We start from the raw sequence: 97,307 nt of genomic DNA, 5'->3' as shown, positions 1-97,307 counted from the left end.
AGGAAGCGTAGCGGGCTTGGTAGCCACGACATGCATAAGCGGAGCGCCGTAAGTGACCTGATCTTGGTCACTGAAGGTGAACTGCTTATGTCACGAGTGGCTAGCCCGCGAAGCTGGACTGAATAAGGAAGCGAAGACGACCGGTTAAATCCGCCGGGATAAGCAAGACCGCGGAAAGGGTGTGCACTTTCACCCTTGGAGAGGTATTGCTTATAACGAGAGGATTTGGGAGTCGTAGCTGAACTGATAAAAAGTGAAGTCGACTGGTTAATGTCTTGTACCAACTTCTTATCTAGTTTTCAAGGTATATTTATCTTGAATATGTCTGGTGGCTATAGCAAAGAGGTCACACCTGTTCCCATGCCGAACACAGTAGTTAAGCTCTTTTGCGCCGATGGTAGTTGGGACTTTGTCCCTGTGAGAGTAGGACGTCGCCAGGCAAACCCTTTTTGGGTTTTTACTAAGTTAGGTTGACTTTGCGAAGCAGACAGATAAATCATCAATTATTCCACAGTAGCTCAGTGGTAGAGCAATCGGCTGTTAACCGATCGGTCGTAGGTTCGAATCCTACCTGTGGAGCCATTTGCTTCCATAGCTCAGCGGTAGAGCACTTCCATGGTAAGGAAGGGGTCGCCGGTTCAAGTCCGGCTGGAAGCTCTGTAAAATCATAAGGGCCCGTTGGTCAAGCGGTTAAGACACCGCCCTTTCACGGCGGTAACACGGGTTCGAATCCCGTACGGGTCATCAAATTTTTTCACTTTAGTGGAAAATAGCTTTGGAGGATTAGCTCAGCTGGGAGAGCACCTGCCTTACAAGCAGGGGGTCGCAGGTTCGAGCCCTGCATCCTCCACCATATGCCGGTCTAGCTCAATTGGTAGAGCAACTGACTTGTAATCAGTAGGTTGGGGGTTCAAGTCCTCTGGCCGGCACCATTTTTGGAGGGATAGCGAAGTTGGCCAAACGCGGCGGACTGTAAATCCGCTCCCATCGGGTTCGTAGGTTCGAGTCCTACTCCCTCCACCATAAAAAACCCAATGAAGTAAATGCACTATTTTTATTGGGCTATAGCCAAGCGGTAAGGCAACGGTTTTTGGTACCGTCACGCGCTGGTTCGAATCCAGCTAGCCCAGCCATATGAGCCATTAGCTCAGCTGGTAGAGCATCTGACTTTTAATCAGAGGGTCGGAGGTTCGAATCCTCCATGGCTCATTTTTCTATAATTACATTGGGGCCTTAGCTCAGCTGGGAGAGCGCCTGCTTTGCACGCAGGAGGTCAGCGGTTCGATCCCGCTAGGCTCCACCATACATAACAATGTGTCAAAGATTGAGTCTTTACAAAAGTTTAGATTCAGTCTTTTTTTATTTTTAAATAAAAGCGCAGATGCTAGATGTTATCCATGTTAAATAGCTTTGCTTTACATATGAACTAGATGGAGTAGATACCTAAACTACCCATCCTTAAATACTTGTGAAAAATAAGACCCTTACCTAAGTAAGGGTCTTAAATTAATTAAGAATGGCTAACTGTTTTTAATTTATTTAATTCATTTAATAGGTGGTCAAGTTCAACGCTAGCAGCAATTACAGCATCTGATGTTAGGTCATTCGTATTGGATAATGTGATCATTTTATTGCGGCACATTTCTATTTTTTGTAAAAGATATATTTTCTTATCCATGCCGACCTCCCGAGCTGATATAATATGTTTATAGGAGATATACCCCTTTTAATTGTAAAATAAACAACATTTGTTCGCCATATTTTTAACAAAAAAAATGAAACCTCAAGTGGAAGTCACTCGTATGTGTAGTGACCGCATTATTAGCGGAGGTATAATAAATGGATACGAAAATCAAAGAAAAAATCAAACTAGTGAAAAAGGGAGATCATGCTGCCTATGAGGATATTGTCTCCTTTTACCAGAATAAAGTTTTCCAGCTATGTTTTCGAATGATCGGGAATGCCCATGAGGCTGAAGATTTAGCGCAGGAGGCTTTTATACGTGCTTTTATTAATATTCAAACATTTGATGAAAATAGAAAGTTTTCTACTTGGTTATATCGAATTGCTACAAATTTAACAATTGACCGCATTCGTAAGAAAAAACCTGATTTTTATCTTGATGCTGAAGTGAAGGGTACAGATGGATTGGATATGTATTCCCAACTACCCGCTGAACAGGTACAACCGGATGAAGAAGTAGAAAGTATGGAAATACAGACGTTTATTCAGCGAGAAATTATGGGATTACCTGATAAATACAGAAGTGTTATTGCCCTAAGATTCGTGGAGGAGTTATCACTATTAGAAATCAGCGAAATTTTAAACATACCTGTTGGAACAGTAAAAACTAGAATTCACAGGGGAAGGGAAGCACTTCGCAAAAGGCTTCGCCACATATAAAGGAGTGTGCAGCTTATGGCCTGTAAAAAAGAATACGTAGAACTTATGCATAAATATTTAGACAGAGAAATTACAAGAGACGAAGAATACAGTCTACGCTCTCATTTACAATCCTGTGAAGCCTGTCAAAGCCATTTTCACGAACTGAAGCGAACAGTAACATTGTTAGAAACTACAAGTAAACTTCAAGTTTCGTCTAATTTTACTGAAAAGGTAATGAATCATTTACCGAAAGAAAATAAGCGCATTAGCTATATGCGATGGTTTAAACGACACCCAATCTTAAGCGCAGCCGCAGTTTTCTTCATCTTTATGTTTGGAAGTATATTATCTGTTTGGAATCAGGACAGTCAATTGTCTGTATCGAAGGAAAAGGATTTAATTATTCAAGGGGATACAATTATTGTCCCTGAAGGGGTTACTGTTGAAGGTGATTTAGTTGTGAAAAATGGTGATTTAAAAGTAGATGGATCTATAAATGGAGATGTAGTAATCATAAATGGTGAGCATTTAATGGCATCTGCGGGTGATGTTGTTGGTGAAATTGACCAAGTTAATCAAGTTTTTGAGTGGATTTGGTATTCTATTAAAGGATTTTTCAAAGAGGTTTTTAGTCTAGCTAACATTTTCTGGATGGTTCCCTGAGAAGTTCGTTTATAGGGATAGTAAATTGATTACCGTCACTATTTTTTGCTATGATAAGGATAACCCTTAGTTGTTATGAACAACAAGGGTTTTTTTCTATAATCAGTATCCTAAATGTCACGGGCAGGCTACTTCTGTAGCCCAGTGAAATTTTTTATCATAAACCAGCATCTTGTCACATCCAATGTATAGGATGGTGTATTATTTAATCAGTGCGTTATGTGATATAATAATAAAGTCATTACTAAGAGATAGGAAGAGGAAACCAATGGATAGAAGGATGTGTCACCATGCTTGATGGGGGTCTAAATCTTTTAAGTCTACTGCGGATTGGTGTCGATATTGCCCTTGTCTGGTATGTACTATATAAATTAATCATGTTAATAAGGGGAACCAAAGCGATTCAGCTGTTGAAAGGTATCTTTGTTGTTCTAGGTATTTGGTTCCTTAGTATTGTATTTGATTTGAGGACAGTACAATGGATTATGTCTCAAGCAATTATGTGGGGTTTTTTAGGCATAATCATTTTGTTTCAACCAGAACTCCGGAGAGCCTTAGAACAGTTAGGTAGAGGGAGCTTTTTCTCTAGAAATAACGTATCAGAAGAAGAAAGCTTAAACAGAACAATTGAAGCTATAGTTAAATCGTGTAACTATATGGCTAAACGTAGGATTGGTGCCCTGATAACAATAGAAAGAGAAACGGCAATGGGTGATTATATTGAGACAGGTATACCGATTCACGGAAGACTAACGAGCGAATTACTTACGAATATTTTTATTCCGAATACTCCTTTGCATGACGGAGCAGTGATTATAAAGCAAGAGGAGATTGTTGCAGCAGCCTGTTATTTACCTTTATCGGAAAGTCCGTTTATCTCAAAGGAATTAGGTACGAGACACCGTGCAGCAATGGGGATTGGAGAAGTGACAGATGCTCTTACCATTGTCGTATCTGAAGAAACTGGTCAAATCTCTTGTACGAAAAACGGGGAGTTACATCGCGATTTGACACAAGATCGGTTAATGGAGTTGCTTCACAAAGAGTTGGAAAGTAACATAAAAGCCCCTACGTCAAGAAGCTGGAGTTGGAGGGGGAAGAAAAATGGATGAATGGTTAAAGAAACCTTGGATAATCCGAGCTATTTCGTTAATATTAGCTCTATTACTTTTCTCTGCTGTCAGTTTAGATGATGATAACTATCAATCCGATGCGGCACTCGATTTCATCAGTAGCTCTGCAGAGGCTCAACAATTAAAAGATGTACCAGTCAATATCAAGATTGATGATGAAAAATACGTAGTAAGTGGTGTCCCGCGAACGGTTACGGTTACGCTTGAAGGACCAAATAGCGTTGTTACATCCACTGCCACCCAGAGGTCTTTTGATGTATATATCGACTTAGAAGATCTGCAATCAGGCACATACACAGTTCCACTTAAATATACAGGTATATCTGATAGCTTAACTGTTTATATTGAGCCTAAGGAAATAGAGGTTACGATCGAAGAAAGAGCAACCGCACAGTTCGGAGTTGCTGTTGACTTTATAAATGAAAATAATATAACACCCGGATATGAAACCGGTGAAACGGCTGTAGAACCAGAAAATGTGACTATTACAAGTTCAAAAAGTGTTGTCGATAAAATAGCTATAGTTAAGGCTTTTGTCGACCTCCAAGGAGTGGACAAGCCTATTGATGGTGTAGAAGCACCAGTTAAAGTGTATGACCGACAAGGGAACGAGCTGAGTGTTCGGGTAGAACCTTCCGCTGTAGAAGTTTCGGTAGACATAATCAACCCTAGTAAGGTTGTTCCTATTAAGGTAGAAACAACTGGTGAATTACAAAGAGACTTGAAAATAAAGTCAATAAATGTTGACCCTGCAGAATTAAGAGTCTTTGCTACAGAAAATAGACTAGATTCGCTTGAATCGATTTCAACTGAAACAGTAGACCTCTCCAATATTACAGAGGACACAACAACAGAAGTGGAATTGGTTGTTCCAGCTGAAATTAGGAAGATGGAACGAGATAAAGTAACAGTTAATATAAAAGTTGAAAAAATGGTTGAACGAACATTTAATCAAACGTTAATTGACATAGACAATTTAAATAATGAATATGACCTAACATTTCTACGCCCGGCAGATAGAAAAGTGAATATTACTGTTCGTGGACCAGAGGCTGAGATAGAAAATCTATCGAGTGATGATTTAAACGTATTTATTGATGTCAAAGGTCTACAGGAAGGGCAATATCCATTACCAATTGAAATCGCCCTTCCTGAGGGTATTACAACAGAAACAGACTTAGGACAAGCAACAGTACAAATTGAATAGTTTATAGATAGCTATAGTTAATAAACCTATTTGCAGCAGGTCGCTTTAACATCCACTTTCTAAAGTCGAAAGAGGTGCAAGTTTTTTAAATGGAAGTAAAGGAGAGGTACATCATGGGAAAATATTTCGGAACTGACGGAGTAAGAGGAGTTGCTAACAAAGAACTAACTCCTGAATTAGCGTTTAAGTTGGGCCGATTTGGAGGATATGTACTCACTAAGGAAATAACAAGACCTAAAATTTTAATTGGTCGTGATACACGGATATCAGGGAATATGTTAGAGAATGCTATTGCTGCAGGACTTCTATCAATTGGTGCAGAAGTAATGCGCCTTGGAGTTATCTCTACCCCTGGTGTTGCTTTTTTAACAAAAGCAATGAGTGCGGAAGCAGGGGTAATGATTTCAGCATCGCATAATCCGGTAGAAGATAATGGTATTAAATTCTTTGGTCCTGATGGATTTAAATTAACGGATGAACAAGAAAAAGAAATTGAGGAGTTAATCGATTCAGATGCCGATTCATTACCTCGACCAATTGGTTCTGAAATTGGGCAAATGAACGACTATTTTGAAGGTGGTCAAAAATATATACAATACTTAAAACAATCTGTTGACTCTGATTTTGAAGGTTTACATATTGCTTTAGATTGTGCTAATGGCTCTACATCATCCTTAGCTCCGCACCTGTTTGCTGATTTAGAGGCGGATATCTCCACCATAGGATCATCTCCAGATGGGCTAAATATTAATGATGGTGTTGGCTCTACACATCCTGAAACGCTTCAAGCATTTGTCTTAGATAAAGGTGCCGATATCGGGCTTGCTTTTGACGGGGACGGTGACCGTCTAATTGCGATTGATGAAAAGGGCAGTATTGTTGATGGCGATCAGATTATGTATGTGATTGGGAAGTATTTAAATGATCGGGGACTATTACGACATTCTACGGTTGTTTCGACCGTCATGAGTAATATTGGATTTTATAAAGCATTAGATCAACATGGAATGAAAAGCGATAAAACGGCGGTTGGTGACCGGTATGTTATGGAAGAGATGCGCCGTGGTGGCTATAATCTAGGTGGAGAACAATCTGGCCATATTATTTTCTTGGATTATAATACGACTGGTGATGGTATGCTTACTGCACTGCAGCTAGTAAATGTCATGAAGGAAACTGGCAAGACGTTATCTGAACTTGCAGGAGAAATGGAAAAGTTTCCACAAGTGTTAAAGAATGTGCGAGTCATTGATAAAAATGAAGCGTTAATCCATCCAAGAATTCAAGCGGCAATTGAGAAAGTCGAGCAAGAAATGGGTGACCAAGGCCGTGTCTTGGTACGACCATCAGGTACGGAGCCGTTAGTGAGGGTAATGGTGGAAGCACCTACCGAGGAACAGTGTCACCGGTACGTTGATGAAGTTGTTCAAGTAATTGAAGAGTTATTAGGGTTTAAATCATAGAGTGTAAACAAGGTCCCATTTGCTAAACAAGGCAATTGGGGCTTTTTTTAAAAGAAAGTAAAAAAATCCATGAACTTCTAGCTCCATGCGCAGAATCGAGGCTTAATTCGGACAGAAAAGAGCGAATCGTAGTAGATTGAGTCCGAATTGAGGTTGAATTCGGACAGAAAAGAGCGAATCTTAGTAAATTGAGTCCGAATCGAAGCTTAATTCGGACAGAAAAGAGCGAATCGTAGTAGATTGAGTCCGAATCGAGGCTTAATTCGGACAGAAAAGAGCGAATCGTAGTAGATTGAGTCCGAATCGTGGCTTAATTCGGACAGAAAAGAGCGAATCGTGGTAGATTGAGTCCGAATCGAGGCTTAATTCGGACAGAAAAGAGCGAATCGTGGTAGATTGAGTCCGAATCGAGGCTTAATTCGGACAGAAAAGAGCGAATCGTAGTAGATTGAGTCCGAATCGAGGCTTAATTCGGACAGAAAAGAGCGAATCGTAGTAAATTGAGTCCGAATCGAAGCTTAATTCGGACAGAAAAGAGCAAATCGGAGTAGATTGAGTCCGAATCGTGGCTTAATTCGGACAGAAAAGAGCGAATCGTAGTAGATTGAGTCCGAATCGAGGCTTAATTCGGACAGAAAAGAGCGAATCGTAGTAGATTGAGTCCGAATTGAGGTTGAATTCGGACAGAAAAGAGCGAATTCCCGATCCATCCATCCATTACAAGGCTTGACTTAAGCTTGTCAGGGGTGACCAAGGCGTCCTGCGCTTTTCTTAGCGTCGGCGGAAATAGCTGAATGCAAGCAAAAAAGTGTGGTTGAGGAGGCTAATCATTACTAAGTAGTGAGCTGCCATTTGTTTTTCTATAAATTAGCTCACGTTTTGTGACAATCGTACATATTTTGAAAGCAGGGAAAGGAGAAACTGAATAATTATGATTGCGAGTTGCTTCTTTCTCGAGTAAAATGAAATAAGTCCTCGACTTGATTAAAACAACGTAATTTAGGTTATACCAAAAGTAGGCGAGGATCTCATTCGAAAGAGGAAGGGGGATCGTTAGACACAATTTAATAAAGCGCCTGGACTATTTTCCGGACGACGAAAGGGAAATAGTTGACGAGGAGGAGGTTTATCGAGCAAGTTCGGCGGATACCTCCCGGTTGCACACATCTCAACCGTCACGTTTTTATTTGAAAACAAAGAGGTGACTCTTTGCACAAGAATAAAAACAAGATGATTTAACAACGAGAAAGGGGCAAATAAACGCCCCAAGAATAACAATTATGTTGATTCTTTTGTTCGTTTGTTTGCCCCTATTATAAGGAGGAAACAGCGATATGTGTGGAATTGTTGGTTATATTGGAAATAAGGATTCGAAAGATGTTTTACTAAACGGATTAGAGAAACTAGAATATAGAGGCTATGATTCAGCAGGGATTGCGACACTAAACGATGATGGTATTCAATTATTTAAGGTAAAGGGCAGAATTGCAACGCTCCGTGAAAAAGTAGATGAAGACGTTGAGGCAACAATGGGAATTGGTCATACCCGCTGGGCAACACATGGGGAGCCGAGTGAAGAAAATGCTCACCCGCACCAAAGCGCGTCTGGTCGGTTTACACTCGTTCATAACGGTGTCATTGAAAACTATTACGAAGTTCGTGATGAATATTTAGCAGGTGTTTCTCTAGTTAGTGAAACAGATACAGAAATTATTGTTCAATTAATTGAAGTTCTAAATAAAGAGTACAATGACGTGTTGGAATCATTCCGTAAAGCTATCTCCTTGTTAAAGGGCTCTTATGCTGTTGCTTTAATTGATGCCAATGATCCAGACACAATCTATGTAGCTAAAAATAAAAGTCCATTATTGGTCGGTCTTGGAGATAAATTTAATGTTGTAGCAAGTGATGCGATGGCAACATTAAAAGTAACAGACCAATATTTAGAGTTACATGATAAAGAAATTGTGATTGTGAGACGGGATAAGGTAGAAGTTCAACAATTAGATGGAACAGCTCTTGAGCGCGAGCCTTTTACTGCTGAAATCGATGCAACAGATATTGAAAAAGGTACGTATCCACACTTTATGCTTAAAGAAATTGATGAACAACCATTTGTTATGCGTAAAATCATCCAAGAGTATCAAGATGAAAACGATAATATCAAATTAGATTCAGATATTCGCCAAGCAATGCTTGATACAGATCGTGTCTATATCATTGCTGCGGGTACTAGTTATCATGCAGGATTAGTAGGAAAGCAGTTTATTGAAAAGATTGCAAATGTACCTGTCGAAGTCCACATTGCTAGTGAATTTTCATATAATATGCCACTACTTTCTGAGAAGCCTTTATTTGTCTTTATATCTCAAAGTGGGGAAACTGCAGATAGCCGTTCTGTATTAGTACGAATTAAAGAATTAGGACACCCAGCGTTAACAATTACGAACGTTCCGGGTTCCACCCTTTCTCGTGAAGCGAATTATACGTTACATCTACATGCTGGACCTGAAATTGCTGTTGCTTCCACCAAAGCCTATACTGCACAAATCGCAGTGTTAGCCATTTTAGCAGTAGATACAGCAAAGGCCAAAGGATTAGACTTAGACTTTGATCCATTAAAAGAGCTTGGAATAGCTGCAAGTGTAATGGAATCATTAACAGATCAAAAAGAAGTGTTTGAAGAAATTGCAAAAGAATACTTTACTGAAACACGAAATGCTTTCTATATTGGTCGTGGAATGGATTATTTCGTTGTTCAAGAAGCGTCTTTGAAGCTTAAAGAAATCTCCTATATTCAAGCGGAAGGCTTTGCTGGTGGAGAATTAAAGCATGGCACCATTGCGTTAATAGAATCGGGAACTCCAGTTATTGCGTTATCCACTCAAGAAAGTGTAAATTACTCGATTCGAGGAAATGTTCAAGAAGTAGCTGCCCGTGGTGCGAAAACGTGTATCATTAGTATTGAGGGGTTAGAACAAGAAAGTGACACATTTGTATTGCCTCATGTTCATGAGCTATTAACATCACTAGTTAGTGTAGTCCCAATGCAGTTGCTAGCATATTATGCAGCACTTCACCGTGATTGCGACGTTGATAAGCCACGTAACTTAGCGAAAAGCGTAACCGTTGAATAGTAAATGGAGTAGATAAAGTTATGTTGTTTTCTTAGAAAATGACACATTTATTAAAAAGGATACCATCTTTAGTGTTTTAGAAAACAACCACCATCTTTAGCCGTTGGCAAGAGGTGGTTGTTTTCTAATAGTTGGGAGAGAATCAATTGAGGAAAATAAATTATTCTATTGTTGATGTTTTTTCACAAGGGAAATATACAGGTAATCAACTAGCTGTTTTTAAAGATGTTGGAGATATTTCAGAAAGTGAGATGCAACAGATAGCCAAGGAAGTTAATTATTCTGAAACTACTTTTATTATATCTAACACTAAAAAAGATGGCGGTTATGATGTTCGTATTTTTACACCGAATGAAGAAGTACCTTTTGCTGGACATCCTACTTTAGGAACTGCATACGTTATTCAACATGAATTATCGGAAGAACGCTTGGATAAGCTGGCTTTAAATTTTAAAGCTGGACAGATACCAGTTTCGTTTGATGCTGTGAACGAAATTATCTGGATGAAACAAAATGTACCCATTTTTGGTCAAATATTAGATGCGAATAAGGTTTCTAAGGTTTTAACTATTGATAGAGGCTACATAGATGGTTTTTTATCCAAGAGGTTTCAACTGGTCTCCCAGTGATTATTGTACCTTTAAAATCATTAGAAGCAGTTAAAAAAGTAAAAATAAATAAAGAAAAATACTTTGAACTCATACAAAATACCGATGCAAAAGCAATTATGGTTTTTTCCGCCGAGGTATATCACTCAGAAAATGATTTAAATGTTCGGGATTTTGCGGATTACTATGGTGTTCCAGAAGACCCAGCTACAGGAAGTGCAAATGGATGTCTAGCATCTTATTTAGTAAAGTATCGGTATTTCGAAAAAAATGAAATTAATATCCGGGTAGAACAGGGTTATGAGATTAATAGACCTTCTTTATTGTTTTTAAAGGCAAGTGAAAGTAACGGGAAGATCGATGTTTATGTAGGTGGATGTGTAGAAATAATTGCTCACGGTGAATGGCTTGTAAACTAGCCAACTAGAAAGTGACATGGCGAAGCTGCTAGATGGAAAATCTATCTATCTTATAATAGTTGTCGTAAACTCTGGTGTTTATATAAAAAAATGTTATAATACATGCAGGGGTATATTTGAAGGAATTTTAATATACGGGGGTAATACTATGGAATATAATAGCCAAATTAAAAATAGAATGAAGCGGATTGAAGGCCAAGTTAGAGGTATTTTAAATATGATGGAGGAAGGAAAAGAGTGTAAAGATCTAGTTGGTCAAATGTCAGCGGTTCGTTCTGCGTTGGATCGCGCGATAGGTGTTGTGGTCAGTACCAATTTAGAAGAATGTGTTCGTCTACAAATAGAAAGAGGCGAAGATACAGAAGAACTTATTCAGGAAGCAGTGAATTTACTAGTAAAGAGTAGATAGTAAAGTTGGCTGTTTGCTAAAGAGCAGCCTTCTTTAGTTCTAGTTAAGAAAATAACATAATGAAATCTGTTGACAGTTATTTTTTTATTTGTTATTATACCCCTATGGGTAATTTGTTAAGGGGTTGTTTTTAAAAAGAGAAATTCCATATTTTTTTGCAATTTAATATACCTATAGGGGTAATAGTATAAAATGGTTTTAATGGGGGGAATTTAAATGGGAGAACAAAAAGAAAAAACTACAATTGTCTTATTTAGTGGGGATTTAGATAAAGCAATTGCTGCATTTATTATTGCCAATGGGGCTGCCGCTTATGATCATGAGGTAACCATCTTTCATACTTTTTGGGGTCTGAATGCTCTAAGAAAGGATGAACAAGTGCCTGTTAAAAAAGGATTACTTGAAAAAGCATTTGGTTTTATGATGCCACGTGGTCCGGAGAAATTTGGACTATCAAAAATGAATTTTGCTGGAATGGGTCCTAAGATGATTAAACATGTGATGAAAAAACACAATGTACTGTCTCTTCCACAACTGATTGAGATGGCACAAGAACAAGGGGTTAAGCTTGTTGCCTGTACGATGACAATGGATTTACTTGGTTTACAGAAAGAAGAACTTATTGATGGGCTTGACTATGCTGGGGTTGCAGCATACCTTGGTGATGCCAATGAAGCCAAAGTCAATTTATTTATATAAGAATACCTAGGAAAGTATTTCACACTCAACTATGGTGAAACTAAATCAGAAAGAAGGGAGGACAAAAAGTGGGATCAAAGTTGAAAATAGAAGAAGTGACGCCTTCTGATGTAGATAGATGGTTAAAAGGTAATGAAGATCTTAACATCATTGATGTACGAGAAGAAAATGAAATAAAAACAGGAAAAATCCCAGGGGCGAAACACATTCCATTAGGAGAAATCTTAACTCGAACAAATGAATTAGATAAAGATAAAGAATACATTATCGTCTGTCGTACCGGCAACCGTAGTAGTTTAGCATCTGAATGGTTATCCGGAAAGGGTTTTAAGGTTAAGAATATGGTTGGTGGAATGTCAGAATGGCAAAGTGATATGGAATAACAATACCAAAAATGGAGGTTTTAAACGTATGACTATTCAAACAGATCATGTGTTAGATGCAAAAGGACTTGCTTGTCCGATGCCAATTGTAAAGACGAAAAAAGCAATGAATGATTTAGAACCTGGTCAAGTGATTGAAGTGCAAGCGACGGATAAGGGATCAACCGCTGATATTCAAGCTTGGGCAAAGAGCGGTGGCCACCAGTATCTTGGTACAACAGAAGATGGCGATGTATTAAAACATTACCTTCGTAAAGCAAGTGACTCAGAGGTTAAAGAAGATAAAGAATTCCCTCACGTAATTACAAATGATGAGTTAGAAAATAAATTGCAAACAGGGGATAAGATAACTGTACTTGATGTGCGTGAACCAGCGGAATATAGTTTTGGACACATTCCTGGTGCAAAATCGATTCCATTGGGAGAACTTGAAAATCGAATAAACGAACTTGATAAAGACAACGAAATTTATGTAGTGTGTCGTACTGGAAATCGTAGTGACTTAGCCTCTAAGCAGCTTGCTGAAAATGGCTTTGAAAATGTAAAAAATGTCGTTCAGGGCATGGTTGAATGGTCTGGCCCTATTGAAAAAGATTAATAAAAAAAATAACTGGAGGAATTCAAAATGACAACTAAAGTAGCGATTATTGCAAGTAATGGTAGTTTGTTTGATGCATATAAGGTGTTTAATGTAGCAACAGCAGCAGCAGCAAGTGATGCCGAAGTGGGGATTTTCTTCACCTTTGAAGGGTTAAATTTAATTCACAAGGAAGCTCATCAGCAACTTCCAATTCCTGAAGGGCGTGAGCATTTTCAAGAAGGATTTAAAAGAGAAAATATTCCTTCTATTCCGGAGTTACTAGAAATGGCCCAAGAAATGGGCGTGAAAATAATTGCTTGCCAAATGACAATGGATGTCATGAGTCTAGATAAGGATGCATTTGTTGATGGAATTGAAGTTGGTGGCGCTGCAAGTTTCATCCACTACGCTTCCGATGCAAATATATCATTAACATTTTAAAGGAGGTTTTGTAATTGGGAATGAAATTAATTTCAGCAAAAGAAGTGACAGAGAAGGTTTTAAGTGATCAATCACTTTTTATTTTAGATGTTAGAAACGAAGATGCATTTAGTGATTGGAAAATCGAGGGGAAGCATATCGAACATCTAAATGTCCCTTATTTCGATTTGATTGATGGAGTTGATGAGATTGTTGATAAACTTCCTAAAGATAGTGAGATTCTCGTGGTATGTGCTAAGCAAGGATCATCTGAGATGGTTGGAGAACATTTAGTTGAAGCTGGATTTAAAGATGTATTTGTTCTTGAAGGTGGGATGAAGTCATGGAGCGAATATTTAAATCCAGTTAAAATTAGTGATTTGAAAGATGGTGGTTCTATTTATCAATTTGTGCGGATTGGTAAAGGTTGTCTTTCTTACTTGATTAAATCGAACGGAGAAGCGATTGTAGTCGACGCCACTCGTACAGTTGATGCCTTTATTGACTTTGCTAAAGATAGAGATGTCACAATTAAGCACGTTCTTGATACGCATCTTCATGCAGATCATATTTCAGGTGGACGATTATTACAAGAGCGTACAGGTGCTACGTACTATTTGCCGCCGAAAGATGCAGAAGAAGTCCAATTCGATTATGAACCACTCGTCGAAGGGAACGATTTATCTGTCGGAGATACAAAGGTTACAGTTGAACCGTTATATTCTCCAGGTCATACGATTGGAAGCACATCGTTGATTGTTGATGATAAATATTTGTTAACGGGCGATATTCTATTTGTAGAATCGATTGGCCGACCTGACCTTGCTGGGAAGGCAGGGGACTGGGCAGATGATTTACGCAATACGTTGTATGACAAATATAAGGAATTGTCACACGATCTCATTGTTCTTCCAGCGCACTTTGGAAATATGAGTGAATTAGATGATCAAGGTCGAGTGCATGCGAAACTCGGCGATTTATATGAGCAAAATGCAGGTTTAAATATGGAAGAAAAGGAATTCCATCGTGCTGTATCGGAAAATCTACCGCCACAGCCGAACGCTTATCAAGAAATTCGCCAAACGAATATGGGTAAAATAAACCCGAATGAAGAAGATCAACGAGAAATGGAAATTGGACCAAACCGTTGTGCCATTCACGGATAAATTTTAAATATTAGGAGGAATGAAAAATGAATGCAGATAAATTATTAGATGCAAAAGGATTAGCATGTCCAATGCCGATTGTGAAAACAAAAAAAGCTATAAACGAATTAAATACAGGTGAAGTATTGGAAATACACGCTACTGATAAAGGGGCGAAAAGTGACCTTACCGCATGGGCGAAGTCTGGTGGTCATGAGTTATTACAAGATACAGAAGAAGATGGTGTGTTAAAATTTTGGGTTAAAAAAGGTTAAACATCAATAGAAAAGTATAAAAAAATCCAAGCGTGGATAACATTCAGCGACAGCCAGCTTCAACGCCTACCCCTCCAGAGTCGTAGTCAATCCTCTGCATGGCAAAGACCGCCATTACGAGGCTTGTCTTACGCTTTTCAGGGGTGGGCAAGGCGCTTTCGCTTTTGTTCCTAAGAGAGGAGAACCAAAATGGATGTAGCCTTTCTCCTTACCTTATTCACTATAGGATTAATCGGGTCACTAGTATCAGGGATGTTAGGTATTGGTGGGGCGATTATTAATTATCCGATGTTGTTATATATTCCGGTGATGTTGGGTTTTTCAGGCTTAAATGCTTATGAAGTGTCAGGGGTTGTTGCTGTTCAAGTATTTTTCGCGACGCTTTCCGGCATTTTTGCTTATCGTAATGGAGGCTATTTAAATAAAGATTTAATATTTGTCATGGGTATAAGCATATTAGCTGGCAGTTTTATAGGGGGATATGGTTCTCGCTTTTTATCTGAAGCAGGTATCAATTTAATTTATGGTATTCTGGCAGTTATTGCTGGTGTAATGATGTTTATTCCAAAGCAAGGTCTCGATGATAAAGAACGTACTGATATCACCTTTTCAAAAGTTCTAGCGGCAATTCTTTCACTTATTGTTGGTCTTGGTGCAGGTATAGTCGGAGCTGGTGGTGCTTTTCTTCTCGTGCCAATTATGTTAGTTGTTCTGAAAATTCCGACACGAATGACAATTGCAACCTCGCTTGCCGTTACATTCATTTCATCGATTGGTGCAACAATAGGAAAGCTAACAACTGGGCAAGTACCTTTCGTTCCAGCACTTGTCATGGTAGTAGCTAGCCTTATTGCTTCACCTCTTGGTGCGATGCTCGGAAAGAAAGTAAATGTAAAAGTATTACAAGGTGTGTTAGCCGTTTTAATACTAGGCACAACTCTTAAAATCTGGTTGGATATATTGTTTTAAGATTTTATTGTCTCGATACAGGATTCTAGTGCTGGATGGTACTCTTTTTCATAATGGCCATCTGGGCAAAATTTAATAATTTGTGCCGGGAATGTATTCGGCTGATTTTTTAAAGCTTTGTGACATTTTGGGCATCTCTCTATGAAAAGATGTTTGATGATATTCATTAAGAAAAACCTCCTAATTTTAAGGATTTACAAAACCAATCTGTTTACTTGGTATTATACCATAAATGAGCTTGGAAAGACAAAAAGATGAGGTATAGGTGACTAAAGAAAATAGAAAAGGAGATGATTGAATGTTTCACTATACGGTTGAAACTACTCAAACAATTGAAGAGACGATTAAATCACTTGAGAATAGCTTAAAGGAAGAAAAATTTGGTGTGCTCTGGCAATTTGATATAAAGGATAAATTACAAGAAAAAGGCCTTGATTTTAACCAATCCTATCGTGTTCTAGAAGTATGTAATCCGCATGAAGCCCAACGCGTTTTATCACAAAATCAAATGGTTGGATATTTCTTACCTTGTAAAATTGTTGTCTATGATGATGCCGGTCATACAAAAATTGGAATGCCAAGGCCGACTGTACTTATTGAAATGGTGAATGATCAAACAATCAAGGATCTTGCAAAGGACATTGAGGAACGACTAATTCAATGTATTGATAAAGCTGTTTAATTTAAATAATGAATAAATATTTATGAGTTGGAAAAGAGACGATAATGATATGAAGTCATTATCGTCATTTTTTGTTTACGAAGCATGCACACATTCACTTTATGTTTTACTCCTGAAATCACAAAGGAGAGACGGTAGCTTGGATTCTTAATCATGGCAGCCCTTAATTCCTATCGAATGGATAGTTCTTCGTTCTTGCAGAAACATATACATATTCACGTCCGTACAGGGCAACATAACAAAAGCGCCTGGAGCTAGACAGAAAAAGGAGGATAGTAATGCGTAAATATTTTGTGAGTATATTCCTTGTTACAATCGTGCTTATCCTTTTCAAAGGTAAGTCCAATAGGTATATTTATTGGACGTATTATACAATGAGATATGTTTACATATTTTCGCAAAAAATATACCGTAGATTCTACTATCGATAAACTCCTAGTGAACTACTTTATCAATTATTTGTTGTATAAAAATACAAACGCAAAAAACAATAGTTATTCGAAGGAGGGACTTACTTAAAGATGACTAACAAATCAAATTTAACCTCAGCGGAAATGGGAAAGCTCTGGGCATCATATGTAGGAAACTCGATGGGGAACCGCGTCATTAGCTATTATTTAAACCATGTACAAGATACAGATATAGAAAAAGTGTTAAACTATGCACTAGGGCTAACGACGACTTATATGGAAGAAATGAAATTGATTTTCAAACAGGCAAATTTCCCAACACCAATTGGTTTTACGGATGAAGATGTAAACGTTGATGCACCAAGATTATATAAAGATGACTTTTACCTATATTACTTACAATACATTGGGAAAGCAGGAGTAAGTATTTATAGTGCAGCTATTCCAATTGTTACGAGAAATGATATCAAAGAGTTATTTGTACGTTGTTTAAATGATAGTGTTAAGTTAATCGTAGATGTACAAGATGTCTTAAGTACAAAAGGTAAGTTAATGAATGCACCAGTTATTTCGACTCCTAAAGAAGTTGATTATGTTAAAAAGCAGAGTTTCTTACATGGTTATCTTGGCGATGTAAGACCGCTTCACGGCTTAGAAATTGGTCATCTTTTTGATAATTTAAACAACGACATAACAAGTAAGGCACTTATTATTGGTTTTAGGCAAGGGGCAAGACACAAACAAGTTAAAGACTTTTTAGAACGAGGGGAAGCTATCAATAAAAGGCATATTGAAAAGATGTCCAAAAAATTAACAGAGGATAATTTGCCGTCACCTTCACTGCTAGACCATTTGGTAACTACTTCTACTATACCACCATTCTCTGATAAACTCATGGTCTTTCATAAAATTGATATGTTCTCCATGAAAATTAGAGAATATGCAAATGGAGCATCTCTTAACGGCAGAAGGGATATCGGCGCTTTGTATGCAAAATGCTTATTAGATGTTTCTTTATACGTTGAAGATGGTGCAAATATTATGATTGACTATGGTTGGATGGAACAACCACCAGAAGCGGTTGACCGCGAGAAACTGTCAACAAAAGAATAATGAATGGTAAAAAGGGTATCTCTTCAGTTATGAAGGTACCCTTTTTAGATTTTAAAAAATCCAAGTGCTCCCTTGAGGTCTTAAGTAAGAAATATTCGTCGCAAAAAACGCCACATTAATTTTCCGCTTAATCTTGCCGTAGCTCGCCAAGTAGACGAAATGGAGTGACCGAAAAAAACGATTATTCGTGATTATGAAAAAAATTTCATGTAAAGGTTAAGTTAATTTTAATTTCAGTTCAGACTTCCTTCATCGTAGAGGATTAAGATAAGAATGTACCAAATAAAATATTCAAGGAGGAAGACAAATGAAGAAAAAGTTTATTGTACCAGCATTGGCAGTAGCAATTGCAGGAGGAGGATTGGCAGGTACCGTTTTAAATAGTTCAGTATTTGCAGCGACTGATAATAGTAAAGTAGAGGTCTCGGACCAAAAGGAACAAAAACAGCTAGAAAAAGAAGCAACTATTACAGAGGAACAGGCTATTACAGTGGCGTTGCAGGAAGTAAAAGGAACAGCAGGAGATACAGAACTAGAAAATGAAGATGGCACAGTTGTTTACGGTGTGGAAGTAACCGATGACCAAGGTGAAAAGCAAGATGTGAAGGTAGATGCTAAAACAGGTAAGGTTGTAAAGGTTGATAAAGATGATGAAGATGAAGAAAATGGAGAAGATGAACAAGAATCCGACAATGAGATTGATGATGAAGAATAAGTAGAAACAGCAATAACAATCCTACCTGCCTATGCAGGTAGGATTTATTCATAAGATTAAAAGGCTTTGATTAAAGACTCTAGTACAACTACGTGGCACGTCGGTCGAAGTTATTAGTCAAACAATGCTTCTACCTATGCAATATATTTTTGTATCACATCTTTTCTGTTTGGTTTAAGATAATAATGTCATTGAAATCAATCAAAAAAAGTAGGTTAAACTAGGTGATGCATGTGGAGGTTATAATGTGGATGTATTAGTAATTGAAGATGAAGATGCGTTATCAGAATTTATTGTACTTGAATTATCACATGAAGGCTACAATGTAACGGCTGCTTACGACGGTAGAGAGGGTCTTGAACTTGCACTAGATAGAAAATGGGATATCGTCCTGTTGGATTTGATGTTACCTAAATTAAATGGTATCGAAGTATGTAGAAGATTAAAAGCTGTAAAGGATATTCCAATTATCATGATTACGGCAAGGGACAGCGTGATGGACCGGGTACTCGGGCTCGATAGTGGCGCGGACGATTATATTGCTAAGCCATTTGCAATTGAAGAATTACTAGCCAGAATCAGAGTGATTATGAGAAGGGAAGAAAAGCGAAATGATTTACCTTCCTTGCTTTTACAATTTAAAGATTTAGAGTTGAATATAGAATCAAGAATATTAAAAAAGGGCGAAAAATTGATCGAATTAACGAAAAAGGAATATGACTTGTTGTTCATGTTTATGAAGAATATCAATCGTGTCTTAACAAGAGAGGTTCTTCTTGAAAATATTTGGGGCTATAATGCAGAAATTGAAACAAATGTCGTTGATGTCTATGTAAGACACTTGCGCAATAAATTGGATTCTGCCGATAAAGAAAGCTATATTCAAACAAAGAGAGGAATGGGGTACGTGATGAGAGAATGAAAGCATTAAAAGACTTAATTCCAATCCAAATCAATATTAAATGGAAATTAACTTTATGGGCTGCATTTTTAATTCTCTTTTTATTTCTTTCCTATACTTTCTTACAGTATTTTGTTATTCAAAACTGGGTGGTTGATCAAGAAAAACAAACTATTCAAAAGAAGATGCAAGAAGTAACTTCCTACATTCAAGACTCGACTTTTATAGGGAATGTTTCGGGAAGTGAGGACTATCTAGACGTTCTAAATGAAAAGTATCAACTGATCAGGATTGTCCGGGAAAACAATTCACCGTTATTTACGATATCGGATGAGGTACCACAAGGCTGGGTATCTCCGAAAAATGTGACCAAAGAGGAGCTAATGGAACTTACTCCAAAAGGCGACCGATTGTTAATATTTAGGAAACCAATTGAAGTAAATGGGTTTAAAGGGACAGTAGAAATAGTTCGTAATTTAGAAAACTTCGATAGTTTGATTAATCAAATACTTATGTTGGTAATCGTAACTGGATTCGTTGCCATTCTCCTCAGTTTACTCGGTGGCAGACTTATTTCCTTTCAACTATTAAAGCCAATTAATTCAATGATTAGAACGATGAAAAGAATAAAAGAAAATGGTTTAAAGGAAAGGGTTCAGATTAATAAACAACGTGATGAAATGACAGAGTTAGGGATTATGTTTAACGAACTAATGGACAATTTAGAACAGTCCTTTCATCAGCAACAACAATTTGCAGAAGATGCATCACATGAACTAAAAACGCCGCTGTCTATCATCCATGGACATTTATCATTGATCCATCGCTGGGGGAAGGATAATCCAAAAGTATTGGAACGCTCTATTTATTTAAGTTTAAATGAAACAAATAGACTTATTCACCTTGTTTCGGAATTATTGACTCTATCAAGAGTGGAAGAATCCACAATAAACCAAAGCCTTTTGGAGGAAGTCAATTTAAAAGATAGTTTGTTGGATATTATAGAAAATTTTCAAACAGTAAATAATGATTTTGAAATATCCTCTACTATGGATATAGATACGGAATTCACCTTGAAAATTTTGAAGAGTCATCTTGAACAAATAATGATTATATTGTTAGACAACGCCATTAAATACTCCACAAATGAAAAGGTCATTCAGATAAACGTAAAACACACGAATAAACAATTAACGATTGAGGTTAAAGACTTTGGAGTAGGTATTCCGAAAGAAGAATTGCCTTTCGTACGTAATCGTTTTTATCGTGTTGATAAGGCAAGAAGTAGAAAGCACGGTGGCAATGGCTTAGGTTTATCAATTGCGACTAGATTGTTGGATATTTATCGAGGAACGATTGAAGTCGATAGTGTGTATGGGAAATGGACGAAGGTTCAGATTTCTTTCCCACTAGATTGATCGTTACTCGTAATCGTATCAAATTCTTAAACGATACTTTCCATTCTTCAAACTGTCCTGTTAGGTCATAAGTGAATCCCTTCTGCGGGAAAACCGCTGCGTCAGGGTGTAGACTTATGCCTGACGCCTGACAAGGCTCTAGCACCAAGGGTGAATGAAACATAATAGCATTTATGGATACATCATCTTATTGACGAGGTGCTAATAACATGACTGAAACCCCGACTACACAAATACCTGCACCTATCCAGTCGTATAAATCAGGTGTTTTTTTATCAATTAACCATCCCCATAAAATAGAAAGAACGATAAATACCCCTCCATAGGCTGCATACACTCTTCCGAATGACGGAAATGTTTGTAACGTAGCAATAACACCATATAATGCCAAAAAGATTCCTCCGAAAGCCCCCAAGTAGAATGGCTGCCCTTCTCTTATCCAAAGCCAAATTAGATAACCTCCACCAATTTCTGCTAATCCAGCTAAGATAAACAATACAATGGCATAGATCATCAAATACCCCCTTTGATACTGACATACGATGATAATTATACAGTAAAAGCTAAGGAAAAGTAGTTAGGATAAAGTGGAAAGGAACTGGATAAGAGTTTACATGGTTTAAAACTTGCCAGAATGGTTGATTTATTGGTAAAGAACAGTTCCTTAGTGACTTAACTAACGGGCTGTTAATGCATACGGATATGACTGTACCAGATACAACACAATAATCACTAAGGTTTAAAAAAGCACATTAAAAAACCACCGCACTGTGCAGTGGTTTTAGAAGCTACTACTTTACCACGATTTCATCATGATCTATTGATTTCTTGTCATCGGTGAAGACTAATTTAGTAAGTAATCGGTAGGACACGTTATCTGAAGTTGGTGTTAATGCCTTTGGTAACGTATAGGAAAAGGGAATTTCTGTACGTTCGTTTAATTCAATGGTTTGCGACATTAACAGTGTTTTGACAGGTTCAATGACTTCTGGCTTTTGCCCTGTGCATTCTCTTACCAAATCACATTCTAACCGCTTTATTTTCTGTTTGACCCAGCCACCTTGTAGAAGGAAAGAACCAGAAACACATTCACCAGGCTTTAATTCATAGTTTTGTAATTGCAAATTAATTTTTGGTGAACCAATTTTAAATAATACTAGTAATTTGTTAATCACTTTCAAGAAACCTCCGGATGTTGTTTTGATATCGGCTTTTAAATAATAACGATCGGATGGATAAAAGAATAAAAAAACCTTAACCACAAATCCAGATAAAGGCTGCTATCTATGATTTCACCTTTACCGATTTGGCAAAGGCCTAAGTAAACAATAAAAATGTTGCCAAAGCAATGACTTGACGACAACGTGTATACTATTTCCCTTTGAGGCGTGATAACGTGCTATCAAGCTGTAGATATAGATTAATACAAGTCATCATTGAGGTCAATAACATTTTTTAATTGTCTAGTACATATGTAATCTGCTTGATGTGGATTAACAAGTAAAGTCAGCAACGTTCACTCTAGCACGACTTGCGCTTTCCATATTCTATTTCCAGATTATAATTATCTTTATATTCTATCTACCTGTTAGATTAGAGGAACTAAGGCAAGTATAGTACAATGAAAATAAATTCAAATGGAAAAGGGGATTACATGCCATCTTACATCATTATTGGTGCCGGAATTCTTGGTGCATCTACTGCTTATCATCTGACAAACGAAGGTGAAGACGTGCTTTTAATTGATCGTAATGACCCTGGTCAGGCAACGAATGCTGCAGCGGGAATTATTTGTCCATGGCTAACCAATCGTTATAATAAAGCTTGGTATAAACTAGTCGAAGCAGGTGCTAAGTATTACCCTAAGTTAGTGGCACAATTAAAAGCAAATGGGGAATCAACTACCGGCTATCACCAAGTAGGTGCAATTAATGTGTTTGATACCGATGAGAAACTAGATAGGAAAATGGAAGTAGCTTTAAAAAGACAAGCATCCACCCCGGAAATGGGAGAGGTTACTAGATTATCAAAAGTGGAGACGAAGAAACTGTTTCCACCGCTAAAGGATGTATATGGGGCGGTCCACATAAGTGGTGCAGCACGTGTGAATGGGGCCGAGTTAAGAGATGCGCTTATTCGTGGTGGGAAAGCAAAAGGCTTAGAATTTTTGAACGGGGATGCTTCATTGGAAGTAGATGATTCTAAGGTTACAGGAGTTACTGTTAGTGGTCGTTCCTACCGTGCGGAAAAAGTGATCGTGACAGGCGGTGTATGGTCGAGGCAACTCCTTGAATCAGTTGGCTTAAATTTTTTAGTGAAGCCGCAAAAGGCACAAATTGTCCATTTGCAAATGCCTGATACGGATACGAGTAAATGGCCGATTGTTTTGCCGCCATATCAGCAATACATGCTTACTTTTGGAAATGGGAAAATTGTTGTAGGTGCTACACAGGAAGATGACGTGGGCCTAGACAACCGAATTACGATGAGTGGTGTGTTTGAAATTTTTGAAAAAGCATTGAAGGTTGCCCCAGGTTTAGCCTCCGCTACTTATGTGGATACAAAGGTTGGTTTTCGGCCCTTCACCCCAGGGCACTTACCAATCATAGGGCAAGTTCCTGGATATGATGGATTGTATGTTGCCAATGGCCTTGGTGCATCAGGTCTTACTAGTGGTCCTTATCTAGGTAAGGAGCTTGCTCGATTTGTGATGAATCAGTCGGTGTCAATCAATATAAAGGATTATGACGTTGCTAACGCATTTGGATGATAAGACGTAGTGTAGTGCGCGCTTTTATACATTCAAACGGTAGTCATGTCTCACCTACTGCTAACTGGTGGGGTCAGTGTTTTAATGATTGGCTAGTCTTCCTTTGGCGATTGCTGTTTCTTTCTGTACCGAAGCCCGGTACAGAATGAAAATGGATATGGTTGCAATGAAAGTAAGAAGCCCCATCAGGCGGTACATTACCATCGAGCCTACCGTATCAAATAACCATCCCCCGACAGTTCCCCCAATAGCTCCACCAATTCCAAAACTTACAGAAGTAAGTAAGGCTTGCCCAGTGCTTCTTAAATGGTTCGGTACAAAACTGACAGCTGTTTGTAGGGCAACTAACCAGAACAAACCGAACGTAATCCCTTGTGATAGTTGCATTACTGTTACAAGTACAGGTGAGGCAATCATTCCATACAATGTCCACCGAACAGTATAGAGCGCTGCAACAATTCCGAGCAGGAGTAAAGGATTTGTTTGTTTTACACGTTTACTTAAAAAGTAGAAAACAGGCACCTCACTTATCGCAGCTAAAGCAAAAGCCATCCCGATCAAGACGGTGGTTGCACCAAGATTTTCTAAATGGAGCACGACCATCGTGTCATTGGTCCGATGTGGAATCATGACTAATAAGCAAAGGGATAGAAATAGCATAAAAGGTTTGTTGCCGACGACTTGTTTAACCCCTTTTAAGTTTACTGGTGTGGAGGATTGATTTTGGTCCTTTAAGTAATAGACGAGGAAAATAGTTAATAAAGTGATGACCCAAAATAAAATGTAAATTTTTTCAATACCAACCCATGTAAGAACCGGTCCAGAGATGACTGCTGTGACAAAAAAACCGACCGATCCCCATAATCTAACTTTACCGTAATCTCCTTGGCGTTTTGGTCCGAGACTTTTAATTGTCATGCTGTCGAGTAGAGGGGTACAGGGAGATAAGGCAAAGTGGAATGAAATAAAGGATATAAATACCACCCAGAAGGCTCCATTGAAAAACACACCGAAACTAGCTGCGAGTACGGCGAAATAAAGGATTAATAATATTCGCTTAATCGTCTTGTACTTGTCACTCAAATAACCGACAAATGGCTGTGCAAAAATACTTACAAGTGGTGAGACGCCCATAATTGTGCCAATCTCTATTGAGGAAAAATTCTGATTGTACAAGAATAATGGCAAGAATGGGAGAATAATAGCTTTACCACCAAAATGAATAAAAGAGAGCGCCTTCAAAAAACGTATTTGTTTGCCTAAATAGTCCAATATCACTCATCCCTTTTAATTAGTCTAAAGTTAATTGTATAAATATACCACATAAAATATGACTTCGTTAAGTAAAACGCTCTCATTATTAAGGGGCATTGTTGCGATTCGTAAGGGGTATTGGTAAAAACGGCATTCCTAGTGTTAGTATTGTCTAACAAAAGAAATGCCGCTTGGCTTTAATTTCCTAATGAACGATCCTTTTTCTTATTAGATAAGAAAATATAAAAGAATCCAACCAATATTCAAAAGTCTACGCTAATGCAAATCTAGGCAGACTTGCGATCGTCGTCTTTGTTATTGGTCTCTTTTTCTTGTTGCTTACGGAAGATAGTTGCAATAATTGGTCCAGAAATATTGTGCCATACACTAAATATTGCACTAGGTACTGCTGCAAGAGGACTAAAATGAGCAGTTGCAAGTGTTGCCCCAAGTCCTGAGTTCTGCATGCCAACCTCAATTGATATAGCTCTTCTTTTAGCAGGGTCCATTTTCATTAGCTTGGCAAGACCATACCCGATGAGATATCCTAATACATTATGAAGTACGACAATTGCAAAGATAATGCCGCCAGTTTCTGCTATTTTTTCTTGGTTAGCCCCAACAACTGCTGCTACAATTGCTACAATTCCAATAACAGAAACAAGTGGTAAAGCCTTCACTCCTGCTTCAATTTTTTCCCCTAATAGAGTTTTAACTAATAAGCCTAGTATAATTGGAATAAGTACAATTTTGACAATGGATACAAATAGTGAGCCTGCCGAAACAGATAACCACTGACTAGCAAATAATAGTACTAATAAGGGTGTAAGGATTGGTGCTAAAATCGTTGATACAGCAGTAATTGATACCGATAGGGCTGTATCTCCTTTTGATAAAAAGGTCATTACGTTTGACGATGTTCCACCGGGGCAACTACCAACTAGGATAACACCAACAGCTACCTCGGGTGACACAGGCAGGATAGATGCAAGCGCAAATGCTAGAAGTGGCATGATGGTAAATTGCCCAACTACACCAATGGCTACATCTTTTGGACGACGAAACACTTCTTTAAAGTCGTTTGCGGATAAAGTCAAGCCCATCCCAAACATAATGATACCGAGAAGCGGCACAATATATGCTACTATCCAGGTAAATCCAGATGGGATAAGGAAAGATAAGACCGCAAAGAGTAAAACCCAGATAGCAAATGTGCTGCCAACAAAACTGCTAATTCTTTCAAGTGTTTTCATGAATTTTCAGCTCCTTTACAAAATAATAAGAATGTGATAACTATGATGGGAAAACAAGACGCTATCTACTTATTTTCCCGTTGATGATTATACGCTATATTCAGAAAATTTAAAACAAATTGAGATAGAATAGTTTAAAAAAATTAGTATGTTAATCACGGTTTAACGCTAAAAAAGGTGCTAGAATAAAATTACCCTAGCACCCCTCTTTTAGTTAGTGGCGTTTATTTAACCATAATACTCCTGATTTAGCTAAGCGAGGTAATAAGCCTGTTACAGGTTGGTTATACATGTTACCAAATCCATCGTTCTTGCCTAGTGAGCCAAGCTGCCCTTTTAACTTGAGCGCTTTAGGTTTTTTTGGTTCACGGTTATTTAAAACAGCTTCTAAAACCTCTGCGATTTGCTCGCCTTGTTTTCCGGCAAGCTGTGCACTTGGAGAGTAAGTCGATGACGCACAATCTCCAACAACATATACGTTTTGATGTGACGGAACTTGGCAATAATCATTCAATACAATTTTTTCATACTTATCCTTTTCAAACGGAAGTGCCCGAACTAAGTGATGGGGCCTTACACCTGCTGTCCAGATGACAACGTCACTTTCTAGTTTTTTTCCATTGTTTGTCACCCCGTATTCATCAACTTGGTCGACATTTGCATGGTGAAGCACTTCCACATCATTTTTTTCAAACCAATCCTCGACATACGATTGAATTTTGGAATCAAAAGCGCTTAATACAGAGGAACCTCGGTCCAGTAAATAAATGTTTAAGTCCGGACGACTCTCACGAATTTCAGATGCCACTTCAATACCACTTAATCCAGCACCAACAACAACAACTTTTCCATAAGCATGTAGATTCCCTACAGCTAGATTAGCTTTTCTTGCGTTTGAAATGGTCTGAACGCTTTTTGTGAATTCTTCTGCGCCGGGGATACCGTGATAATTGTCCTCACAACCAAGTCCAACCACTAAAAAATCATAGGGAATGGGTTCTTCTTCATTATCGACAATTACTTGTTCGTTCGTCACATCTATTTCCGTTATTTCGCCAAAAATTAAATCGACTTGCTGGTGGTTTGGAAAATCTGTTCGAACGTCGCTATCTGCAGTCGTACCAGCAGCAAGTGCGTAAAACTCAGTCTTTAAGGAATTGTATGGATTTCTATCAACCAATGTAATTAGTACGTCAGAAGGTAAGCCGATATCCAACAGCTTGTGGATGATCCGTAGTCCACCATAACCTCCGCCCAATACAACTAATCTTTTCATCAAAATCCCTGCCTTTATTAACAGTATGTCGCATAAATAAATCGTTTCATTTTCACTCCACCTACAAGACTAACAAAAAAGTAAAGGAAAAACTACAATTTTATGAACTGCTAAAAAAGTGTTCTATGTTTAGTGTATGCACTCCTTCCCGATATTTTATGCCTTTTTCCCAAAGATTTCAGGTTGTGTTTTGGTGAATAACCTCTATATGTAAACCAATTATTATTGAATCTTTAGTTATTTGATAGGGTGAGCTGAATTAATAGATAAAATACTGAAAATCGTGTAATCTATTTTGAGTATATCAAGAGATAAAAGGTAATTTGTCCGGGTAATTGGGGGGCTTTATTGTGGAATCGATAAGTTATAATAAATCAGTTATTGTTGCGTTATTACTAGCAGGTGCTTTTATCGCGATACTTAACCAAACACTAATGATAACGGCAATCGCGCCAATCATGGTTGAAATGGATATTACAGCGAATAGTGCACAGTGGTTAACAACAATTTTCATGCTAGTTAATGGAATTATGATACCGGTTAGTGCATTTTTTCTAGAAAAATTTACGACGAGGCAATTATTTATTACCGCAATGAGTGTCTTTGCCTTTGGTACGCTAGTTGCAGGTCTTGCGCCAAATTTTCAAGTTTTGTTACTGGGACGTGTTATTCAATCGAGTGGTGCTGGGGTAATGTTACCTTTAATGCAAACAGCGTTCTTGATGATTTTCCCAGTCCATAAACGTGGTTCGGCAATGGGGTTAATTGGTCTCGTGATTTCATTTGCACCGGCAATTGGCCCCGCTTTGTCAGGCTGGGTAACAGAAGTTTATTCTTGGAGAGTGTTATTTTTCATTATTTTTCCAATTGCAGTTATTGATATTGTCATTGCATTTTTTGCCTTAAAAAATGTTACGGAAGTATCGAAACCAAAAGTAGATGTTCTTTCGATTATCTTGTCTTCCTTTGGGTTTGGTGGTCTTTTATACGGATTTACATCGGCTGGGAATAATGGGTGGTTAGCTACAATAACAATATTGTCACTCGGTGTTGGTGTCGTAGCACTTGTTATCTTTATTTTAAGACAGTTACGTTTAGATCACCCCATGTTAGAGTTGCGAGTGTTTACTTTCTCTATTTTTCCGTTAGCTATAGCAATTGGAATGATTACCTTTATGGGATTAATAGGGGTGGAGACACTTGTTCCTTTATACATGCAAAATATGAGGGAATTTTCAGCTTTCCAGGCAGGATTAGTATTACTTCCTGGTGCGTTAATATCTGGGTTTATGTCACCAATTACAGGTCGCATTTTTGATAAGGTTGGTGCAAGAAAACTGGTCATTACAGGTCTAATCATTATTGTCATTGCGTCCTTAGCTTTTACAATGATTAATGCGGAAACTTCGCTCACCTTTCTAACAGTCATGTATGGATTGCGAATGTTGGGTCTGTCAATGGTACTCATGCCAATAGCAACTGCTGCCTTAAACCAGTTGCCGAAGAAACTTATTGCGCATGGTGCAGCAATGGATAACACAATGCGGATGATTGCAGCGTCAGTAGGTACAGCTATCCTCGTAACGGTAATGACAACAACTGAAGAGGCAGCCAAGCAATCTACAATGATATCCAATCCTGATATTTTTGGTGCAAAGATTGCCTTTATCGTTGTTACTGTCCTGTCGATAGCCGGTCTAGTTGTTTCGTTCTATGTGCGCGACCGAGACCAGAAGAAACAACAAATAACAGAAAAAGCGTAAAGAAAAGACTTAGCTATGGCTAAGTCTTTTTTTACAAGAGTAAAAGTATAAAAAGATCCAAAGAGCCGTCTAGCTCCGGGCACTCTGCGTTTTTGTTTTTGGCTAGGAAATTACAAAATCGGATTTATGTGGATAACGAAATTATCTAAATTGGAGTGTGAAGTGTCGATGATGCCCCTCACCATCGACAGATTTAACTAGAAGGAAGCAGAAAGTGTCGATGATGCCCCTCACCATCGACAGATTTAACTAGAAAGAAGGGGAAAGTGTCGATGATGCCCCTCACCATCGACAGATTTAACTAGAAAGAAGCAGAAAGTGTCGATGATGCCCCTCACTATCGACAGATTTAACTAGAAGGAAGCAGAAAGTGTCGATGATGCCCCTCACCATCGACAGATTTAACTAGAAGGAAGCAGCTTATTGATGATATCGAAGCCTACTCCGCTTCCTAACCCACGTAATCATCATGCCAATTGTCCAAAATTAATTTTTCTTATGGTCTGGTAACACTAAATTGTCGAAGTTTGAGGCTAAATGATCCAACTGTTCCTGAATTTCCGGCCCCTCCATTGGTAGTCCATGACCAGTTAGTAGATAGTTCGGCTTAAGTGCTGCAATTTTTTTAACCGAATTGCGTGCAGCATCCCAATCTTCTGTAAAATAAGCAGGAGGACCATATACATTTTTAATAGGGATAAAAGTAGAAATAGTCGATTGAGGCTTTTCGGTTAGAATTGCATCGCCTGTTATTAGTACCCCGTCCTTTTCCCGGTAGAGAACAATATGGCCAGGTGAATGTCCTGGTGTTTCAATATACCGCCAATCCTTTAGCAATGGTATTTCTCCGTTTGAAGGAAGCGGTTGGACCCATTCTTTTAAGTTAACTGGTTTTTTGGGAAAAAGAATCGAAAAAATCGACATTAATCCGCCACCCATCGTTGGGTCTGCTGGTTGATATTGGGCCTTTTCTGTAACATAATCAATTTCCTTCTCATGAATATAAATAGGAATATTCCAGTGTTTAGCCAGGTCATTCGCTGAACCAACGTGATCAAAGTGCCCGTGTGTAAGAATGATCGCACTCGGTTTTTTATCTCCAAAGCGTTTTTCGACAGCAGCGATAATTCTTGTACTATAATGTCCGACTGCTGTATCGACAAGTACCCAGGTGTCAGAGTCTGGATGCCCAAGCATATAAACATTGGCAGCAATTGTCCGGTAATAGGCAACGTCATCTAAAATTTCTTCTGGGTCAGCATTTTCAGTATGTAGCTCATCGTTATAATGCTGATCAAACTCTTTATCCACAATGTTAACCTCCTCTAAATAAAAATCTACTCATGTAAGAAAGTATCATCATTCAGTAATGGCCACCGTCAGGTCTTGTCTTATGCCTTTCGGTTCTAGCAAGGTGCTTTCGCTTTTCTTATTGTCTAGCTCCAGGCGCCTTTCGCTTTTCTTATAGTGTGGATGATACATCATTGTCTTATTCTAATAAGTAATGTGGTAAAGTTAAAGAAGGACTTTTTTCTTTGCGATGGCGTAATTTGGACCGAGAGCTTGGTTGGAGTTTGAAACAGTAGTCTAGACCCTTTTGGTGCGTGACTCACCGGACTAGAAATCAGCCTAGATACTTAACCCTGAGAGGAGTATATCGTTTTGTTTGAATTGTTTATTATTCTAAAAGATATTATTTTGCCTGTGTTTATTTTAATGGGGATTGGCTTTATCTTACATAAAAAGTTTACGTTAAATTTAAGTACGCTAGCAAAGGTTAACATTTATCTTTTTGTCCCAGGTTTTATTTTCGTCAAATTGTACCAAACGCAAATTTCATGGCAGTTATTTGGTAATATTGCTCTTTTCTTTATCGCCTTTATCGCCATACTGTTTGTAATTGCAACAATAATTGCAAAGTTTAGCAAAATTGAAGGTGGAAAAAAGACAGCATTTACCAATAGTGTAATGTTTTATAATTCAGGTAATTATGGTGTGCCAGTGAATGATTTGGTGTTTAAGAGTGATCCATTTGCGATGTCTGTTCAAGTACTAATCTTAACGATGCAGAATATTTTTCTATTTTCATACGGTATTTTCTCCTTGCAATCAATTAGGAAAGGGAAATTAAAAGCATTATTAGGCTATTTTAAAATGCCGGTTATGTATGCCATGATTGCAGGAATTGTATTTAATGCTCTAAATGTAACTGTCCCATCCTTTCTCTTTGTTCCGGCCACCTACATTGCTGATGGCCTTGTTGCGATGGCACTTATCACCCTTGGGGCACAGGTTGCTGAGTTAAAATTCAAATCTGGTTTATTAACCGTTTATTTGAGTCTAACTCTTCGTTTAATTGTCGGACCAATCGTTGCAATCGGAATTATTTACTTGTTTAGGATTGAGGGTACCTTTGCTCAAGCACTGTTAATCTCATCAGCAATGCCAACATCAGTAAATAGTGCTGTAATTGCCCAAGAATATAATAACCACCCTCATTTTGCTGCACAGGTGGTTATGTTTTCAACGTTAGTCAGTGCGCTTACGGTCACAGTAGTTATCTATGTTGCCCGGATTTTGTTCTAATCGTATGTTGAATCTTGCATCTTTTTAAGTTGTCCAATTAATTGATTGTTATCTGCGACATGTTTTGTGATTAGTTTATTCATTTTTCTTACAGTAATAAAAAGATAGATTAAAATACCGAATTGAACAACAGTTAACACGATCGTAAGAAAACTTATAAAAGCCATAACCTTCCTCCTAGGTAATTTAAGATGGTAACAAGTTTACCACAAATAGTTGATTTCGTGTCGGTATGATTCCCGTCACTAATTTGCATAAAAAAGAATCGTGACATCCAAAATATACCTAATAGTAGGTATATTTTTTCTTGAAAATACCTGCCATTCTATTGTTCTGGTACTTCTCCTCTATCAATGATAAAATCATGCTATGAGATACTAGAAAGGAATTTTGCGTATGACTGTTGGACGTAACGATCTTTGTCCATGTGGAAGTGGAAAAAAATATAAGAAATGTTGTATGAGCAACGTCGTTTCCTTAAATGCGGTAATTGGAGATGAACTTGATAAGCTTCAGGAAGAACTATTAGAATTTGCAGATGAGCATTATTTTATGGAAGTTGCCGAAGTTCTTGAAGACGAGTTTGACGATGTCGAAGTCGACGAGAGGGAACAAGGAGAACTATTATCATTTTTATTAACACAGTGGATTATTTTTAATGTGGAATTTGATCAAAACAAAACAATCTTAGATAAATTTATTGAGAATAAAGCCAAAAGCGTTCGGCCCTCTACATTAAATCGATTAAAAGAGTGGACGAGATCAACCCCTGTCTTTTCGGTAGTAAAAGAAGTTGCGGATGATTCACATTTAGTTGTTGAAGATGTGATTACTAGAAAAGTAAGAAAGATAAAGTTATGGCGCGATCATGAACCAATTGGCGTAGATGATGCCATTTTTGGATATTTATTACCATACGGCGAGTATTATCAATATTTTTACTTTGGATTGGACATGCCTGCAGACGAAAGTCAACAAGTAGTGCGGATGTTTACTGAGATGTTTGAAGCAAGCCCAACTACAGATGCAGAGGAGTTTATGCAAGTTGTCTATCCAGAATTCATCAAGTTATTAGTAACAGGCGGGGAGGCTCTTCCTCTTCCAGAATATAATTGGACCAATCCACTCCATGAAACGGTAGCTAATTTGTTTGAGAAAAAGTGTATGGAGCTAGGCGATTTTTCGCCTGCCTACATTGAAATTGGTAAAATGTATTGGTACACTTTTTGTCAAAAGGAAGACCCCAACTTTCGTAAGCCACAAATGTATGCGGCAGGCTTACATTATTTCGTGGATATGAATACACCGTGGATAAGTGAGTATTCACAAAAGGACTTAGCGGAGATTTACAATACGAGTGCAGGTTCTGTTTCAAAGGTTTATCGTATGTTAGAGGATGTGTTAGATGATGTATTTGACGAAGAACAACTGTCAGATGTACTGTCAAAATTTCATCAAATAGATGACGATGATGACGATTTCTTTGATGATGAAATGGGATTAAATCCTTTCTCTTTAGAAAAAACAATGGGTGATATAACAAAAGCGATCAGTGAAAAAGATTTCGATTCACTAGAAGAAGTGGATGAATTTTTACAGTTACTCATTGACCAACCAGATTTAATTAGCCAAGATAACTCAGATGCAAAAAGAGCACAGGAATTAATCTATGATGCTTATGATAAACCAGCACTAGAGCGGGTCGAAATAGCAAAAAAGGCATTAGAATTAGATCCTAATTGTGTGGATGCCTATAATCTTTTGGGTGATCATGAGGTAAATCCAACCAAAGCGTTACAATTGTATAAGACTGGCATGGAAATTGGTGAAAAAGAGTTAGGTAAGCAATTTTTAAAAGACAATAAAGGCATGTTTTGGGGACTAATCGAGACGCGCCCATTTATGCGTGCGAAATTCAATTACGCCTCTCTACTAAGAGAATTCGATGAAAAAGCTGCAATCAAGCAATTTGAAGAATTGTTGGAACTTAACGAAAATGATAATCAAGGTGTCAGAGATATCTTAGGACGACTTTATTTGGAAGACAACAACATAGATGATGCTAAACGAATGTTACAACGGTTTGATGAAAATCGTGCAGTAAATGCTTATCAAGACATACTTATCGACTATTTACTTCATGGCCTTTCGGAAAAGTTGGAGGAGCTACTTAACGATGCGAAAAAAGTTAATCCTTATGTTATCGACTTTTTAACTAAGAAAGAGGAAGTCCCTGATTCCATAATAGGAGTTTACCAACCAGGTGACAAAAATGAAGCAGCCATGTATGCCAGTGACTTTTTACATTTATGGGAGGATGAAAAAGAATTAATTGACTGGCTTAAGAAGAAATCATAAAAGTGTCACCAAAGAAAAAATGCTTGGAAGTAAATCTTATCCAAGCATTTTTTCTGTGCATTTAACTATTTACTTGTTCCTTTTCAGTAAGACGGAGTGCCTCGGCAGTAGTAGTATGCACCTCTTGTAAAAGCTCTGGGTTTTCCAAAAGTGTTAAGCCATATGACGGAATCATTTCCTTTATCTTCGGCTCCCACTCCTTCATTTGTTCAGGAAAACATTTAGATAGAACTTGGAGCATGACATGGACAGCAGTTGAAGCGCCAGGAGAAGCCCCGAGTAATGCTGCAATCGAACCATCAGCAGCACTAACTACCTCTGTTCCGAATTGGAGTGTCCCTTTCCCGGCTTCCGTGTCTTTAATTACCTGTACACGTTGTCCTGCTACAACTAGGTCCCAGTCTTCCGATTTTGCATCTGGGATAAACTCGCGTAACTCATCCATCCGCTTTTCTTTAGATAACAATACTTGTTGAATTAAATACTTTGTTAATGGCATGTTTTTAGCGCCCGCCGATAACATGGTTAATAGATTGTGTGGTTTCACCGAAGTGATTAAATCAAACATAGAGCCTGTCTTTAAAAACTTTGGTGAGAAGCCCGCAAATGGTCCGAATAACAGTGATTTCTTATTGTCGATAAATCGAGTATCAAGGTGTGGCACAGACATTGGTGGGGCACCAACTTTAGCTTTGCCGTATACTTTTGCGTGATGCCGTTTGACAATTTCCGGATTGTTACACACCATGAATAACCCACTTACTGGAAAACCACCAATATGTTTGCCTTCAGGAATACCTGATTTTTGTAATAAATGTAAGCTTCCGCCACCACCACCGACAAAAACAAATTTAGCAGTATGCCGTTCAACAGTTCCTTTTTCAAGATTACGTATTTTTAATTCCCATCTGCCATCATTGGTACGCTTGATATCTTCCACGCTATGCTTGTAGTTTAACTGTACCTGTTGCTCTTCTAAGTGATTAAATAACATTCGAGTAAGTGCGCCGAAGTTTACATCTGTTCCAGAATCAATTTTTGTCGCAGCAATGGGTTCATCAGATGAACGGTCATTCATAATAAGTGGAATCCAATCCTTTAATTGCTTAGGATCATCTGAAAATTCCATACCTTGAAACAAAGGATTTGCTGATAGCGCTTCAAATCGCTTCTTTAAAAAATTCACGTTTTGCTCACCTTGAACTAAGCTCATATGTGGAAGCGGCGTGATGAAGTCTTGTGGATTGTTAATCAACTTGTTATGAACAAGATGGGACCAAAACTGTAATGAAACCTGAAATTGTTCATTAATTGTGATTGCTTTACTAATGTCGATAGTACCATCGGCTTTTTCTACCGTATAGTTTAGTTCACATAATGCCGCATGGCCTGTACCAGCATTGTTCCACTCGTTTGAGCTTTCCTCTCCCGCTTTAGCGAGCTTTTCGAACATGGTTATTTCCCAATCTGGTGCTAATTCTTTCAAGATAGTCCCTAATGTTGCACTCATAATTCCGGCGCCGATTAATATGACGTCTGTTTTATTATCTCTGTTGCTCATATTTACCAACCTTTTTTCCTGGATTTGCAGAAAAAGTTTAGGACTATGAATGCCACAACTTTTTCTGGCTCACTTATAACTATATGTTACACTACTATAATTTATAGATTAATATATTACTATTATATGATAATTAGATATGATTTGAAAGCTGATAGAAAATTTTAACATCTAACAGTCGATAAAAAGATCAAATAGCATGCTTCGGAACGTATTTCCTACTTAAGCTTGCCTTAGGGTCTAGCAAGGGCACTTTCGCTTTTCTTGGAAATATTACGCTTTCATTAAAAATGTGTTAGGTGTCTAGACTTTTGGTTGGAACGTGGTAAAATTTTATTAAGGTTGAGAACTAAGGGGCGTTAACAGATGATGAAGCTATGGATACGTAAAGCGTTTGTTGTAATTATTACCTTTATGACGTTGGGAATTTATATTCCACCAACGTATTTAAATGCTGCACTAGAAAAAGATGGCCTTGTGTCGGAAAAGCCTAGTGATAATCGACACACTATGGAAGATCAAGTCGTCGTTGTTGAGGAAGCGTATAGTGATGTAGAAGAGTTGGATGAGACTGACTCAATTATTAATACGCTTACCGAACAAGCAAGGATGCAGGCGATTTCCAAATTAGGACCAAGAATTGTTAACCAAGTGGAAGAAGACTTATTAACTATGATTTTACCAAATATAGAAGAAGTAATTGCAACGATCATGGAAAACGCAGATGAGGAAGAACGGAACTATTTTGCTGTATCAGAAAACCCAACTCCGGGCTACGGGGAAAAAATCTTTCATCTTTACGATGTGCGGACAGAAAAGGATATAGCGAGATTTCATGTGAGAAGAGAAAACCGTCCGGGTGAAGGGTACTGGTTTAACTTCCATTATCATTTAGAAGAAGATGGATTTGAGGAACATCGCGCCATTGGTGAGGTATTCTGGGATAAAAACACTCCTCCGAAATGGATGGCGTAATAAGGTGCAGGGACTTTTTGGACAGCGGACTTCCAGAAAGTATCTTGCACCTTATTTGTGTCATAATGTGGTAAGATATATGATAAATCGTAAATAAGATTTTCAAGATAAGGAGATAGTCATCAATGCCTATTAAAGTACCGGACAACCTTCCAGCAAAAGAAAAACTAAAAGAAGAAAATATTTTTGTCATGGATGAAAGTCGTGCGTTTAGTCAGGACATACGTCCATTACGCATTATTATATTGAATTTGATGCCGTTAAAAGAAAAAACAGAGACACAGTTACTTCGGTTGCTTGGGAACAGTCCACTCCAACTTGAAGTTGCTTTTCTACACCCTAATACTCATAGGTCTAGAAATACGCCGTATGAGCATTTACAATTGTTTTACCAGACAATTGATGAGGTCAAGCATAGGAAATACGATGGCTTAATTATAACTGGTGCACCAATTGAGTTGTATGATTTTGAAGACGTCACCTACTGGGAAGAGTTAAAAGAAATTATGGAGTGGAGCAAGACAAACGTAACATCAACACTTCATATTTGTTGGGGTGCATTAGCCGGGCTTTATTATCATTACGGAATATCTAAATATAATATGGAAGAAAAAAAATATGGTGTGTTTCGCCATACGTTATGTACAGCACAAACTAAAATCGTTAGTGGATTTGATGAAGAATTTTATGTTCCTCATTCCCGGTATGCAGACATTAATAAAGAGGAAATTCAGGGTATAGACGATTTGGAAATTGTTAGTGAATCAGATGAAGCGGGAGTTTATATGATTGCTTCAAAAGACGGGAAAAATATTTTCATTACTGGGCATCCAGAGTATGATGCCACTTCTTTACAGGAAGAGTATGTTCGTGATGTTCAAAAAGGGATGGCGATAAAGCTGCCGGTTAATTATTTTCCAGACAATGATGTAAAAAAACGACCATTGTTGCGCTGGAGAACCCATGCAAACCTTTTGATTTCAAACTGGTTGAATTACTATGTTTACCAAGAAACCCCGTATGAATTATAGAAAAGTAGAGTGGACAGAGAAGGTTGAAATCCAGTTATTCGATGCCAACTTTATTTGGACGGGGTTAGTATTTTTTGTGAATCAGGTTAATATACCTTATAGAGGTAATTCAAAAAGGCCGGTAAAAATGACACTTCGAATTTCTGCGTTAGCTTGCTTTTCCGTTGCTCACGTATTAACTACATACGTTCCGCTACTCAAAGCTTCGCTGCCTTGAACTTCTCGGTCCTTTTTATCCTCCTTTTTGAACACGCACTTAGAGGTAATTCAAAAAGTCCAGCATCTTCCTTTTGAACAAGCTTCATAAAAATTAGTCTTTCTTATTGAATTTATTTCGCGCGGTTGGACAGGTGTACCAACTAAAAGTATTTTGGATATAAAGGGGTGAGGACATGAGTGAAAGTAAAAAAACAACCATCCAAATCAGGGACAATGGTTCAATTCTTGTAAAAGGAGATGTGGAGTTGTTGGATGCGGAAGGTAACGCATTCGAAACGAAGCCCGCTTTTTCGTTATGTCGCTGTGGGCATTCAAGCAACAAGCCATTCTGTGACGGAACGCATAAGAAAATCGGATTTGAAAGCCAACCAAGAGCGTGAAGAATAAAAGTTTAGCATGACAAGTTCAGTTTTCAGGTGCAAAATTTAAAATAACATACCTAATACGATAGGAAAAGGAGCTTGATAGCCAAGCTCCTTTTGTTGTACCATATTCAGTGGTTTTCATTCCTAGATAATTGAGGTTATCTTGCCTGATTTCAATTATCTTGTTTTTCGTCACGTTTATCTCGCATGACTAGTAAATTTTTTCCGGTCATTAATTCGTAAACATACTGACTAGTTGCTTTGTAGTTCTCCTCGATTTTCTCTGCTAAGTCACTGCTTCTCTCAAAAATAATCGACCGAAAATGCTCTAATTGACGCAAAGCTTTTTCCATTAATGCTTCTTGATTATCTAGACGCTCATCTATTCTTTCATTCGTTTTTGATTGTTGTTCTAATTGTTTTGTTAGCTGTTGATTCGTATCTATTAGTTGATTAATCATTGCTAATTGCTCTTCGCTCTTTGATTCAACACTTTCGAGTTGGTGCAGCATCTGATTATTTGTTTCATGCAGCTGTCCTAATTCCTGCAAAATTGTACTTTTCGTATTCTCGCTTGCCGCTAAATTGTGTTGTAAATTTTTTTGTTGTTCAGTTAATTCGTTGAACCTTACTAATGCATCCTGTTGAAATGCTTTGTCTTTTTGCTGATTGTTTGCTAACTTCTGTAATTGTTCTTCCATTGCTTGCCACTGGTTTTGTTCGTTTATCTGGTGTTGTTGGTAATGTGAATTTAATCGTTGAAAGGATTTTGATAAAGAATTGTTTAATTCTTTATGTTCCTTTATCATTTCCGAATAGTAATTGAGCCGAAATTGTTGTTGGTTGTTATCTTCCAATTGCCCGTTATTTTTATAAACGTCAGGATGGTCATCATTATTTATAAACAACCCCATGTATCTTATCACCCTCTCCTACCTATTTTCTTAATATCCTATGCAAATGTCTCGGTTCCGGATAATGCCTAGGTGTTTAAACTAGTAGGAAGACAGAGGTGAGTTGGTGGGAAAGGTTGGATAAAGGTGAAAGCGAACCCATCACTATTTCTCATTCTAAATACCCTGTTAGATAATCTTACAACTATATTGTCTGATTATTTAGACACTGGTAAATTGGTTATTAACAGATGATGTTAAGTCATATCACATTAGGTGGGAGATGGGAAGATGGAATTAGCATTAATGGATAACTTATGGGTTGTTGTCAGTACAGTATTAGTATTTTTCATGCTTGGTGGATTTATTTTACTAGAGGCTGGTTCAACAAGGATGAAGAACGCTGGCCATATTGCAGGTAAAACGATTTTTACAGCGGGTATTGGTTCGTTAGTGTTCTGGGCAGTCGGTTATGGATTTATTTATGGAGAAGGTAATGCAATTATTGGATTATCAAATTTCTTTTATGGTGACTTTTCATATAGTGGAGAAGGGTTATCGCCTGCAACAGACTTTATGTTTCAAATGATGTTTGCTTTAGTTTCCTTAACAATTGCTTTTGGTGGATTTGCTGAACGTGCGAAGTTATCTGCATATGTAATCTTTGCGATTTTATTCTCAGCTTTAATATACCCAGTAGTTGCTCACTGGATTTGGGGTGGAGGATGGTTGGGTGAAGATGGTAGCCAGGATTTTGCAGGGTCAACTGTCGTTCACTTAACAGGCGCGATGGCGGCTTTAGCTGCAACAATTGTCTTAAAGCCTCGTATTGGTAAATATAATAAAGATGGTTCATCTAATGAAATTGCTGGACACAACCAAGTATTTACTGCATTAGGTGTGCTTGTTCTATGGGTAGGTTGGTTTGGATTTAACGCTGGAAGTACGTTTGGTGTGGCTGATGCATTTTTAGGATTCGTTGCTTTAAACACTCAGTTAGCTGCAGGAGCTGGTGCTGTAGCAGCAATGTTCATTGCTTGGGCAGTAACAGGTAAAGCAGATGTGCCAACAACATTAAATGGTGCATTAGCAGGGTTAGTTGCAATAACTGCATCTTGTGGATTCGTTGAACCTTGGGCTGCGGTTGTGATTGGTCTTGTTGGTGGGTTAATGGTGTTTTATAGTATGAAGTTGTTTGATAAGGCTAAAATTGATGATCCGATTTTTGCTCTATCTGTTCACGGTACAGTTGGTGTTTGGGGTACACTTTCAAACGGTTTGTTCGCAGTACCAGAACTATCTACTGATATTGGTTGGGGGCAGGCTGGTTTATTTTATGGTGGTGGATTTACTCAACTAGGTGTTCAAATTCTAAGTGTTGTTGCTAGTGGTATCTATGCATTCGTAGTAGCATTTATTATCTTGAAAGTTATGGATAAAGTTATGGGAGGAATACGTGTTACGGAAGAAGAAGAAATTATTGGTCTTGATTTAAGTGAACATGGAGGATATGGTTATCCGGAAAATATTCCGCATCCGGCAGAGAATAATAAAGCAGGTGCTTAATTCCTGTTGATACGAGTTAAAGGACTGTTGTCATTTGAAAAGTTATGCAGAAATAAGGCATTTTCGAGATGAATATATACAAACCGTATCAACGAACCATGACAAGTTAAATACTTTCCATGATCAACTAATGAAACAATCGGTTCAAGTAGCAATGGAGAAAGTGCAAAGTGAGCGGGGAGAACCTCCTGCTCCCTTTGCTTTCTTTTTAATGGGAAGTGCGGGGAGGTTTGAACAGTCGATTTGGAGTGATCAAGATCATGGCATTGTTTTTGTTGGGGATGGTGATTGTCAATCCTACTTTCTACACTTGGGTGAGGAAATTGTAAGTGGATTAGTCCAGGTTGGTTATGAACTTTGTGAGGGTAATGTAATGGCATCAAATCCCGTTTGGTGTCGCTCTGTGGACGAATGGAAATTACAACTTGAAACTTGGTTGGAGGAGGACAGGTGGGATTCTCTTCGCCACTTCTCGACCTTTTTTGATTCAAGGGTCTTGGTTGGAGAGTCTAGCCTTTTGAGTGAATTAAAGGTTGAATCTTTTAATGTGTTAAAAGAGCAACCAAGGTTATTTCATCGATTGGCTGAAAATGTTGGCTTCATTAAGAAGGGGATTGGACTGTTCGGGCAATTGTTGCCGGAGCAGCACGGGGAGCACTCTGGTAGTATTCATTTAAAACAAACGGTGTTCTTTCCATTTGTTAATTCTCTTAGACTAGTTGCGTTACGTGAACGTATTTTAGAACCTTCTACTTTATCTAGGTTTAAGCAGCTGCCTGATAAATACCATCAGATAAAGTCCTATGAAAATGATTTTCAAAACTTGCTTGACTTTCGCCTTCGGTTAAGAAAAGATGCTCAAGATTATCATGAAGTCCATCATATCGCGAAGAAGGCATTATCTAAAGAGGAAAGACAGGAGTTAAAGTTGATGATGAAAAAGGGCTATAAGCTTTTTTCAGAAACAAAAATCATGATGGAAAATGAGTGTTCAACATGGTTATGAATCAAATGTTTCAATTGATGAAGCAACTGTCAGGTAAGTGGAACTCGAGTAGTTATGCTGCGATGGATGGGGCAGATCCGCAAAAGATCGCCTATATGAGACAACTACAACGAGAATTAAAAAATAAAGATGTTCTTTCTATTCCGTTTAATCAATTAAAGGTTGTAGTCTTTGATGTCGAGACAACAGGTTTTTTTCCGTACAAAGGTGACAGTATCTTATCTATTGGTGCAGTGCGAATGCTTGGGGATCAAGTGCTTGAAGGTGAAACGTTTTATTCACCAATCTTTCATGAAGAGGGCCCGTCTCAAGAGATTGAGAAGTTGACTGGTATTACCAGGGAAATAGTGCAGGCGGCACCACCTCTTTCTGCGGTGTTAAGAGATTTTTATCAATTTACCAAAACTGACACACTTGTTGCTCACCATGCTAGTCATGAAAAGCAGTTTATGCAGCATGCGACATGGGCATCATTAAAGACCAATTTTCAACATCGAATCATTGATACGTCCTTTTTAACTAAGATTGTTGAACCCGAGAAGAGGCTAGTAACCTTAGATGAGTGTTGCGAACATTATGGAATTGAAATTGATCAGAGGCACCATGCCTTATCTGATGCAATAGCTACAGCTAGGCTTTGGTCTGAGAGTGTTCGCGCCGTCCAAGCGATGGGATTTACTAATTTGAAGGAGGTTTATACCCATATTGCAACCTTGAAGTAGACAGGAGGCTTGGATAAGGATATTCCTGATTCTGTAGCGACATTTCCGATGAGTGTAGTTAAAGAACCCATCAGTTTAACTATATACAAAAAGGCGCATTAGCTATATTTAAAGTCTCAGAGGAATAGAAAGTAGGATTGAAAAAGAAACGGGTAGTCTGATAAATGAGACTGCCTGTTTTTTCACATCTAATTGATAATAATTTGCTGACAAACAGGAGTTATGTTGATTTATTCTCAAATCTAACGATAGTACATGGAAGCTGTCATTAGAGGTAAATTGTCCTTAAATCGTCACTATCTATGTTGGGGAATACCGATCAATTCGTGTAAGATGTAACCAAAACAATTTAGAGGTATACATATGAATCAACTTTACAACCTACTCGTGTTTGTTCACATTTTTTCTGCAATATTAGGAATTGGTCCAGGGTTTGTGCTTACGTTCATTCCAATGTCAGCAAAAACGATGACTGAATTAAAACATGCCTATTTAATCCGGCACAAGCTACATACTTTTGTTATGATTGGCGGTACTCTTTTACTCATCACTGGTTTGTTACTTGGCATAATTAACACAGGGCTATTCCGGGCCGGGTGGTACGTAACAAGCTTGATTCTGTTTTTGGTAGCATTAGCTATGGGGCCGCTTGCATTATCAAAAGCCTCAAAACCGATTAAAGCACTGTTTGAAAAATATGAGGAAGAACAGATACCCAATGAGTACGTTCGATTATCCAAACGATTGTTTGCTCTTGAATATATTGAAAATGCGCTTTTTTTGATTATAATTTGTTTAATGATATTGAAACCTTTTTAAAAGGGGATGCCAATGAATAATAGAGAACTGCTCCAACGATTTGATATGGAATTTCGTCGAGGAATTATCCCTCTAGGATATAGAGAGAGGAAACAGAATGTGTAATCCGTGATGTATCCCTATACGGTGAAAAGGGCTACATTGTATGTGCAAACATCAATGACCAGAATGCCCGAGAGGTGATCAAAGAACAAGTAGATTATTACCGACAGATTGGGCAAAGGTTTGAGTGGAAGGTATATAGTTATGACCAACCTAGTAATCTGATTGAGTTGTTAGAAGATGAGGGATTTATGAACGATGGACCAGAAGCTCTGATGGTAATGGATACTAGTAAAACTAATCTATTAAAAGTGGAAATTCCCTCTGAAATCAAGGAAATAACTGATCGAAACGGTATCGAGGCAATTATGAAGCTTGAGAAAACAATTTGGAATGACCCTCTTAAAGGGTTAGGTGAGAGGTTATGGAGAGATAAACAACGTAACGAAGAATCTCTGTTCCTTTATGGTGCATATGCTGATAGTCAGTTAGTCAGTGCAGCTTGGATGTATTTGGAAGGACAATCTTCATTTGCGAGTCTCTGGGGAGGATCTACATTAGCTAATCATCGCGGGAAAGGGCATTATACAGGTTTATTAGCTATAAGAGCAAGAAAAGCAGTCGAAATGGGGCATCCAGTGCTAATGGTTGATGCTAGCCCAATGAGTAAACCAATACTAGAGAAAAATGGTTTTGAGTGTTTAGCCTATTCCTATGGATTACAATCACCATGAATGAGAGCCTTTGTAGGGCTCTTTTTTTCGCAAGAAAAGAAAGTATAAAAAATCTAAGAGCTGTCTAGCTCCGGACGCTTAGCCCACCTGAGGTTTTAAGCTTGTCGGGGGTGAGACCGAGGCGCCCTGCGCTTAATGGAATCTCCTGTTATTATCCGTCTGCAATCTCTTTGTCATTTAAACCAATAATATCAACCTGAGGACTAAATCGAAGAAAATAGGCGAGGGACTAACCTTTTCGCTGCACAAATTAATTTTGCTATGAATAGATTGGAATGGAAGAAATTACTGGTAAAGTAAAGGATATAAAAGTTTTTTAAAGAATTTTCGAATATAGGTTTACTTTAGCGGGATATTTGGTATTATATAGTTGAATTCATTAATAAATGAAGAATTTTAAAGAGGGAAGGAGCTGGTAGAGTATGGTAACATCTCTATACCTTGTGTCACTTACAATTCTTTTGACGTTTCTTGTGTTAACTTTCATAGAGAAAGTAAGAGCAGCATTTAACAAGAAAAAGTTTCGTATTGGCGCAAATCGTCGGTCTCGACCAGCATTCGCTTTCGGAAAGCGGTACTAATTTAAACCAACTTAGTGGAAATTAGATACTAACGCCTTTGGAGGAAGATAGTTCTCCGGAAGGCGTTTTTGTTTTGGTTGTTTTTGAAAGACAAGAAAGCATAAATAATCAAAGCTCTATCTTACCTAAGGTCGCCCACCCAGTGTATTAATATCAAAATCTAATGAAAATACTGTATAGTACGGGTGTTCACAGCTGCTTGTCCAAAGTTAATGATCGGAGGGTTTATCTGCGTTTACCATAGGGGGATGGAAAAAGGTGATATACGAGTTAAACCCTGTGGTACGAGAGAAGACACGGTCCCACAGGGTTTAACTCGTTTGCTCTAGATCTTTTAGGGGTAATTTGTCAATTCTTTCATCTAATGCTCTAATCCGATCAAGTCCAGTTTGGTAATTGATCGTTCGGTAGTGATGTGCGCCGTTAGGTTCTTCATCTGCCTCATCTGCTTCCGTTACAACTTGTTGTAGGGGGCTAAGTTCAAGTTCACCTTTAGGTAAATAGGAGTCTGTATGGAGCAAGATTGCGAGTGCAATTGCTTTTGCATTTTCTAAATCTTCGCCACACCTAACTAAAAGCTTGTGGGCACGGGCAGAACCTTTAATGGCATGAATATCATATTGTTTGTATTTGTCAAAATCCCATTCCCCGTTAGTACTATACCACTTATAGTGCCCGATATCGTGTAACAATCCTGCCTTAGCAGCTAAGTCGGGATTCACAGACGTATGCCTTGCAATCTCAAAAGCGCGCTCAGCAACCGAAATGGCATGAGCAATTCCAGATCGACCAACATATTTCTGGACAATGGGGTGGGTGTATAACATTTCTAACGTAACTTTTCTCATGACGGGCCCTCCTTACCTGGATTAGAGTTTGGAAGATGGTATATTGTTCAATAAGATAGCATAAAAAAGCTCATTGGGCAAGATGCAATTGGTTTGTGAATTCTGCTAGAAGTGCCTTTATCTGATTGTATGCAAGTACGATTAAAAAGTTAACAATGCAAACGTTGCCAACTTTTTAAAAAAATAAAAAAGCTTGGATGAATGATCCAAGCTTCTGGTAAAACTTTCAATATGCTCGTTCCTCTGTTAGTTTTATAATTTGAACAATTGTTTTTACTGCTTTTACCATGTTGTCTACGGAAATATATTCATATTTTCCGTGGAAATTTTCTCCGCCTGTAAAAATGTTTGGTGTTGGTAGCCCCATAAACGACAATTGAGAGCCATCTGTACCGCCACGTATTGGCTTTACTAGTGGTTCAATATCCAATGATTTCATTGCATCATAAGCAATGTCGACAATTTCCTTCACGGGTTCAATCTTTTCTCGCATGTTAAAATATTGATCATGGATAGCAAAAGTGACAGTGTTTTCCCCGTGCTTTTCCTTTACCTGATCAACAATCCTTTTGAGTAAGTGTTTTTTCTCATTAAATTTATCCCGGTCATGATCGCGAATAATATAATGTAGCTGCGTTTGTTCTACGTCTCCTACAAACGAGAGGAGATGGAAGAAGCCTTGATGCTCTTTCGTGTACTCTGGTGCTTGTTCCTTTGGTAACTGTTGATGGAGCTCCATAGCAATTTTCATCGAATTAACCATTTTATCTTTGGCTGTGCCCGGATGAACATTGTTGCCTTTGATTGTTATTTTGGCAGCTGCTGCATTAAAACTTTCATATTGCAGTTCTCCTAATGGCCCACCGTCAACAGTATAGGCATAATCGGCTTGAAAAGCATCGACATCAAACTTATGGGGCCCGCGACCAATCTCCTCATCAGGAGTAAATGCAACACGAACCTTGCCATGCTTCACCTCCGGATGGTTGATGAGGTAAACCATTGCTGTCATAATCTCAGTAATTCCAGCTTTGTTATCTGCTCCGAGTAACGTGGTTCCATCGGTTGTAATTAATGTGTGACCTTGATAACTAGCTAATTCTGGAAACTCATTTGGTGAAAGGATAACGGATAGTGCTTCATTTAAAGTTATATCATTTCCGTCATAATTCTCAACAATTTGTGGATGAACATTTTTCCCGGTAAAGTCGGTCGCTGTATCGACATGGGCTAAGAAGCCTATTGTAGGAACTTGTTTTTCTGTATTTGCTGGTAGCGAAGCCATCACGTAGCCATTGTCATCAATTGTAACGTCATCCATTCCAATTTCTTTTAGCTCATCCACGAGCATACTTGCTAACGTTAGCTGTCCCGGTGTGGAAGGGCAATTTTCATTATTTTCATTGGATTGCGTGTCTACCTTGACGTATGTGGTGAATCGTTGAATAAGCTCTTCCTTCATTATTATTCATCTCCATTTTTTAGTGTATAGGTTAATATTAGCATATTTGTCTCTCGAAAAAATATCGAATGAAAATCTCCTCTCAGTAAAAAACTAGTAATTGAGGTGGTTATGATGAGCAAAAAGAATAGTAAATTTTATAATGAAAGAACAAAAGCAAACTCGGTTGAGGGGATGGGCGTTCAGACGGAAATTAATCCTGCACATCCTCTAAATAGCATCGACCGTTATCCGGGAGACTCTGTTGATGAGCACAAAGCAAAAGAAGATGTAAATGTATATTTTGCCGAAAAAGAAATTGAACAAGAAGACAATAATTTGTAAGGAGGGGTGGGGGGAGTGTGGAAGCCTCCTCCCTCTGTCCCACCTTATAATTTGCGGAAGCAACGATAACGCGTTAAGATTCAGAAAGAATATTCAAGTAAGGAGTTAAATCATGACTGACTCAATAAACAAACGCAAATCGGAGCATATCCGGATTACTTTAAATGAAAAGGTAACAGGAGATACGATTACGAATGGCTTAGAACGCTATCAGTTTATCCATAACGGATTACCTGAAATTAATTTTGAAGATATAACCTTGAAAACAAATTTTCTTGATCAGGAATTTCCTACACCATTTCTAATTAGTTCGATGACTGGTGGAGCAGCTTTAGCCGAGAAGATTAATAAAAATTTAGCGATGGCTGCTGAAGCAAGAGGCTGGTCCCTTGCGCTTGGATCTACCCGGGCGTTAATTGAAAGTGAACAGTTCAGGCCATCCTTCCAGGTTAGAAGGTATGCACCAAATACATATATTATTGCTAATTTAGGTGCTGTTCAGCTGAACTACGGTTTTGGTGTGGAGGAATGCAAAAAAATAATCGAAATTACTGATGCGAATGCACTTGTCCTCCATTTGAATAGTTTGCAAGAAGTCATTCAGGAAGGCGGAAACACTAATTTTGAAAATCTGTTACCAAAGATTGAGAAACTGTGTAAGGAACTTTCCATCCCTGTAGGTGTAAAGGAAGTAGGCTGGGGGATTGATGGTACTGTTGCAAATAAATTAATCCATGCTGGAGTTTCATTTATTGACGTTGCCGGTGCAGGGGGGACATCGTGGAGCCAAGTGGAAAAGATGAGATCACAGAACAAAGTGAAAATAGCAGCTGCAGAAGCATTTAAAGACTGGGGGAATCCAACGGCAGACTGCATTCGTTCGATAAGGTCTTATGACATCAGTCAACCACTTATTGCAAGTGGTGGGATGTATAATGGTCTCCAAGCTGCCAAAGCGATAGCCTTAGGTGCAGACATGGTTGGGTTTGGGCGTTCCATATTAAAGGAAGCTACCGAGACGGTTGAGAGCTTAGTTGAAGTGTTTGAAACAAGAGAATTAGAATTAAAAATGGCTATGTTTGGCATAGGTTCAAATTCCATTGAAGATTTAACAGTAAATGGCCGAAGACGGTTAAAGATTAAAGAATAAAGAAATTCAATCTTGAAATAGACCCAAACGGTGCTTTAAGTTCGGGTCTATTTACTTGAAAGACAAGAAAGTATAAAAAATCCAAGAGCTGTCTAGCGCAGTACGGTTTTGTTCCTGTACAGAAGGTTTATTTCCGGTAAATAACGGTGCTATAAATTTGAACGGGCGCTTTTGGATCAATATATTTATTGGCGCTATTGGCAGCTGTTAGCCCTTCTGTAAACCCTGAAGCAATTAACATCGTTTTACCCGGATAATAAGTAGCGTCACCAGCAGCAAATACTCCATCGATATTAGTAGCCATATGGTGATCCACAACAACACGGTTAGCATTTGTCTCCAAACCCCAGTTAGTAAACGGAGCTGGTATCATTGTTAATCCGTTGTACGAAAGCACATGATCGACATAAATACCCTCTGCTTGGTCATGGCTAGTGATCGTTACTTTTTTCAACCAACCAAGTTCGCCGTCTAATTTGTCTACGCTACTGTTTAGCAAGACGGTAACTGAAGATGCAGATAAACGCTCTAATTCTTCGTCTGCTGCGTGTTGGAATTTATCCTTATTATTAATGAGATAAACCTTATCGGCGATATTTTCTAGGCTAAGTGCCCAATCAAGACCAACTCGATTATTGGACGAGATTAGGACAGTTTTGCCGGAAAATTGGTTAGGATTACTCATTGTATAATGTAAACTTTTCTTTTCATAATTTGTTGCATCATTTAATTCCAACTTAACTGGGTCGAATTTACCCGTGCCAGTTGCTAAAATAACCGTTTTTGCCTGATGTACAACGCCTCCAGTTGAAATAACAGAGAATAGCCCATGCCTACTCTTTTCAATGGACTCAATCCATTGATTAAAAACAATCGTTGGTCGATGCATCTTTGCTTGCTCTGTTGTCTGCTTAACTAAGTCATCTCCAGTAATAGCTGGGATACCACCAATATCATAGATTAATTTTTCGGGAAGAAATTGGGTAACTTTCCCACCTAAATCAGAGCCTGATTCTATTAGTTTAGTGGACATATTTCGCATTCCGCAATAAAAAGCAGTAAATAATCCAGTTGTTCCACCACCGATGATAATGACATCATGTACGTTATTTGTCTCTTCCATATAAATCTCCCTTAGTATTTTTCAAAAAGAAGTTGTCCAATCAGCAATCGAATAGGAGCCCTTTTTCGTAAGATGAGAAACCACCATGGATTTCTGCAGCCACCATCTATGATTAAAAAAGTATACTGTAATTTTTCTCGGATGGGCAAGGCGTTTCGCTTTTGTTTTTTTAGCTTTTCATTAATAAATAAATAAAATAGCTTCCACCAATTAGTGATACGACTAATCCGACTGGAATCTCTGATGGGGATAAAATATTGCGTCCAATTGTATCGGAAACAAGGAGGAGCAATGCCCCCATCAATCCGGTAATTGGTAAAAATAATTGATGGTTGGCGCCTACTAGTTTTTTTGCAAGGTGTGGGGTAACAAGTCCGATAAACGCAATTCCGCCACCAACAGCAACACTAGCTCCTGCAAGTGCCACCGCAATAAAAAGTAGGGATAAACGCCGAGATTCTACTCGTGTTCCAAGTCCTTTGGCAACGTCATCACCTAATTGTAAGGTATTTAAAACACTAGACTGATACAATGCGATCGGAACAAGAACGATAACCCACGGTAACAATGCAAGTACATAGGTCCAATCTGTCCCGGAAATATTACCTGACAGCCATACCGTTGCCCTGGTAAAATCGGTGGGATCCATTTTCAGTTGGAACATAATGATTAGCGCCGCAAACGCACTGTTGATACCTATCCCTACTAAGACGAGCCTAATCGGTGAAATGCCATTTTTCCATGAGATCACATAAATAAGGATGGCAGCAATTATCGCCCCAGTTAATGCGGTTAATGGCATAAGATATACCGAATCAGACAACAAATTAGGCATGGTGCTCCGCGAAAGATAGATATAAAGGACTACGGCAAACCCTGCTCCAGCATTAATACCAATAATACCAGGATCAGCTAAATCGTTGTGGGTAATGCTTTGTAAAATAGCACCAGAAATGGCCATGGCTATACCGATTAAAATAGCAATAACTATACGTGGTAGTCGGAAATAAAACAGGACCATACTGTCATTATCACTTCCGCGACCAAGCAATGTTTTTATCACATTCATCGGTGAAATCGATACAACCCCCAAGTTTACATTGATTACAAACGTTACTATAATAGCTAAAATGAGCACAATTGCGAGAATGATTGTTCTTTTATTTGCGCTTGACCAGATTTTCATTACATCGATCCCCCTTCACGACGTGCCAAATAAAGAAAGAAAGGGACACCGACTAAGGCTGTGATTGTTCCAACTGGTGTTTCAAATGGTGGGTTAACCATCCGTGAAATTGTATCAGCAACAACTAATAATAGCCCACCTAACACAGCCGAACAGGGGATAATCCACCTATAGTCAACTCCGACAAGAAATCTTGTTATATGGGGAATGACTAGGCCAATAAAACCTATTGTGCCTGCTACGGAGACAGCAGCCCCTGTTAATAATAAGACGACAATGGTACCGATTAATTTTACAGCAAATGTCCGTTGCCCTAGACCTTTTGCAACGTCCTCACCTAAATTTAAGGTAGTGATTGAATTAGCAAGAAACAATGCAATTACAAACCCAATCAGTGCAATTGGGGTAAGTAGTTGAACTTGCAACCACTGAACGCCAGATACTCCCCCTGCATACCAAAAGCTTATATCTTTTGCAATGTTAAAATGAATAGCAATTGCAGAAGATAACGAACTTAATAATGCGGTGACGGCAGTACCGGCTAAGGCAAGCTTCACGGGAGTTAGGCCTGTTTTTGAAATAGAACCAACACCAAACACGATCGCAACACCGAGTCCTGCTCCTAAAAACGCCCATAACATCATGATAAAATTAGAAGCGCCTGGTGTGACAACAAGAGCAATAGCCATAGAGAAGGTTGCCCCAGCTGTTACCCCCATGATCGATGGCGAGGCAAGTGGGTTACGAGTCATCCCTTGCATTAGTGCACCTGACATGGCAAGCCCAGCACCAATTAATGCTGCTGCTAGTGCCCGCGGAATTCGTAAACCTCGGATAATTTGATGGGACGTAGAATTAGAATTAAAGTTTATAATACTTTGGATAACCGTTCTAGCAGTAATATCTGAAGCACCGTATAAAATAGAAAGTCCAATGGCAAAAATAAGGAGGATAATCCCTCCTATTAAGAGGAGAGTTGCCTGAATAGGCTTAGAACTAGTTTTTCTATGTGAATGATTGTATGTCCACTTGGTCATCGTTTGTTAGCTCCTAAAAAACGCTTCAATGATTGAGAATCATTATCATTATAGTACAAAAAAATACGTGTATCAAATATTGTCACAATTAAAATAAAATCACTCTTGCAAATGATAATGATAATTGTTATCATTTGGTTTGTGCTTCCATAAAAATGATAAATCGCAAAGGAGTAAATACACAATGAAAAGTAGAAAATTTTATATAATGCTAGCTTTTGTGGCAACATTCTTATTGCTAGCGGCATGTGGTAATACCGAAGAAGAAAATCCAAAGCCTCAAGATGATACAACAGCAGAGACTGAAAACGGAGAAGCATCTAGTGAAGGAAATGAAACAGACAGCGAAGAAAGTGAGCGTACATTAACCGATGCGATGGGAAATGAAGTGACAGTACCTGCTGAGCCTAAGCGTGTCATAGCATCTTACCTAGAAGATTACTTAGTTGCTTTAGGGATCACACCAGTCGCACAGTGGTCAGTTGCTGATGGTGCGACCATTCAAGACTATTTGCAAGATTCTCTAAAAGATGTTCCGACTATTCCATATGATTTACCGCTAGAAACTGTTACAAGCTTTGAACCAGACTTAATCATTATGGATTCTGCAGGTATGGTCGAAGGAAATAAATACGAACAATATAACAGAATTGCACCAACATATGTAGTAGGTTCTGAGCAAAACAATGACTGGCGCGAGGAATTATTACAAATTGGCAAAGTATTTGGGCAAGAGGAGAAAGCAGAACAGGTCCTAGCTGATTATGAACAAAAAGCAGCAGATGCTAAGGAACAAATTGAAGCATCAATCGGTGATGAATCAGCTGCAGCTTTATGGTTATTTAATAATACGTTCTATATCGTAAGTGAGAACTTATCAAGTGGTGATGTGCTATATGGCGACCTAGGTTTAGCAACCCCAAATGTCGTGAAAGAGATTTCAGAAAGTACGGAAGCAAACTGGTCAGAAATTTCGTTAGAGAAATTAGCTGAATTAGATGCAGACCATATTTTCTTAGTTAATAGCGATAAGGGTAACGGGTCAGAAATGCTACAAGATGACCTGTGGAAAAACATCCCTGCTGTTAAGGAAGGCAATATTTACGAATTACCATCAACATCTAGCTGGCTATATACCGGCCCAGTCGCAAATTCACAAATGATTGACGATGTATTAGAGAATGTAGGAGAGTAACAGAAACGAAGATCCAGCCCATTATTACCGGAGCTGGATTTTTTTCTGTTTGCTACGCATTTTTTAAAAGATAAGAAACCACCATGGCTTTCTGCAGCCACCATCTATGATGAAAAAAGGATAGCATTTATTCATTTTTGAGTATACTGTCTTTTCGGTTAAACGGTAACAAAAAACGAAATACACGCCCGAGGGCAATGTCATCAAGTTAGTATTACAAAAAATGGAATGTTGGTTTCCCTAAAAAGGTTTGTGCCTGATGTAATAAATCGTTAATTTAATAAAACGAAAAAACGGGTATAGATACACTTGACATTTTCAAATCACCACAATAATTGACTTGGATACTATTTTTTGGTATATCAAACGGACAAGTGGTGATAGAAATGGGAAAGACTTTTTTAGAAGCAATACGGATTGTCTTTTTTTTACTCCAGATGAGAATAGATTCGAAAAGTATCTGGTAGAAAAAAGCTTAGAGTGTATCTGTTAATTATTGGAAATTTAACTTTGATGACATTGCACCCGAGGGAGCGCATCCAACGTCCAAACGGTAGTCAAAGAACGATATTAACGCCCGATTGAGCCCATCCGGCGGTCAAACGGTAGTCAAAGAACGATATTAACGCCCGACCGAGCCCTTCCGGCGGCCAAACGGTAGTCAAAGGACGCTATTAACGCCCGACCGAGCCCTTCCAGCGGCCAAACGGTAGTCAAAGAATGATATTAACGCCCGACCGAGCCCTTCCGGCGGTCAAACGGTAGTCAAAGGACGCTATTAACGCCCGACCGAGCCCTTCCAGCGGTCAAAAGGTAGTCAAAGGACGCTATTAACGCCCGACCGAGCCCTTCCGGCGGTTAAAGGGTAGTCAAAGGACGCTATTAACGACCGATTGAGTCCTTCCAGCGGTCAAACGGTAGTCAAAGGACGATATTAACGACCGATTGAGTCCTTCCGGCGGTCAAACGGTAGTCAAAGAATGATAGTAACGACCGATTGAGCCCTTCCGGCGGTCAAACGGTAGTCAAAGAATGATATTAACGCCCGACCGAGCCCTTCCGGCGGCCAAACGGTAGTCAAAGAATGATATTAACGCCCGACCGAGTCCTTCCGGCGGTCAAACGGTAGTCAAAGAACGATATTAACGCCCGACCGAGCCCTGCTAGCGGTTAAACGGTAACAAAAAACGAAATACACGCCCGAGGGAGCGCATCCAACGACCAAACTGTAACAAAAAACGATATAAACAGTCAAGTCCATAATTCCGTGTAAATCTCCGAAGCTTAGTCTAAGGAGATTGCAGATCAGAGAGGGTCTCCGTATTTATCGACGTTTGGTTGTTTACCGCGCCGCAACTCCCAAATACTCAAACCAAATTCCATTTGAAGATGCGGGTAATCGGGTGCACCCTGCCAGTCCCCACCCCAGGAGAAACCTAGTTTTTTTGCTAAGGCAACTACTTCCATCCAATCTGACTTACCATTTTGATTACCATCATAGGTTATATCCCAAATTACGTCATCCCCTACACGAAGCGCAAAATCAATTGCAAGTCCATAATTATGATAAGATTCCCCAGCCTGTGCATTTGTTACAATGTTTCCAGGTTTAGTTCGTCCCCTTGCGTATATCGCGTCTTGTTCGGCATACGACCTGAGGCCATCAGTGATAACGATATTAATCCCAATTGAATCTGCTTGAGTAATTAAAATATCTCGGTATCTTTTTACGGTTGGATGTAGTTCCGTTGGTGGTTGAACGTCTTTATTCAACGGCTGCTCCTTGTTTATTAAAAATAATAGTAACAACACGATAGAGAAAAAAGCTAAAATCAAAATTGGATTTGGTTTCATTTCAAATAATTCTCCTTAAAAAATAATCCACTTATCAGTATGGACGAATTGGGAAATAATAAAGTCAACTTTTAATTGCTAAATAGTTTATAAGTCGTCAGAATATATCAAATTCATTGAACTATTAAAACTAAGCTATTATAGTAAAGAGAAAGAAAGGACAGGAGGAGAGCATGATGAAGAAGGATTTGCGGATAAAGAGTAAAGTATTTGATGATCCAAAAAGAGCACCGAATCGGGCAATGCTCCGAGCAGTCGGTGTAACAGATGAAGGATTTAAAAAGCCTATGGTGGGTATTGCTAGTACATGGAGTGAGGTAACGCCTTGTAATATCCATATTGATGATTTAGCTAAAAGCGCCAAGGAGGGTGCCGAAGCAGCAGGTGCTGTTCCACTAATTTTTAATACGATAACAGTATCTGATGGAATCTCAATGGGTACGTCAGGGATGAGATATTCATTACCTAGTCGAGATGTTATCGCTGATTCCATTGAAACAGTTGTAGGCGCTGAAAATTTAGACGGATATGTTGCGATTGGTGGATGTGATAAAAATATTCCCGGCTGTTTAATTTCGATTGCTAGGTCTGATGTTCCTGCTATTTTTGTTTATGGTGGAACAATTGCACCAGGCTTTAGAAATGGTGAAAAGCTAGATATCGTCTCCGTGTTTGAAGGCGTTGGCAAATACAATAACGGTGACATTAGTGGTGAAGAATTACATGGAATCGAATGTCATGCATGCCCAGGAGCGGGGTCTTGTGGAGGTATGTACACCGCCAACACAATGGCAAGTGCTGTGGAAGCATTGGGAATGAGCCTACCTGGAAGTTCATCTAATCCAGCAGAGTCAAAGTATAAAACAGAAGACTGCCGTAAAGCCGGACAAGCCCTCTATCACTTATTGGAAAAAGGAATTTATCCAAAAGACATTATGACAAAGAAGGCCTTTGAAAATGCTATTACTGTTGTTATGGCGTTAGGTGGTTCGACAAATGCTGTACTGCACTTGCTTGCGATTGCCCACTCTGTTGGTGTCGACGTAACGCTAGATGATTTTGATCGACTTCAGAAAAAGGTACCTCACATTGCCGACTTGAAACCAAGTGGAAAATATGTCATGCAGGATCTACACCGAATCGGCGGAGTGCCAGCGGTAATGAAGCTATTACTGAAGGCTGGTTACTTACATGGGGATTGCTTAACAGTAACAGGTAAAACGATAGCAGAAAATTTAGCAGACGCACCAGACCTTGAGGAAGGTCAGGAAATTATCCTTCCATTAGATAAGCCATATCGCGCTACCGGACCACTTGTCATTCTAAAAGGTAATTTAGCGCCAAGTGGTGCTGTTGCCAAAGTGTCAGGGGTAAAGGTGAAACGTCATACCGGGCCTGCTCGAGTATTTGACACAGAGGATGAGGCAACTGAGGCAGTTATGAATAATGATATTAAAGAAGGTGACGTACTCGTTATTCGCTATGAGGGGCCAAAAGGTGGTCCAGGTATGCCGGAAATGCTCTCTATCTCCGCGATTCTTGTTGGAAAAGGCTTAGGGGAAAAAGTAGCTTTGTTGACGGATGGTCGTTTCTCTGGTGGTACGCATGGCCTTGTTGTTGGGCATATAGCTCCTGAAGCGCAAGTGGGCGGTCCAATTGCCTTGGTAAAAGAAGGAGATTTGGTCACTATTGACTCGGAACGCCAAGAAATTTTCATGGATGTACCGGACAATGAACTAGCAAAACGGAGAAGAGAATGGGTGGCACCACCACTCTATTCAAAAGGTATACTCGGTAAATACGCACACAATGTCTCTTGTTCATCTAAAGGTGCAGTAACAGACAACTTTAACGATGAAGAATAATAAGGGAAGTTATTTCTTTAAGTGATACAGATAGCTTGTAGAGAAACTCGTGGTTTTTCTACAAGCTTTATTAAAAGAAAAGTAAGAGAGTTAATCTAACCATTTAACGGCTTCCTTAACAGGATAGTCATTTAAATCGAGCTCAATTTCCATTCCTAGTGCGAGCTTTGCCAACTGCGAGCCAAGATATGGACCTGTTGTTAGCCCAGAAGAACCTAATCCATTGGCAACAAGTATTTGCTCAAATCCTGGCAGGGGTCCAATCACTGGCAGGAAATTAGGTAGAACAGGGCGAAACCCAACACGGGTTTCAATTAATTCTGCTTGTGCTAGTCCTGGCGCTATGTTTAACGCTTTGTCAAAAATTTCATGTATACCAATTGGTGTGACCGTCGTATCGAAACCGCGGTCATTTTCATGTGTAGCACCAGCAACAATATGACCATCATCGAATGCTAATAAGTACTGGTCATTAGGGGGCATGACGACTGGCCAATTACTTGTGTCTGTGTCTGGCAAATGGACGTGGGCAATTTGGGCCTTCTGAGGCTCGACGCAAAATTCAATTCCTAACGGTTCAAGAAATTGCTTTGCCCAGACGCCAGCGGTAACAATTACTACATCTGCTTCCACAAATTCATCTCCAACATAAACACCATTAACGTCATTGTTGGCATTACTAGAAAGTGCGGCTGCTTTGCCTCTAATGATGGTTGCGCCGTTTTTTTCGGCAGCTCGTTGCATCGAATTTCTAAGTTTCCTGCCATCGACTCGGGCACCACCACTAATATAAATGGATTCGAACTCCTTATCCAATGGAGGAAAAAGATTGCTTGTTTGTTCCTTCGATAATACGGAAATTTCACCGATTTCAGGTGCTGTCTCTCTCCGATGTCTTGCTCTTTCTTCCATTGCAATTACCTTATTTTTATCTTTTCTAATGCTAATGGTGCCAACTCTACGATAACCTGTTTCCGTTTCTCCATCAGCCTCTAATTCTTTTATCAGATGTGGGTAATAGCTAGCACCGCTCTTTGCTAACGTATACCATGCCTTATTTCTTCTTTGGGAAAGCCATGGACAAACGATTCCGGCGGCTGCATCCGTTGCCTGACCTTGATGGTGTTTGTCAATGAGACAGACTTCAGCCCCACTTTTTGCAAGATGATAGGTTGTTGAGGAGCCAAGTATCCCGCCACCAATAACGACAATTTTCATTTTTTTAATACTCCTTTGCAAAAAGATAAGAAAGCATAAAGTTAAAGTGTCTACTCAAACTTCCCCCGCCCTCCACTTAGCTAATAGTGTGCATGAAAGTAATGCGTTATACAAGTATTTCCATTTGTCAATAGGAAGAAAAGAAAGAAGCATAAACTTTCTACCCTACATTTTAAATGTGTGATATAATTTACCGTAAATCTTTAGAAAATTTTAAATAATAGAGTAATATGGGGGGAAGAGCAAGAATGAAGAAGTGGCTATTAATTATTTTAATTATGATGAGTGCCTTAGTTTTAGCGGCATGCGGTACGGCTGAAAATGATTCTGATTCTTCAAATGGTAGTGGTGATGCTACACAAGAGGATCAATCGTCTGAAGAAACACCGTCAGAAGATAGCGGAGATACGGAAGATTCAAAGGTTTATAAAATCGGTGCATCACAAATTGTAGAACACCCATCATTAGATCAAGCGTACGAGGGTTTTAAGCAAGCAATCGCTGACGCTGGTTTAGAAGCAGAATATGATTTTCAGAGTGCTCAAAATGATCAAAATAATGCAAGTACGATTGCGAATAATTTTGTAGCAGATGACGTTGATTTAATTTTTGCTAACTCAACAGCAAGTGCTCTATCATCTTTACAAGCAGTGAATTCAAGTGGAGTAGAAATCCCTATCATTTTTGCATCAGTTACAGATGCTACAGAAGTTGGTTTGGTTGAAGGAATGGACCAACCTGGAGAAGTTATTACCGGGGTGCAGGATTTACATCCAGATGCAATTAAGAATACAGTTAAATTCATCGATACTTATTTCGAGGGTGCTACTGTCGGATTAGTTTATAACGCTGGTGAAGCAAACTCAGTTACCCAAATAGAAGCAGTTAATGAGGCAGTGGAAGGAACAAGCTTAAGTACAGTAGAACGTACGGTTTCAACATCGGCTGAAGTTCAGCAAGCAACTAATACACTTGTAGGGGAAGCAGACGTGATTTACGTTATCACTGATAACACAGTCGTATCTGCCCTAGAAACAGTTGTCCAAATTGCAAATGAACAGGATGTGCCGTTAATCGTTGGAGAACCTGACTCAGTTAAAAAAGGTGGATTTGCTACATTCGGTGTAGATTATTTCACAATTGGCTACCGTGCAGGTGAAATGGCTGTCGAAGTGTTAACCGGTGAAAAAACAACCGCAGATATTCCGGTTGAATACCCACCTAACATGCAGTTATTTATTAATAAAGGTGCTGCTGAGGAACAAGGAGTAGAATGGAATGAAGATTGGGATGAAGATGCCCAATTACTAGAGACTGAGAAAGAATAAGAAGATAAACCGACATTATCCTGGATAGGTTTAATTGTCGGTTCTTTTCTTTTTAAAAGATAAGAAAATAAGAAAAGAAAGTATAAAAAGATCCAAGAGCTGTCTAGCGCAAGGCGCCTTGCGCTTTTCTTAGAAAATAGGTCCAATTTTTAGTAATTAAAATAGGCACATCGTAGTCGGTTGAAATTATGATATAGTAGAGATTGTGATTAAAAATAGAAAGAATGTTTTTCTAGAAGGGGAGAACAGCATGTTTATTTCAATTTTCGGAGCCGTTGAGTCAGGGATTATTTATGCGATTATGGCACTTGGTGTCTATTTGTCCTTCCGAGTGTTAGACTTTCCCGATTTAACTGTGGATGGTAGTTTTGTTACAGGTGCTGGTGTTGCGGCAATATCAATTATAAATGGGGTACCACCTTTTATTGCAACAGTGTTCGCCTTACTGGCAGGATGCTTGGCAGGTAGTATTACTGGTTTATTGAATACGAAGGGCAAGATTAATCCGCTATTATCCGGTATTCTTATGATGATTGCCCTATATTCAATTAACCTTAGAATTATGGGTCGGCCAAATTTACCATTAATCAATGAGTCGACTATTTTTACTGGCCTTAAACCTTTATTTGAAACAACAGGAATAAATCAAGCATTAAATAGCTTAGTACAATTGTTTGGAGTTGAACGGTTCCCCGGTAGTTGGGCCGTCTTAATAATTATGGTGTTTGTAACATTAATCATAAAGGTAATAACAGATTATTTCTTGAAAACGGAAGTAGGCTTAGCGCTTCGGGCAACTGGCGATAATGAACGGATGATTCGTAGTTTTTCCGCCAACACAGATAGCTTGAAAATTATTGGTTTAGCGTTATCGAACGGCTTAGTTGCCTTATCCGGTGGTCTCGTTGCCCAATACGGTGGCTTTGCTGATGTTAACATGGGAATTGGAATGATTGTGATTGGTCTAGCATCCGTGATAATCGGTGAAGCAATATTTGGAACAAAAACAATCATGCGGACGACCTTGGCGGTGATTGGTGGGGCAATTGCATACCGAATTGTTGTTACACTAGCATTAAAAGTTAAATTCCTCGAAACAGGTGACATGAAGTTAATTACTGCATTATTAGTCATTGTTGCGCTTATTGCACCTAAACTTATTGCAACAAGTAAAGAACAACAACGGCGAAAGCGAAAAAAAATGGCGCTTAGTAAAAAGGCAGAGGAGGTTTAAGATGCTTAACCTTTCAAATATATCTGTTACATTTAATGAAGATACTCCCGATGAGAAAAAAGCATTGCAAGATATTAATTTAAGCCTGAACTCTGGTGATTTTGTAACAGTAATTGGTAGTAACGGAGCAGGAAAATCGACACTAATGAATATTGTGTCAGGTAGCTTAAAGCCTGATATTGGTATTGTTGAAATCAATGGTAAAAAGGTCTCGCAGCTTCCTGAATATAAACGTTCTAATTTTATTGGGCGTGTTTTCCAAGATCCGATGGCTGGAACTGCACCATCGATGACGATTGAAGAAAATTTAGCGATGGCTTACGCGCGTAATAAGAAGCGGAAGTTACGCATTGGCGTAACGAAAAAGCGTAGAGAGATGTTCCGCGAATTTCTTGAGACGCTACACCTCGGATTGGAAAATCGTCTAAATGCAAAAGTAGGTTTGTTGTCTGGAGGAGAAAGGCAAGCCCTTTCGCTGTTAATGGCAACATTTACGGAACCTAATATTCTGTTACTAGATGAACATACCGCAGCATTGGACCCATCACGAGCAGAACTGATTACCAACTTGACGGGTGAAGTTGTTGAGAAATTTAACTTAACGACTTTAATGGTCACGCATAATATGCAACAAGCATTGGATTTAGGTAACCGGTTGATCATGATGGATAAGGGCCAGATTATCTTTGATGTATCAGGAAAAGAAAAACAAGAGTTAACGATTGAAAAGTTACTTCATGAGTTCCAAAGGATTCGTGGAAAGCAGATGGATAATGATCGTGCTGTACTAGGGTAAAGCATTAAAGCTGAGCTTCCAATGGAAGTTCAGCTTTTTTTACAAGATAAGAAAAAAATGTAAGAGCTGTCTAGCTCTGGCGCGCGACTTGCGCTTTTCTTATCACGGATAATTTAGGAATGAACGGATATCCTATATTTAAAACTAATATTTGCGCGATCTTCCTTGTGAAAGAAAATTAATCCGTAAAATTTAATGGGGGTAATTAAGATGAAGAAATTAACAAATCTGATTTGGCTAGCACTTATTCTTCTATTAGCGGCATGTGGCTCTGGTGATAAGGATGAGTCAAATTCTAGCGATAAAGCGGATGATAATAAAGAAGCTAACAGTCGGTATGAACAAATAAAAGAAGAAGGGGTCATTAAGGTTGGGACTGAAGGTACTTATGCACCGTTTTCATTCCACAACGAAGACGATAAGCTAACCGGATATGATGTTGAAGTGATGGAAGAAGTAGCAAAGCGAATGGAAGTTGAAGTCGATTTCCAAGAAACACAATGGGATTCGATGTTTGCTGGTCTGAACTCTAAGCGGTTTGATCTTATTGCAAACCAGGTAGGGATTAACGAAGAAAGGTTAGAAAACTATGACTTTTCTTTTCCTTATACAGTATCATCAGCGGTAGTAGTTGTGCCGAAAGAGAATAACGACATTCAGTCATTTGAAGATTTGGCTGGTAAGAAATCAGCACAGTCTTTAACGAGTAACTTTGGAGCAATTGCCGAAGAAAATGGTGCTGAACTTGTCGGGGTGGAGGGATTAGCCCAATCCATTGAATTGATTAAACAAGGTCGGGTTGATGTTACGGTAAACGATCGTTTAGCTGTTCTAGACTTCATCAATCAACAGCCTGATGCTGGAGTAAAAATTGCTGTTAGGGAAGAAGATGTTTCTGAAACTGCTTTTGCCTTTAGAAAAGGAAATGAAGACCTTGTCCAAGCAGTTAATGAACAACTAGAAGCAATGAGAGAAGATGGGACGCTAGCTAAAATCTCTGAGAAGTGGTTTGGCGAAGATGTTTCTCAATAGTTATCTCTATTCAATAGCTGCTGATATGGGTGGATGGGAGTTATTCCAAAACTCCCTTTGGCCAATGATTTTAGGAGGAATCAAAAATACGATTCCTCTTACTTTCGTTTCTTTTGTATTAGGTATGTTCATTGCTTTACTTACGGCTGTAATGCGCCTTTCTACGACAAAACTGTTAACTATTCCAGCAAGGATGTACGTCTCAGCTATTAGAGGGACACCACTTCTTGTTCAACTGTTTATTGTCTTTTTTGGTTTAGGGAGTATCGGAATTACAATAGATCCATTTCCGAGTGCGGTTATTGCTTTTTCATTAAACGTTGGTGCTTATTCTTCTGAAATTATTCGTGCATCGATCCAATCGATCCCTAAGGGCCAGTGGGAGGCAGCTACTACGATTGGCATGAGTTACTCGCAGACGTTAATTCGAATTATAATCCCTCAGGCTACACGAGTTTCAATACCACCTTTATCTAACACATTTATTAGTTTAGTGAAGGATACGTCGCTCGCATCGCTAATATTAGTAACAGAATTATTCCGCAAAGCACAGGAAATTGCAGCAAGAACTTATGACTTTATGTTACTTTATATAGAAGCTGCGATGCTTTATTGGGTTATTTGTTTTATTTTATCTATTGTCCAAGACAAAATCGAACATCGACTCGAGCGATATGTCGCGAGATAGGGGGACTAAAGATGTTTATTTCTGCGAAAGGGATTACAAAATCTTTCGGAAACCTGGAGGTACTGAAAGATATTGACATTACAATTGATAAAGGTAACATCGTTGCGATTATTGGTCCGTCCGGTTCTGGAAAAACAACGTTACTTCGGTGTTTAAATGCACTTGAGATGCCTGAAAAAGGAACCATTACCTTTGACGATAATTTTGAGATAGATTTTGCACAGAAGCCTAAGAAAAGTGTTATAAAAACGTTACGCCTAAAATCAGGTATGGTCTTTCAGTCTTATAACTTATTTCCACATAAAACGGCATTACAAAATGTCACCGAAGGCCCGCTCTATGTCCAAAAGAAAAATAGGCAAGTAGTTAATGAACTAGCCCGACAACTGTTAGATAAAGTAGGACTAGCAGATAAGCTAAATCTTTATCCACATCAATTATCTGGAGGGCAGCAACAACGAGTTGGTATTGCAAGAGCACTTGCTATTCAGCCAGAGTTAATGCTGTTTGATGAACCGACATCAGCGCTTGATCCCGAGTTGGTCGGGGAAGTACTAAAAGTAATGAAAGATCTAGCTAATGAAGGATGGACGATGGTCATTGTCACGCATGAATTGAAGTTTGCAGAACAGGTTGCAGATAAGGTTTTGTTTATGGACAATGGTGTTGTTGTGGAAGAAGGTCCTCCCGAGCAAGTGTTGAAAAATCCATTAGAAGAGCGGACTAGACAGTTCATTCAGCGGATAATGAATCCATAAATAAAGATCAAGGCGCGATTTGTGCTTTTGGTCTATTTTTTAACAATTATGTTTAACGTCTTGTAAAGCATTCATAACATGATATAATATATGAACATTAGATATATCTGACTTTTCTTATAATTCTACAAATTATGCAAAATATAGAAATAAAAGGTGGCGACATTTGTGAAGTACGGATTTTCACATCGTGTTCGATATTTAAAATCTTCAGCCGTTCGCGATATTCTAAAAGTAGTAAATAAAGGTAATGTCATTTCATTTGCCGGTGGTCTTCCGGATGAGGAATTGTTCCCTGTTGAGGCTGTACAACAGGCGTTTAGTAAAGCAATTGGTTCGGGAAACAAGGCTTTACAATACGGAGAAACAGAAGGGGTAAGTGAGCTAAGGGAACATCTAGCCCATAGGATGGCAGAAAAGGGGATTCATCGTAGTTCAGATAATATTCTTGTAACATCAGGTTCCCAACAAGCGATTGATTTGTTTTCTAGGATCATGTTTAATCCTGGTGATATCGTATTAACGGAGAATCCAACCTATTTAGCTGCGCTTCAGGTTTTTGAATCTTATGAAGTGGACGTCGTTGCAGTTGATTCAGATGACGAAGGTATGCTTGAGGCTGATTTAGAAGAAAAGATTACTCAATTGAAACCGAAGTGTATATATGTGGTACCGACTTTCTCTAATCCAGGGGGAAAGGTTTGGTCTCTTGAGCGAAGAAAGAAATTATTAGAAATGGCTAAGAAATACCATGTTGTTATCTTTGAAGATGATCCTTATGGTGATATCCAATTTGACCAGGAAACAACACCACCACCAATCGCTTCGATGGACGATAATCAATTTGTATTATATACAAGCACTTTTTCTAAAACTGTTGTCCCAGCGATGCGTATCGGATGGATTGTTGGACCCCACCAGATTATTCGCTTAATGGCACAAGCGAAGCAAGCGTCTGACTTGCACACTAATTCAATAAGTCAGCATGCACTCGTTCATTTGCTAAATGACTTTGACCTAGATGGTCATATTCAGACGATTCGAAACACATATCATGAACGGATGCTTGTCATGAAGGGCTTACTTGACGAAGTGAAAATAGACGATTTGACATACCTTACTCCAAAGGGAGGCATGTTCTTTTGGGTTAATATGCCGAAACATATTAATACGACAGAGCTATTAACAACCGCTGTTGACCAAGGTGTTGCATTTGTACCTGGTGCACCATTCTACGTATCTGATCCGGAGCAAAATACGATGCGTTTGAATTTTACCAATGCAACCCCTGATTTGATTCAACTTGGTATGGAACGTTTAGTAAAAGTTATCAATCAACACCAATATGAAACCATCAATTAATTAATGAAGCACCTCTAGGGATAGGGGTGTTTTTTAAAAGAAAAGAAATTATAAAAAAATCCAAGCATGGATAACATTCAGCGACAGCCACATCCAGCTTCAGCTTGTACCCCCCGAGTTGAAAGACAAGCCTCTACATGGAAAAAATCTGCCAAATTAGATAAAATCTGCTAGGTATTTGCATAGCATGTCTATTTTATACATAGTATATAGCAAATAATAATACCAAAGGACTGAGTAAAATTAGTTTATTCAAGGAGTTTAGGCAGTTTATCTTACGTGGAAGCGCAGCGGAAGTAGGGATTGGTATCGTTCTCGGGGCAGCCTTTAGCGGATTAATTGATTCTCTAGTATCAGATGTGCTTTTGCCTCCGGTTGGGGTTTTATTAGCGAAAATGAACTTTTCCAACTTGTTTATTACTTTAGGTGATGGTAATTATACATCACTTAGTGCTGCTAAGGAGGCTGGGGCAGCAACTATTAATTACGGATTGTTCTTAACATCTTTCATCCGGTTTATTATCATTGTTTTTGTGATCTTCATGGTGATTAGGCAGATGAATAGGTGGAAAAAGCCAGGGCAAAATCCAGTTGATGCGATGACGAAAAAGGAGTGTCCATATTGTAAGATGGGCATCCCCTCACAAGCTATTCGTTGCCCTAATTGCTCCTCAGATTTGGAGATTAAGACAGATGATCGAGTAATCAATAAATCTGATTCCCCTTTACGTCTGAAAATAAAGTAGGAGAGATGTGACATAAAATCAACATCTGGCTTTATGTTTAATTTATTTCATAAAGAAAAAGCTATGATTCTGGTGATAGAATCATAGCTTTTCTGCTTAAGCTTGCCTACGCTTGTCAGGGGTGACCAAGGCGCTTCCGCTTTTCTTATTGTCTAGCTACAGCGCCTACCCCTTCGAGTCGTAAGTCAATCCTCTACATGGCAAAGACCGCCATTATGAGGCTTGCCTTACGCTTGTCAGGGGTGACCAAGGCGCTTTCGCTTTTCTTATTATTTTATGATTTTTTAGCTAGTGCTGGATATACGCCATTTTCATCATGTACTTCCTCACCAGTTAGTGGTGGATTAAAGACACAAATCATCCGCATATCTGTTCTTGCACGTAGAAGGTGCTCATCATGCTTATCAAGTACATAAAGCGTATCCTTCGTAATCGGCCACACTTTATTATCTTCAAGTGTGACAACTTCACCTTCTCCTTCGATACAATAAACAGATTCAAGGTGGTTTTGATACCAAATATGCGTTTCTGTACCTGCTTTAATAATCGTATCATTCACAGAATAGCCGACGCCTGCTTCGTCCGTAATAAGACGTCTGCTAATCCAATTACCTCCGTCTACATCGTGCTTTGTTCCTTGAACATCTTTTAATGAAACAACCTTCATCACTAGTTCCTCCTGTTATCGTTAATATGCTGCCTTTATTTTTAACTACTTAAAAGTGTCATCTGAATCATCCCATTTGGTCCTCATCCATTTTCAAGTATTTAGTTAGTAACTGGTTCTTTTACGAGGCTTTTAATACTTTCTTCAATAATTTCAAAGCCTTTTTTCAAGCCTTCTTCACTAATAGTTAGTGGTGGGAACAACTTGAACACTTCATCTTTTGGTCCAGCAGTTTCCATAATAAGCCCGAGTTCAAATGCTTTTGCTGAAATTTTGTTCGAAAGACCATCCACTTCTGATGCAATACCAACCATAAATCCGCGGCCTCGAACTTCCCCTTTAAGCTCAGGGTAAGTCTCCACCATTTTAGTTAAGAATTGATAAATCATTTCTGACTTTGCTTGAACTTCCTTTTCAAACGTATCATCTTTCCAATAGTCTAAAGAAGCAGCTGCCGTAATAAACGCATGGTTGTTACCACGGAACGTACCGTTATGCTCACCAGGTGTCCAAATATCCAAGTCAGGACGGATAAGTGTGACGGCAAATGGTAGTCCGTAACCACTTAAAGATTTTGACATACAGATAATATCCGGTTTAATTCCTGCACGTTCAAAACTAAAGAATGTACCAGTACGGCCCACTCCAGCTTGAACATCATCGATAATCAGCAAGATGCCCCAACGCTTACAAATACTTTCAAGCTTTCTCAACCATTCAAAGCGAGCTGCGTTAATTCCGCCTTCCCCTTGAACAGTCTCTACGATCATTGCTGCTGGGATAGCAACACCACTACCACTATCTTCTAAGAATCGTTCAACATATTCTAATGTGTCATGGTTATCAACATAGTTATCGTAAGGCATAGTTACTGTGTTTTGTAACGGAATCCCAGCACCTTTACGTTTCATGGAATTTCCTGTTACAGACAAAGAACCAATCGTCATTCCGTGGAAGCCGTTAGTAAAGCTGATAACGTCTGTCCGGCCAGTTACTTTTCGCGCTAGTTTTAAGGCGCTCTCTACTGTGTTTGTTCCAGTAGGCCCTGGGAACATAATCTTGTAATCAAGATTACGTGGCTTTAGGATTACATCGTTAAATTTATTTAAAAACTCTGCCTTTGCAGTTGAAGCCATATCTAAAGAGTGTGTAATACCATCACTCATAATATATTCTACAAGTTTTTCTTTCATTTTTTGATCATTGTGACCATAATTCAGTGCGCCAGCACCAGCAAAAAAGTCAATATATTCTTTTCCGTTCTCATCCCACATTTTATATCCTTTTGCTTTTGTGAAAATTGTCGGGAAACTTCGAACATAACTACGCACAACAGATTCTAAATTTTCAAAAACTTTCATGTCTTGAGTCACTTATTATTTCCTCCTCAATGGTTAACCTACCAATTTATGGTATGGATATGGCTATTAAATACCGGAAAAATATTTTATTAAACGATCTATTTATTCAAAGGGCCAACTCTGAAATTTAATTCTTCCTCATGGCCTTCTGTTGGAAATAACTCTTCTCCAAACAGGTCGCTGACTTCACATGTTGTGTTGTGTTCACGTGCAAGTCTGCGAAATAATGATTGAGACGCTTTATTTGATGGGGTAATCGTTGCTTCAACGAAATTAACGTTTTCGCAAACTTTTCTATTGATTAATTCGTTTAATAGCTTTGATGCAATACCTTTACCTCGTTGGGAAGCGTCAACACCAATTTGCCAAACGAAAACAACATCTTGACGTTTTGGAGGGATAAATGCGGTTACGAAGCCTACAACTTTATCATTTTCTTTAGCAACAACACATGTTTCGGCAAAGTACTCACACATCATGATGTATTTATACGGTGAGTTTTGATCTAACGTTGAATTGTTAACTAATTCCCACATAGCTGCCCCATCTTCTGTTTTTGGAACTTCTAATGAAACAGTACTAGTAGGAGCAGTTGCAATTTGACTATTAATGGTAAATTCTCCCTTCAATTACATTTTTTATTAATCGCTGGACAATATCCATTTATAATAATAAGGGGGACGTAGCTTTTTCGCAAACAAGCTTACAATGGATAAATAAGGTTTATTTACGCTTTGACACGATTAAATGAATGTAGTGCGTAGTAAATTAATAAATCCTTCCATATTGTTAAGAATTCTTACCTTTAATCCAAATTTACTTTTCTGAATTTTTAAAAATTTTGCAATTAATCTCCTTCACGTCGCATAGAATGCTATGATGTATAAGGGTTTACCACGCATTTCAAAAAAATAAAAAAACCTAGCCGCAATTGCTTTAGGCTAGGTGCTCATTTTTACCTATTTTTTTGGACTTCGCTTTTTTCGGCTCGAGCATCTGCTTTTTTCATGCGTTCTCTTGCTTCTAGATCCTCCGCATCAGCTAACTCGTAGCTGAATTCTACATCTTCTACTTTGCCGTCTGCCATTTTGTTGCTTTTGTTTTTAGCCATGATAACATCCCTTCCTTTGCTAAATTACTTCTTCGTTAGTATGTTTGGAAAAGTAAGAAGGTATGCAGGGAAGTACAAATAGCTATCTAGAAACATAACGATTACCTTTTATCCAGAAACGCCAAGGATAATCTTTTGCCTCACCTGAATTGTCTATTCCAATCCTAGAACCAGATGCAATCGTAAACGCATCGAGCTCTCCTTTAGCAATCCACAAAGGTTTTTGATGCAAAGGGTGTCCGTAATCATTCATATCAATACCTAATGCCTTAGTTAATTTTCCAGGACCATTTGTTAATTGGTAATCATTTCTAGCCTTTGGTCGCCGTTGTTGCATCAGTTCTTTATTAAAGTAAGGTTCAACTGACCGTATTAATATCGCCTCAGGGTTATCAGCCTGTCCAGTGACAACATTAAATAGATAGTGAGTATGCATTGTATACATATAGGTAAATCCGGCTAGGCCAAACATTACTTCTGTCCGTTTGGTGCGTCTATTTTGATAACTATGCGCGGCTTGATCTCCTGGTCCGATATAAGCTTCTGTTTCTGTGATGATGCCTGCTGCTGTTCCATCGTTCGTTTCTTTAATTAAAATACTGCCTAAAAGTGCCTTAGCAAGCTCTAGGGTAGGCTGCTCAAAGAAGGAGGGGGGAAGTCTTTTTAACTTGTTTGGATGTTGCAATTTATAAACTCCTCTTTAGGTTGTCTGCTCTTTTGTTATTATATCTTTAATTTTTGTTAGAACTTCTTCTGGGGAATCTGCAAAAATTTTTTGCTTATCAAAGACAGCGTATGGTGAAAGAGGACACTCTTCGCAATTATCTAAGCATTCCATCTCTTTTATTTCTAGGCCGTGTTCATCAGCAAAATCTTCAAAGTTATCCAGATCCTCATCAGAATAAAACATCATTAAGTTTGTCTCGCAGCATTCAATCTTCTTAGGTCCATTTTTACCGAGCAGCTTTGATAATATTCCCATATTAACGCTTCCTTTACCGTTGGGTTGTCTAGTGTATATTTTATAAGAAATTATAACAGAAGTGAAATAAGAATTATTGCCAATTTGCTTCGTGAGTTTGCCAATCTGTAAAAGAGTTACAATGAATTGCTCTATCGTGTTGATGAAATGGTCAATCATTTTGATAAGGTCACGAACGACTGTTGCGTAAACCTAAGAAAAGCGCAGGGCGCCCGGAGCTAGACAGTCTTGTATTTTTTTCTTATCTGTTTAAAAAGACCGTTCAATCATTGACGATTGAACGGTCTACAAAAGGAATATATTATTTTACTGTTTCGGGTACTTCTAAACCTAATCCTTCAGCAATGCGGGTGCCTAGTTCAGGGTCTACTTTATAGAAGAGACCAATTTGGCGCAACTTTATTTCTTCATAATCGACACCACTAAGATGGTCAACAAAGTTTTGAATTAAACGAGTACGCTCATCATCACTCATTAAACGGAATAGGTCACGTGGTTGTGTGTAATGATCATCTTGATCGTATCCAGCACTGTCTGCAAAGCCAGCTACTTCGAACGGACTTGTTTTGTTTTCCGGTGTTTCTTTTGGGCCGTTAAAGCTGTTTGGTTCGTAATTGATTGAACTACCCCCGTTACCATCAAAGCGCATTTGGCCGTCACGTTGGTTATTGTTAACAGGTGATATTGCACGGTTAATCGGAAGGGACTCATGGTTAGCTCCGATACGGTAACGATGTGCATCAGAATAAGCAAACAGGCGACCTTGTAACATCTTATCTGGTGATGCTTCAATACCAGGCACAAAATGACCAGGTGAGAATGCAGCTTGCTCCACTTCAGCGAAATAGTTTTCAGGATTGCGATCTAATACCATACGCCCTACTTCAATTAATGGATAATCTTTATGAGACCATACTTTAGTTACATCGAATGGATCGAAACGATAGGTGTTAACATCTTCTACAGGCATGATTTGAACATAAAGTGTCCAAGATGGGAAGTCACCTTGATCAATTGCATTGTAAAGATCTTCTGTATGGTAGTCAGGATTCTCACCAGCCAGCTTAGCAGCTAGATCGACATCTAGATTTTTAACACCTTGGTCTGTTTTAAAATGATATTTAACAAATAAAGCTTTACCTTCTGCATTTACCCATTTGAACGTATGACTTCCGTATCCATTCATGTGACGGTATGTTGCTGGTATCCCACGATCTGAATGAAGAATAGTAATTTGGTGTAACGATTCTGGTGAAAGAGACCAGAAGTCCCAAACCATGTTAGGGTCTTTTCTTCCTGTTCCAGGATGACGCTTTTGCGTATGAATGAAGTCAGGGAATTTAATCGCATCACGAATAAAAAATACAGGTGTATTGTTACCTACTAAATCGTAATTGCCTTCTTCTGTATAAAATTTGACAGCAAAACCACGTGGATCACGAACTGTATCAGCTGAACCTAGTTCTCCAGCAACGGTTGAAAAACGAATGAACATTGGTGTACGTTTGCCAATTTCTGATAAAAAGGCTGCTTTTGTATATTTAGACACATCGTTAGTAACCTGAAAGTATCCATGAGCACCAGCACCCTTGGCATGTACAACACGCTCAGGTACTCTTTCACGATTAAAATGTGCAAGTTTTTCTAATAGGTGAACATCTTGAATTAATGTTGGTCCACGGTGACCTGCAGTAACCGAATTTTGGTTGTCGCCTACAGGTGCACCAGACGCTGTTGTTAAGTATTTTTTTTCTTTACTCACTATGTGAACACCTCTCCCTTAAATGTGTAAACTAATAAATACTACATGTTTTATTATAATATAAACTTTATAAAAATAAATATTTAATTATAATTATTTTAATTTAGTTTGTGGAATGTTCCCATCATATATGGTTGCTAATCTACAAAAAAAGAGGGTACTTGTAATATAACAAATACCCTTTGAGAGTAAATTGGAAACACGGCTGTTTATTTTTGGGGGGTAACTACAATTACAATACATGGCTTGTCAACGCTCTTTCGGGTCTAGCAAGGTGCTTGCGCTTTTCTTAAAATGAGCGATAATGAAGTTATCTTTTAGTATGGAGGGGGATTGTGTCTTGGTTTTAGATATAAAAGACGTGTCGTTAGTTAGAGAAGGTAATTGGATTTTAAAAAACATTAATTGGACGATCAATAAAGGGGAGCACTGGGTGTTATTAGGCTTAAATGGCGCTGGTAAAACAGCTTTACTTCACATGCTATACGCCTTTTATTTTCCAACAAAAGGAATGGTGAAAGTATTAGACCGTCAATTTGGTAAGGATATTCTTGGAGAGGAGCTTCGGCAAAAAATCGGGCTTGTTTCTTCAACGCTTCAGGGCAGGTTTTATGAATCTGACAGTGCCTATCACGTTGTTCTTAGCGGTGGGTTTGCTTCGATAGGATTGTACGACACTCCTACTGATTCCATGCGTGAAAAAGCACAAAAGCTGTTGAAGGAAATGGGTTGTTTTCCGTATGCCAATCGTAGTTACCGTACGTTATCACAAGGGGAGAGGCAGCGTGTGATGATTGCTCGTGCCTTGATGGCAGACCCAGAGTTACTAATTTTAGATGAACCTACCAATGGTCTAGATTTCCTAGCGAGAGAAGGATTGTTAGAAGTAATTCAACATGTAACTGCAAGTGCCTATACACCAACCGTGATATACGTCACACATCATGTCGAAGAGATTTTACCAATTTTCACGAAAACGCTACTATTGAAAGACGGGGAAGTATTTTCATCAGGCGATACTCAAGCATTAATATCTGAGGAAGTATTATCAGACTTCTTTGGTGTTCCTGTCGAGGTTATTTGGCATCACGGGCGCCCGTCCTTAATGAAGAAACATCCCTAACACCAAAAGGATCGTGCAACTACTTATGAATAGAGGGATTCGTTTATGCTCGAACAGTTAAACCGCTTGTTGGAAAAATTGATGCCGTATCTTGCACCAATCAGTGTAATAATCGGCGTGATGTTTGGAAATCAATTTAGTGAAATAGCCTTTTTAGTGCCATGGATATTCGCTTTTATGACATTTGTTGGGAGTCTTAGTTCCAACTTTCAATCGTTTCACCGTGCAATCACCAATCCTTTACCAATCGTTATTGCATTAGCCATGTTACACATTATAATGCCACTTTGGGCTTTTGCGGTTGGTCATTTGACCTTTGAACAAGATATGTTAACAATTACTGGATTAGTTATTGCTATGGTAATTCCAACGGGTGTCACTAGCTTTATTTGGGTATCAATGTGTAAAGGAAATGTAGCCTTAACGTTATCAATAATCTTAATTGACACCATTCTGTCGCCGTTTGTTGTTCCTTATAGTCTTTCACTTCTTGTTGGCAAATCAGTGGAAATGGACGTTTGGGCAATCATGAAAGGGTTAACTGGCATGATTGTACTGCCATCAATCGTCGGTATGTGTTTTAATCAAATAACAAAAGGTAAGATTAGAACGACATGGGGAGTGAGATTGGCGCCATTTTCAAAAATAGCGTTAGCGATTGTTATTATGATTAACAGTTCTGTCGTGTCTCCCTATTTAAGAGATGTAAACTGGCATTTGATTTCCGTTGCAGTAACGGTTTTATTTATTGCAGCTTGCGGATATTTGTTGTCCTGGATAATTGCAAAGGTAATCAAGCGCGAAAAAGAGGTCGTTATTGCGTTAACATTTACTGGAGGAATGCGAAATATCAGTGCTGGCGCCGTACTAGCTGTAGCATATTTCCCTCAAGCAGTAGCGGTGCCGGTAGTGGTAGGGATGCTTTTTCAGCAAGTACTCGCATCTATATATGGGAAGCTACTAAATAAACATTACCTTAAAGAAAAACACGGAACTAGTAGTTTAAAAAATAGACAAATGGATTTGTAAACTACTTTAGTACGTGGGTAAAGGCGTGTAACTAGATACCTTTCAAATGATGATGCTTTTTATCATTAAAAAAAAGAGATACCTCCTAATTCCTAAAGGAGGTATTTCTTTTAATGTTTCTGAACAGCTTATTTTTTACTTTGCAAAATGTCTTGTAAGGAATGAAAAATCTCAATTCCCTGAAAAACCCATAAGCTCATTGCTGAAATTGAAAAAGCGCCAATTACCAAAAACCTGATAAAATGAATAATCATACTTCTTTTCTCCCCTCATCCAGTTTTTTAAGGAAAAACGAGAGTTATCAAAGTATGAAGATTGATAAAAGACTGCTAGTAAGAAGAATTGTTGGGAAAAGCCTACCGTATTAGCTAAAAAGAATGCTAAGACAACATCGGTTAACTCTACTACAGTGATGCTTGTGATTGGTAGTAGGCTGGTTGCATCTTTCCAATCCGAATTGGGCTGTTCCGCTAGTATTGTTTCCCCTGTGATGTTCGAGGCGAACGCAATTGGAAACGAAGCCTGGTGCTGATAGGAAAAACCCAACAAATAAATAGAAAAAAGAAATAGGTAACAAATATGAATCTTTTTTATTTTCACCTACCTCCTTTCTTTTATTTGTAAATTTATCATACTCTAAATAATTTAAAGTGTAAATTACTTGATTATTGTATGCAGCATTGGCTTGTCATAGCTTTCTTTTTTTCACCAACCTGAGGAAAAAATAATACATTACAATAGCTACTACTGTATTAGGGGGCAAAGAACATGACGGGTTTTGAATTTATTGTGTTAGCTTTAGCGACCTTTCGACTTACACATCTAATAGTGTTTGATACGATTACAGGTTTTCTTCGTGCACCATTTATCGAAGTGGAGGAAGAAGTTTGGGAGGATGGCATTGTTGATGAAATTGTTCATGTAAAGGGAAAAGGTGTTAGGCGTTTTATTGGGGAATTAATAAGCTGTTATTGGTGTACAGGGGTTTGGAGTGCAATAATAGTATATATTTCCTATTATTTCATCCCGACAATTGCTTATCCGATCATTATTATTCTTGCATTAGCAGCTGTGTCCTCTATTATCCATGTAATGATAAATAAATGGTCAATTTGAAAAAAGCCCTAGACTATGAAATAAATAGTCTAGGGTACTTTTCCTATTCATTGTGGAACAGGGAGGAGTTATTCTCCTTTTTTCTTTCTTCTTCGTCGACCGGTACCGCAGTTACAACCTGCTCTTCTTCCCTTTGGCTTTCTGTTTTCTTCTAGATGTCTCCGTGAGCGAGCTACCATAATATCACCTCATTATCGTTTTCCTATGACAAGACACAATGCTCTATATCAATATATGCACCCGAAACAAAAGATGGGAGGGCATCTGTATTAGACCGTGATTTAAAAGAGACTGTACGCGTAAAGTAGGTTCTGCCAAGTTGATAACGACGACATGGTTATGGTCAGAACCCGTCTGCATTAAGTTCATGTATTTCCAAAAGCTTTTGCTCGTACACTGTAAAGTACTTCGCGTTACGTACTATTTTCTAAAAAAAGAAATCCAACAGTGGAAATGCGATGATTAATAAGGATATGATGAGGAGAGAATAATAGATAAATGGAATAATAGAAAAATTTGGGGTGATTTGGATAAGGGAACTAGTTATTGACAGTCCAACAATCATGAATAACAATTGTACTGTAAAGAGTACAGGGCGTTTTACTATCAAACTATTTTGAGAAAAGAGGTCAAATGATGATTCCCTTACAAGATATTTACCATGCAAGAAATCAGATATATGATATCACTCATGTCACACCATTAATGACGTCTAATCAACTGAATCAGCTTTGTCAAAATCAAATTTTTTTAAAAGCAGAACATATACAAAAAACGGGATCATTTAAAATCCGTGGTGCAACAAATAAAGTAAAACGAGCAGTAGCAGATGGTGCGTCATTAGTTACAGCAGCTTCGTCTGGTAACCATGGTCAAGCAGTTGCTTATATTGCCAACCTTTTAGGGGTGAAGGCAACAATTGTTGTTCCAGAAGATGTGAGCAATGCTAAGTTAGCCGCAATAAAAGGGTATGGTGGGGAGATAGTCTATTGTGGAACTACTTCACATGAACGTATTCCAAAGGCAAAGCAATTAGCTGCCACGCATAATGGTATATATATACCGCCATATGACGATCCTTTGATTATTGCCGGTCAAGGAACTGTAGGTCTAGAAATCATCGAACAAATTCCGGACGTTGATGCGATTGTTGTTCCTGTTGGTGGTGGTGGACTTATTTCTGGAATACTTTCTGCTGTGAAACAAATGAAACCAACTGTAAAGGTGATTGGAGTAGAACCTGAAACTGCCAATGACACCTTTTTATCATTACGGAATCAATCAATAACAGCTATTTCAGGCACTAACACAATAGCAGATGGATTAAGAACGACTCAACCTGGCGACCTTACGTTTCCAATCCTCTTAAAAACGTTGGATGACCTTGTTTTGGTCAGCGAAGAAGAGATCAAGCAGGCGATGGTATTTGTTATGGAACGGATGAAACAGGTTATTGAACCGTCAAGTGCCGTTTCCCTTGCAGCTATTTTACAACATAAGCTTGGCTTGAAAGATAGAAAAATAGTTTCGGTCATCTCAGGTGGGAATGTTGATATAAGAAATCTGGATAAATTGGTTTAGCCCGTAGTAATCGGTAAGCAAAGACTATGATTAGAAGGAGCAAATATTAATGAAGAAAAAGATTTATTTTAATCATGATGCAGGTGTGGATGATCTTGTCTCATTATTTTTATTAACCCAAATGGATAATATTGAAGTGATTGGCGTTTCTGTCATACCAGCAGATGGCTACCTAGAGCCTGGGATAAATGCCAGTCGAAAAATTATTGACCGATTTAGTGCATATCCTATTGAGGTCGCGAGGTCAAATTCTCGTGGTGATAATCCATTTCCTCGTGAGTGGAGAATGCATAGCTTTACGATTGATGCCCTGCCAATCTTAAACGAAAGCGGCAAGATGGAAGCACCTGTAAGTGAGTTGTTTGCCCATAAGCATATAGTCGAAAAATTGCTTGCAAGTGAGGAAAAAGTGACTTTATTATTTACGGGCCCTTTAACAGATCTGGCGCGAGCGTTAGATGAGGCACCTGAAATTGAAGATACTATTGAAAAGCTAATCTGGATGGGTGGAACATTCCAAGAAAAAGGTAACGTTCAAGAGCCGGAGCATGATGGGACAGCAGAATGGAATGCCTTTTGGGATCCTTCTGCTGTTCAGCGTGTTTGGGCGAGTGGAATAACCATTGATATGGTTGCATTAGAATCAACCCAACAAGTACCGCTAACCCTGGATGTTCGGAATAAGTGGGCACGTCTTCGAAAGGATGAGGGTATTGACTTTCTCGGTCAATGCTATGCTGCTGTTCCACCACTTGTTCATATGGAAACAAACTCGACTTATTTCTTATGGGATATATTAACAGCTGCATCTGTAGGTAAGCCAGAGTTAGTTAAGTCTAAACTTGTGGAAAGTACAGTAAAGACAGAAGTACCAAGTCAAGGTAGAACAGCGCTAGCAGACAATGGTCGTGAAGTACATGTTGTTTATGACGTCAATGCAACCGATTTTTTCGATTATATTACTGCTCTTGCACAGAAGGTGAAATAGCGGATTAAGGAATAAGTTAGGGGGATAATGGATGATTGATTTGAGAAGTGATACGGTGACAAAGCCTACAGAAGTAATGCGAAGAGCAGCATATGAAGCTGAGGTTGGAGATGATGTTTACGGAGAAGATCCAACTGTTAATAAATTAGAAGAAATGGCTGCAGATCTACTTGGCAAGGAAGCTGCGTTATTTGTAACAAGTGGTACACAAGGAAATCAACTAGCTGCACTTACCCATGCAAGGCCAGGTAATGAAGTGATATTAGAAGCAAATTCTCATATTTTTCAATATGAAGGTGGAGCATTCTCCGTGTTTAGTGGGGTGCAAACGAGAACAATCCAAGGAAATAGAGGAGCAATGAATCCAAGTGACGTTGCAGCAGCTATTCGTGGGGACGATGTGCACGAACCAGAAACATCACTTATTTGTCTGGAAAATACACATAACAAAGCTGGTGGAGCAATTGTTCCGCTTGAAAATATGCAAGCAATCTATCAAATTGCTAAAGAAAATCAAGTAGCTGTTCACTTAGATGGAGCAAGATTGTTTAACGCAGTCATCGCATCGGGTATATCTGCTAAGGAATATGCTTCCTATACGGATACAGTCCAATTTTGTTTATCAAAGGGTCTAGGTGCACCAGTCGGATCAATCATTGCTGGTGAGGAGCGGTTTATTAAACGAGCTCGAAAGTGGAGAAAACGACTAGGTGGCGGATTAAGACAAGCAGGTATTATTGCGGCACCAGGTATTGTTGCACTTCGAGATAACGTGGAACGGTTAACGGAAGACCACCAGCATGCGAGCGAATTGGCAGAAGGTCTCTTAAATATTCGTAATCTATCACTTGAAGCCATAGTGGAAACAAATATTGTATTAATGAATGTCAAAGAAACAGGTTTAACAGCTAAAGAATTTTTATTAAAATTAAAAGATCAAGGTGTGCTCGCTGTACCATTCGGACCGTACACTGTTCGGTTTGTGACTAACTATGGCGTTAAAAAAGAAGACATAATAAAAGCCTTAGTTGCAGTTCAAGCAATTGTCTAAAATGAATTCCTCTTGTTTGAAAATGCTTAGAAGGGTATGCTTAAAGTGAGAGCATAAAGTGGGGGAAAGCAAAATGATGTTTATTGTCGTTATTATTGTATGTGTTGCTGTCACGTTACTTGTTTTGGGTCTTTCTATTATGACAATTAATAAGGGTTACGCGTATAAACAAACGATTGATCCCCTCCCGGACAAAGCAGAAGAAGGGGATAAAGAAAAGGCGAACGACAATAGATAATTGTCTTCGCCTTTTCTGTTAAATACTATTGTCACTCAAGCTTCTCTTACTATTTACAGACTAGCGCGGAAGATAGCTTCTGCATCTTCTTTATTTAACGATTTAAAATTACCGAAATTTGGTCCAGCTGCAACTGTTTTTTCCGCCATTAATGTAATCGTTTCTTCTGTTATATCGTAATCAGCTAAGCGGGATGGTGCACCAATGCTATTCCAAAATTCACGTAACTTCTCGATCCCTAAAAGTGCTACATCACGGTCTGATTTACCACTTGGATCAACGTCAAATACTCGGATAGCCATTTGTTTAAAGCGACTAACATCCTCATCTAACGAATATTTCATCCAATTAGGGAAAATAATCGCTAAGCCTCCACCGTGAGGAATATCATGAACGGCTGATACGGCATGTTCTAAGTTGTGTGAAGCCCAGTCACCGTGATATCCCATGTTTAGGACGCCGTTTAATGCCATTGTCCCACAATAAAGGATTGTAGCTCGGTATTCATAGTTTTCGAGATCATCGAGAAGCTTTGGTGCTGTATCTATTACTGTTTTTAACAAGCCTTCACACATTCTATCTTGGAATGGTGTATTTTTTTCATGGTGAAAATAGTGTTCAAAAACGTGAGACATCATATCTACAATACCATATACTGTTTGGTCTTTTGGAACAGTATATGTATTTACAGGATCAAGAATCGAGAAGGTTGGCATAACAATAGGACTGCCCCAACCGTGTTTTTCATTTGTTTCCCAGTTGGTTATAACAGAGTTTCCATTCATTTCTGAACCAGTTGCAGCTAGAGTTAATACCGTTCCGAGTGGTAAAGCGTCAACGACTGGAGCTTTACGGGTAACTAGGTCCCATGGGTCTCCGTCGTACTTGGCACCTGCCGCAATTGCCTTTGTACAATCAATCGTACTACCACCACCAACAGCTAAAAGGAAGTCAATCTTTTCTGTTTTACACAATTCAACTCCCTTTTTAACAGTCGTTAATCTCGGGTTAGGTTCAACTCCTGCAAGTTCAAATATCTCGACCTTAGCTTGTTCTAATTGGTCGATGACTTGGTCATATAGACCGCTACGCTTAATACTACCGCCACCATAAACAAGAAGTACTTTTTGATAATCTTTCATCTGTTCAGCAAGCTTTTCTACTTCGCCTTTACCAAAAATTAATTTAGTTGGGTTGTGAAAAGTGAAATTTTTCATGTTTATCAGCCTCCAATAAAATATGATGCCAACAATGTGAAAGGATGTAAAGTAATTGACTCTTAACGTAACCATACTATTATTTTCAAAAGTATAAGAAGATATAATTACTTTTGCTCAAATACATAGGCGTTGAAGCTTTGACGTGGCTATTGCTGAAGGGTAACCATTTTTAGATTTTCTTATCGTGAAAAAACCTTCGGCACATTAAGTACCGAAGTTTAGCGGATAGCTAGGAGCTGACCATTGTCCCTCCGTTCACATGAATAACTTGCCCGGATACATAAGATGAATCTTCTGATGCCAAGTAAACATAGGCTGGGGCAAGTTCAAAGGGTTGGCCAGCACGATCCATAGGAGTATCTTGCCCAAAAGTACCGACCTTTTCGCTGGAAAAACTAGACGGAATTAATGGTGTCCAAATTGGTCCCGGTGCAACAGCATTCACACGAATACCTTGGTCAGCAAGATTTTGCGATAATGCTCTCGTGAAACCGACAATAGCGCCTTTGGTTGCGGTATAATCGATTAAGATTGGATTACCTTCATAGGCTACAATCGATGCCGTATTAATAATGGAACTACCTTTCTTTAAATGAGGGAGGGCAGCCTTTGTTAAATAAAAGAAGGAATATATATTTGTTTTAAACGTTAAATCAAACTGTTCTGACGATATATCTAATATGTTTTCTTGTGGGAACTGAACACCGTGATTATTCACGAGAATATCGAGTTTGCCAAAATAGTCAACTGTCCGTTTAACGACTGCTTTACAATTTTTTTCTTTACTTAAATCCCCTACTAGCAGCAAACAATGTCGACCTAATTGTTCAATTCGATTTTTGGTCCTGAAGGCGTCTTCGTTTTCATATTGATAGTAGTACGGAATAACAATGTCGGCTCCTTCTTTGGCAAAAGCAATCGCAGTAGCCGCGCCAATTCCGCTATCCCCACCAGTAACAATTGCTACTTTATTTTTCAATTTCCTAGAGCCTTGATATGTTGGATTGTCGACAATAGGTTTTGGGTGCATCAATGATTCACTTCCTGGTTGCTTAGCTTGGTGCTGTGGTGGGAATTTTTCTGGAAGTGAAAGGGGTTGTTCTTTGTCACTCATCATGTTACCTCCTTAAGTAAACGGTCTTTGTTAGGATATTCGAGATAACAAACAAAAGTGCTTAGCCGTTAATGATGACAGTTTTCCTTACGATCTTCCCTGTGGAAAAAAGGGGAACTGCGATGGGGGCAGTAGGATTGGTCATTTCCTTTGCTCAAGCAATTGGTCCAACTCTATCCTCATTAAGGCGAAACAACCTAGCTCGGAAGGAAATCAACAACAGAAAGAAAAACAAGAGTAACCTGGACTTAATAAGAATAAAACCCTCCCGATTATCTCAGACTATTTTAGATGAATGTGGTCATTTCCACGTCCCATTTTGCTACTGTCGTAAAACAGAGTTGGCAGTGGCCACAAGAATATAATTTGATATGGTGAGGGTATTTTTATGGCCAATAAACAGTCGAGCTCCAAGCAAAAAAAATTATCATGGCTGCAATTAGCGTTAGTTGGAATAGGTTCCATCATTGGAACTGGCTTTTTCTTAGGGTCTAGTATAGCGTTTAAACAAGGTGGGCCATCGGCTATTTTCGCCTTTATATTGGCTGCGATTAGCACATATATTGTTTTTGATTCATTGGCAAAAATGACATCTGAACATCCAACGAAAGGTTCGTTTAGGTCTTATGCAAAACAAGCATTTGGAAGATGGGCTGGCTTTAGTAATGGTTGGGTCTATTGGTCATCGGAACTGTTAATTATGGGGAGTCAGTTAACTGCCTTAGGAATATTTTCGAAATTTTGGTTTCCGAATACACCTTTATGGATCTTCGCAGCCATTTATGGTGTTTTAGGGATTATTGTTATCTTAACCGGAATTAGTGGATTCGAAAAATTCGAGAATATTTTTGCGGTCGTAAAGGTTGCTGCAATCGTCATGTTTATTATTATTGCAGCACTCGCCATTTTTGGTGTGTTAGGTGGAAATAAACCTAGTCGTTCCTTTGCTTTTCATTACTCGGGATTATTCCCAAATGGACTGCTCGGATTTTGGACGGCGATGATTTATGCTTTTTATGCATTTGGCGGAATCGAAGTAATGGGGATCATGTCTAGTGATTTAAAAAATCCTAAAGACGCTCCAAAGGCAGGAAGAACGATGCTCCTTACCTTGGCATCCATCTACATCATTTCGCTCACAATGGCCGTTTATCTTGTGCCATGGGATGTATTTACAGCAAACGATAGTCCATTTATAACTGCCCTAGAAGATTATCACCTGACCTTTGTACCGCATCTGTTTAATGGTGCTTTAGTCATTGCTGGGTTTTCGACAATGGTAGCTTCGCTTTACGCGATAACAACCATGATGGTTACATTGGCCAATGATGGGGATGCTCCGCGTTTCTTTTCAAAAACAAGTAAAAAAAACATACCATTTCGTGCGCTTGGCCTTACATTAAGTGGTTTAATTTTATCGATTCTTGTCTCCCTTTTCTTACCGGAAAAGATATATGAATACTTAACTACCGCAGCAGGATTAATGCTACTCTATACATGGCTTTTCATTTTATTATCTTACGGAAAGCTAGTGAAACTAAAGGGATTTGGTCACGTAAAACGGTGGGTTGGTTTATCCCTTATCTTACTAGCAGTTTCTGGAACATTATTTGACGGTTCTAGTCGTCCTGGTTTTTTTGTTAGCCTAGTCTTTTTGTTATTAATTGGTGTCGTTACCTTTATGATGCGGAATAAATGGAGAGGTGACGAAGATAAGCCAGCACCCAATTCTTTATTTACAAAAGAAAAGGTGACAGACTAGATGGGAAATGAAGCGTGTGGATAAAGCGAAAAGCCACACGCTTATTTTCACAAGATAAGAACCCGAGAATTAAAATGGAAATAATAATTCGAGTGCTTTATATCCAAAATAGATACCAAACACTACTAAGGAGAAACCAGATAGCAAGGATATAAGGATTAGCAATTTATCTGTTAATAGTTTACGGAAGCTACTAGCTACAATTGCCATCGAGAAATCCCAAACGAGTAATCCAACAATAATTGCAAAACTATATAATGCGATATGGGTTGTGTCATATTCTGCAACAGTTTGTGCAAGTACTGACCCATAAATACCCAACCAAAACAAAATCGATAATGGATTAGATAATGCCAAAACAAATCCAGTGAAGAATGTCTTTGTTAGAGAACTAGAAGTATGTCTTGTTGAAACATTAGCGGCTTGTTTTGCACTAAATAGACCCTCAATTCCTGTATAGATTAGGACGAAACAGCCAAAGGACCAGAGAAATGCTTTCATAAAAGGTATCTCTAGAAATTGAACAATACCAAAATAAACTGCCCCCATTAATAACAGGTCTCCTGCTAAGGAACCTAAGCCTATAAACCAAGCATGCCAAAATCCATTTTTAATTCCCTTATCTAGTTGGGCTGCATTGATTGGACCGATTGGTGCAGCTAGGGATAGACCTAGAAAAACGTAACTAAGAAATATGCTCACGACTCTCTCTCCTTTTAAAACAGCTTGTACATTGTATTCAGCACAAGTCTTTTTTAAAACAAGAAAGTGATTTAGCCTATCTAGTTACTTTGCAAAACATATAAATCTCGAAATGTTGTTTGTGATTAAATTAATCAAATAACGGACTAAGAATCAGCTAAATGAATATAACTGATTCTCAGTCCGTTAAATGTTTTGAAAAAAGTAAAGTGTGTGTAAGGATCTGCTTCAATAACCGGGACAGTATCATTAATTATTTGGCTTAAAATGGATTAGTCTTCATCCTTTAATGCTTGTTCGTAGGCATCAATAATCTGTCCCATCTCTTCATCCGTAACCTCTTCCCATTCTTCTTCTTCCCCGTTACGCACAATTCTACTTATCATCATCTCGTCATTGTTGGAATAGATGATATATTCCTGATGGTTCATTTCAATAACAGCATCAACGTTATAAGTAGTCTCTGTACCATCCTCGTTTTCAATAACGACGGTTTCATCCATTTCATTTGCTTTGAAATCTTCCATTGTATCACCTCGCTTTTTCTGTCTGTAATAGGATTGGTGTAAATATACAAGAATATTCCTCCTGTTAGCAAGCAAAGGCACCTGTATTATTTAATTTCTTAAGCATGTGAGATTATACGAACATGCTCTTTTCTATGGCTTTGACCCTTGATTTCGCAGTGTATATATAATGCGCACAAATTTGCGCTCCAGGTAGTCCCTTATCAGTGATCGGGTGCCTCATCGACACTTTTCATTAATTTGAACTCAAATCTGTCGATGATTTGGTGCTTCATCAACAGATTTTATTAATCTGAACTCAAATCTGTCGATGATTTGGTGCTTCATCGACAGATTTTATTAATTTGAACTCAAATCTGTCGATGATTGGGTGCTTCATCGACACTTTTTAATAATTTGAACTCAAATCTGTCGATAATTGGGTGCTTCATCGACACTTTTTAATAATCTGAACTCAAATCTGTCGATAATTGGGTGCTTCATCGACACTTTTCATTAATTTGAACTCAAATTTGTCGATAATTGGGTGCTTCATCGACACTTTTCATTAATTTGAATTCAAATTTGTCGATAATTGGGTGCTTCATCGACACTTTTCATTAATTTGAATTCAAATCTGTCGATGATTTGGTGCCCCATCGACAGATTTTATTAATTTGAACTCAAATCTGTCGATGATTTGGTGCCCCATCGACAGATTTTATTAATTTGAACTCAAATCTGTCGATGATTTGGTGCTTCATCGACAGATTTTATTAATCTGAACTCAAATCTGTCGATAATTTGGTGCCTCATCGACACTTTTTAATAATCTGAACTCAAATCTGTCGACAATCAGGTCAATCATCAACACTTTTACCAAATCTGAACTCAAAAGTGTCAATAGTGGCACCCATTAGCTTGATGAGGCTCATCAGCCACCCACGGAAAGCAAGTGTATTTCCGGAGCGGTTGATTAACACTGGATCTTATGTCAAAGGTTGGTGCGCATTACCCATCTAATGCGCAGAAATCAGTGTAGAACGTATACAGTGACTTTTTTAAAAAAGAATAGGTGAAATATGTTTATTGTTTGTACATTCTAGGAATAGTTATATAAGATAAAGTTAGTACTTAAATTTTAAAGAAGGAGTGATCTTAATGAGCGACGTATTATTCACATCTCATGCAACGGCAAAAGGTGGTCGTGATGGACACGTAAAATCAGATGATGGCATTATCGATCTAAATCTAGTTAATCCTGCAGGAGGTTCAAGTGAAAAGGGTTCTAATCCAGAGCAATTATTTGCAGCAGGTTATTCCGCATGTTATGATGGTGCGCTTAATCTAATGGCTTCTCAACAGAAAAAGGAAATTGATTCAACGATTACTGCCGATGTAAGTTTACTAAAAGATAATGAAGACAATGGCTTTAAAATTGGAGTAGTGCTAAATGTTGAAATCAAAGGTGTTAGCCAAGAAGAAGCAGAACAACTAGCAAAGGCTGCACACGACTTCTGCCCTTATTCTAAGGCAACTCGAGGAAATATTGATGTAGAATTAAACGTCACAGCAGTCTAATATTTTTAATACTTAAAAACGTGCTCTCGTTATAAAAAACGGGAGCACGTTTTCCTTTAAAGGATAAGAAAAGTATAAAAAGATCCAAGCGTGGATAACATCCAGCGACAGCCACGTCCAGCGACAGCCACGTCCAGCTTCAGCGCCCTCGGCTTTTGTTCAAATTATGATTGCTTTGGTTGGTACATTTTCTTAAACAATATTTGTTGGATGATAAGAAATGTTCCTCCAATTGTCCAGTATAAAGGTAAGGCAGCAGGAGCGCTAAAAGAAAAAAGGCCAATCATAACAGGAGATAATAATCCCATTATCGCCATTTGTTTTCTTTGCTTTTCATCCATACCAATTTGCGTTACTTTAAACTGAATAAAGTAAATGATGGCTGCAACTAGTGGCATAACTATGTCCGTTTGGCCCAAGTCGAACCATAAAAAAGAATGTGTGGCTATTTCAGGTGTTCTTCTAATTGCATAATAAAATCCAATAAGGATCGGAAACTGAATAATCATCGGTAAACAACCCATTGACGTAAGTGGATTAAATTGATGCCTTTGATAGAGTTGCATCATTTCTTGTTGCATCTTCTTTTGTGAATCGGCATCTTTCTTATCTTTATATCTTGCTTGCAGTTCTTCCATCTCTGGCTTGATTACTTGCATCTTTTCTCTCGCTTGAAAACTCTGCTTCGATTGCTTCATCATTAAGGGGAACAACAAAAGCCTAATTAATAACGTCACTACAATGATAGAGATTCCAAAATTCCCTCCAAAGAATGAGGCAACCTGTTTAATAATGATAGAAAAAGTATAGACGAAATAATGATTGAAGAAACCACTTGTCTCATTACTTATAGGGTCATTACTTGCTGCTTGGCATCCAGTCATTAGCAGTACCAGTAAAATAGATATTAAAATAAGGTTAGTTTTCTTGGTGAATACAAAGGTTTTAACCATGTTACTCCTCCTAGTTTGATTCTTGGTCGTCTAAGGAATAAGGAGAATTGGTTATCTGCATCATCATCTGGCGCATCCTTATGTTTCATCATTTTTGCAATCCATGCTTGATATATATTGATAACTTGGTCTAAATCGTTTTGTAGTGCATCAATAATGAGTAATGCAGTTTTTGATTTCAGCTGGATTGTCGAATTTTTATTCATGTTAAACTGTTTTGAATGATAAAAGCCGTACGCTGAAACAATAGTTATCATGTAAGTTAAGTAGATATAAAGTGGCGACCACTCTGTGCCTATCTCTGTAACAAGTTCAAAAACCAAAGTATTCACCTCCTTTTACTAAAAGTTAATAAAGTCTAAGTCAATCCCTTTTGTGGCAAAGACCGCCACGTCAGGGCTTGTCTTACGCTTGTCGGGGCTGCCCAAGGTGCTTTCGCTTTTCTTTCTGTCTAGCTCCAGCACCTAGCCCCTCGAGGTCGTAAGTCAATCCTCTCCATGGCAAAAAGCGCCATTATGAGGCTTGTCTTACGCTTGTCGGGGCTGCCCAAGGTGCTTTCGCTTTTCTTTCTGTCTTTATCTATAATAACATGAAAGTCAACGGGAGCTTTTGTGAGATTGAAAAATAATAAATGGAAATAAGTTAACCGTCTTATAAAGTGCCTGATAATTTATACGAGTAGAAGTAAATGAAAGATTCATATTTGACTAGATAAGAAAGTATCAACAGGTTATCCACATCAAAAAGGAGAAGGACATGGAAAACAAAACTATTAAAACATTATTTATTGGTGCTGGAAGAATGGCGCAAGCAATGATTAGCCAACTGGTTAAAGATACTCGTTTTGAAATTACTGTAACAAACAGTGGTAATCAGAAAAGGTTGACTGATGTAAAAGAGATATATGAAGTATCAGTAGCTACAGCCTGGACGGATGTTATTGAAGATTCAGACGTAGTTGTTTTGGCGATACCGCCAGATGCCCACCCGGCTATTTTGGGGGAAATAAGTCCTTTGATAAAAGGACAGCTCGTTATAACAGTAGCAGCTGGTATCAGACCTAGTTGGTTAGAGGAAAGGTTGCCTGACAAAACGGCTGTGGCATGGGTAATGCCAAACACAGCAGCAGAGGTGGGTCAATCTTCAACCCCAACAGCTGTTGGGAATTATGTCACACCTGCACAAAAAGAAGTACTAGAAGCCCTATTAAGCAATATCGGAACTTTTGAAATAGTCACAGAAGAACAAGTAAAAGCATTAACAGCAATAACAGGCAGTGCACCAGCGTTTGTCTATAAGATCGCACAAGCGCTAGTCGAAACAGGGCTCAAATCAGGTATAACCGTTTCACAAGCAAACCATTTAGTGGCACAAATGATACTAGGATCTGCATCGATGTTAAAAACAGGGAAATCACCCGAAGAATTAATCGACCAAGTTGCAACACCGGGAGGGTCGACGGCTGAAGGTTTGCGAGTGCTAGACGAAAATAATACCAAAGAAATAATAGCAACAGCTATTCAAGCTTGTAGAGACAAGGCGAATCAAAGTGATAATTAAAACAAAGGGTTCCGCTAAAAATAGCGGAACCTACTAAATTGTAACTTATTCTTCTTGTTTTGAATGATCAGAGACTGATAGATTGCTGTTAATCTTTGTTTCGCTCTTGGCTGCTACGTTATCAAGCATTCCTTTTAAATCTACACCCGATACATCTTTCAACGTCTCAGGTAACTGACTCATTAGCTTGGTAACATAATTGCTCATCCTAGTAGCACCATCACCGTTTCCATCTCCGTTATCAACGACTGTAACTTTATCAATAGAACTGATCGGTTCTGCGATTTTACCAGCAAATTCAGGAAGCATTTTGATAATCATTTCTAAAATTGCAGCTTCGCCATATTTCTCCATCGCATCTGCTAACTTTTCTTTTGCCTCTGCTTCGGCAAAACCTTTTTGACGAATAGCTTCTGCTTCCGCTTCCCCGTCTAAACGAATTTGAGCAGCTTCTGCTTCTGCTTGTTTTACGCGGGTAACCTTGTCTGCTTCTGCTTTTTGTTCAGCAGCGTAACGCTCTGCCTCAGCTCTTTTAGAGATTTCTGCTTCGTATTGTCTTTGTTTACGGATAACTTCTTTCTCATCAATTTCAATCTGCTTATTTTTCTCAACCAATTGAATTTGCATTTCTTCTTGTTTAACCTGTTGTTCTGACTTTGCCCCTTGCAACTTGTAGGCCATGTCAGCTTCTGCTTTTGCTGTATCTTGTTCACGCTTATAGGAGGCGACTTTTAATTCCTTCTCTTTTGTTGATTCAGCAATTTGTGTTTCACTTAGTAATTCTGCGCCTTTACTTTCACGTTCAGCCTGCGCTTTTTGAATCCGTGCATCACGCATCGCGTTAGCTTCAGCTATTTGTGCATCACGCTTTACTTCGGCAATTCGTGGTTTTCCAAGTGCTTCTAAGTATCCATTTTCATCTTGAACATCTTTGATCGTAAAGGAAACGATTTGCAAACCCATTTTCTTCAAGTCAACAGCAGCTTGCGTTTGGACCTCTTGCGCAAAGCGTTCTCTATTTTTATAAATTTCCTCAACAGTCATTGTACCGAGAATTGCACGTAAATGACCTTCTAAAACCTCTTGTGCTTCTTTTCTAAGCTCGGAGTTATCCTTACCTAAAAACTGTTCACCAGCGGTTGCAATTCCTTCGGTTGTACTTTGGACTTTAATAATTGCTGTACCATCTGCCATGACTGGTACACCGTTTTCAGTGTATACATTAGGGGTAGATATGTCTAAACTGTGGGAGCGTAGGCTTATTCTTTCTTCTTGTTGAAAGATTGGGATGATAAATGCACCGCCACCACGGACAATCTTTATACCTCCGCCGTCATCTGTTCGGTAAACATTTTTATTCCCAAGAAAACTTCCTGTTACAATCATTGCATCATCCGCTCCAACTGTTTTATATCGTGCAGCGAATAGAATGGCAAACGCGACAAACACTCCAACAATGACACCAATAACCACTAGAAAATCCATCCAATTCCTCCCTTATAAATTGGTTAATTCTGAAACGTATAAGATTTGATCTTTCACATCGACAACAACAACCTTCGTTCCTTGCTTAATCTCGATTGTATCAAAGCTTTTAGCCGTTTCATTCCTACTCCCGTTTGTTGATTCGATAAATACTTCTCCCATGCCAGCTGCTGGGATTGTCGTAATTACTTCCCCAATCTTCCCCTCAAGGTCGTTTATGGAGATAGATGTCGAAGATTCTGCGTTGGATAGTGGGATAACTAGTAAGTAATAAATGATGAAGTAAGCAAATCCACCAATTACCAAGCTAATCAGTAGTACATAAATCGGGTTCAGCTGCGTATATTTCGTTAACAGCACTCCCGCACCGCCGATCACCGATAAAGTGCCGAACAGTAATAATGGGTTTAGAAATTCACCCATGCTCTCAAAAACTCCATCAAGAAAATCTCCTAAGAAAATTGATACAATGGCAAAACCAAGGCTACCAAACAATAACCACCAATAGATTGTTAGCACTCCAATAACCTCACTCCCCCAGTTAGATATTTCAGATGAACTATTCTGTTGCTACACTAATATATACGATCGGAATGATGAAAAGTTCCCTAATTTCTGTAAAAATTAATTAAAGCATGTCCTAATTTAAAGAATAAGTGTGAAAATTGTCGTGATTTAGCGGTTAAATCGCAAAAGATCCCATGTGCGTTTAAGAGCAAAATTTGTTAAGGCTCGGTCATGTGAACTATGGAGAACGATGAATCAAGGGCTAACCGCATTTTTTTGCTATAAATGGATTGTGCACATCGAATTTCATAGAAATATTTCCAAATCTTGATCGAATTATAGTATTATTATAAGAGGATCATAACAATCTCTACTAGGAATGGTTGTTTTCTAAGTAGTAACATACTAATAAGGGTTGTGAAATAATGAATAGTATAATGGAAGAGATTTTATCTTGGGTAAAGGCACTTGCGATTGCCTTAATTATTGTTCTTGTTGTTAGGCAGTTTTTAGTAACTCCATCAATTGTACAAGGGAAGTCCATGGAGCCCAACCTTCATGACGGTGATCGAATTATATTAAGTAAAATAAGTAAAGTTAATCGGTTTGATGAGATAGCTTTTCGCGCTCCTGATGCGGATGAAAACTACGTGAAAAGGGTTATAGGGATGCCGGGAGATACGATTGAGATGAAGGATGATACGCTCTATATTAATGGTAAGGCTTATGAAGAGCCATATTTGGACAGTTTTAAAAACCAGCTTGAAGATGGGGAGCTTTTAACGAATAACTTTACATTAGAAGAAATAACAGGAGAGTCTGTTGTGCCTTCTGGTTACTATTTCGTCCTTGGTGATAATCGGTTTATTAGTAAAGACAGCCGGGTGTTTGGTTTCATTTCAGAGGAATCAATCATCGGCGATGTAAAAATGCGCATATGGCCATTGCAAAATTTCGGGATACCAAAATAATTGGAATGATTGAATACCTATGTAGATAAGTGTTTCTGCATAGGTATTTTTGTTCCAGTATACAGTATAAGAAAGTATAAAAAAATCCAAGCGTGGATACATCCAGCGACAGCCACGTCCAGATTCAGCGCCGCCTACCCCTCCCGAGTCGAATGCATTCCAGGGTTTTTTAGGGGATCCTAGATTCAGGATACCTTTTTGACTACCGATCGCCCCCCTGCCAGCGATCAAACGGTAGTAAAAAACGATATACACGCCCGAATGAGCCTGCCTTAGTCTTCCAAGGCGCGCCTTGCGCTTTTCTTATCAAAATTATGGATGTTATGATTTAGAGTGGATATAATTGTTGATATTATTGCATTTGTTTAGTGGGGTGATGTTGTGAAGACAATTTGTGTTTTTGCTGGATCTGGATTTGGGAATAAAAAAGCATACGGGGATAGAGCTGATGCTCTTGGACAACAAATTGCTAAGAAAGGATACCGGCTCGTTTATGGTGGTTCTAAAAGTGGCTTGATGGGAATGGTTGCCAATGCAGTACTGCGTGAAGGTGGCCAGGTGATTGGTGTAATGCCTAGCGGACTGTTTAGTGGAGAGAGTGTACATTCCAACTTAACAGAATTTATTGAAGTGAAAGATATGCATGAACGAAAGGCGAAAATGAGTGAATTGGCAGATAGCTATATCGCCCTACCTGGTGGACTAGGCACATTTGAGGAGCTGTTTGAAGTACTATGCTGGGCGCAAATTGGCATACATAACAAACCAATCGGCTTGTTGAATGTGGGCCAATACTATAATCCTTTACTTCAATTAATTCAATATAGTGTAGAAGAAGGGTTCACAAGTCAATCGCACGATCAAATTATTCAGTCATCAAGTAGTCCGGATAAACTTATCGACCTACTTGATCAATACCAACCACCATCGTTTAAAAAGAAATGGAAAGAGTAATGTACGTTATTCGTATCAAAGCGATTCTTAACCTGAGTAATGCTTCATGTTCTATTTTCGGGATTTACTCTGGTACACTGTTAATAAAAAGGAGGCTAATTCATGCGCTTAAAAGATAAAAAAGTAATAGCTCTTATTGAGGATGACTTTGAAGATTTGGAGCTTTGGTATCCGGTACTAAGGTTACGAGAAGAAGGTACAACGGTAGATTTAGTCGGGAAAGAAGCAAACAAGAAATATGTAGGGAAATACGGGGTTCCGGCAGAGTCTGACAAGGCATTTGTGGACGTGGATCCTAATGATTATGATGCTATTTTAGTTCCAGGTGGCTGGGCACCTGATAAGCTAAGACGTTATCCTGAGGTTCTTGCGTTTGTAAAACATATGGATGAGTACAATAAATTAATTGGACAAATCTGTCATGCCGGTTGGGTTCTGATTTCGGCAGACATTTTAAAAGGTAGAAAAGTAACGAGTACACCCGGGATTAAGGATGACATGACTAACGCAGGTGCTACTTGGGTCGATCAGGCTGTTGTAATAGATGGGCATCTTATCTCAAGTCGCAGGCCACCAGATTTACCTCCATACGTTAAGGCTTTTGCAGACAAATTAGCAGAGCAGTAAGGTAAGGATACGTTCATTCTGAAATAACTTTACTAACATGGATGGATTCATTTAATCGTAAATCTATCCATGTGTATGCTTTAGGCGAATTATTACAAGGAGTTGAGTTGAATGGCTGTTGTCATTTGGCTAATTATTATAGCTTGTTTCATCTTGAGTTTCGTTGGAATTATTTTTCCGATTATCCCTTCTCCGTTAGTGTTGTGGCTAGCATTTCTCGCTTACTTTTTCTTCTTGAACGAAGCAGAGTTGACACTCTTATTTTGGCTTGCGATGGTTGTTTTAACAATCATTCTCGTTGTCTCAGACATAATTGCCAATAGTTATTTTGTGAAAAAATACGGTGGTAGTAAATGGGGAGAACGAATGGCTGCAATTGGGGTAATCGTCGGTTCATTTGTAATCCCTCCATTTGGAATCATCGTCGTACCGTTTTTGGCGGTTTTGGTAACTGAACTCATGCAGAAGCGGTCAACGAGTGATTCGGTTAGGGCAGCAATTGGCTCTTTGTTTGGATTCCTCGGAGGTTCCTTTGCAAAGATAATAATCCAACTCGTCATGATTGTTTGGTTTTTTATGGTCGTTTTCTAACAATGGTCTGATAGTTGTCAGGTCATTTTTCACATCATAAAAAAGCACGAATTTAGGTTTGATTAAGGACTCAACAACCAGCTAGGCTAGAAAGCTGTTTGAATTTCTAGATAAACGATTGTTCGGAGTAAGAAATTACACCTGCTACCAAGCATTAATCTAGAAAATAAAAATAACATAGTATATACAAGCACTTATCTGTTATCTTAAAATAAGAAAGCACATAAAGAAGGTTATTTCTAGCGGAGAAAGGGAGATAGCATGACGAAAGCAAAGGTTGGTATTATTTTTGGTGGGAAATCTGCTGAGCATGAAGTTTCACTACAATCAGCAAAAAATATAGTGGATGCAATTGATAAGAATAAATATGACGTTGTGTTGCTTGGGATTGACAAAGAAGGTAGATGGCATATAAATGAACAATCCTCTTACTTATTAAATGAAGAAAATCCGAAATTAATCCAATTAAATAAATCGAACCATGGCGTTGCATTCATTCCGGGGGAAAGCTCAAAGCAATGGATTAGTTTGACTGATGGTGCTAGTTTAGATCAACTTGATGTCGTTTTCCCGATTGTACATGGAACGTTGGGGGAAGATGGAAGTCTCCAAGGCATGCTAAGGATTGCTAATCTTCCGTATGTCGGTACAGGTGTACTTGGCTCATCAGTAAGTATGGATAAGGATGTAGCTAAACGGCTGTTAAAGGAAGCTGGTATTAAGGTTGCTAAATCTGTTACTGTTACAAGACATAAGCTTAGCAGTGTTGACTTTACGGAAGTAAAAGAACGGCTAGGGTTACCGATGTTTATTAAGCCTGCAAATCAGGGTTCGTCGGTAGGAGTGAGCAAAATAAGAACAGAACAAGAGTTTTATCAAGGACTAAAAGCAGCATTTCAGTACGACAATAAAGTTTTGATTGAAGAAACCATTGTCGGCCGTGAAATAGAATGTGCTGTCCTTGGGAATGAGGAACCAATTGCTTCAATTCCTGGTGAAATTTTACCACAAACGGACTTTTATTCTTATGAATCTAAATATATAGATGAAAAGGGTGCGGACCTAGCGATTCCAGCTGAGTTGTCAGAAGAATTAACGAAAAAGGTCCAGCAAGCATCCGTCGAAGTGTTTCAGTCACTAAATTGTGAAGGCTTAGCTCGTGTTGACTTTTTCCTAGATGATAATGGTGACCTTGTTGTAAATGAAGTCAATACACTCCCTGGCTTTACACGAATTAGTATGTATCCAAAGCTTTGGGAAATTAGTGGAATTTCTTATCCAGAACTTATAAACAAGCTAATTGATTTAGCAATCGAGCGGCACCAGCGGGACCAAGCATTAAAAAGTGCTGTGTGGGATGATTGATAAGGCCGTAAGACTGTCTACCTAACAATACTTGGTAAGGATAAAGCAATAAAATCCACACATGCTAGGTCGTGAACAGGAGTAATTATCTGTTCATAAATTCCCACAAGGAGTGATTTCGTTTATGGCAAATAATAATAATAAATTGTTAGTGCCTGGTGCGGAAAATGCGATGAACAATATGAAGGAAGAAATCGCAAATGAATTTGGTGTCGAGCTTGGAGCAGATACTACTGCACGTGCAAACGGATCCGTGGGTGGCGAAATGGTGAAACGAATGATCCAGTTCGCTGAGCAAAATATGAAAAACCAAAATCAATAACTAAAAGAGGGCATTCGAATCCTCGAAAAAATAGCCTATCAATCGCATTGTGATTGGTAGGCTATTTTAATGATACCGAAGCTTAATTAAAAAGTTCTTGGGAAAATTCTTGCAAGATGATTTTTGAATTGTAACTTAACTAGGGTGTGATTGAAATGATAAATATAATATTGGTACTATACATAAAGATTTTATGCATCCTTGGGAAGTTATTTCTCTTTATGTTTGAGTTTGAAGTACATGTAGAAACCAAACATCACATAAAATGTGATTTTTTAAAAATAATTATGAAATTGATTCACAAAAATAAAAAAATATTTTCATAATCCACCTCTTTACTGCTTATTAATTGCTTTTATTAGTTGTAATTTATATAAAAATTAGCAAATGCAAGGTAATTCGACAGTTTTTTTAAAACCTTAAAACTCCCATTTGGTAAAAAGTAAATTTACAAATTCTTAATCTATTGATAGATTATAGTTGTGTTTCAACTAGAATGGCTTACTAATAATAAAAAGGAGATGTATTATGAAAAAATTATTAGCGAGTACCTTTGCATTATTACTACTTTTAGGAATGTTTTTTATGCTTGACGGGTCGCTTGTTGTTGATGCTTCAAAGGAAAACGCAAGAGAATTAGCGATTTAGGAATTATATCAAAAAAGAGCTTTAATTGTTGCTGAAGAGGAAATAGATTATAAAGCATTGAAAAAGGTAAATAAAGATTTAGAAAAACTAGGGGTTGAATTTCTTTCCAAAAAAGAAGTGAAAGAGAAATTCCCAAAATATAAAAATGAAAAGTATTTAAAAGAACATTTGGGTTTGGAAGCAACTTCATTAGTTACGCCGCTAATTGACCAACCATCAGATACTAATGATGTTGACTGGTCTACTTATAGATCTACAGTTTACCAGGATGGCGAAACCTATGATGTTCAGAGGTTGGTGGCACAACCAAATAGCTCTAATTCTGAACTATCAGAACATGGGTTCAGAACTATTCGTTCAACATATAATTGGAAAGCTGGTTATATGAATGTTTTATCAACAGGTGCTAAAACTGCTGCTGGTGAAATACCAGGTGCTGGAATTGCTTTAAGCGTTTATGATGCATTTAAAGGTATGATTACGGGAATTAGTAAAGAAACGACAATTACGGATGCAAACATAAACTATAGTTGGAATATAGCAACCACAGCTGTATTTAGTTACGTGAAATTGGCATCTCAATCAGATGACTACCAAGATTTATCCTATATTTCTACAAGACTAGATGGAAAGAACTTCTATACATTATTAACTTTTGAAGACGAAAATGGAGATTTTAAAGCTGGTGGTGAGCAAGGTCAGAGAGATGTATTTGTAGTACCATCAGGATATGATAGCGGATTTAATGCGGTTGACGCATACCTTTCTCCATATGCAAAATCAAGAGCAACTGTGACACGCTATGATATTGCTGGAATTGAGGGTAGTCACGTGTCATATGTTTATCTAGTTGATCCTAGCTTCCCTGCTCACGTGTATTAATTAAATTTACAGATTAACCTTTATCTATAAACAAACTTAAGGAGAGAAGGTATTCTATTACAAAACTATGAATACCTTCTTTTTATATGACCCGTTACTGTTGCTGCAGAATCTATTGTAAATATAATGCTTATCATTAATACAATTACTTGAAAGGAAATGGAATAATGAAAAATATATTATCTTTAACTTTATTACTTTTTATTATTTTCTTATCTGGGTGTAAGGACGATGAAGATTTAGTTGACACTTCTAGTCCATTATTAACGGCTTCTAAGATGAACTTTTTATCAGATGACTTATTTTATGCCGATTTTAAAAAACTATTTGTGGATTCAAGTGATGATGAATTTATTAAAAAAAAATACGAACTTGTTAGACAAATTAGCGATAGTAAAGATAGTACAATTTCGACATTAGCTTTAATTCAGTAT

General features: G+C 38.5%; 94 protein-coding genes, 9 tRNA genes, 1 rRNA gene and 2 pseudogenes (1 of these 106 only partly in view). 73 read left to right on the top strand and 33 right to left on the bottom strand.

From position 1 onward, the window contains the following. Window positions 1-324: 324 nt before the first annotated feature. The 10 genes from rrf to NC799_RS09600 all read left to right on the top strand — a co-directional run bounded on the left by rrf (window position 325) and on the right by NC799_RS09600 (window position 1,303). Window positions 325-440 (top strand): 5S ribosomal RNA (rrf, locus tag NC799_RS09645). A 67-nt stretch (window positions 441-507) separates the two neighbouring features. Further along, window positions 508-582: transfer RNA gene (locus NC799_RS09640), tRNA-Asn, on the top strand. A gap of 3 nt (window positions 583-585) precedes the next feature. Continuing rightward, window positions 586-657, top strand: a tRNA-Thr gene (locus tag NC799_RS09635). 15 nt (window positions 658-672) lie between these two features. Beyond that, window positions 673-744 (top strand) — tRNA-Glu (locus NC799_RS09630). A gap of 33 nt (window positions 745-777) precedes the next feature. Further along, window positions 778-853 (top strand) — tRNA-Val (locus NC799_RS09625). Between the two features lie 3 nt (window positions 854-856). Beyond that, window positions 857-932: transfer RNA gene (locus NC799_RS09620), tRNA-Thr, on the top strand. Between the two features lie 5 nt (window positions 933-937). Further along, window positions 938-1,023: transfer RNA gene (locus NC799_RS09615), tRNA-Tyr, on the top strand. 35 nt (window positions 1,024-1,058) lie between these two features. Further along, window positions 1,059-1,133 (top strand) — tRNA-Gln (locus tag NC799_RS09610). Window positions 1,134-1,136: 3 nt separating this feature from the next. Continuing rightward, a tRNA-Lys gene (locus NC799_RS09605) sits at window positions 1,137-1,209 on the top strand. 18 nt (window positions 1,210-1,227) lie between these two features. Continuing rightward, a tRNA-Ala gene (locus NC799_RS09600) sits at window positions 1,228-1,303 on the top strand. 207 nt (window positions 1,304-1,510) lie between these two features. Here the strand turns inward: NC799_RS09600 and NC799_RS09595 are convergent. Continuing rightward, window positions 1,511-1,678, bottom strand: coding sequence for an aspartyl-phosphate phosphatase Spo0E family protein (locus NC799_RS09595; RefSeq protein ID WP_272446238.1), 168 nt, complete (start codon window positions 1,676-1,678; stop codon window positions 1,511-1,513). A gap of 161 nt (window positions 1,679-1,839) precedes the next feature. Between NC799_RS09595 and sigW the strand changes: the two genes are divergently transcribed. From sigW to NC799_RS09495, 20 genes and pseudogenes are all read left to right on the top strand, one after another. Next, entirely contained in the window at window positions 1,840-2,403 is a 564-nt protein-coding gene (gene sigW / locus NC799_RS09590) for an RNA polymerase sigma factor SigW (protein ID WP_272446237.1), read from the top strand. 15 nt (window positions 2,404-2,418) lie between these two features. Next, complete coding sequence (locus tag NC799_RS09585; protein ID WP_272446236.1) at window positions 2,419-3,048, top strand: zf-HC2 domain-containing protein; 630 nt, start codon at window positions 2,419-2,421, stop codon at window positions 3,046-3,048. A 290-nt stretch (window positions 3,049-3,338) separates the two neighbouring features. Beyond that, window positions 3,339-4,160 (top strand): diadenylate cyclase CdaA, encoded by an 822-nt coding sequence (gene cdaA, locus NC799_RS09580; RefSeq protein WP_272446235.1) that lies wholly within the window; start codon window positions 3,339-3,341, stop codon window positions 4,158-4,160. Then, window positions 4,153-5,388 (top strand): CdaR family protein, encoded by a 1,236-nt coding sequence (locus NC799_RS09575; RefSeq protein WP_272446234.1) that lies wholly within the window; start codon window positions 4,153-4,155, stop codon window positions 5,386-5,388. Before cdaA ends, NC799_RS09575 begins: the two co-directional genes overlap by 8 nt. A gap of 113 nt (window positions 5,389-5,501) precedes the next feature. Further along, window positions 5,502-6,851, top strand: a complete 1,350-nt coding sequence (gene glmM, locus NC799_RS09570) for a phosphoglucosamine mutase (RefSeq protein ID WP_272446233.1) — start codon at window positions 5,502-5,504, stop codon at window positions 6,849-6,851. 1,334 nt (window positions 6,852-8,185) lie between these two features. Then, window positions 8,186-9,988, top strand: coding sequence for a glutamine--fructose-6-phosphate transaminase (isomerizing) (gene glmS, locus NC799_RS09565; RefSeq protein WP_272446232.1), 1,803 nt, complete (start codon window positions 8,186-8,188; stop codon window positions 9,986-9,988). A 146-nt stretch (window positions 9,989-10,134) separates the two neighbouring features. Continuing rightward, window positions 10,135-11,015, top strand: a pseudogene (locus tag NC799_RS09560) (PhzF family phenazine biosynthesis protein). A 148-nt stretch (window positions 11,016-11,163) separates the two neighbouring features. Further along, complete coding sequence (locus NC799_RS09555) at window positions 11,164-11,424, top strand: metal-sensitive transcriptional regulator (RefSeq protein WP_272446231.1); 261 nt, start codon at window positions 11,164-11,166, stop codon at window positions 11,422-11,424. Between the two features lie 216 nt (window positions 11,425-11,640). Beyond that, window positions 11,641-12,123: a DsrE/DsrF/DrsH-like family protein gene (locus NC799_RS09550; RefSeq protein ID WP_272446230.1), complete on the top strand. Its 483-nt coding sequence runs from the start codon at window positions 11,641-11,643 to the stop codon at window positions 12,121-12,123. Between the two features lie 68 nt (window positions 12,124-12,191). Further along, complete coding sequence (locus NC799_RS09545) at window positions 12,192-12,506, top strand: rhodanese-like domain-containing protein (RefSeq protein WP_272446229.1); 315 nt, start codon at window positions 12,192-12,194, stop codon at window positions 12,504-12,506. Window positions 12,507-12,534: 28 nt separating this feature from the next. Then, window positions 12,535-13,104, top strand: a complete 570-nt coding sequence (locus NC799_RS09540; RefSeq protein ID WP_272446228.1) for a sulfurtransferase TusA family protein — start codon at window positions 12,535-12,537, stop codon at window positions 13,102-13,104. Window positions 13,105-13,131: 27 nt separating this feature from the next. Further along, a complete protein-coding gene (locus NC799_RS09535) occupies window positions 13,132-13,527 on the top strand; it encodes a DsrE/DsrF/DrsH-like family protein (RefSeq protein ID WP_272446227.1) in 396 nt (131 codons plus the stop codon). 14 nt (window positions 13,528-13,541) lie between these two features. Then, entirely contained in the window at window positions 13,542-14,672 is a 1,131-nt protein-coding gene (locus NC799_RS09530) for an MBL fold metallo-hydrolase (protein WP_272446226.1), read from the top strand. A gap of 26 nt (window positions 14,673-14,698) precedes the next feature. Beyond that, a complete protein-coding gene (locus NC799_RS09525) occupies window positions 14,699-14,926 on the top strand; it encodes a sulfurtransferase TusA family protein (protein WP_272446225.1) in 228 nt (75 codons plus the stop codon). A 189-nt stretch (window positions 14,927-15,115) separates the two neighbouring features. After that, window positions 15,116-15,895 (top strand): sulfite exporter TauE/SafE family protein, encoded by a 780-nt coding sequence (locus NC799_RS09520; protein WP_272446224.1) that lies wholly within the window; start codon window positions 15,116-15,118, stop codon window positions 15,893-15,895. A gap of 298 nt (window positions 15,896-16,193) precedes the next feature. Next, window positions 16,194-16,577 carry a DUF302 domain-containing protein gene (locus NC799_RS09515; protein WP_272446223.1) on the top strand — a complete coding sequence of 128 codons (384 nt, stop codon included), beginning with the start codon at window positions 16,194-16,196 and terminating at the stop codon, window positions 16,575-16,577. A gap of 521 nt (window positions 16,578-17,098) precedes the next feature. Further along, window positions 17,099-18,100, top strand: coding sequence for a DUF3231 family protein (locus NC799_RS09510; RefSeq protein ID WP_272446222.1), 1,002 nt, complete (start codon window positions 17,099-17,101; stop codon window positions 18,098-18,100). A gap of 307 nt (window positions 18,101-18,407) precedes the next feature. Then, window positions 18,408-18,815, top strand: a complete 408-nt coding sequence (locus tag NC799_RS09505; protein WP_272446221.1) for a PepSY domain-containing protein — start codon at window positions 18,408-18,410, stop codon at window positions 18,813-18,815. A 247-nt stretch (window positions 18,816-19,062) separates the two neighbouring features. After that, the gene (locus NC799_RS09500) at window positions 19,063-19,737 is read left to right on the top strand and encodes a response regulator transcription factor (RefSeq protein WP_272446220.1); all 675 of its coding nucleotides are present in this window, start codon (window positions 19,063-19,065) and stop codon (window positions 19,735-19,737) included. Beyond that, complete coding sequence (locus NC799_RS09495; RefSeq protein WP_272446219.1) at window positions 19,734-21,134, top strand: HAMP domain-containing sensor histidine kinase; 1,401 nt, start codon at window positions 19,734-19,736, stop codon at window positions 21,132-21,134. The genes NC799_RS09500 and NC799_RS09495 overlap by 4 nt, the downstream gene beginning before the upstream one ends. A gap of 187 nt (window positions 21,135-21,321) precedes the next feature. Here NC799_RS09495 and NC799_RS09490 read toward each other — a convergent pair whose 3' ends face one another. Continuing rightward, a complete protein-coding gene (locus NC799_RS09490) occupies window positions 21,322-21,648 on the bottom strand; it encodes a YnfA family protein (protein ID WP_272446218.1) in 327 nt (108 codons plus the stop codon). Between the two features lie 277 nt (window positions 21,649-21,925). Beyond that, window positions 21,926-22,309, bottom strand: coding sequence for a sporulation protein (locus tag NC799_RS09485; RefSeq protein WP_272446217.1), 384 nt, complete (start codon window positions 22,307-22,309; stop codon window positions 21,926-21,928). A 479-nt stretch (window positions 22,310-22,788) separates the two neighbouring features. On the opposite strand from NC799_RS09485, the gene NC799_RS09480 reads away from it, so the two are divergent. Next, window positions 22,789-23,904, top strand: a complete 1,116-nt coding sequence (locus NC799_RS09480) for an NAD(P)/FAD-dependent oxidoreductase (RefSeq protein ID WP_272446216.1) — start codon at window positions 22,789-22,791, stop codon at window positions 23,902-23,904. An 81-nt stretch (window positions 23,905-23,985) separates the two neighbouring features. On the opposite strand, the gene NC799_RS09475 is transcribed toward NC799_RS09480, so the two are convergent. The 3 genes from NC799_RS09475 to NC799_RS09465 form a co-directional block, all read right to left on the bottom strand. Continuing rightward, on the bottom strand, window positions 23,986-25,176 hold the full coding sequence (locus NC799_RS09475; protein WP_272446215.1) for an MFS transporter: 1,191 nt from the start codon (window positions 25,174-25,176) through the stop codon (window positions 23,986-23,988). Between the two features lie 269 nt (window positions 25,177-25,445). Next, window positions 25,446-26,411 carry a bile acid:sodium symporter family protein gene (locus NC799_RS09470; protein ID WP_272446214.1) on the bottom strand — a complete coding sequence of 322 codons (966 nt, stop codon included), beginning with the start codon at window positions 26,409-26,411 and terminating at the stop codon, window positions 25,446-25,448. 214 nt (window positions 26,412-26,625) lie between these two features. Then, window positions 26,626-27,687, bottom strand: a complete 1,062-nt coding sequence (locus NC799_RS09465; protein ID WP_272446213.1) for an NAD(P)/FAD-dependent oxidoreductase — start codon at window positions 27,685-27,687, stop codon at window positions 26,626-26,628. A 350-nt stretch (window positions 27,688-28,037) separates the two neighbouring features. On the opposite strand from NC799_RS09465, the gene NC799_RS09460 reads away from it, so the two are divergent. After that, window positions 28,038-29,450, top strand: coding sequence for a DHA2 family efflux MFS transporter permease subunit (locus tag NC799_RS09460; RefSeq protein ID WP_272446212.1), 1,413 nt, complete (start codon window positions 28,038-28,040; stop codon window positions 29,448-29,450). 486 nt (window positions 29,451-29,936) lie between these two features. Here NC799_RS09460 and NC799_RS09455 read toward each other — a convergent pair whose 3' ends face one another. After that, window positions 29,937-30,761 (bottom strand): MBL fold metallo-hydrolase, encoded by an 825-nt coding sequence (locus NC799_RS09455; RefSeq protein WP_272446211.1) that lies wholly within the window; start codon window positions 30,759-30,761, stop codon window positions 29,937-29,939. 351 nt (window positions 30,762-31,112) lie between these two features. Here NC799_RS09455 and NC799_RS09450 point away from each other — a divergent pair, with 351 nt between their 5' ends. Beyond that, a complete protein-coding gene (locus NC799_RS09450) occupies window positions 31,113-32,036 on the top strand; it encodes an AEC family transporter (RefSeq protein WP_272446210.1) in 924 nt (307 codons plus the stop codon). On the opposite strand, the gene NC799_RS09445 is transcribed toward NC799_RS09450, so the two are convergent. Beyond that, window positions 32,033-32,203: a hypothetical protein gene (locus NC799_RS09445; RefSeq protein WP_272446209.1), complete on the bottom strand. Its 171-nt coding sequence runs from the start codon at window positions 32,201-32,203 to the stop codon at window positions 32,033-32,035. The genes NC799_RS09450 and NC799_RS09445 overlap by 4 nt on opposite strands. A gap of 229 nt (window positions 32,204-32,432) precedes the next feature. On the opposite strand from NC799_RS09445, the gene NC799_RS09440 reads away from it, so the two are divergent. Then, window positions 32,433-34,394, top strand: a complete 1,962-nt coding sequence (locus NC799_RS09440) for an SEC-C metal-binding domain-containing protein (RefSeq protein ID WP_272446208.1) — start codon at window positions 32,433-32,435, stop codon at window positions 34,392-34,394. Window positions 34,395-34,455: 61 nt separating this feature from the next. Here the strand turns inward: NC799_RS09440 and NC799_RS09435 are convergent, their stop codons facing one another. Beyond that, entirely contained in the window at window positions 34,456-35,964 is a 1,509-nt protein-coding gene (locus NC799_RS09435) for a malate:quinone oxidoreductase (protein ID WP_272446207.1), read from the bottom strand. Between the two features lie 357 nt (window positions 35,965-36,321). On the opposite strand from NC799_RS09435, the gene NC799_RS09430 reads away from it, so the two are divergent. The 3 genes from NC799_RS09430 (at window position 36,322) to NC799_RS09420 (ending at window position 38,560) form a co-directional block, all read left to right on the top strand. Beyond that, a complete protein-coding gene (locus NC799_RS09430) occupies window positions 36,322-36,930 on the top strand; it encodes a YpjP family protein (protein ID WP_272446206.1) in 609 nt (202 codons plus the stop codon). Between the two features lie 125 nt (window positions 36,931-37,055). Continuing rightward, on the top strand, window positions 37,056-37,961 hold the full coding sequence (metA, locus tag NC799_RS09425; RefSeq protein WP_272446205.1) for a homoserine O-acetyltransferase MetA: 906 nt from the start codon (window positions 37,056-37,058) through the stop codon (window positions 37,959-37,961). Window positions 37,962-38,353: 392 nt separating this feature from the next. Continuing rightward, on the top strand, window positions 38,354-38,560 hold the full coding sequence (locus NC799_RS09420; RefSeq protein ID WP_272446204.1) for a CDGSH iron-sulfur domain-containing protein: 207 nt from the start codon (window positions 38,354-38,356) through the stop codon (window positions 38,558-38,560). Between the two features lie 158 nt (window positions 38,561-38,718). Here the strand turns inward: NC799_RS09420 and NC799_RS09415 are convergent, their stop codons facing one another. After that, entirely contained in the window at window positions 38,719-39,459 is a 741-nt protein-coding gene (locus tag NC799_RS09415; protein WP_272446203.1) for a hypothetical protein, read from the bottom strand. A 270-nt stretch (window positions 39,460-39,729) separates the two neighbouring features. Here NC799_RS09415 and NC799_RS09410 point away from each other — a divergent pair, with 270 nt between their 5' ends. From NC799_RS09410 to NC799_RS09390, 5 genes are all read left to right on the top strand, one after another. Continuing rightward, window positions 39,730-41,004 carry an ammonium transporter gene (locus NC799_RS09410; RefSeq protein WP_272446202.1) on the top strand — a complete coding sequence of 425 codons (1,275 nt, stop codon included), beginning with the start codon at window positions 39,730-39,732 and terminating at the stop codon, window positions 41,002-41,004. 34 nt (window positions 41,005-41,038) lie between these two features. Continuing rightward, on the top strand, window positions 41,039-42,010 hold the full coding sequence (locus NC799_RS09405; protein WP_272446201.1) for a DUF294 nucleotidyltransferase-like domain-containing protein: 972 nt from the start codon (window positions 41,039-41,041) through the stop codon (window positions 42,008-42,010). Then, window positions 42,001-42,732: an exonuclease domain-containing protein gene (locus NC799_RS09400; RefSeq protein WP_272446200.1), complete on the top strand. Its 732-nt coding sequence runs from the start codon at window positions 42,001-42,003 to the stop codon at window positions 42,730-42,732. The genes NC799_RS09405 and NC799_RS09400 overlap by 10 nt, the downstream gene beginning before the upstream one ends. A gap of 363 nt (window positions 42,733-43,095) precedes the next feature. Continuing rightward, entirely contained in the window at window positions 43,096-43,551 is a 456-nt protein-coding gene (locus tag NC799_RS09395) for a DUF2269 family protein (protein WP_272446199.1), read from the top strand. A gap of 179 nt (window positions 43,552-43,730) precedes the next feature. After that, on the top strand, window positions 43,731-44,327 hold the full coding sequence (locus NC799_RS09390) for a GNAT family N-acetyltransferase (protein WP_272446198.1): 597 nt from the start codon (window positions 43,731-43,733) through the stop codon (window positions 44,325-44,327). A gap of 892 nt (window positions 44,328-45,219) precedes the next feature. Here the strand turns inward: NC799_RS09390 and NC799_RS09385 are convergent. Together NC799_RS09385 and pepT are read right to left on the bottom strand one after the other, a co-directional pair. Next, window positions 45,220-45,756: an HD domain-containing protein gene (locus NC799_RS09385; RefSeq protein WP_272446197.1), complete on the bottom strand. Its 537-nt coding sequence runs from the start codon at window positions 45,754-45,756 to the stop codon at window positions 45,220-45,222. A 226-nt stretch (window positions 45,757-45,982) separates the two neighbouring features. Then, window positions 45,983-47,218 carry a peptidase T gene (gene pepT / locus NC799_RS09380; RefSeq protein ID WP_272446196.1) on the bottom strand — a complete coding sequence of 412 codons (1,236 nt, stop codon included), beginning with the start codon at window positions 47,216-47,218 and terminating at the stop codon, window positions 45,983-45,985. 114 nt (window positions 47,219-47,332) lie between these two features. Here pepT and NC799_RS09375 point away from each other — a divergent pair, with 114 nt between their 5' ends. Next, window positions 47,333-47,542, top strand: coding sequence for a hypothetical protein (locus NC799_RS09375; RefSeq protein WP_272446195.1), 210 nt, complete (start codon window positions 47,333-47,335; stop codon window positions 47,540-47,542). Window positions 47,543-47,654: 112 nt separating this feature from the next. Next, the gene (gene fni / locus NC799_RS09370) at window positions 47,655-48,692 is read left to right on the top strand and encodes a type 2 isopentenyl-diphosphate Delta-isomerase (RefSeq protein ID WP_272446194.1); all 1,038 of its coding nucleotides are present in this window, start codon (window positions 47,655-47,657) and stop codon (window positions 48,690-48,692) included. A 127-nt stretch (window positions 48,693-48,819) separates the two neighbouring features. Here the strand turns inward: fni and NC799_RS09365 are convergent, their stop codons facing one another. The 3 genes from NC799_RS09365 to NC799_RS09355 form a co-directional block, all read right to left on the bottom strand. Further along, window positions 48,820-49,815, bottom strand: coding sequence for an NAD(P)/FAD-dependent oxidoreductase (locus tag NC799_RS09365; protein ID WP_272446193.1), 996 nt, complete (start codon window positions 49,813-49,815; stop codon window positions 48,820-48,822). A gap of 169 nt (window positions 49,816-49,984) precedes the next feature. Then, window positions 49,985-51,001, bottom strand: coding sequence for a FecCD family ABC transporter permease (locus tag NC799_RS09360; protein ID WP_272446192.1), 1,017 nt, complete (start codon window positions 50,999-51,001; stop codon window positions 49,985-49,987). Then, a complete protein-coding gene (locus NC799_RS09355) occupies window positions 51,001-52,038 on the bottom strand; it encodes a FecCD family ABC transporter permease (RefSeq protein ID WP_272446191.1) in 1,038 nt (345 codons plus the stop codon). The genes NC799_RS09360 and NC799_RS09355 overlap by 1 nt, the downstream gene beginning before the upstream one ends. A 184-nt stretch (window positions 52,039-52,222) precedes the next feature. Here NC799_RS09355 and NC799_RS09350 point away from each other — a divergent pair, with 184 nt between their 5' ends. Continuing rightward, window positions 52,223-53,233 (top strand): iron-hydroxamate ABC transporter substrate-binding protein, encoded by a 1,011-nt coding sequence (locus NC799_RS09350; protein WP_272446190.1) that lies wholly within the window; start codon window positions 52,223-52,225, stop codon window positions 53,231-53,233. Between the two features lie 1,305 nt (window positions 53,234-54,538). Here the strand turns inward: NC799_RS09350 and NC799_RS09345 are convergent. Continuing rightward, window positions 54,539-55,087: a M15 family metallopeptidase gene (locus NC799_RS09345; protein ID WP_272446189.1), complete on the bottom strand. Its 549-nt coding sequence runs from the start codon at window positions 55,085-55,087 to the stop codon at window positions 54,539-54,541. A gap of 176 nt (window positions 55,088-55,263) precedes the next feature. On the opposite strand from NC799_RS09345, the gene ilvD reads away from it, so the two are divergent. Continuing rightward, complete coding sequence (gene ilvD / locus NC799_RS09340) at window positions 55,264-56,952, top strand: dihydroxy-acid dehydratase (protein ID WP_272446188.1); 1,689 nt, start codon at window positions 55,264-55,266, stop codon at window positions 56,950-56,952. Window positions 56,953-57,042: 90 nt separating this feature from the next. On the opposite strand, the gene NC799_RS09335 is transcribed toward ilvD, so the two are convergent. After that, on the bottom strand, window positions 57,043-58,170 hold the full coding sequence (locus NC799_RS09335) for an NAD(P)/FAD-dependent oxidoreductase (RefSeq protein WP_272446187.1): 1,128 nt from the start codon (window positions 58,168-58,170) through the stop codon (window positions 57,043-57,045). Between the two features lie 248 nt (window positions 58,171-58,418). Here NC799_RS09335 and NC799_RS09330 point away from each other — a divergent pair, with 248 nt between their 5' ends. The 8 genes from NC799_RS09330 to mscL all read left to right on the top strand — a co-directional run bounded on the left by NC799_RS09330 (window position 58,419) and on the right by mscL (window position 66,114). Continuing rightward, entirely contained in the window at window positions 58,419-59,498 is a 1,080-nt protein-coding gene (locus NC799_RS09330; RefSeq protein ID WP_272446186.1) for an ABC transporter substrate-binding protein, read from the top strand. Window positions 59,499-59,748: 250 nt separating this feature from the next. Further along, the gene (locus NC799_RS09325) at window positions 59,749-60,732 is read left to right on the top strand and encodes an ABC transporter permease (protein WP_272446185.1); all 984 of its coding nucleotides are present in this window, start codon (window positions 59,749-59,751) and stop codon (window positions 60,730-60,732) included. Between the two features lies 1 nt (window position 60,733). Next, window positions 60,734-61,528: an ABC transporter ATP-binding protein gene (locus NC799_RS09320; protein WP_272446184.1), complete on the top strand. Its 795-nt coding sequence runs from the start codon at window positions 60,734-60,736 to the stop codon at window positions 61,526-61,528. A 210-nt stretch (window positions 61,529-61,738) separates the two neighbouring features. Continuing rightward, window positions 61,739-62,560 (top strand): amino acid ABC transporter substrate-binding protein, encoded by an 822-nt coding sequence (locus NC799_RS09315; RefSeq protein WP_272446183.1) that lies wholly within the window; start codon window positions 61,739-61,741, stop codon window positions 62,558-62,560. Beyond that, window positions 62,547-63,248, top strand: coding sequence for an amino acid ABC transporter permease (locus tag NC799_RS09310; protein ID WP_272446182.1), 702 nt, complete (start codon window positions 62,547-62,549; stop codon window positions 63,246-63,248). The genes NC799_RS09315 and NC799_RS09310 overlap by 14 nt, the downstream gene beginning before the upstream one ends. A gap of 11 nt (window positions 63,249-63,259) precedes the next feature. Continuing rightward, window positions 63,260-64,006, top strand: coding sequence for an amino acid ABC transporter ATP-binding protein (locus tag NC799_RS09305; RefSeq protein ID WP_272446181.1), 747 nt, complete (start codon window positions 63,260-63,262; stop codon window positions 64,004-64,006). A gap of 168 nt (window positions 64,007-64,174) precedes the next feature. Further along, window positions 64,175-65,368, top strand: a complete 1,194-nt coding sequence (locus NC799_RS09300; protein WP_272446180.1) for an aminotransferase-like domain-containing protein — start codon at window positions 64,175-64,177, stop codon at window positions 65,366-65,368. Window positions 65,369-65,577: 209 nt separating this feature from the next. After that, on the top strand, window positions 65,578-66,114 hold the full coding sequence (mscL, locus tag NC799_RS09295; RefSeq protein ID WP_334313858.1) for a large conductance mechanosensitive channel protein MscL: 537 nt from the start codon (window positions 65,578-65,580) through the stop codon (window positions 66,112-66,114). A 274-nt stretch (window positions 66,115-66,388) separates the two neighbouring features. On the opposite strand, the gene NC799_RS09290 is transcribed toward mscL, so the two are convergent. From NC799_RS09290 to NC799_RS09260, 7 genes are all read right to left on the bottom strand, one after another. After that, entirely contained in the window at window positions 66,389-66,781 is a 393-nt protein-coding gene (locus NC799_RS09290; RefSeq protein WP_272446179.1) for an ectoine synthase, read from the bottom strand. 101 nt (window positions 66,782-66,882) lie between these two features. Continuing rightward, a complete protein-coding gene (ectB, locus tag NC799_RS09285; protein ID WP_417006675.1) occupies window positions 66,883-68,142 on the bottom strand; it encodes a diaminobutyrate--2-oxoglutarate transaminase in 1,260 nt (419 codons plus the stop codon). 98 nt (window positions 68,143-68,240) lie between these two features. Continuing rightward, a complete protein-coding gene (ectA, locus tag NC799_RS09280) occupies window positions 68,241-68,771 on the bottom strand; it encodes a diaminobutyrate acetyltransferase (protein WP_272446177.1) in 531 nt (176 codons plus the stop codon). A gap of 326 nt (window positions 68,772-69,097) precedes the next feature. After that, window positions 69,098-69,253 carry a YfhD family protein gene (locus NC799_RS09275; RefSeq protein ID WP_272446176.1) on the bottom strand — a complete coding sequence of 52 codons (156 nt, stop codon included), beginning with the start codon at window positions 69,251-69,253 and terminating at the stop codon, window positions 69,098-69,100. Window positions 69,254-69,335: 82 nt separating this feature from the next. Further along, complete coding sequence (locus NC799_RS09270; protein ID WP_272446175.1) at window positions 69,336-69,938, bottom strand: DNA-3-methyladenine glycosylase; 603 nt, start codon at window positions 69,936-69,938, stop codon at window positions 69,336-69,338. Between the two features lie 15 nt (window positions 69,939-69,953). Beyond that, on the bottom strand, window positions 69,954-70,235 hold the full coding sequence (locus tag NC799_RS09265) for a DUF1450 domain-containing protein (RefSeq protein ID WP_272446172.1): 282 nt from the start codon (window positions 70,233-70,235) through the stop codon (window positions 69,954-69,956). Between the two features lie 301 nt (window positions 70,236-70,536). Then, the gene (locus NC799_RS09260) at window positions 70,537-71,997 is read right to left on the bottom strand and encodes a catalase (protein WP_272446171.1); all 1,461 of its coding nucleotides are present in this window, start codon (window positions 71,995-71,997) and stop codon (window positions 70,537-70,539) included. Between the two features lie 340 nt (window positions 71,998-72,337). Here NC799_RS09260 and NC799_RS09255 point away from each other — a divergent pair, with 340 nt between their 5' ends. Together NC799_RS09255 and NC799_RS09250 are read left to right on the top strand one after the other, a co-directional pair. Further along, complete coding sequence (locus tag NC799_RS09255; RefSeq protein ID WP_272446170.1) at window positions 72,338-73,120, top strand: ABC transporter ATP-binding protein; 783 nt, start codon at window positions 72,338-72,340, stop codon at window positions 73,118-73,120. A 45-nt stretch (window positions 73,121-73,165) separates the two neighbouring features. Further along, on the top strand, window positions 73,166-74,149 hold the full coding sequence (locus tag NC799_RS09250) for a bile acid:sodium symporter family protein (protein ID WP_272446169.1): 984 nt from the start codon (window positions 73,166-73,168) through the stop codon (window positions 74,147-74,149). A 171-nt stretch (window positions 74,150-74,320) separates the two neighbouring features. Here NC799_RS09250 and NC799_RS09245 read toward each other — a convergent pair whose 3' ends face one another. Next, complete coding sequence (locus tag NC799_RS09245; RefSeq protein WP_272446167.1) at window positions 74,321-74,749, bottom strand: hypothetical protein; 429 nt, start codon at window positions 74,747-74,749, stop codon at window positions 74,321-74,323. A 168-nt stretch (window positions 74,750-74,917) separates the two neighbouring features. Here NC799_RS09245 and NC799_RS09240 point away from each other — a divergent pair, with 168 nt between their 5' ends. The 5 genes from NC799_RS09240 to ytzI all read left to right on the top strand — a co-directional run bounded on the left by NC799_RS09240 (window position 74,918) and on the right by ytzI (window position 79,123). Then, window positions 74,918-75,265 (top strand): DUF1360 domain-containing protein, encoded by a 348-nt coding sequence (locus NC799_RS09240; RefSeq protein ID WP_272446166.1) that lies wholly within the window; start codon window positions 74,918-74,920, stop codon window positions 75,263-75,265. Between the two features lie 636 nt (window positions 75,266-75,901). Beyond that, a complete protein-coding gene (locus NC799_RS09235; RefSeq protein ID WP_272446165.1) occupies window positions 75,902-76,846 on the top strand; it encodes a threonine ammonia-lyase in 945 nt (314 codons plus the stop codon). A 49-nt stretch (window positions 76,847-76,895) separates the two neighbouring features. Further along, complete coding sequence (locus tag NC799_RS09230) at window positions 76,896-77,834, top strand: nucleoside hydrolase (RefSeq protein ID WP_272446164.1); 939 nt, start codon at window positions 76,896-76,898, stop codon at window positions 77,832-77,834. Between the two features lie 31 nt (window positions 77,835-77,865). Then, complete coding sequence (ltaE, locus tag NC799_RS09225) at window positions 77,866-78,885, top strand: low-specificity L-threonine aldolase (RefSeq protein WP_272446163.1); 1,020 nt, start codon at window positions 77,866-77,868, stop codon at window positions 78,883-78,885. Between the two features lie 73 nt (window positions 78,886-78,958). After that, complete coding sequence (ytzI, locus tag NC799_RS09220) at window positions 78,959-79,123, top strand: YtzI protein (protein WP_272446162.1); 165 nt, start codon at window positions 78,959-78,961, stop codon at window positions 79,121-79,123. A 53-nt stretch (window positions 79,124-79,176) separates the two neighbouring features. Here ytzI and NC799_RS09215 read toward each other — a convergent pair whose 3' ends face one another. Together NC799_RS09215 and NC799_RS09210 are read right to left on the bottom strand one after the other, a co-directional pair. Then, window positions 79,177-80,340 carry an iron-containing alcohol dehydrogenase gene (locus NC799_RS09215; protein ID WP_272446161.1) on the bottom strand — a complete coding sequence of 388 codons (1,164 nt, stop codon included), beginning with the start codon at window positions 80,338-80,340 and terminating at the stop codon, window positions 79,177-79,179. A gap of 232 nt (window positions 80,341-80,572) precedes the next feature. After that, a complete protein-coding gene (locus NC799_RS09210; RefSeq protein WP_272446160.1) occupies window positions 80,573-81,457 on the bottom strand; it encodes an SDR family oxidoreductase in 885 nt (294 codons plus the stop codon). 65 nt (window positions 81,458-81,522) lie between these two features. Between NC799_RS09210 and NC799_RS09205 the strand changes: the two are divergent. Together NC799_RS09205 and NC799_RS09200 are read left to right on the top strand one after the other, a co-directional pair. Then, window positions 81,523-81,636, top strand: a pseudogene (locus NC799_RS09205) (hypothetical protein); the annotation flags it as partial. 209 nt (window positions 81,637-81,845) lie between these two features. Next, window positions 81,846-83,219: an amino acid permease gene (locus NC799_RS09200; protein WP_272446159.1), complete on the top strand. Its 1,374-nt coding sequence runs from the start codon at window positions 81,846-81,848 to the stop codon at window positions 83,217-83,219. Between the two features lie 69 nt (window positions 83,220-83,288). Here NC799_RS09200 and NC799_RS09195 read toward each other — a convergent pair whose 3' ends face one another. Further along, complete coding sequence (locus NC799_RS09195; protein WP_272446158.1) at window positions 83,289-83,921, bottom strand: LysE family transporter; 633 nt, start codon at window positions 83,919-83,921, stop codon at window positions 83,289-83,291. A 272-nt stretch (window positions 83,922-84,193) separates the two neighbouring features. Continuing rightward, window positions 84,194-84,448 carry a DUF1292 domain-containing protein gene (locus NC799_RS09190; protein ID WP_272446157.1) on the bottom strand — a complete coding sequence of 85 codons (255 nt, stop codon included), beginning with the start codon at window positions 84,446-84,448 and terminating at the stop codon, window positions 84,194-84,196. A 1,140-nt stretch (window positions 84,449-85,588) separates the two neighbouring features. Between NC799_RS09190 and NC799_RS09185 the strand changes: the two genes are divergently transcribed. Next, window positions 85,589-86,008 (top strand): organic hydroperoxide resistance protein, encoded by a 420-nt coding sequence (locus tag NC799_RS09185; protein ID WP_272446155.1) that lies wholly within the window; start codon window positions 85,589-85,591, stop codon window positions 86,006-86,008. A gap of 164 nt (window positions 86,009-86,172) precedes the next feature. Here NC799_RS09185 and yidC read toward each other — a convergent pair whose 3' ends face one another. Both yidC and NC799_RS09175 read right to left on the bottom strand, forming a co-directional pair. Continuing rightward, a complete protein-coding gene (yidC, locus tag NC799_RS09180) occupies window positions 86,173-86,961 on the bottom strand; it encodes a membrane protein insertase YidC (RefSeq protein WP_272446154.1) in 789 nt (262 codons plus the stop codon). Continuing rightward, the gene (locus NC799_RS09175) at window positions 86,916-87,284 is read right to left on the bottom strand and encodes a hypothetical protein (RefSeq protein WP_272446153.1); all 369 of its coding nucleotides are present in this window, start codon (window positions 87,282-87,284) and stop codon (window positions 86,916-86,918) included. The genes yidC and NC799_RS09175 overlap by 46 nt, the downstream gene beginning before the upstream one ends. A gap of 433 nt (window positions 87,285-87,717) precedes the next feature. On the opposite strand from NC799_RS09175, the gene proC reads away from it, so the two are divergent. Beyond that, window positions 87,718-88,521, top strand: coding sequence for a pyrroline-5-carboxylate reductase (proC, locus tag NC799_RS09170; protein ID WP_272446152.1), 804 nt, complete (start codon window positions 87,718-87,720; stop codon window positions 88,519-88,521). A 45-nt stretch (window positions 88,522-88,566) separates the two neighbouring features. Here the strand turns inward: proC and NC799_RS09165 are convergent, their stop codons facing one another. Together NC799_RS09165 and NC799_RS09160 are read right to left on the bottom strand one after the other, a co-directional pair. Then, window positions 88,567-90,006, bottom strand: coding sequence for a flotillin family protein (locus NC799_RS09165; RefSeq protein ID WP_272446151.1), 1,440 nt, complete (start codon window positions 90,004-90,006; stop codon window positions 88,567-88,569). A 12-nt stretch (window positions 90,007-90,018) separates the two neighbouring features. Beyond that, window positions 90,019-90,525 carry an NfeD family membrane protein gene (locus NC799_RS09160; protein WP_272446150.1) on the bottom strand — a complete coding sequence of 169 codons (507 nt, stop codon included), beginning with the start codon at window positions 90,523-90,525 and terminating at the stop codon, window positions 90,019-90,021. Window positions 90,526-90,935: 410 nt separating this feature from the next. Between NC799_RS09160 and lepB the strand changes: the two genes are divergently transcribed. The 8 genes from lepB to NC799_RS09120 all read left to right on the top strand — a co-directional run. Then, complete coding sequence (gene lepB / locus NC799_RS09155) at window positions 90,936-91,484, top strand: signal peptidase I (RefSeq protein WP_272446243.1); 549 nt, start codon at window positions 90,936-90,938, stop codon at window positions 91,482-91,484. 381 nt (window positions 91,485-91,865) lie between these two features. After that, window positions 91,866-92,438: an LOG family protein gene (locus tag NC799_RS09150; RefSeq protein WP_272446149.1), complete on the top strand. Its 573-nt coding sequence runs from the start codon at window positions 91,866-91,868 to the stop codon at window positions 92,436-92,438. A gap of 102 nt (window positions 92,439-92,540) precedes the next feature. Continuing rightward, window positions 92,541-93,065, top strand: a complete 525-nt coding sequence (locus NC799_RS09145) for a type 1 glutamine amidotransferase domain-containing protein (RefSeq protein WP_272446148.1) — start codon at window positions 92,541-92,543, stop codon at window positions 93,063-93,065. Between the two features lie 111 nt (window positions 93,066-93,176). Continuing rightward, entirely contained in the window at window positions 93,177-93,656 is a 480-nt protein-coding gene (locus NC799_RS09140) for a DUF456 domain-containing protein (protein ID WP_272446147.1), read from the top strand. A 261-nt stretch (window positions 93,657-93,917) separates the two neighbouring features. Then, window positions 93,918-95,021 (top strand): D-alanine--D-alanine ligase, encoded by a 1,104-nt coding sequence (gene ddlA, locus NC799_RS09135; RefSeq protein ID WP_272446146.1) that lies wholly within the window; start codon window positions 93,918-93,920, stop codon window positions 95,019-95,021. Between the two features lie 124 nt (window positions 95,022-95,145). Next, the gene (locus tag NC799_RS09130; protein WP_272446145.1) at window positions 95,146-95,343 is read left to right on the top strand and encodes an alpha/beta-type small acid-soluble spore protein; all 198 of its coding nucleotides are present in this window, start codon (window positions 95,146-95,148) and stop codon (window positions 95,341-95,343) included. Between the two features lie 705 nt (window positions 95,344-96,048). Next, complete coding sequence (locus NC799_RS09125) at window positions 96,049-96,873, top strand: hypothetical protein (protein WP_272446144.1); 825 nt, start codon at window positions 96,049-96,051, stop codon at window positions 96,871-96,873. Window positions 96,874-97,040: 167 nt separating this feature from the next. Further along, on the top strand, window positions 97,041-97,307 hold the 5' portion of the coding sequence (locus NC799_RS09120) for a hypothetical protein (protein WP_272446143.1). The gene runs 120 nt beyond the window's last position; the window shows 267 of its 387 coding nt (coding positions 1-267); the start codon lies at window positions 97,041-97,043; the stop codon falls past the right edge of the window.

Origin of the sequence: Aquibacillus salsiterrae, assembly GCF_028416595.1 — a bacterium.
Taxonomy (GTDB): domain Bacteria; phylum Bacillota; class Bacilli; order Bacillales; family Amphibacillaceae; genus Aquibacillus_A; species Aquibacillus_A salsiterrae.
Note: the sequence above shows the minus strand (reverse complement) of the source record. Positions and strands in the feature narration are given on the sequence as shown.

Excerpts from the sequence above, each read along its gene's own strand:
- NC799_RS09535 (WP_272446227.1), top strand. The coding sequence starts at position 13,132 with ATGACAACTAAAGTAGCGATTATTGCAAGTAATGGTAGTTTGTTTGAT.
- ectB (WP_417006675.1), bottom strand. The coding sequence starts at position 68,142 with ATGAAAGTTTTTGAAAATTTAGAATCTGTTGTGCGTAGTTATGTTCGA.
- NC799_RS09265 (WP_272446172.1), bottom strand. The coding sequence starts at position 70,235 with ATGGGAATATTATCAAAGCTGCTCGGTAAAAATGGACCTAAGAAGATT.
- NC799_RS09350 (WP_272446190.1), top strand. The coding sequence starts at position 52,223 with ATGAAAAGTAGAAAATTTTATATAATGCTAGCTTTTGTGGCAACATTC.
- NC799_RS09145 (WP_272446148.1), top strand. The coding sequence starts at position 92,541 with ATGCGCTTAAAAGATAAAAAAGTAATAGCTCTTATTGAGGATGACTTT.
- glmS (WP_272446232.1), top strand. The coding sequence starts at position 8,186 with ATGTGTGGAATTGTTGGTTATATTGGAAATAAGGATTCGAAAGATGTT.
- NC799_RS09465 (WP_272446213.1), bottom strand. The coding sequence starts at position 27,687 with ATGAAAAGATTAGTTGTATTGGGCGGAGGTTATGGTGGACTACGGATC.
- NC799_RS09555 (WP_272446231.1), top strand. The coding sequence starts at position 11,164 with ATGGAATATAATAGCCAAATTAAAAATAGAATGAAGCGGATTGAAGGC.
- NC799_RS09345 (WP_272446189.1), bottom strand. The coding sequence starts at position 55,087 with ATGAAACCAAATCCAATTTTGATTTTAGCTTTTTTCTCTATCGTGTTG.
- NC799_RS09365 (WP_272446193.1), bottom strand. The coding sequence starts at position 49,815 with ATGGAAGAGACAAATAACGTACATGATGTCATTATCATCGGTGGTGGA.
- NC799_RS09515 (WP_272446223.1), top strand. The coding sequence starts at position 16,194 with ATGTTTCACTATACGGTTGAAACTACTCAAACAATTGAAGAGACGATT.
- metA (WP_272446205.1), top strand. The coding sequence starts at position 37,056 with ATGCCTATTAAAGTACCGGACAACCTTCCAGCAAAAGAAAAACTAAAA.
- NC799_RS09210 (WP_272446160.1), bottom strand. The coding sequence starts at position 81,457 with ATGAGTGACAAAGAACAACCCCTTTCACTTCCAGAAAAATTCCCACCA.
- NC799_RS09375 (WP_272446195.1), top strand. The coding sequence starts at position 47,333 with ATGAGCAAAAAGAATAGTAAATTTTATAATGAAAGAACAAAAGCAAAC.
- NC799_RS09315 (WP_272446183.1), top strand. The coding sequence starts at position 61,739 with ATGAAGAAATTAACAAATCTGATTTGGCTAGCACTTATTCTTCTATTA.
- NC799_RS09305 (WP_272446181.1), top strand. The coding sequence starts at position 63,260 with ATGTTTATTTCTGCGAAAGGGATTACAAAATCTTTCGGAAACCTGGAG.
- NC799_RS09250 (WP_272446169.1), top strand. The coding sequence starts at position 73,166 with ATGCTCGAACAGTTAAACCGCTTGTTGGAAAAATTGATGCCGTATCTT.
- NC799_RS09470 (WP_272446214.1), bottom strand. The coding sequence starts at position 26,411 with ATGAAAACACTTGAAAGAATTAGCAGTTTTGTTGGCAGCACATTTGCT.
- NC799_RS09400 (WP_272446200.1), top strand. The coding sequence starts at position 42,001 with ATGGTTATGAATCAAATGTTTCAATTGATGAAGCAACTGTCAGGTAAG.
- NC799_RS09525 (WP_272446225.1), top strand. The coding sequence starts at position 14,699 with ATGAATGCAGATAAATTATTAGATGCAAAAGGATTAGCATGTCCAATG.
- NC799_RS09240 (WP_272446166.1), top strand. The coding sequence starts at position 74,918 with ATGACGGGTTTTGAATTTATTGTGTTAGCTTTAGCGACCTTTCGACTT.
- NC799_RS09385 (WP_272446197.1), bottom strand. The coding sequence starts at position 45,756 with ATGAGAAAAGTTACGTTAGAAATGTTATACACCCACCCCATTGTCCAG.
- NC799_RS09320 (WP_272446184.1), top strand. The coding sequence starts at position 60,734 with ATGCTTAACCTTTCAAATATATCTGTTACATTTAATGAAGATACTCCC.
- NC799_RS09275 (WP_272446176.1), bottom strand. The coding sequence starts at position 69,253 with ATGGCTAAAAACAAAAGCAACAAAATGGCAGACGGCAAAGTAGAAGAT.
- NC799_RS09415 (WP_272446203.1), bottom strand. The coding sequence starts at position 39,459 with ATGGGGTTGTTTATAAATAATGATGACCATCCTGACGTTTATAAAAAT.
- NC799_RS09510 (WP_272446222.1), top strand. The coding sequence starts at position 17,099 with ATGACTAACAAATCAAATTTAACCTCAGCGGAAATGGGAAAGCTCTGG.
- NC799_RS09165 (WP_272446151.1), bottom strand. The coding sequence starts at position 90,006 with ATGGATTTTCTAGTGGTTATTGGTGTCATTGTTGGAGTGTTTGTCGCG.
- sigW (WP_272446237.1), top strand. The coding sequence starts at position 1,840 with ATGGATACGAAAATCAAAGAAAAAATCAAACTAGTGAAAAAGGGAGAT.
- NC799_RS09540 (WP_272446228.1), top strand. The coding sequence starts at position 12,535 with ATGACTATTCAAACAGATCATGTGTTAGATGCAAAAGGACTTGCTTGT.
- NC799_RS09575 (WP_272446234.1), top strand. The coding sequence starts at position 4,153 with ATGGATGAATGGTTAAAGAAACCTTGGATAATCCGAGCTATTTCGTTA.
- NC799_RS09215 (WP_272446161.1), bottom strand. The coding sequence starts at position 80,340 with ATGAAAAATTTCACTTTTCACAACCCAACTAAATTAATTTTTGGTAAA.
- NC799_RS09360 (WP_272446192.1), bottom strand. The coding sequence starts at position 51,001 with ATGAAAATCTGGTCAAGCGCAAATAAAAGAACAATCATTCTCGCAATT.
- NC799_RS09310 (WP_272446182.1), top strand. The coding sequence starts at position 62,547 with ATGTTTCTCAATAGTTATCTCTATTCAATAGCTGCTGATATGGGTGGA.
- NC799_RS09490 (WP_272446218.1), bottom strand. The coding sequence starts at position 21,648 with ATGATCTATGCCATTGTATTGTTTATCTTAGCTGGATTAGCAGAAATT.
- NC799_RS09130 (WP_272446145.1), top strand. The coding sequence starts at position 95,146 with ATGGCAAATAATAATAATAAATTGTTAGTGCCTGGTGCGGAAAATGCG.
- fni (WP_272446194.1), top strand. The coding sequence starts at position 47,655 with ATGACTGACTCAATAAACAAACGCAAATCGGAGCATATCCGGATTACT.
- proC (WP_272446152.1), top strand. The coding sequence starts at position 87,718 with ATGGAAAACAAAACTATTAAAACATTATTTATTGGTGCTGGAAGAATG.
- NC799_RS09140 (WP_272446147.1), top strand. The coding sequence starts at position 93,177 with ATGGCTGTTGTCATTTGGCTAATTATTATAGCTTGTTTCATCTTGAGT.
- glmM (WP_272446233.1), top strand. The coding sequence starts at position 5,502 with ATGGGAAAATATTTCGGAACTGACGGAGTAAGAGGAGTTGCTAACAAA.
- NC799_RS09290 (WP_272446179.1), bottom strand. The coding sequence starts at position 66,781 with ATGAAGGTTGTTTCATTAAAAGATGTTCAAGGAACAAAGCACGATGTA.
- yidC (WP_272446154.1), bottom strand. The coding sequence starts at position 86,961 with ATGGTTAAAACCTTTGTATTCACCAAGAAAACTAACCTTATTTTAATA.
- NC799_RS09230 (WP_272446164.1), top strand. The coding sequence starts at position 76,896 with ATGAAGAAAAAGATTTATTTTAATCATGATGCAGGTGTGGATGATCTT.
- NC799_RS09585 (WP_272446236.1), top strand. The coding sequence starts at position 2,419 with ATGGCCTGTAAAAAAGAATACGTAGAACTTATGCATAAATATTTAGAC.
- NC799_RS09185 (WP_272446155.1), top strand. The coding sequence starts at position 85,589 with ATGAGCGACGTATTATTCACATCTCATGCAACGGCAAAAGGTGGTCGT.
- NC799_RS09595 (WP_272446238.1), bottom strand. The coding sequence starts at position 1,678 with ATGGATAAGAAAATATATCTTTTACAAAAAATAGAAATGTGCCGCAAT.
- NC799_RS09520 (WP_272446224.1), top strand. The coding sequence starts at position 15,116 with ATGGATGTAGCCTTTCTCCTTACCTTATTCACTATAGGATTAATCGGG.
- NC799_RS09445 (WP_272446209.1), bottom strand. The coding sequence starts at position 32,203 with ATGGCTTTTATAAGTTTTCTTACGATCGTGTTAACTGTTGTTCAATTC.
- NC799_RS09330 (WP_272446186.1), top strand. The coding sequence starts at position 58,419 with ATGAAGAAGTGGCTATTAATTATTTTAATTATGATGAGTGCCTTAGTT.
- NC799_RS09550 (WP_272446230.1), top strand. The coding sequence starts at position 11,641 with ATGGGAGAACAAAAAGAAAAAACTACAATTGTCTTATTTAGTGGGGAT.
- NC799_RS09355 (WP_272446191.1), bottom strand. The coding sequence starts at position 52,038 with ATGACCAAGTGGACATACAATCATTCACATAGAAAAACTAGTTCTAAG.
- NC799_RS09505 (WP_272446221.1), top strand. The coding sequence starts at position 18,408 with ATGAAGAAAAAGTTTATTGTACCAGCATTGGCAGTAGCAATTGCAGGA.
- pepT (WP_272446196.1), bottom strand. The coding sequence starts at position 47,218 with ATGAAGGAAGAGCTTATTCAACGATTCACCACATACGTCAAGGTAGAC.
- NC799_RS09335 (WP_272446187.1), bottom strand. The coding sequence starts at position 58,170 with ATGAAAATTGTCGTTATTGGTGGCGGGATACTTGGCTCCTCAACAACC.
- ytzI (WP_272446162.1), top strand. The coding sequence starts at position 78,959 with ATGATGTTTATTGTCGTTATTATTGTATGTGTTGCTGTCACGTTACTT.
- NC799_RS09395 (WP_272446199.1), top strand. The coding sequence starts at position 43,096 with ATGAATCAACTTTACAACCTACTCGTGTTTGTTCACATTTTTTCTGCA.
- NC799_RS09480 (WP_272446216.1), top strand. The coding sequence starts at position 22,789 with ATGCCATCTTACATCATTATTGGTGCCGGAATTCTTGGTGCATCTACT.
- NC799_RS09190 (WP_272446157.1), bottom strand. The coding sequence starts at position 84,448 with ATGGAAGATTTCAAAGCAAATGAAATGGATGAAACCGTCGTTATTGAA.
- NC799_RS09495 (WP_272446219.1), top strand. The coding sequence starts at position 19,734 with ATGAAAGCATTAAAAGACTTAATTCCAATCCAAATCAATATTAAATGG.
- NC799_RS09420 (WP_272446204.1), top strand. The coding sequence starts at position 38,354 with ATGAGTGAAAGTAAAAAAACAACCATCCAAATCAGGGACAATGGTTCA.
- NC799_RS09235 (WP_272446165.1), top strand. The coding sequence starts at position 75,902 with ATGATTCCCTTACAAGATATTTACCATGCAAGAAATCAGATATATGAT.
- NC799_RS09410 (WP_272446202.1), top strand. The coding sequence starts at position 39,730 with ATGGAATTAGCATTAATGGATAACTTATGGGTTGTTGTCAGTACAGTA.
- ltaE (WP_272446163.1), top strand. The coding sequence starts at position 77,866 with ATGATTGATTTGAGAAGTGATACGGTGACAAAGCCTACAGAAGTAATG.
- ilvD (WP_272446188.1), top strand. The coding sequence starts at position 55,264 with ATGAAGAAGGATTTGCGGATAAAGAGTAAAGTATTTGATGATCCAAAA.
- ddlA (WP_272446146.1), top strand. The coding sequence starts at position 93,918 with ATGACGAAAGCAAAGGTTGGTATTATTTTTGGTGGGAAATCTGCTGAG.
- NC799_RS09430 (WP_272446206.1), top strand. The coding sequence starts at position 36,322 with ATGATGAAGCTATGGATACGTAAAGCGTTTGTTGTAATTATTACCTTT.
- cdaA (WP_272446235.1), top strand. The coding sequence starts at position 3,339 with ATGCTTGATGGGGGTCTAAATCTTTTAAGTCTACTGCGGATTGGTGTC.
- NC799_RS09200 (WP_272446159.1), top strand. The coding sequence starts at position 81,846 with ATGGCCAATAAACAGTCGAGCTCCAAGCAAAAAAAATTATCATGGCTG.
- NC799_RS09440 (WP_272446208.1), top strand. The coding sequence starts at position 32,433 with ATGACTGTTGGACGTAACGATCTTTGTCCATGTGGAAGTGGAAAAAAA.
- NC799_RS09325 (WP_272446185.1), top strand. The coding sequence starts at position 59,749 with ATGTTTATTTCAATTTTCGGAGCCGTTGAGTCAGGGATTATTTATGCG.